The organism is Pseudomonas sp. GW821-FHT02A11, from assembly GCF_059421985.1.
Window position 1 is genome coordinate 8,440 of record NZ_JBWKWB010000001.1, and the last position, 115,343, is coordinate 123,782.

102 protein-coding genes, 3 tRNA genes and 4 pseudogenes are annotated in these 115,343 nt (G+C 58.6%); 45 read left to right on the forward strand and 64 right to left on the reverse strand.

Annotation, left to right across the window (positions count from 1 at the left end; genetic code table 11):
- The 3 genes from AC07V9_RS00030 to AC07V9_RS00040 form a co-directional block, all read right to left on the reverse strand.
- Positions 1–76 (reverse strand) — tRNA-Glu (locus tag AC07V9_RS00030).
- A 102-nt stretch (positions 77–178) separates the two neighbouring features.
- Positions 179–254: transfer RNA gene (locus tag AC07V9_RS00035), tRNA-Gly, on the reverse strand.
- Positions 255–258: 4 nt separating this feature from the next.
- Positions 259–334, reverse strand: a tRNA-Glu gene (locus AC07V9_RS00040).
- A gap of 264 nt (positions 335–598) precedes the next feature.
- On the opposite strand from AC07V9_RS00040, the gene AC07V9_RS00045 reads away from it, so the two are divergent.
- On the forward strand, positions 599–1,372 hold the full coding sequence (locus AC07V9_RS00045) for a hypothetical protein (RefSeq protein ID WP_495013664.1): 774 nt from the start codon (positions 599–601) through the stop codon (positions 1,370–1,372).
- 202 nt (positions 1,373–1,574) lie between these two features.
- On the opposite strand, the gene AC07V9_RS00050 is transcribed toward AC07V9_RS00045, so the two are convergent.
- Positions 1,575–2,057, reverse strand: coding sequence for a GAF domain-containing protein (locus AC07V9_RS00050; protein WP_495013665.1), 483 nt, complete (start codon positions 2,055–2,057; stop codon positions 1,575–1,577).
- The gene (locus AC07V9_RS00055; protein WP_495013666.1) at positions 2,054–2,947 is read right to left on the reverse strand and encodes an ATP-binding protein; all 894 of its coding nucleotides are present in this window, start codon (positions 2,945–2,947) and stop codon (positions 2,054–2,056) included. Before AC07V9_RS00055 ends, AC07V9_RS00050 begins: the two co-directional genes overlap by 4 nt.
- A gap of 102 nt (positions 2,948–3,049) precedes the next feature.
- Between AC07V9_RS00055 and AC07V9_RS00060 the strand changes: the two genes are divergently transcribed.
- A complete protein-coding gene (locus AC07V9_RS00060; RefSeq protein WP_495013667.1) occupies positions 3,050–5,371 on the forward strand; it encodes a hybrid sensor histidine kinase/response regulator in 2,322 nt (773 codons plus the stop codon).
- Between the two features lie 173 nt (positions 5,372–5,544).
- On the opposite strand, the gene AC07V9_RS00065 is transcribed toward AC07V9_RS00060, so the two are convergent.
- Positions 5,545–6,030: a glutathione peroxidase gene (locus AC07V9_RS00065; protein ID WP_495013668.1), complete on the reverse strand. Its 486-nt coding sequence runs from the start codon at positions 6,028–6,030 to the stop codon at positions 5,545–5,547.
- Between the two features lie 86 nt (positions 6,031–6,116).
- Entirely contained in the window at positions 6,117–6,515 is a 399-nt protein-coding gene (msrB, locus tag AC07V9_RS00070; protein WP_495013669.1) for a peptide-methionine (R)-S-oxide reductase MsrB, read from the reverse strand.
- Between the two features lie 191 nt (positions 6,516–6,706).
- On the opposite strand from msrB, the gene AC07V9_RS00075 reads away from it, so the two are divergent.
- On the forward strand, positions 6,707–7,918 hold the full coding sequence (locus AC07V9_RS00075) for a pyridoxal phosphate-dependent aminotransferase (protein ID WP_495013670.1): 1,212 nt from the start codon (positions 6,707–6,709) through the stop codon (positions 7,916–7,918).
- A 284-nt stretch (positions 7,919–8,202) separates the two neighbouring features.
- Complete coding sequence (gene htpX, locus AC07V9_RS00080; protein WP_495013671.1) at positions 8,203–9,090, forward strand: protease HtpX; 888 nt, start codon at positions 8,203–8,205, stop codon at positions 9,088–9,090.
- Positions 9,091–9,293: 203 nt separating this feature from the next.
- Here htpX and AC07V9_RS00085 read toward each other — a convergent pair whose 3' ends face one another.
- Complete coding sequence (locus AC07V9_RS00085; RefSeq protein ID WP_495013672.1) at positions 9,294–9,950, reverse strand: thiopurine S-methyltransferase; 657 nt, start codon at positions 9,948–9,950, stop codon at positions 9,294–9,296.
- 105 nt (positions 9,951–10,055) lie between these two features.
- Here AC07V9_RS00085 and AC07V9_RS00090 point away from each other — a divergent pair, with 105 nt between their 5' ends.
- Positions 10,056–10,823, forward strand: coding sequence for a DODA-type extradiol aromatic ring-opening family dioxygenase (locus AC07V9_RS00090; protein ID WP_495013673.1), 768 nt, complete (start codon positions 10,056–10,058; stop codon positions 10,821–10,823).
- 255 nt (positions 10,824–11,078) lie between these two features.
- Here the strand turns inward: AC07V9_RS00090 and AC07V9_RS00095 are convergent, their stop codons facing one another.
- Together AC07V9_RS00095 and AC07V9_RS00100 are read right to left on the reverse strand one after the other, a co-directional pair.
- On the reverse strand, positions 11,079–12,755 hold the full coding sequence (locus tag AC07V9_RS00095; protein ID WP_495013674.1) for a DEAD/DEAH box helicase: 1,677 nt from the start codon (positions 12,753–12,755) through the stop codon (positions 11,079–11,081).
- A gap of 384 nt (positions 12,756–13,139) precedes the next feature.
- On the reverse strand, positions 13,140–13,895 hold the full coding sequence (locus AC07V9_RS00100; RefSeq protein ID WP_495013675.1) for a spermidine synthase: 756 nt from the start codon (positions 13,893–13,895) through the stop codon (positions 13,140–13,142).
- Positions 13,896–14,161: 266 nt separating this feature from the next.
- Here AC07V9_RS00100 and AC07V9_RS00105 point away from each other — a divergent pair, with 266 nt between their 5' ends.
- Positions 14,162–15,508 (forward strand): class II 3-deoxy-7-phosphoheptulonate synthase, encoded by a 1,347-nt coding sequence (locus AC07V9_RS00105; protein ID WP_495013676.1) that lies wholly within the window; start codon positions 14,162–14,164, stop codon positions 15,506–15,508.
- Positions 15,509–15,688: 180 nt separating this feature from the next.
- Here the strand turns inward: AC07V9_RS00105 and AC07V9_RS00110 are convergent, their stop codons facing one another.
- Positions 15,689–16,936, reverse strand: coding sequence for a winged helix-turn-helix domain-containing protein (locus AC07V9_RS00110; protein ID WP_495013677.1), 1,248 nt, complete (start codon positions 16,934–16,936; stop codon positions 15,689–15,691).
- A gap of 59 nt (positions 16,937–16,995) precedes the next feature.
- Positions 16,996–17,229: a DUF1127 domain-containing protein gene (locus AC07V9_RS00115; RefSeq protein ID WP_495014106.1), complete on the reverse strand. Its 234-nt coding sequence runs from the start codon at positions 17,227–17,229 to the stop codon at positions 16,996–16,998.
- Between the two features lie 98 nt (positions 17,230–17,327).
- Between AC07V9_RS00115 and AC07V9_RS00120 the strand changes: the two genes are divergently transcribed.
- The gene (locus AC07V9_RS00120) at positions 17,328–18,182 is read left to right on the forward strand and encodes a LysR substrate-binding domain-containing protein (RefSeq protein WP_495014107.1); all 855 of its coding nucleotides are present in this window, start codon (positions 17,328–17,330) and stop codon (positions 18,180–18,182) included.
- Between the two features lie 18 nt (positions 18,183–18,200).
- Here the strand turns inward: AC07V9_RS00120 and AC07V9_RS00125 are convergent, their stop codons facing one another.
- Positions 18,201–18,932 carry a sulfite exporter TauE/SafE family protein gene (locus AC07V9_RS00125; protein ID WP_495014108.1) on the reverse strand — a complete coding sequence of 244 codons (732 nt, stop codon included), beginning with the start codon at positions 18,930–18,932 and terminating at the stop codon, positions 18,201–18,203.
- Between the two features lie 267 nt (positions 18,933–19,199).
- Between AC07V9_RS00125 and AC07V9_RS00130 the strand changes: the two genes are divergently transcribed.
- From AC07V9_RS00130 to AC07V9_RS00140, 3 genes are all read left to right on the forward strand, one after another.
- The gene (locus AC07V9_RS00130) at positions 19,200–19,673 is read left to right on the forward strand and encodes a MarR family winged helix-turn-helix transcriptional regulator (RefSeq protein ID WP_495013678.1); all 474 of its coding nucleotides are present in this window, start codon (positions 19,200–19,202) and stop codon (positions 19,671–19,673) included.
- A gap of 265 nt (positions 19,674–19,938) precedes the next feature.
- Positions 19,939–20,358 (forward strand): organic hydroperoxide resistance protein, encoded by a 420-nt coding sequence (locus AC07V9_RS00135; protein WP_495013679.1) that lies wholly within the window; start codon positions 19,939–19,941, stop codon positions 20,356–20,358.
- Positions 20,359–20,383: 25 nt separating this feature from the next.
- The gene (locus AC07V9_RS00140) at positions 20,384–21,403 is read left to right on the forward strand and encodes an alpha/beta hydrolase (RefSeq protein ID WP_495013680.1); all 1,020 of its coding nucleotides are present in this window, start codon (positions 20,384–20,386) and stop codon (positions 21,401–21,403) included.
- A gap of 124 nt (positions 21,404–21,527) precedes the next feature.
- On the opposite strand, the gene efp is transcribed toward AC07V9_RS00140, so the two are convergent.
- Together efp and earP are read right to left on the reverse strand one after the other, a co-directional pair.
- A complete protein-coding gene (efp, locus tag AC07V9_RS00145; RefSeq protein WP_495013681.1) occupies positions 21,528–22,097 on the reverse strand; it encodes an elongation factor P in 570 nt (189 codons plus the stop codon).
- Positions 22,098–22,184: 87 nt separating this feature from the next.
- On the reverse strand, positions 22,185–23,318 hold the full coding sequence (gene earP, locus AC07V9_RS00150; protein WP_495013682.1) for an elongation factor P maturation arginine rhamnosyltransferase EarP: 1,134 nt from the start codon (positions 23,316–23,318) through the stop codon (positions 22,185–22,187).
- 115 nt (positions 23,319–23,433) lie between these two features.
- Between earP and AC07V9_RS00155 the strand changes: the two genes are divergently transcribed.
- The 7 genes and pseudogenes from AC07V9_RS00155 to AC07V9_RS00185 all read left to right on the forward strand — a co-directional run.
- Positions 23,434–23,829: a hypothetical protein gene (locus tag AC07V9_RS00155; RefSeq protein WP_495013683.1), complete on the forward strand. Its 396-nt coding sequence runs from the start codon at positions 23,434–23,436 to the stop codon at positions 23,827–23,829.
- Between the two features lie 25 nt (positions 23,830–23,854).
- Positions 23,855–24,337 (forward strand): GreA/GreB family elongation factor, encoded by a 483-nt coding sequence (locus AC07V9_RS00160; protein WP_495013684.1) that lies wholly within the window; start codon positions 23,855–23,857, stop codon positions 24,335–24,337.
- A gap of 121 nt (positions 24,338–24,458) precedes the next feature.
- On the forward strand, positions 24,459–24,665 hold the full coding sequence (locus tag AC07V9_RS00165) for a hypothetical protein (protein ID WP_495013685.1): 207 nt from the start codon (positions 24,459–24,461) through the stop codon (positions 24,663–24,665).
- A gap of 92 nt (positions 24,666–24,757) precedes the next feature.
- Positions 24,758–25,318: a DUF1003 domain-containing protein gene (locus tag AC07V9_RS00170; RefSeq protein WP_495013686.1), complete on the forward strand. Its 561-nt coding sequence runs from the start codon at positions 24,758–24,760 to the stop codon at positions 25,316–25,318.
- Between the two features lie 123 nt (positions 25,319–25,441).
- Positions 25,442–25,981, forward strand: a complete 540-nt coding sequence (locus AC07V9_RS00175; protein ID WP_495013687.1) for a PaaI family thioesterase — start codon at positions 25,442–25,444, stop codon at positions 25,979–25,981.
- 264 nt (positions 25,982–26,245) lie between these two features.
- Positions 26,246–27,049, forward strand: a complete 804-nt coding sequence (gene dkgB, locus AC07V9_RS00180) for a 2,5-didehydrogluconate reductase DkgB (protein ID WP_495013688.1) — start codon at positions 26,246–26,248, stop codon at positions 27,047–27,049.
- 17 nt (positions 27,050–27,066) lie between these two features.
- Positions 27,067–27,270, forward strand: a pseudogene (locus tag AC07V9_RS00185) (RrF2 family transcriptional regulator); the annotation flags it as partial.
- A gap of 129 nt (positions 27,271–27,399) precedes the next feature.
- Here the strand turns inward: AC07V9_RS00185 and AC07V9_RS00190 are convergent.
- Both AC07V9_RS00190 and AC07V9_RS00195 read right to left on the reverse strand, forming a co-directional pair.
- Complete coding sequence (locus AC07V9_RS00190; RefSeq protein ID WP_495013689.1) at positions 27,400–27,738, reverse strand: DUF202 domain-containing protein; 339 nt, start codon at positions 27,736–27,738, stop codon at positions 27,400–27,402.
- Positions 27,735–28,139 carry a YidH family protein gene (locus AC07V9_RS00195; protein ID WP_495013690.1) on the reverse strand — a complete coding sequence of 135 codons (405 nt, stop codon included), beginning with the start codon at positions 28,137–28,139 and terminating at the stop codon, positions 27,735–27,737. The genes AC07V9_RS00190 and AC07V9_RS00195 overlap by 4 nt, the downstream gene beginning before the upstream one ends.
- A 549-nt stretch (positions 28,140–28,688) precedes the next feature.
- On the opposite strand from AC07V9_RS00195, the gene AC07V9_RS00200 reads away from it, so the two are divergent.
- Positions 28,689–30,173 carry a sensor domain-containing diguanylate cyclase gene (locus tag AC07V9_RS00200; protein ID WP_495013691.1) on the forward strand — a complete coding sequence of 495 codons (1,485 nt, stop codon included), beginning with the start codon at positions 28,689–28,691 and terminating at the stop codon, positions 30,171–30,173.
- 15 nt (positions 30,174–30,188) lie between these two features.
- On the opposite strand, the gene AC07V9_RS00205 is transcribed toward AC07V9_RS00200, so the two are convergent.
- Positions 30,189–30,974, reverse strand: coding sequence for a DeoR/GlpR family DNA-binding transcription regulator (locus AC07V9_RS00205; RefSeq protein ID WP_495013692.1), 786 nt, complete (start codon positions 30,972–30,974; stop codon positions 30,189–30,191).
- Positions 30,975–31,365: 391 nt separating this feature from the next.
- On the opposite strand from AC07V9_RS00205, the gene AC07V9_RS00210 reads away from it, so the two are divergent.
- On the forward strand, positions 31,366–32,160 hold the full coding sequence (locus tag AC07V9_RS00210; protein ID WP_495013693.1) for an SDR family NAD(P)-dependent oxidoreductase: 795 nt from the start codon (positions 31,366–31,368) through the stop codon (positions 32,158–32,160).
- A 74-nt stretch (positions 32,161–32,234) separates the two neighbouring features.
- On the opposite strand, the gene AC07V9_RS00215 is transcribed toward AC07V9_RS00210, so the two are convergent.
- From AC07V9_RS00215 to AC07V9_RS00230, 4 genes are all read right to left on the reverse strand, one after another.
- On the reverse strand, positions 32,235–32,411 hold the full coding sequence (locus AC07V9_RS00215; protein ID WP_495013694.1) for a hypothetical protein: 177 nt from the start codon (positions 32,409–32,411) through the stop codon (positions 32,235–32,237).
- Positions 32,412–32,605: 194 nt separating this feature from the next.
- Positions 32,606–33,895, reverse strand: a complete 1,290-nt coding sequence (locus tag AC07V9_RS00220; RefSeq protein ID WP_495013695.1) for a serine/threonine transporter — start codon at positions 33,893–33,895, stop codon at positions 32,606–32,608.
- Positions 33,896–34,085: 190 nt separating this feature from the next.
- On the reverse strand, positions 34,086–35,429 hold the full coding sequence (locus AC07V9_RS00225; RefSeq protein ID WP_495013696.1) for an ATP-binding protein: 1,344 nt from the start codon (positions 35,427–35,429) through the stop codon (positions 34,086–34,088).
- Entirely contained in the window at positions 35,426–36,109 is a 684-nt protein-coding gene (locus AC07V9_RS00230; protein ID WP_495013697.1) for a response regulator, read from the reverse strand. Before AC07V9_RS00230 ends, AC07V9_RS00225 begins: the two co-directional genes overlap by 4 nt.
- Before the next feature lie 165 nt (positions 36,110–36,274).
- On the opposite strand from AC07V9_RS00230, the pseudogene dsbD reads away from it, so the two are divergent.
- From dsbD to AC07V9_RS00250, 4 genes and pseudogenes are all read left to right on the forward strand, one after another.
- Positions 36,275–38,007, forward strand: a pseudogene (gene dsbD, locus AC07V9_RS00235) (protein-disulfide reductase DsbD).
- Positions 38,007–38,843, forward strand: coding sequence for a TlpA family protein disulfide reductase (locus AC07V9_RS00240; RefSeq protein ID WP_495013698.1), 837 nt, complete (start codon positions 38,007–38,009; stop codon positions 38,841–38,843). The pseudogene dsbD and the gene AC07V9_RS00240 overlap by 1 nt, the downstream one beginning before the upstream one ends.
- The gene (gene dsbG, locus AC07V9_RS00245) at positions 38,840–39,607 is read left to right on the forward strand and encodes a thiol:disulfide interchange protein DsbG (protein ID WP_495013699.1); all 768 of its coding nucleotides are present in this window, start codon (positions 38,840–38,842) and stop codon (positions 39,605–39,607) included. Before AC07V9_RS00240 ends, dsbG begins: the two co-directional genes overlap by 4 nt.
- 123 nt (positions 39,608–39,730) lie before the next feature.
- Positions 39,731–40,297: a TetR/AcrR family transcriptional regulator gene (locus tag AC07V9_RS00250; RefSeq protein WP_495013700.1), complete on the forward strand. Its 567-nt coding sequence runs from the start codon at positions 39,731–39,733 to the stop codon at positions 40,295–40,297.
- A 69-nt stretch (positions 40,298–40,366) separates the two neighbouring features.
- Here AC07V9_RS00250 and fabF read toward each other — a convergent pair whose 3' ends face one another.
- The 6 genes from fabF to AC07V9_RS00280 form a co-directional block, all read right to left on the reverse strand.
- Positions 40,367–41,641: a beta-ketoacyl-ACP synthase II gene (gene fabF, locus AC07V9_RS00255; RefSeq protein WP_495013701.1), complete on the reverse strand. Its 1,275-nt coding sequence runs from the start codon at positions 41,639–41,641 to the stop codon at positions 40,367–40,369.
- 42 nt (positions 41,642–41,683) lie between these two features.
- Positions 41,684–42,490: an SDR family NAD(P)-dependent oxidoreductase gene (locus AC07V9_RS00260; RefSeq protein WP_495013702.1), complete on the reverse strand. Its 807-nt coding sequence runs from the start codon at positions 42,488–42,490 to the stop codon at positions 41,684–41,686.
- 183 nt (positions 42,491–42,673) lie between these two features.
- Positions 42,674–43,006, reverse strand: coding sequence for a ComEA family DNA-binding protein (locus AC07V9_RS00265; RefSeq protein ID WP_495013703.1), 333 nt, complete (start codon positions 43,004–43,006; stop codon positions 42,674–42,676).
- A gap of 198 nt (positions 43,007–43,204) precedes the next feature.
- Positions 43,205–45,199, reverse strand: coding sequence for a polysaccharide biosynthesis protein (locus AC07V9_RS00270; RefSeq protein ID WP_495013704.1), 1,995 nt, complete (start codon positions 45,197–45,199; stop codon positions 43,205–43,207).
- A 109-nt stretch (positions 45,200–45,308) separates the two neighbouring features.
- Positions 45,309–46,325, reverse strand: a complete 1,017-nt coding sequence (locus AC07V9_RS00275) for an MraY family glycosyltransferase (RefSeq protein WP_495013705.1) — start codon at positions 46,323–46,325, stop codon at positions 45,309–45,311.
- Positions 46,322–47,287, reverse strand: coding sequence for a UDP-glucose 4-epimerase family protein (locus AC07V9_RS00280; protein ID WP_495013706.1), 966 nt, complete (start codon positions 47,285–47,287; stop codon positions 46,322–46,324). The genes AC07V9_RS00275 and AC07V9_RS00280 overlap by 4 nt, the downstream gene beginning before the upstream one ends.
- A 316-nt stretch (positions 47,288–47,603) precedes the next feature.
- On the opposite strand from AC07V9_RS00280, the gene AC07V9_RS00285 reads away from it, so the two are divergent.
- From AC07V9_RS00285 to AC07V9_RS00320, 8 genes and pseudogenes are all read left to right on the forward strand, one after another.
- Positions 47,604–48,701, forward strand: a complete 1,098-nt coding sequence (locus tag AC07V9_RS00285) for a DegT/DnrJ/EryC1/StrS family aminotransferase (RefSeq protein ID WP_495013707.1) — start codon at positions 47,604–47,606, stop codon at positions 48,699–48,701.
- The gene (locus tag AC07V9_RS00290; RefSeq protein ID WP_495013708.1) at positions 48,698–49,645 is read left to right on the forward strand and encodes a glycosyltransferase family 2 protein; all 948 of its coding nucleotides are present in this window, start codon (positions 48,698–48,700) and stop codon (positions 49,643–49,645) included. Before AC07V9_RS00285 ends, AC07V9_RS00290 begins: the two co-directional genes overlap by 4 nt.
- Positions 49,638–50,588: a WxcM-like domain-containing protein gene (locus tag AC07V9_RS00295; protein ID WP_495013709.1), complete on the forward strand. Its 951-nt coding sequence runs from the start codon at positions 49,638–49,640 to the stop codon at positions 50,586–50,588. The genes AC07V9_RS00290 and AC07V9_RS00295 overlap by 8 nt, the downstream gene beginning before the upstream one ends.
- The gene (locus tag AC07V9_RS00300) at positions 50,589–51,017 is read left to right on the forward strand and encodes a GtrA family protein (protein ID WP_495013710.1); all 429 of its coding nucleotides are present in this window, start codon (positions 50,589–50,591) and stop codon (positions 51,015–51,017) included.
- A complete protein-coding gene (locus AC07V9_RS00305) occupies positions 51,007–53,202 on the forward strand; it encodes a hypothetical protein (protein WP_495013711.1) in 2,196 nt (731 codons plus the stop codon). The genes AC07V9_RS00300 and AC07V9_RS00305 overlap by 11 nt, the downstream gene beginning before the upstream one ends.
- 120 nt (positions 53,203–53,322) lie before the next feature.
- Positions 53,323–53,799: an acyltransferase family protein gene (locus AC07V9_RS00310; protein WP_495014109.1), complete on the forward strand. Its 477-nt coding sequence runs from the start codon at positions 53,323–53,325 to the stop codon at positions 53,797–53,799.
- Between the two features lie 807 nt (positions 53,800–54,606).
- Positions 54,607–55,266 (forward strand): annotated as a pseudogene (locus AC07V9_RS00315) (SGNH hydrolase domain-containing protein).
- 369 nt (positions 55,267–55,635) lie between these two features.
- Positions 55,636–55,821 carry a hypothetical protein gene (locus tag AC07V9_RS00320; RefSeq protein ID WP_495013712.1) on the forward strand — a complete coding sequence of 62 codons (186 nt, stop codon included), beginning with the start codon at positions 55,636–55,638 and terminating at the stop codon, positions 55,819–55,821.
- Positions 55,822–55,897: 76 nt separating this feature from the next.
- Here the strand turns inward: AC07V9_RS00320 and cysC are convergent, their stop codons facing one another.
- The 22 genes from cysC to mtnA all read right to left on the reverse strand — a co-directional run bounded on the left by cysC (position 55,898) and on the right by mtnA (position 85,395).
- On the reverse strand, positions 55,898–56,500 hold the full coding sequence (cysC, locus tag AC07V9_RS00325; RefSeq protein WP_495013713.1) for an adenylyl-sulfate kinase: 603 nt from the start codon (positions 56,498–56,500) through the stop codon (positions 55,898–55,900).
- Between the two features lie 30 nt (positions 56,501–56,530).
- Positions 56,531–58,006: a hypothetical protein gene (locus AC07V9_RS00330; RefSeq protein ID WP_495013714.1), complete on the reverse strand. Its 1,476-nt coding sequence runs from the start codon at positions 58,004–58,006 to the stop codon at positions 56,531–56,533.
- A gap of 170 nt (positions 58,007–58,176) precedes the next feature.
- Positions 58,177–59,289, reverse strand: coding sequence for a glycosyltransferase family 4 protein (locus AC07V9_RS00335; protein WP_495013715.1), 1,113 nt, complete (start codon positions 59,287–59,289; stop codon positions 58,177–58,179).
- Positions 59,286–59,912: a NeuD/PglB/VioB family sugar acetyltransferase gene (locus tag AC07V9_RS00340; RefSeq protein ID WP_495013716.1), complete on the reverse strand. Its 627-nt coding sequence runs from the start codon at positions 59,910–59,912 to the stop codon at positions 59,286–59,288. The genes AC07V9_RS00335 and AC07V9_RS00340 overlap by 4 nt, the downstream gene beginning before the upstream one ends.
- Complete coding sequence (locus tag AC07V9_RS00345; RefSeq protein ID WP_495013717.1) at positions 59,909–61,564, reverse strand: glycosyltransferase; 1,656 nt, start codon at positions 61,562–61,564, stop codon at positions 59,909–59,911. The genes AC07V9_RS00340 and AC07V9_RS00345 overlap by 4 nt, the downstream gene beginning before the upstream one ends.
- The gene (locus AC07V9_RS00350) at positions 61,555–63,849 is read right to left on the reverse strand and encodes a glycosyltransferase (protein WP_495013718.1); all 2,295 of its coding nucleotides are present in this window, start codon (positions 63,847–63,849) and stop codon (positions 61,555–61,557) included. Before AC07V9_RS00350 ends, AC07V9_RS00345 begins: the two co-directional genes overlap by 10 nt.
- Positions 63,839–64,603: an ABC transporter ATP-binding protein gene (locus AC07V9_RS00355; RefSeq protein WP_495013719.1), complete on the reverse strand. Its 765-nt coding sequence runs from the start codon at positions 64,601–64,603 to the stop codon at positions 63,839–63,841. The genes AC07V9_RS00350 and AC07V9_RS00355 overlap by 11 nt, the downstream gene beginning before the upstream one ends.
- On the reverse strand, positions 64,600–65,478 hold the full coding sequence (locus AC07V9_RS00360) for an ABC transporter permease (RefSeq protein WP_495013720.1): 879 nt from the start codon (positions 65,476–65,478) through the stop codon (positions 64,600–64,602). The genes AC07V9_RS00355 and AC07V9_RS00360 overlap by 4 nt, the downstream gene beginning before the upstream one ends.
- On the reverse strand, positions 65,479–66,564 hold the full coding sequence (locus tag AC07V9_RS00365; protein ID WP_495013721.1) for a DegT/DnrJ/EryC1/StrS family aminotransferase: 1,086 nt from the start codon (positions 66,562–66,564) through the stop codon (positions 65,479–65,481). It lies immediately after the preceding gene.
- Positions 66,565–66,576: 12 nt separating this feature from the next.
- Positions 66,577–67,671, reverse strand: a complete 1,095-nt coding sequence (gene gmd, locus AC07V9_RS00370; RefSeq protein ID WP_495013722.1) for a GDP-mannose 4,6-dehydratase — start codon at positions 67,669–67,671, stop codon at positions 66,577–66,579.
- Between the two features lie 105 nt (positions 67,672–67,776).
- The gene (locus AC07V9_RS00375) at positions 67,777–69,150 is read right to left on the reverse strand and encodes a phosphohexomutase domain-containing protein (RefSeq protein WP_495013723.1); all 1,374 of its coding nucleotides are present in this window, start codon (positions 69,148–69,150) and stop codon (positions 67,777–67,779) included.
- A 127-nt stretch (positions 69,151–69,277) separates the two neighbouring features.
- Positions 69,278–70,720, reverse strand: coding sequence for a mannose-1-phosphate guanylyltransferase/mannose-6-phosphate isomerase (locus AC07V9_RS00380; RefSeq protein WP_495013724.1), 1,443 nt, complete (start codon positions 70,718–70,720; stop codon positions 69,278–69,280).
- Positions 70,721–72,035: 1,315 nt separating this feature from the next.
- Positions 72,036–72,275, reverse strand: a complete 240-nt coding sequence (locus AC07V9_RS00385) for a lipopolysaccharide assembly protein LapA domain-containing protein (RefSeq protein ID WP_495013725.1) — start codon at positions 72,273–72,275, stop codon at positions 72,036–72,038.
- A gap of 17 nt (positions 72,276–72,292) precedes the next feature.
- Positions 72,293–72,592, reverse strand: coding sequence for an integration host factor subunit beta (ihfB, locus tag AC07V9_RS00390; protein WP_108237235.1), 300 nt, complete (start codon positions 72,590–72,592; stop codon positions 72,293–72,295).
- A 261-nt stretch (positions 72,593–72,853) separates the two neighbouring features.
- Entirely contained in the window at positions 72,854–74,545 is a 1,692-nt protein-coding gene (rpsA, locus tag AC07V9_RS00395; protein WP_495013726.1) for a 30S ribosomal protein S1, read from the reverse strand.
- Positions 74,546–74,666: 121 nt separating this feature from the next.
- Positions 74,667–75,356: a (d)CMP kinase gene (gene cmk, locus AC07V9_RS00400; protein ID WP_495013727.1), complete on the reverse strand. Its 690-nt coding sequence runs from the start codon at positions 75,354–75,356 to the stop codon at positions 74,667–74,669.
- Positions 75,353–77,560, reverse strand: a complete 2,208-nt coding sequence (locus AC07V9_RS00405) for a bifunctional prephenate dehydrogenase/3-phosphoshikimate 1-carboxyvinyltransferase (protein ID WP_495014110.1) — start codon at positions 77,558–77,560, stop codon at positions 75,353–75,355. The genes cmk and AC07V9_RS00405 overlap by 4 nt, the downstream gene beginning before the upstream one ends.
- Positions 77,561–77,600: 40 nt before the next feature.
- Entirely contained in the window at positions 77,601–78,713 is a 1,113-nt protein-coding gene (hisC, locus tag AC07V9_RS00410; RefSeq protein WP_495013728.1) for a histidinol-phosphate transaminase, read from the reverse strand.
- 53 nt (positions 78,714–78,766) lie between these two features.
- On the reverse strand, positions 78,767–79,861 hold the full coding sequence (pheA, locus tag AC07V9_RS00415; RefSeq protein ID WP_495013729.1) for a prephenate dehydratase: 1,095 nt from the start codon (positions 79,859–79,861) through the stop codon (positions 78,767–78,769).
- A complete protein-coding gene (serC, locus tag AC07V9_RS00420) occupies positions 79,861–80,946 on the reverse strand; it encodes a 3-phosphoserine/phosphohydroxythreonine transaminase (protein ID WP_495013730.1) in 1,086 nt (361 codons plus the stop codon). The genes pheA and serC overlap by 1 nt, the downstream gene beginning before the upstream one ends.
- A gap of 272 nt (positions 80,947–81,218) precedes the next feature.
- Positions 81,219–84,014: a DNA gyrase subunit A gene (gene gyrA, locus AC07V9_RS00425; RefSeq protein WP_495013731.1), complete on the reverse strand. Its 2,796-nt coding sequence runs from the start codon at positions 84,012–84,014 to the stop codon at positions 81,219–81,221.
- A 304-nt stretch (positions 84,015–84,318) separates the two neighbouring features.
- A complete protein-coding gene (mtnA, locus tag AC07V9_RS00430; RefSeq protein ID WP_495013732.1) occupies positions 84,319–85,395 on the reverse strand; it encodes an S-methyl-5-thioribose-1-phosphate isomerase in 1,077 nt (358 codons plus the stop codon).
- Between the two features lie 167 nt (positions 85,396–85,562).
- Between mtnA and AC07V9_RS00435 the strand changes: the two genes are divergently transcribed.
- From AC07V9_RS00435 to AC07V9_RS00455, 5 genes are all read left to right on the forward strand, one after another.
- Positions 85,563–86,891 carry a TRZ/ATZ family hydrolase gene (locus AC07V9_RS00435; RefSeq protein WP_495013733.1) on the forward strand — a complete coding sequence of 443 codons (1,329 nt, stop codon included), beginning with the start codon at positions 85,563–85,565 and terminating at the stop codon, positions 86,889–86,891.
- 68 nt (positions 86,892–86,959) lie between these two features.
- Positions 86,960–87,658 (forward strand): bifunctional 2-polyprenyl-6-hydroxyphenol methylase/3-demethylubiquinol 3-O-methyltransferase UbiG, encoded by a 699-nt coding sequence (gene ubiG, locus AC07V9_RS00440; RefSeq protein ID WP_495013734.1) that lies wholly within the window; start codon positions 86,960–86,962, stop codon positions 87,656–87,658.
- Positions 87,659–87,661: 3 nt separating this feature from the next.
- Positions 87,662–88,333, forward strand: coding sequence for an N-acetylmuramic acid 6-phosphate phosphatase MupP (gene mupP / locus AC07V9_RS00445; protein ID WP_495013735.1), 672 nt, complete (start codon positions 87,662–87,664; stop codon positions 88,331–88,333).
- Between the two features lie 159 nt (positions 88,334–88,492).
- Positions 88,493–89,239 carry a YciK family oxidoreductase gene (locus tag AC07V9_RS00450; protein ID WP_495013736.1) on the forward strand — a complete coding sequence of 249 codons (747 nt, stop codon included), beginning with the start codon at positions 88,493–88,495 and terminating at the stop codon, positions 89,237–89,239.
- A 383-nt stretch (positions 89,240–89,622) separates the two neighbouring features.
- Positions 89,623–90,549 (forward strand): GGDEF domain-containing protein, encoded by a 927-nt coding sequence (locus AC07V9_RS00455; protein ID WP_495013737.1) that lies wholly within the window; start codon positions 89,623–89,625, stop codon positions 90,547–90,549.
- Positions 90,550–90,555: 6 nt separating this feature from the next.
- Here the strand turns inward: AC07V9_RS00455 and AC07V9_RS00460 are convergent, their stop codons facing one another.
- The 7 genes from AC07V9_RS00460 to AC07V9_RS00490 form a co-directional block, all read right to left on the reverse strand.
- Positions 90,556–91,353 carry an iron-containing redox enzyme family protein gene (locus AC07V9_RS00460; protein WP_495013738.1) on the reverse strand — a complete coding sequence of 266 codons (798 nt, stop codon included), beginning with the start codon at positions 91,351–91,353 and terminating at the stop codon, positions 90,556–90,558.
- A 37-nt stretch (positions 91,354–91,390) separates the two neighbouring features.
- Positions 91,391–93,856 (reverse strand): EAL domain-containing protein, encoded by a 2,466-nt coding sequence (locus AC07V9_RS00465; RefSeq protein ID WP_495013739.1) that lies wholly within the window; start codon positions 93,854–93,856, stop codon positions 91,391–91,393.
- 273 nt (positions 93,857–94,129) lie between these two features.
- Positions 94,130–95,899 carry an ABC transporter ATP-binding protein gene (locus tag AC07V9_RS00470; protein WP_495014111.1) on the reverse strand — a complete coding sequence of 590 codons (1,770 nt, stop codon included), beginning with the start codon at positions 95,897–95,899 and terminating at the stop codon, positions 94,130–94,132.
- Between the two features lie 64 nt (positions 95,900–95,963).
- A complete protein-coding gene (locus AC07V9_RS00475) occupies positions 95,964–96,566 on the reverse strand; it encodes a DsbA family protein (protein ID WP_495014112.1) in 603 nt (200 codons plus the stop codon).
- A 37-nt stretch (positions 96,567–96,603) separates the two neighbouring features.
- The gene (gene trhO, locus AC07V9_RS00480; RefSeq protein ID WP_495013740.1) at positions 96,604–97,575 is read right to left on the reverse strand and encodes an oxygen-dependent tRNA uridine(34) hydroxylase TrhO; all 972 of its coding nucleotides are present in this window, start codon (positions 97,573–97,575) and stop codon (positions 96,604–96,606) included.
- Positions 97,576–97,887: 312 nt separating this feature from the next.
- On the reverse strand, positions 97,888–98,184 hold the full coding sequence (locus tag AC07V9_RS00485) for a BolA family protein (RefSeq protein WP_495013741.1): 297 nt from the start codon (positions 98,182–98,184) through the stop codon (positions 97,888–97,890).
- 12 nt (positions 98,185–98,196) lie between these two features.
- On the reverse strand, positions 98,197–98,733 hold the full coding sequence (locus AC07V9_RS00490; protein ID WP_495013742.1) for a DUF2059 domain-containing protein: 537 nt from the start codon (positions 98,731–98,733) through the stop codon (positions 98,197–98,199).
- Positions 98,734–98,974: 241 nt separating this feature from the next.
- On the opposite strand from AC07V9_RS00490, the gene AC07V9_RS00495 reads away from it, so the two are divergent.
- The 3 genes from AC07V9_RS00495 (at position 98,975) to AC07V9_RS00505 (ending at position 101,544) form a co-directional block, all read left to right on the forward strand.
- Entirely contained in the window at positions 98,975–100,369 is a 1,395-nt protein-coding gene (locus tag AC07V9_RS00495; protein ID WP_495013743.1) for a class II fumarate hydratase, read from the forward strand.
- Complete coding sequence (locus AC07V9_RS00500) at positions 100,362–100,976, forward strand: NAD(P)H-dependent oxidoreductase (protein WP_495013744.1); 615 nt, start codon at positions 100,362–100,364, stop codon at positions 100,974–100,976. Before AC07V9_RS00495 ends, AC07V9_RS00500 begins: the two co-directional genes overlap by 8 nt.
- Positions 100,977–101,322: 346 nt before the next feature.
- Positions 101,323–101,544 (forward strand): DUF6316 family protein, encoded by a 222-nt coding sequence (locus AC07V9_RS00505; RefSeq protein WP_495013745.1) that lies wholly within the window; start codon positions 101,323–101,325, stop codon positions 101,542–101,544.
- Positions 101,545–101,547: 3 nt separating this feature from the next.
- Here AC07V9_RS00505 and AC07V9_RS00510 read toward each other — a convergent pair whose 3' ends face one another.
- Both AC07V9_RS00510 and AC07V9_RS00515 read right to left on the reverse strand, forming a co-directional pair.
- Positions 101,548–102,138, reverse strand: coding sequence for a tRNA-uridine aminocarboxypropyltransferase (locus AC07V9_RS00510; protein WP_495013746.1), 591 nt, complete (start codon positions 102,136–102,138; stop codon positions 101,548–101,550).
- A gap of 12 nt (positions 102,139–102,150) precedes the next feature.
- Positions 102,151–103,044, reverse strand: a complete 894-nt coding sequence (locus AC07V9_RS00515) for a LysR family transcriptional regulator (protein WP_495013747.1) — start codon at positions 103,042–103,044, stop codon at positions 102,151–102,153.
- A gap of 154 nt (positions 103,045–103,198) precedes the next feature.
- On the opposite strand from AC07V9_RS00515, the gene speB reads away from it, so the two are divergent.
- From speB to AC07V9_RS00530, 3 genes are all read left to right on the forward strand, one after another.
- A complete protein-coding gene (gene speB / locus AC07V9_RS00520) occupies positions 103,199–104,149 on the forward strand; it encodes an agmatinase (RefSeq protein WP_495013748.1) in 951 nt (316 codons plus the stop codon).
- A 263-nt stretch (positions 104,150–104,412) separates the two neighbouring features.
- The gene (locus AC07V9_RS00525; protein ID WP_495013749.1) at positions 104,413–105,792 is read left to right on the forward strand and encodes a sodium:solute symporter family protein; all 1,380 of its coding nucleotides are present in this window, start codon (positions 104,413–104,415) and stop codon (positions 105,790–105,792) included.
- Between the two features lie 241 nt (positions 105,793–106,033).
- Complete coding sequence (locus tag AC07V9_RS00530) at positions 106,034–106,324, forward strand: hypothetical protein (RefSeq protein WP_495013750.1); 291 nt, start codon at positions 106,034–106,036, stop codon at positions 106,322–106,324.
- A gap of 156 nt (positions 106,325–106,480) precedes the next feature.
- Here AC07V9_RS00530 and AC07V9_RS00535 read toward each other — a convergent pair whose 3' ends face one another.
- From AC07V9_RS00535 to AC07V9_RS00545, 3 genes are all read right to left on the reverse strand, one after another.
- The gene (locus AC07V9_RS00535; RefSeq protein WP_256601618.1) at positions 106,481–106,606 is read right to left on the reverse strand and encodes a PA1414 family protein; all 126 of its coding nucleotides are present in this window, start codon (positions 106,604–106,606) and stop codon (positions 106,481–106,483) included.
- A gap of 193 nt (positions 106,607–106,799) precedes the next feature.
- Positions 106,800–108,251 carry an NCS1 family nucleobase:cation symporter-1 gene (locus AC07V9_RS00540; RefSeq protein ID WP_495013751.1) on the reverse strand — a complete coding sequence of 484 codons (1,452 nt, stop codon included), beginning with the start codon at positions 108,249–108,251 and terminating at the stop codon, positions 106,800–106,802.
- A 448-nt stretch (positions 108,252–108,699) separates the two neighbouring features.
- Positions 108,700–110,064, reverse strand: coding sequence for a DNA recombination protein RmuC (locus tag AC07V9_RS00545; protein WP_495014113.1), 1,365 nt, complete (start codon positions 110,062–110,064; stop codon positions 108,700–108,702).
- A 1,135-nt stretch (positions 110,065–111,199) separates the two neighbouring features.
- Between AC07V9_RS00545 and AC07V9_RS00550 the strand changes: the two genes are divergently transcribed.
- The 3 genes from AC07V9_RS00550 to AC07V9_RS00560 all read left to right on the forward strand — a co-directional run bounded on the left by AC07V9_RS00550 (position 111,200) and on the right by AC07V9_RS00560 (position 113,621).
- On the forward strand, positions 111,200–111,424 hold the full coding sequence (locus tag AC07V9_RS00550) for a hypothetical protein (RefSeq protein WP_495013752.1): 225 nt from the start codon (positions 111,200–111,202) through the stop codon (positions 111,422–111,424).
- A 278-nt stretch (positions 111,425–111,702) separates the two neighbouring features.
- Positions 111,703–112,194, forward strand: coding sequence for a hypothetical protein (locus AC07V9_RS00555; RefSeq protein WP_495013753.1), 492 nt, complete (start codon positions 111,703–111,705; stop codon positions 112,192–112,194).
- A gap of 140 nt (positions 112,195–112,334) precedes the next feature.
- On the forward strand, positions 112,335–113,621 hold the full coding sequence (locus AC07V9_RS00560) for an OmpP1/FadL family transporter (RefSeq protein ID WP_495013754.1): 1,287 nt from the start codon (positions 112,335–112,337) through the stop codon (positions 113,619–113,621).
- 105 nt (positions 113,622–113,726) lie between these two features.
- On the opposite strand, the pseudogene AC07V9_RS00565 reads toward AC07V9_RS00560, so the two are convergent.
- Together AC07V9_RS00565 and AC07V9_RS00570 are read right to left on the reverse strand one after the other, a co-directional pair.
- Positions 113,727–113,813, reverse strand: a pseudogene (locus tag AC07V9_RS00565) (glutathione peroxidase); the annotation flags it as partial.
- Between the two features lie 186 nt (positions 113,814–113,999).
- Entirely contained in the window at positions 114,000–115,208 is a 1,209-nt protein-coding gene (locus tag AC07V9_RS00570) for an MFS transporter (protein WP_495013755.1), read from the reverse strand.
- Positions 115,209–115,343 lie beyond the last annotated feature (135 nt).

Genomic DNA, 115,343 nt, shown 5'->3' on the forward strand with positions numbered 1-115,343 from the left:
TGGCGTCCCCTAGGGGACTCGAACCCCTGTTACCGCCGTGAAAGGGCGGTGTCCTAGGCCACTAGACGAAGGGGACACTGCCTGAAACACCATGGTTGAGTGTTTCAGTTCCAGACTCACATCCAAAGATGTGTTCTGGTTTCACTCAGCTTCGCCCTGGAGCAAAGCTGCTTAAAATTGGAGCGGGAAACGAGACTCGAACTCGCGACCCCGACCTTGGCAAGGTCGTGCTCTACCAACTGAGCTATTCCCGCAATATGGCGTCCCCTAGGGGACTCGAACCCCTGTTACCGCCGTGAAAGGGCGGTGTCCTAGGCCACTAGACGAAGGGGACACGCTACAACATTCACTCCCTGCTACGCTTCGCTGTGTGCTTTACGCTGCAAGTGGCGCGCATTCTATGGATGGTTGGAAGGGTCGTCAACCCCCCAATGAAAATTTATTCAAATCAATGACTTCGCCCTCTTCTTCGGTAATGGTCGGCCGATACAGAAGTAGGGGCAGGTATCTCTATTAATAGACACGCCGATGACTAGCCTTCCCGCGATAGTGCATAGCCACTACACTCGGCGCACATAACTTGATCGAGGCTTGTACGGTGACACCACTCATTATCACCCTGATGGTTGTAGCAGGCATCGTACTCCTCGTTGCCATCGGCTACCTGAACCACGTCGCCGAAGCTAAAAAGGTAGAACGTGCCCGCACGCTCGTCGAACTCAATGACCGTCTGCGTCGCTGCAGCGAGTTGTCAGAAACCTTCCCCGGCCAGCTGATGAGCCCGACGCTGAAGCTGTTGCTGGTGCGCCTTGAGCTGAACGTGGTCAAGCGCCTGATCGCGTTGGAAAGAAGAAACAACCCCGGCATCCAGGAGCGCGAGACTGAACTTGAAGCGCTGGTCGCTCAAGGCGACAACATCAAGATCAGCAACCCGGTCAGCCCCATCCAGACCGAGGCCAAGGCCAAGGATGTGCGCTTCCTGTTGGAAGCGATGCACGGTCAGGTGACGCGTGCGGCCCATGACGGTTTCCTGCAGACCGCCGAAGCCAAGCACTGGATTCGCGAGATTCGCAATATGCTGGTGCTGCTGCACATCGAGTTCTTCAACAACCTGGGCCAGCAGGCGTTGAATCAGGATCAGCCCGGTCAGGCGCGTCTTGCCTTCGAGCGCGGCGTTCAATATCTGAAGAACCAGCCGGAACCTGCGCCGTGGAAAACCCACCTGCAGGCGATGGAGCGTCAGTTGGCGCGGGTCAACGCGATGGTGCTGGACCAGATTGCACCGACCGAAGACGACAACAACGAGCTGACCGCAGGTTTGAAAGCAGACGACGCCGAAGCCGAATGGAAGAAGAAGGCCATCTACGACTGATGGCCCGGAGGGCCTCGCGAATCGGTGTCCTCTCAGCCAGCCTCGCACTTCGCGGCGACTGTGGACTTCTGTGGGAGCGAATTCATTCGCGATTGGCCCGTGCATTCGACAGATCTTTATCGGCCGTACGATCGCATCGCGAATGAATTCGCTCCCACAGTTGAATCTGCGCCTGGCCCCAAACCAGGCCCGTCCCTCAATCTCAGCAGTCAGTGGCCTTCAGAAAAATCGCCGCCAACGTTTCAATCCCCACCTGATCCGCCTCGCTGAAACGCGCCAGACTCGGGCTGTCCAGGTCCAGCACACCAATCAGACGCCCATCCTTGACCAACGGTACGACCAGCTCGCTGTTGGACGCGCTGTCGCAGGCGATATGCCCCGGGAACTCATGCACATCCAGCACGCGCTGAGTCTCCCGGCTTTGCGCCGCCGCGCCGCAAACACCCTTGCCGAACGGAATTCGCACGCAGGCGATCTGGCCCTGAAACGGCCCTAGCACGAGTTCCTCATTGCGATTGAGGTAGAAACCTGCCCAGTTGAGGTCGTCCAGCTGGGTATAAAGGAAGGCCGAGAACTGCGCGGCGTTGGCGATCAAATCGCGCTCGTCCGCCAGCAGGGACTCAAGCTGTGCGGCGAGCAGTGTGTAGCCTTCGAGGCCCTGCCCTGCTGCATTCAAATCGATCATGGGTGTTGCTCCAGCATTTTCAAACCGACCCAATAACGGGCGAACTGATAGGCGCAGCGGCCGTTGCGGTTGCCACGGCCGGTGGCCCAGCGCACGGCCAGGATGTCGAACTCGCCATCACGCTGCCACGAAAGGCCAGCCTTGCCCGCCAGCTCGCCGACCCAATGCTCCACCACGTCCAGGTAATGCTCCTGGGTGAAGGGATAAAAGGACAGCCACAGGCCAAAGCGATCGGACAGGGCAATCTTGTCCTCAACCGCTTCGCTCGGGTGAATCTCGCCGTCGTCGCCACGCTGCCAGTGAGCGTTGTCGCTCTCCTTCTCTGGCACCAGGTGACGTCGGTTGGAGGTGGCGTACAGCAGCACGTTGTCCGGAGCCTGCTCCAGCGAGCCGTCGAGTACGCTTTTGAGCACGCGATAATCGCCTTCGCCGGATTCAAACGACAGGTCGTCGCAAAACAGCACGAAACGCTGCGGCAGCTTCTGCAGCTGCTCGACCACCCGCGGCAGATCGCCCAGGTGATCGCGCTCGATCTCGATCAGACGCAGGCCGGCCTTGGCGTGCTCGGCCAGCAACGCGCGAACCAGCGACGATTTGCCGGTGCCGCGCGAGCCCCACAGCAGCGCATGGTTGGCAGGCAGGCCGTCGATGAACTGCTGGGTGTTGCGACCCAGTTGCGCGCGCTGATGATCGACCCCGATCAGATCGGACAGGCGCATGTCCAGGGTCACCTCAAGAGGCATCAGGTAACCCACGCGACCTTCGCGCACCCAGCGTGCGGCCAGGGACTTTTCCCAATCCACCGGCGCACGTACGGCCGGCAGAAGAGGCTCGAGTCGCGCCAGAACCGATTCGGCGCGTTCCAGAAATGCGTTCAACCGAGAGTCCACGATGTCTCCTTGATTTAACGGGTTAAAGCCGTTGAGCGATCAGCTATGCTTGATCCGCGACGGACACGCGATGTGCAAGTGCCCTTTGGATCAAGCGCCCTTATGGATATACCAATCACCCATCGACTGTCGTTCAAACAGGCCCGTTTGACCGTTTTGATCGGCTTCCTGTTGGGAACCCTGTCCAGCCTGTTTCAAATTGCGCTCGATTATGCCAGCGAAGACGCGTCCATCGATCGTGAAATTCGCTCTTTGCTGCAAATCAGTCACAACCCGGCCTCGCGCATCGCCTATAACATCGACGCCGAGCTTGCCCAGGAACTGACCTCCGGCCTGCTGCACTCCCCCGCGGTGATCGGCGTGCGTCTGGTCGACAATAACGATGTGCTGCTGGCTGCGGTCTCACGCCCACCGGCACAAAGCCCGTACCGGATGCTCAGCGACTCGCTGTTCGGCAAGAGCCGTCAGTTCGAAGACGTTCTTCACCTTGAGCACATGCCCAACGAGACCATCGGCACGCTGCACGTGGACGTTGACACTTTCGCCTTTGGCAGCCACTTCCTGCAGCGCGCGGAGATCACCCTGCTCAACGGTTTCATCCGCAGCCTGATCTTCGCCTGTATTCTGCTGGGCCTGTTTTATCTGACCCTGACCAAGCCCCTGACCGGCGTGATCCGAGCGCTGGCCAACCGCGACACGCGCAGCCCCGATCAGGTGCCGCTGGACTGTCCACGAGGTCACAGCCGGGATGAGATCGGTGTGCTGGTGCAGGTGACCAATCAACAGTTCGAGAATGTCGCCTCCGAGTTCGGTCGCCGCCAGGATGCAGAAAACCGTCTGACCGATCACCTCAATGAGCTGGAAAACGTCGTCTCTGCCCGCACCCAAGAGCTCAAGGCCAGCAACGCGCGGCTCAGCCAGTCCAATGAAGAGCTGCAGATCGCCCGCAGCACCGCGCTGGACATGGCCCATGCGCGTTCAGCGTTTCTGGCGCACATGAGCCATGAAATCCGCACGCCGTTGAACGGTTTGCTGGGCATGCTGGCACTGTCTCTGGACGGCCCGCTGAGCGCCGAGCAACGCCAGCAACTGTCGATCGCCCACGACTCGGGCAAAGTGTTGGTGGAGCTGCTCAACGATATTCTCGACCTGTCGAAATTCGACGCCGGGCAGCTGGAGCTCGAGCGCATTGCGTTCGACCTTGGCACCCTCATCGAAGACACCGCCAACCTGCTGTCGCAGAACGCCGCGCCCAGTGTCGAGCTGACTTGCCTGATCGAGCCGACGTTTCCCGCACTGGTGCTGGGCGACCCGACCCGGGTGCGGCAGATCGTCAGCAACCTGCTGTCCAACGCGCTGAAATTCACCCGTGCCGGGCGCGTCGACATTCGCTTGAGTCAGCATCAGGACAAGGTGCGTATCGAGGTCTGCGACACCGGCATCGGCATCGCGCAGGACGCCCAAGCGAAAATCTTCGAACCTTTCACCCAGGCCGAAGCCGCCATCACCCGCCAATACGGCGGCACCGGGCTGGGGCTGACACTGACGCACAACTTGTGCGAAGCCATGAACGGCCAACTGAAGATTGAATCGACCCCCGGCGTGGGCAGTCGCTTTTACGCCGACCTGCCCCTGCCCGCCCACACCCCGGCGCCCGCCTGGCCGCTGCTCAAGGGGCGGGTAGTGGTGGTCAGCGCCAAAGGCAGCGGGCTGACCGAACTGCTGAGCAGGCTGCTGCCGGAATGGGGCATCGATTATCGGCATTTTTCCGCCAACGCCCCTCAAGCGGATGTGCAGCCCGATCTGCTGATCACCGACTGCCCCGAATGCCTGGTTGGCCTGCGCCCTGCCATGGGCATCCCGATTCTGCTGGTAACCGCCTACGGCAATTTCATGCCCGCCGATCAGGTCGTGGCGCTGGCACCGTTGCAGCAGCAGGCCCGGCCGTTGTCGCGCAGCGTTCTGCATCAGGCCCTGACCCGCATCCTGCAGATCGATGGCTCGCCTGTTGGCGATCGCCCGTCCGCTCAGCTGCCTGTGGCTCATCGCGCGCGGATTCTGCTGGTCGAAGACAACCCCGTGAACCAGTTGGTGGCCAGGGGCATGCTCAGCAAGCTGGGGTGTGAGGTGGTGGTCAGCAGCCATGGTGGCGAAGCGCTGCAACAGCTGGAGCGCAGCCGGTTCGACCTGGTGCTGATGGACTGCAATATGCCGGTAATGAACGGCTATGAAGCCACCCGGCTCATTCGCCAGAGCGACAAATGGGCCGACCTGCCGATCATCGCCCTGACCGCCAACGCCATGCCCGAAGAACGCGAACACTGCCGCAATGCAGGGATGAATGACTATCTGGCCAAGCCGTTTCATCGGGAAGAGCTGATCACGGTGCTCGATCAGTGGGTTCCGGTGGTTCAGGAGCATTGAAACTGTATGCCGAGCCACGCAATGCGGCGCACGACAAATCTGTGGGAGTGAGCTTGCTCACGAAGGCTGGCGTGCAGCCGATGAAGACGTCTTGGCTGTACCAGCGTTTTCGTGAGCAAGCTCACTCCCACAGGTCATCTTGCGCCATCAGGCTACCGGTCACAGCGGTGCTGCTATTTAAGCAGCGCTTCAATATCCGATTTCAATTCTTCAGGCTTGGTCAACGGCGCATAGCGCTTGACCAGCTTGCCGTCTCGACCGACGAGAAACTTGGTGAAGTTCCACTTGATGCGTTCCGACCCCAGCAAACCCGGTGCCTGTTTCTTCAATTGCACGAACAGCGGATGGGCATCGCTGCCATTCACATCGATCTTCTTGAACAGCGGAAAGCTCACCCCGTAATTCAGCTCGCAGAACTCGGAAATCGCACCCTCATTGCCCGGCTCCTGCTTGCCGAACTGATTGCACGGAAAGCCCAGCACCACCAGCCCCTGATCCTTGTAACGCTGCCACAATTCCTCAAGGCCTTTGTACTGGGGCGTGAAGCCGCATTTACTGGCGGTATTGACCACCAGCACGGCCTTGCCAGCATAATCGGCGAGAGTCTTTTGCTCGCCCTTGATGGTCTGCACCGGGATATTCAGCAAACTTTCGCTCATGGCAACGCCTCGGGAAGAATCAAACCGCGAAATTAGCGCGCCAGTGATTGGCGCGCCATTCAATTATTAGGCGTGATATCACGGCATCAGGCTTCGCGAGGCACTAGGTCCAGGCACACGGAGTTGATGCAGTAACGCAAGCCGGTCGGCGGCGGACCGTCGGGGAACACATGACCCAGGTGCGCCTCGCATTTGGCGCAGACCACTTCGGTGCGAATCATCCCATGACTGACATCGCGCACTTCCACCACCGCGCTGCCTTCGATCGGCGCATAGAAGCTGGGCCAGCCGCAACCCGAATCGAACTTGGTGGTGGAGTCGAACAACGCCTCGTTGCAGCACACGCAGTGGTAAACGCCATCGGTCTTGGTGCTGTTGTATTTGCCGGTGAAGGGACGCTCGGTGGCCTTCAGGCGGCAGACGTTGTACTGCTCTGGGTCGAGCATCTGCTTCCATTCTTCGAGGGTTTTTTCCAGCTTTTCCACGGGTACACCTCCACAACTGAAAAAGCCCGATCTGTGTCTTTTCCACGGATCGGGTGGCACGTATGATTGCGCCTTCGTTTGACGCCAGTCTGTCACCGGCCTTACAGGCATACAAATTCATTTTGGTGGCGTTGTGCTTAGCGGTCCGCCTTCTCCATCCAGCGCGAACCCTTCTATTTGGGATCTAACACATGCAGTTCAGCAAATCGAACAAGCTCGCCAACGTCTGCTACGACATTCGCGGGCCCGTGCTCAAGCACGCCAAACGCCTGGAAGAGGAAGGCCATCGCATCCTCAAGCTGAACATCGGCAACCCGGCGCCATTTGGTTTCGAGGCGCCGGACGAAATACTGCAGGACGTGATCCGCAACCTGCCGACCGCTCAGGGCTACAGCGACTCCAAAGGCCTGTTCAGCGCGCGCAAGGCGGTGATGCAGTATTACCAGCAGAAGCAGGTCGAAGGTGTCGGCATCGAAGACATCTACCTGGGCAACGGCGTCTCCGAGCTGATCGTGATGTCCATGCAGGCGCTGCTGAACAACGGCGACGAAGTGCTGGTCCCGGCCCCCGACTATCCGCTGTGGACCGCCGCTGTTGCGCTGTCCGGCGGCAACCCGGTGCACTACCTGTGCGACGAACAGGCCAACTGGTGGCCTGACCTTGAAGACATCAAGGCCAAGATCACCCCGAACACCAAGGCCATGGTGATCATCAACCCGAACAACCCGACTGGCGCCGTCTACTCCAAAGAAGTGCTGCTGGGCATGCTGGAAATCGCTCGACAGCACAATCTGGTGGTGTTCTCCGATGAAATCTACGACAAGATCCTGTACGACGACGCCGTGCACATCTGCACCGCTTCGCTTGCGCCGGACCTGCTGTGCCTGACCTTCAACGGCCTGTCCAAGTCCTACCGCGTGGCGGGTTTCCGCTCCGGCTGGATCGCCATCTCGGGCCCGAAACACAATGCCCAGAGCTACATCGAAGGTATCGACATCCTGGCCAACATGCGCCTGTGCGCCAACGTGCCGAGCCAGCACGCGATCCAGACCGCGCTGGGCGGCTACCAGAGCATCAACGACCTGATACTGCCGCCGGGCCGCCTGCTCGAACAGCGCAACCGCACCTGGGAGCTGCTCAACGACATTCCCGGCGTCAGCTGCGTCAAGCCGATGGGCGCGCTGTACGCGTTCCCGCGCATCGACCCGAAGGTCTGCCCGATCCACAACGACGAAAAGTTCGCGCTGGACCTGCTGCTCTCCGAAAAGCTGCTGATCGTTCAGGGCACAGCGTTCAACTGGCCATGGCCGGACCACTTCCGCGTGGTCACCCTGCCGCGCGTCGACGATCTGGAAGCGGCCATTGGCCGGATCGGTAATTTCTTGAAGACGTATAAGCAGTAATGCTGCTCCTGTAGGAGCGCGCTTGCCCGCGATAGCGGTTTGTCTGTGAAGTAATGATCGCCTGACAGAGCGCAATCGCGGGCAAGCGCGCTCCTACAATCCATGTCGTCACAGTCGATCGCGCAACAATCGCTCTCCCCCTACTCTCTTGCCAACTGCCCATAATCGCGTTGGTGACGACAAACGACACAGTTTGAAATAGTCGCCCGGTTGAATAGCCACCGACATCACCTTATATACCCCGCAACACGTTACACATTCTTCACGAGGAGAAACTCCAGATCATGATGCGCATCTTGCTGTTTTTGGCCACTAACCTTGCGGTCGTGCTGATTGCCAGCATCACCTTGAGCCTTTTTGGCTTCAATGGGTTCATGGCGGCCAATGGGGTTGATCTCAACCTCAATCAGCTGCTGATCTTCTGCGCCGTCTTTGGTTTCGCCGGTTCGCTGTTCTCGCTGTTCATCTCCAAATGGATGGCGAAGATGAGTACCGGGACCGAAATCATCACCCAACCCCGCACCCGCCACGAACAATGGCTGCTGCAGACTGTCGAACAATTGTCCCGCGAGGCGGGTATCAAAATGCCGGAAGTCGGGATTTTCCCGGCCTACGAAGCGAACGCCTTCGCCACCGGCTGGAACAAGAACGACGCACTGGTGGCCGTCAGCCAAGGCCTGCTGGAGCGCTTCTCGCCTGAAGAGGTGAAAGCGGTACTGGCCCATGAAATCGGCCACGTGGCCAATGGCGACATGGTCACCCTGGCGCTGGTTCAGGGCGTTGTGAACACCTTCGTCATGTTCTTCGCCCGCATCATCGGCAACTTCGTCGACAAGGTGATCTTCAAAAACGAAGAAGGCCGCGGCATCGCCTTCTACATCGCAACGATCGTCGCCGAGCTCATCCTGGGCTTTTTGGCCAGCGCCATCGTCATGTGGTTCTCGCGCAGACGCGAATACCGCGCCGACGACGCCGGCGCCCGCCTGGCCGGTACCGGTGCGATGATCAGTGCCCTGCAGCGCCTGCGTTCGGAACAGGGCGTGCCAGTGCAAATGCCCGACAGCCTGACCGCCTTCGGCATCAACGGCGGTTTGAAGCACGGCCTGGCCGGCCTGTTCATGAGCCATCCGCCGCTGGAAGAACGCATCGAGGCCCTGCGCCGTCGCGGTTGATTACCTGGCAAAACAAAAAAGGGCGACGTCGGTCGCCCTTTTCTTTTGCCTTGAAAATCGTTCTACGACTGACGCAGAACGCCTGTGGGAGCGAATTCATTCGCGAGACGTCGGTACATCCGACACACCTCCTGTGCATGTACCTGCCTATTCGCGAATGAATTCGCTCCCACAGGGAAACCGCAGCGTCGTTGGCATCCGTTCTACCGCCGGAACAGCCGGTAGGCGTACTCCATCAAACGCGTCACGCCCGCCTGCCTGAACTTGGCGCTCTGCTCCAGTACATCCCACTCGCCGATCATCTTCACTCGCCACTCTGGGGACAGCAGTTGCTGCACCTCGTCTTCGTCCACCGAAAACGGCGGCCCATCGCTCTGCGTCTGATCGTAATCCAGGGTAATCAGCAGACCGCGCGAGTCCTGGGCCATGAGGCGATTGACCTGCTCGACATAACGCCAGCGCATGCCAGGCGGCAAGGCGACCATCGCGGCCCGGTCATACAACGCCGTGCAATGCCCTACATCCTTGGGCTTGAGCGCGAAGAAATCGCCACACCAGATCTCGACGTTCTTATGGGCGTACACCTTGAAAGCGCCACGGGTTTCGATCTCCGGCGAAACGCCGTTTTCACTGAACCAGGCCCGCACGGCCTTCTCGGAAAGCTCGGCCCCGATCACCTGCAGCCCTTGAGCAGCCAGCCAGTTGATGTCGATGGTCTTGCCGCACAGCGGCACCAACACCCGCTCGCCGCGCTTCACGTTCAGCTCCGGCCACAGATTTACAAGATAAGGATTCACCTCTGACTGATTGAAGCCAATCTGATTGATCGCCCAGCGCTCATGCCAAAACTGCGGCTCCATAAATGCTCCTGATATTTCGATCAAACGGCGCTAAAACTTATATTAGATTTGGATCAATGATCTGCCTGATCATGCCCCGTATCTTATACGCTCAGGACGCCCGACATGTTCCCCAGCCTGTTCATTTCTCATGGCTCTCCGATGCTCGCTCTGGAACCCGGCGAGAGTGGCCCGGCGCTGCAGCGTCTGGCAGCCGAACTGCCGCGCCCGAAGGCCATCGTGATGGTTTCTGCGCACTGGGAAAGCAACGAGCTGCTGGTTAACGGCAACCCGCAACCGGAAACCTGGCATGACTTCGGCGGCTTCCCCGCCGCGCTGTTCGCCGTGCAATACCCGGCTCCCGGCCTTCCCGACCTGACCCGTCACGTGATGGAGCTGCTGGCCGCTGCCAACCTGCCTTCGCGCATGGACAGCCGTCGCCCGTTCGACCATGGCATCTGGGTGCCGCTGTCGCTGATGTACCCACAGGCGGACATCCCGGTTGTGCAGGTGTCACTGCCTTCGCGCATGGGCCCTGAACTGCAGACCCGCGTCGGCGAAGCGCTGAAGAGCCTGCGCAATGAAGAAGTGCTGGTGATCGGTTCAGGCAGCATCACCCACAACCTGCGCGAACTGGACTGGCATGCGGGCCCGGAAAGCGTCGAGCCCTGGGCGCTGGTGTTCCGTGACTGGATGGTGGAAAAGCTGGCAGCCAACGATGAAGCCGTCCTGCACGACTACCGGCGTCAGGCGCCCAATGCGGTACGCAATCACCCGAGCGACGAGCATCTGCTGCCGCTGTATTTCGCACGGGGCGCAGGAGGTGAATTCAGCATCGCGCATCAGGGTTTCACCCTGGGGGCGTTGGGGATGGATATCTATCGTTTCGGATGACCAGCCGCTTTCCCTACCTCGGATTTCGCCGCTGACCACAATCCTGTGGGAGCGAATTCATTCGCGAGACGGCTTGATGTCCGATGAATCTCTGTCGGATGTACCGACGTCGCGCGAATGAATTCGCTCCCACAGGGTATTCATCCGGCAAAAATGCCCCGTCAACAGTCACCAAAGCGCTACCCCGAAACTCAGGCAAAAAAATCCCCGAACCAGTCGGGGATTTTTTTGTTCAGACCATCAGCTCAACGCCAATCAGTCTTCGCGATAACGACGCAGCTTCAGCTGCTTGCCGGCAACACGGGTGTCTTTCAGCTTGGCCAGCAGACGCTCGAGGCCATCTTCTGGCAGCTCGACGAGGCTGAAGCTGTCACGCACCTGAATGCGACCGATCGCTTCACGGGCCAGACCACCTTCGTTGAGGATAGCGCCCAGCAGGTTCTTGGCAGCGATACCGTCACGCGCACCCAGCGCGGTACGGCAACGAGCACGGCCTTCGCCCAGCGGCATTGGCGCACGACGCTCGCGGTCACCACGATCAGGACGGTCGCCCGATGGACGATCGGCGCGATCACCACGTGGCGCGTTGTTCGGCACCAGTGGACGCTCTTTCTCGATGGCTGCCAGGTTCAGCGCCTGACCGTTGGTAGCCTTGCGCAGCAGGGCTGCGGCCAGGGCACGCGGGCTGCAACCGATGTCGGCAGTCAGACGATCCAGCAGTTCGCCATGGCTTGCTTCGGCGTCAGCCACCAGCGGCGCGAGGCTGTTGGTCAGCTTTTTGATGCGGGCGTCGAGAACGGCTTGCGAGTCCGGCAGGCGAACCTCGGCAACTTTCTGACCGGTTACACGCTCAATCACTTGCAGCATGCGGCGCTCACGCGGCGTCACCAGCAGCAGCGCACGGCCTTCGCGACCGGCACGACCGGTACGGCCGATACGGTGAACGTAGGATTCAGGGTCGTACGGCATGTCGACGTTGAACACGTGAGTGATGCGCGGAACGTCCAGACCACGGGCAGCGACGTCGGTCGCGACAACGATGTCCAGACGGCCATCCTTGAGCGAGTCGATGACGCGCTCACGCTGGTTCTGGGCGATGTCGCCGTTCAGCGCAGCGGCCTTGTAGCCTTTGGCTTCCAGGGCGCTGGCCAGATCCAGAGTGGCTTGCTTGGTGCGCACGAACATGATCAGGGCGTCGAAATCTTCGACTTCCAGCAGGCTCAGAACGGCAGAGGTCTTCTGGTCAGCGTGAACCAGCAGGTGAGCCTGCTCGATCGCGGTAACGGTCTGGGTCTTGCTCTGGATCTTGACGTGTTTCGGGTCTTTGAGGTGACGCTCGGCGATCGCACGGATCGACTGCGGCAGGGTCGCCGAGAACAGTACGGTCTGACGGCTTTCAGGCATGGCGTTGAAGATGACTTCCAGGTCATCCATGAAGCCAAGCTTGAGCATTTCGTCAGCTTCGTCCAGCACCAGGTGGTTCACGGTGGCCAGGACTTTTTCGTCACGACGCAGGTGGTCGCACAGACGGCCTGGCGTTGCGACAACGATTTGAGCGCCATTGCGGATGGCTTTCAGCTGTGGGCCCATCGGCGCACCGCCGTAGACAGCCACAACGGTCACGCCCGGCATTTGCTTGGCGTAGGTTTCGAACGCGGTGGCCACTTGCAGGGCCAGCTCACGAGTCGGCGCGAGGATCAGCGCTTGCGGCTCGCGTTTTGCCGGGTCGATGCGATTCAGGATTGGCAGTGCGAAGGCCGCGGTTTTACCGGTACCTGTCTGCGCCTGACCGATCATGTCGTGACCGGCAAGGATAATCGGGATCGATTGCTGCTGAATGGCCGAAGGCTCTTCGTAGCCGGTAGCGATAACGGCTGCAACAATATTCGGATGAAGGTCGAGAGCGGCGAAGCCGCCGGTTTCCTGGGTCATGGGTCTGCCTCTGAGTGCATCCGCAAAGACCCATGCTTCAAAGCTGCGCGTGCCGTGTAAGACCCTGAGGTCACCCTGGCTGCTTTGTCGGCGGGGATTTGCGAAAACGTATTGATGAATGGATCGTCAAGGATAGTTCGTATGAGAACCGGTCTACGAAGAAAGGCTTCGCAGACCCATGCCATGACGACGGCCCTATGAAAGGCCGGCGCGCACTATACCGGAATTGCCAAAGAAAGTGAGTATTTTTTTCACACATTAAGCACTTTGCATCAGCCCTACTCAGATGCCGCGCAGCCCCCCGTGATGTGATCATCCGTTTGAAGCCCGGCCCTGCTGGCCTTGGCACTTAAACGATTAACCCGATTCACCGTCAAGGCGCAATCAGGTAGCCGGGCGAACCGCCTTGATCAGTGACAGCAGCGAATAGCCCAGCTGCGGCGCAAGGGCTTCGGCGCGCGCAGTCAACGCGTCGATGTCCAGGGTCTGGTCAAGATCGGCCGGGACCATGAGGATCACGTTGCCCTCCTTGACCGGCAACTCCCAGTAATGACGGTGGTACAGGCCACGCAACAGCGCCGCGCCCAACGGCTTGCCATCGTCGGACGCCCACTGGTTGATAATCAGCCAGCCGCCCGGGTTGAGCCGCTGCTGGCATTGCTCCAGGAAACCCCAGGCCAGATGCCCGACCGCAGGGCCGGTGTCGGTATAGAGGTCGACGAAGATCAGGTCCGCGTTTTCGGCCGTGGGCAGCAACGCCAGCGCATCGCCGACGCGTATATAAAGGCGTGGATCGTCCGCCAGGCCCATGTATTCCATGGCCAGCCGCGGCACGTCGGGGCGCAGTTCAATGGCCTCGACATCGTCCAGCGGCAGAAACTTCAGGCATGCCTGGGTCAGCGTGCCGGCCCCAAGGCCCATGAACAGCGCGCTTTCCGGCGCCTCATGACACAGCGCACCAATCAGCATGGCGCGGGTGTAGTCGTATTCCAGCCAGCTTGGGTCAGCGGTGAAGGTGCAGCTCTGCTCGATGGCGTCGCCGAACTCCAGGAAGCGGTAATCCTCCACTTCCAGCACGCGGATCATGCCGAAGTCATCGTGAACTTCAGCCAGCACGCGCTCTACACGCTCCTCGGTCATTGCAGTTCTCTTGCTAGAAGCCAAAGTGATCGGGACACCCTGTGGGAGCGAATTCATTCGCCAGAGGACGGCCAAGCCGACACCTCTCTGTCACCTGTCAGTTCTATCGCGAATAAATTCGCTCCTACAGAAGTCGGCAGCGATGCCCATACATCACGTCGCGCAGGAAGCGGCGGATTGTCGACGATGGACCCCCCGCAGGTCACGCAAATTATCGGGACGAACTGCTACCATGGCCGTCCGATCGCCCTGATTTCGAGTAGAACATGAGCCAACCCTGGAGCCCCGACAGCTGGCGGACCCTGCCTATCCAGCAACAACCCCAGTACCCCGACGCCAAGCATGTGCTGCGTGTGGAGCAGACCCTGGCCAGTTATCCGCCGCTGGTGTTCGCCGGTGAGGCCCGCGAGCTGCGTCGCCAGTTTGCCGAGGTCACCGAGGGTCGCGCGTTCCTGTTGCAGGGGGGCGATTGCGCCGAAAGCTTCTTCGAATTCTCGGCGGCGAAAATCCGCGACACCTTCAAGGTGTTGCTGCAAATGGCGATCGTCATGACCTTTGCCGCAGGCTGCCCGGTGGTCAAGGTCGGGCGCATGGCAGGTCAGTTCGCCAAGCCTCGTTCGTCAAATGACGAGACCATCGATGGCGTGACCCTGCCTGCCTATCGCGGCGACATCATCAATGGCATCGGCTTCGATGAAAAGAGCCGCGTGCCCGACCCGGATCGCCTGTTGCAGGCCTATCACCAGTCCACCGCGACGCTGAACCTTTTGCGCGCGTTCGCCCAAGGCGGTTTTGCCGACCTGCACCAAGTGCATCAGTGGAACCTGGATTTCATCGCCAGCTCCGCGCTGTCCGACAAGTACAGCCAGCTCGCCAATCGCATCGATGAAACCCTCGCATTCATGCGCGCCTGTGGCATGGACACCTCGCCGCAATTGCGCGAAACCAGCTTTTTCACCGCCCATGAAGCGCTGCTGCTCAATTACGAAGAAGCCTTCGTGCGTCGCGACAGCCTGACCAACGATTTCTACGATTGCTCGGCGCACATGCTGTGGATCGGTGATCGCACCCGTCAGTTGGACGGCGCTCATGTGGAATTTCTGCGCGGGGTGAAGAACCCGATTGGCGTGAAGGTCGGCCCGAGCATGAACACCGACGACCTGATTCGCCTGATCGACATCCTCAACCCGGACAACGACCCAGGCCGCCTGAACCTGATCGCGCGCATGGGCGCCAACAAGGTCGGCGATCACCTGCCCGGCTTGATTCGTGCGGTGGAGCGCGAGGGCAAGAAGGTGCTGTGGAGCTCCGACCCGATGCACGGCAATACCATCAAAGCCAGCAGCGGCTACAAGACCCGCGACTTCGCGCAGATCCTTGGTGAGGTGAAGCAGTTCTTCCAGGTGCATCAGGCCGAAGGCACCTACGCAGGCGGCATCCACATCGAAATGACCGGGCAGAACGTCACCGAATGCATCGGCGGCGCGCGTCCGATTACCGAAGATGGTTTGTCGGACCGTTACCACACTCACTGTGATCCACGGATGAATGCCGACCAATCGCTGGAGCTGGCGTTCTTGATTGCCGAGACGTTGAAGCAGGTGCGCCGCTAAAGGGGTGTGACGGCTCGGCGAATGTACACAACTCCTGTAGGAGCTACCGGAGCTGTGCGACAGTGGCGAATGCGGTGGGTCAGGTAACACATCTGCAGCTGACCCACCGCTTTCGCTGCCGTCGTAACCTCCGACGTCTCCTACAGGTTTTTGTGGTGTTCGTGAGGGGGCGTACGTCAATCAAAGGTGCTGATATCCGGCACTGACAAACGCCACCCGCAAGCGCGCCGCGCTGGCGCGCTGACAGTTGATCAATACCTCCGGTAACCCGAGCCAGTCCGCCAGCCGCCTCAGGTTGGCTGCCAGTGCAAACATCCCCTCTTCATCCAGCCCCGGTTCTTCCTCATGAACCGCGTGCACCGCCAGCCTTCCCGCCGCACGCTCGGCGCGCAGATCGACACGCGCAGCGATGCGTTCGTTGTGCAGAAACGGCAGCACGTAATAGCCGTACACCCGCTTGTGTGCCGGGGTGTAGATCTCCAGCCGATAGTGAAATTCGAACAGCCGCTCAGTGCGTGCCCGCTCCCAGATCAGCGAGTCAAAGGGCGACAACAAAGCGCTGGCCGTGACCTTTTTCGGCACCTTGAAATCAGGCAGCACATACGCAGGCTGTTTCCAGCCCTTGACCTGAACCGCCTCGATGGCGCCTTCCTCCATCAATTCAGCCAGCCCCGCCCTGGCAGGTGCGGGGTCCTGACGAAAATAATCGCGGATGTCCTTTTCGGTGCCGACGCCCAGCGCCTTGACCGCATGCAGAAGCAAACCGCGCTGGGCATCCGCTTCGCTCAACGGCGGGTGATTGATGATTGACGACGGCAGCACACGCTCAGGCAAATCGTAGAGACGCTCGAAGCCGCGACGCCCGGCCACGGTCACCTCACCCGCCGCAAACAGCCATTCCAGCGCATGCTTTTCTTCGCTCCAATCCCACCAGGGGCCGGCGCGCTCCTGACGCGTAGTCAGACTGCCCGCGCCAAGCGCGCCCTGATCTCGCACAGCCTGCAACACGCGAGCGATGGTGGCCTGCTGCTCGCGACCGAATTTGGCCATCTGTTGATAGATACCCTTGCCCTGAGACGCGCGCTGCATGCGCCAGCGCATCAGCGGGTACAACTCGACCGGCAGCAACGACGCCTCGTGACCCCAGTATTCGAAGAGTTTTCGCTGTCGGCCCTGGCTCCATGCCGCCTGATCCAGCAGCTTCTGCGAGTAGTTGCCCAGGCGCGAATACAGCGGCAGGTAGTGCGAACGCACCAGCGCGTTGACCGAATCGATCTGCAGCACACCGAGGCGCTCGATCAATTGCGTGACGTGACGAGAGGTGATCGTCGCAGGCGGCTGGCGGCCATTGAAGCCTTGGACCGACAGCGCCAGGCGACGGGCTTGCTTGAGGGACAGCGAGTGTTGAATCGGCAGTTCTGCAGGCATTCAGGACCTCCTGGTCGATCTGCAAAACTACCCGATCCCGCTGATCATTTGTACACCCATCAATGCTTCATCGGATCATCCCAGAATGGCCGCTCGGCCTCTTCGAGCACATCGGCCCGCGACAGACCAATGTCCTTCAACGCATCGTCACTCAGGCTCGCCAACAGCGCGCGCTCCCGGTGCAGCCTGCGCCACCGGGCGATCTGCAGCGTCACGGCGTGCCAGGCGCGTTCGATCAACGAATCGTGGGACAGGGTTTTCAGTACCAGCACATAACCTTTTTGACCTTTCATCATCTTGCCCTCCAAGTGGGGATGGCTAGATTCTCTGCCCGGGATTAAGATCAATCCAACGAATGTTTCTGATGCACTGCATCTGGGAGATTGATGCGATGACCACCTACCCGAGTATCGACAGTGAGCTGCTGCGCACCTTTGTCGCGATCGCTGATCAGGGCGGTTTCACCAAAGCCGGCGAAGTGGTCAACCGCACGCAGTCGGCGGTCAGCATGCAGATGAAGCGGCTGGAAGATGACGTGGTGCAGCGACCGCTGTTTCAGAAAGACGGCCGCGTGCTGAACCTCACGGCCGAAGGCCAGGTGCTATTGGGTTACGCGCGGCGCATCCTCAAACTGCACAGCGAGGTCTTCAACACACTGCGCGAGCCGCACATGATCGGCACGGTCAAGATCGGCACCCCGGACGATTACGTCATGCGCTTTCTGCCGGGCATCCTGTCGCGCTTCGCTCAGGCCTATCCGCTGATTCAGGTGGAGGTGCATTGCGAGTCATCGGCGCAGCTGCTGCAGCGTCAGGACCTTGACCTGAGCATCGTCACTCGCGAGCCGGGCAAGGAGATCGGGCAGATCTTGCGTCAGGAGCGTTTCGTCTGGGCCGAGGCCGCCGGCTTCTGCCCCCATGAACAAAACCCTATTCCGCTGGCGATGTTCAATAGCGACTGTTTCTGCCGGTTGTGGGCGAGCAATGCGCTGGATGCGGCGGGCCGTGAATACCGCGTCGCCTACACCAGTGCCAGCCTGTCGGCGATCATGGCGGTGGTCAGCGCCGGCCTTGCAGTGACGGCGCAGCTGCAGAGCCTGATCACTTCCGATTTGCGAGTGCTTGGCGAGACCGAGGGGTTGCCGCAACTGCCATCGGCGAGCATCGTGCTGCTGCGCAACCCGAACAATCCCTCGCCGATCACCGAGTGCCTGGCCGATCACATCGCAGAGGGTTTCAAACTGTGAATGGGGTGCTCAGCAGCCTCACACCCTGAAGCACAGCATGATCGCGCACAGCACCAGAAAGACGCAGAACAGCGAACGCAGCAGACGCTCAGGCAGGCTATGAGCCAGCGCAACGCCCCAACTGATACTCGCCAAACCACCGATGGCCAACGGGATGCCCATCAGCCAGTTCACATGACCGTGAAAGGCGTAAGTGGTCAGGGTGATCACCGTGGCAGGGGCCGCCAGCGCCAGCGCCAAGCCCTGGGCTACAACTTGCGTCGCGCCAAAAACGCCGGTCAGGATCGGCGTCGCGATCACCCCGCCGCCCACGCCAAACATGCCCGCCGTCACACCGGAACCCACCCCCAGCACCCACAGCCATTTGCTGTGACGCAGCTGCGCGTCAGCATTGCCTTTGCGCCAGTACATCTGGATCAGGTTGAACAACGTCAGTATGAGGAGAAAACCCACGAAGCCGACGCGCATACTCTGGGCATCAATGCGCACGGCCCACAGCGATGTCAGCCACGACACGAAAAAGCTCGGCCCGATCAGCATCATCGCGTTGCGCACGGAAATCCGATTGCGCTGGTTGTAGCGCCACAGCGCCAGCAGCACGTTGGGCAGCACCATCAGCAGCGCAGTGCCCTGGGCCAATTGCTGATCCAGGCCGAACAGCACGCCAAGCGCGGGAATCGCCACCAGCCCGCCGCCAATGCCGAACAGGCCACCCAAAGTGCCCATGGCCGCGCCCAGCAGCAGGTACATCAACACATCGACAATCACGTTCGGTCCTCTGGATGAATTCAGCGCGCATGCTACGCAGGAAGACGTGTCGGGGAAATCGGCAGGCGGCCGTTAACATCAACGAAGTGTGGTGAGTAGGTTCACGAAACGTGGTTTTACGAGCGCTGAGGGCGTTTCCTACGCTGTTGATAGAGAAATCCCCTGCAACCGATTACCGAAATTATCTGGTGCATTAAAGATCATGGCACTAAATTAGCGATCACTATGGATTCACCGAGGACCCTTTCAATGAACGCCGACGAAAGCTTCACCACGGCTGGCGCTGGCAGTTGCGACGAGTTGCGGCTGGACAACCAGCTGTGTTTTGCCCTGTATTCCACGTCTCTAATGATGACGAAGGTGTACAAGCCGCTGCTTTTAGAGCTGAAGCTGACCTACCCGCAGTATTTGGCCATGCTCGTGCTGTGGGAACGCGACGGGCTGACCGTAGGAGAAGTCAGCACACGCCTGCTGACCGATCCCGGCTCATTGACACCTTTGCTCAAGCGCCTAGAAACCGAGGGCCTGATCCGCCGCACCCGCAGCAAGGAAGACGAGCGCGTCGTGCTGCTGACCCTGACCGACCAAGGTAAGGCACTGCACAAAAAGGCTCAGAGCATTCCGCACTGCATCCTTGCGGCCAGCGGGATCAGCCTGGAGCAACTGAAAGCGTTGCAGCAAGATTTGCTCAGCTTGCGCGGGAATCTGCACGACAGCCTGTAATCACCGCCCCCCGCCCTTCAAGGCCAGCCACCGTGCTGGCCTTTTTTGCCCCGAAGCTGCGAACAAACGCCATCTCAGTTGAAATTTTAATTACTTTAGAATCAATAGGTTGACTTTAGAGAGAGGACAAATCTCAAATTTTTTCAAAAATTATCTTGCGCGCCAAACATTAGAGCAATACATTTCATCTCAATTGCTTAGCGCACAAAACTTTAGCGCTAAACACAACCGGCTTCAGGCCAACATCATCAAGTGAGGAAATATCATGCAAGCTCTCTATACCGCAGTCGCAACCGCAACCGGTGGCCGTGATGGCCGTGCTGTTTCCAGCGACAAGATTCTCGACGTGAAACTGGCGACCCCGAAAGCACTGGGCGGCGCCGGTGGTGAAGCTACCAACCCTGAGCAACTGTTCGCTGCCGGCTACTCGGCTTGCTTCATCGGCGCGCTGAAATTCGTTGCCGGTCAGAGCAAACGCAGCATCCCGGCTGACGCCTCGATCACGGCCCACGTCGGCATCGGCCAGATCCCTGGCGGTTTCGGTCTGGACATCGACCTGAACATCAACCTGCCAGGTCTGGATCAGGCCGACGCTCAAGCACTGGTCGACGCAGCCCACCAGGTCTGCCCGTACTCCAACGCCACCCGCGGCAACGTTGACGTCCGTCTGCACGTGACCGTCTAACTCAACCGCCGCTTCGGAGATGACCATGAACACATTCGGCAAGATTCTGGCTGGCTCGCTCCTCGCTCTGTCCATCGGCAACGCCTTCGCGGCGACCGACACGGGCGTGGAGCACAACACTCAAGCGTTTCTCGATGCCCTGAACTCGGGCACCGGCAAGCCGATCGAGCAGCTTTCGCCCAAGGACGCCCGCGCCGTACTGACCGGTGCGCAAGCAGGGGTCAAGCTGACTCTGCCCAAAGCCGATGTCAGCCAGAAGACCATCACGGTCGACGGCCAGAACATCAGCCTGACCATCGTGCGTCCGGCGGGCGTCAAGGGCACCTTGCCTGTGTTCATGTACTTCCACGGCGGCGGCTGGGTGCTGGGCGACTACCCGACCCACGAGCGTCTGGTGCGTGATCTGGTCGAGGGTTCCGGTGCGGTGGCGGTGTTCGTCAACTACACCCCCTCGCCTGAAGCGCACTACCCGACGGCGATCAACCAGGCCTACGCAGCGACCCAATGGGTGGCTGAACACGGCAAGGAAATCAACGTCGACGGCAAGCGTCTGGCGGTGGCGGGCAACAGCGTCGGCGGCAACATGGCGGCGGTCGTCAGCCTGATGGCCAAAGACAAAGGCACCCCGGCGATTCGTTACCAGGTGCTGCTGTGGCCGGTGACCGACGCCAACTTCGATACCGGTTCCTACGAGCAGTTTGCCGAGGGGCACTTCCTCACGCGCAACATGATGAAGTGGTTCTGGGACAACTACACCACCGATCCGAAACAACGCGCCGAGATCTATGCCTCACCGCTGCGCGCCACGACTGATCAGCTCAAAGGCCTGCCGCCCGCACTGGTGCAGACCGCCGGAGCCGACGTGTTGCGTGACGAAGGCGAAGCCTACGCTCGCAAGCTGGATCAGGCCGGTGTGCCGGTGACTGCGGTTCGCTACAACGGCATGATTCACGACTACGGGTTGCTCAACGTGGTCAGCCAGGTGCCGGAAGTGCGCTCGGCGATGTTGCAGGCGTCGCAGGAATTGAAGGTTCACCTGAAGTAATCCGCGCCCATCCCCGGCATTGGAGGCAGGATCATGAACTGGTAACCGGATAAAACCGCCGCCCACAAAAAAGCCCGACTCGATGGTCGGGCTTTTTCGTGTCCAGCGTTACAAAAAGCAGTGCTTATTTAGCACGACCTTTGTAGGAACCGCCTTCACGGGTATCGATTTCGATCATGTCGCCGATTTCGATGAAGTCAGCAACGCTCAGCTCGGTGCCGTTTTTCAGCTTGGCTGGTTTCATGACCTTGCCCGACGTGTCGCCGCGAGCGGAACCTTCGGTGTAATCGACCTGACGCACGATGGTGGTCGGCAGTTCTACGGAAACCAGACGGCCTTCGAAGAAAACGGCTTCGCAGACGTCGGTCATGCCTTCTTCGATGAACGGCAGAACGGCTTCAATGTCTTCGGCGTTCAGCTCGTACATGGTGTAGTCGGTGGTGTCCATGAACGTGTAGGAGTCACCGCTGATGAAGGACAGGGTGGCTTCTTTACGGTCCAGGATCACGTCTTCCAGCTTGTCGTCAGCACTGTAAACAGTTTCGGTCTTGTAGCCGGTCAGCAGGTTTTTCAGCTTGGTCTTCATGATCGCGCTGTTACGGCCCGACTTGGTGAATTCAGCTTTCTGAACCAGCCAAGGATCGTTGTCGATCTTGATCACGGTACCGGGTTTAAGCTCTTTGCCAGTTTTCATTACGAATATCCGAATTTGGATTGAAGTTCTTTCTAAGCCCTGTACGAAAAGCCACTTTTCGTACAGGGCTTACTACAAGGGCGCGTATCATAGCCAATTCCGGTGAAACTGTACCAGCGCAGTCGTCAGATCGTCTTGCAAGGCCTGTTCCAGACACCAGCGCTCAGCGTGCGCCGCGAGTTCGCTGCGGTATTTTTCCAGCGCCGCCCAGCTCTGGGTCATGTCCTGCCCGGCGCTCCAGTTGCGCCAGACTTCGGTCAGCGCCTGCCCTGCTTGCTCGCCAAGCCCCACCAGATACAACTCCAGAAACGCATCGAGCTTGGCCCAGTGCGCGTCGTCATCCTGCTGGTAGATGTGCCAGATCATCGGCCGGCCGGCCCATTGCGCCCGCACGAACGAGTCTTCGCCACGCACCACGTTGAACGCGCAGCACCACAACAAGCGGTCGTAATCATCCTGACGCACGAACGGCAGCACCTGGACCGTCAGATTGTCGTGCACGTGCAAAGCGCCCGCCTTGAGGCCTTCGGCACCCAGCCAGCGCTCGACATCGCCAATGATTCGCCCTTCCGGCACCAGCAAATGCGTGACCTGCTCGTCCTGGGCCAGCGCATCCAGCCACGACCCCAGCCCCGCGTGCTCGTAAGCAAACAGCGAAATCAGGCGTGCGCCGGGCTGTGGATGAATGCCCAGCTCGGCGAGGAAGGCCTGCTGAGCGGCCGGGTCCTGCTCGAATACGTGACGCCGATCGATCAACCCCGCTTCGCGCAACAGACCGCCGGTGGTGGGCCGAAACCCCGGAAAGAAAAAGAATTTCTGAATGCCGCTGGACTGCAGCGATGGCAGCCCGTGGCAGCCCGTGACCCATTCTTCGGCACTGAGGTAATCCAGATTCAGCCACAACGGTTTGGGCTGGCGAGCTTTCATCGCCTCGATCTGCGTCGCCGGCAGATGACAGCCGAACGCCTCGATCACCACGTCGGCGGGCTCGACCGGTTGCCAGTCTTTTGCCCAGAAGCGCACGTCAACGCCGTCCCGCCGTTGCTGCTCGGCCTTTGCATCTGCGCCCGGGCACAAGCGGGCGAACGCCGCCAGGTCATCGATCCACAGGCGCACGTTCATGCCGTGCTCGGCAACCAGCTGTCGGGCCAGACGAAAGGTCACGCCGACGTCGCCAAAGTTATCCACAACGGTACAGAAAATATCCCAAGAGGCTTTCATCCGGTCTCCCCTGAGGATGTTTAAAAAAACCGATTGTCCTTTATAACGACGCAGAATCACCAGTCCCGGTCGTGCGACAATCCGCGCACGTCCAACGCAAGGAAGGAAGTCTGCCATGTACGTCAACCATCGCGAATTGTCTGTCACGTTGCGCCCATTAAAGCTGGCGCTGTCGATCGCCGCCGGCATCTGGCTGGGCTTTCTGGCTGTCGTGCTCACGGCCTGGTTGATCTACAAGGCACTGCCACCGGAGCAGACCCAAGCCCTGAACAACGCGGCCACGCAGCTGACCACGCCTCCGGCCGCCAAGGTACAACCGGAGGGCGACAACCCGATGTTCGATCAGTACCGGCAGATCCTGCGCGACAGCGAAGCCCGTCAGGCGCAAGAGGCCGAACAGGCCGAACGCGCGCGCAGCTTCAACGGCCCCAAATGTCAGTTCTGGATGCAGCAGAACCAGACCGCCCCCAGCGAGAAAAGCCGCGCGGCGATTTATCAGTTCTGCGGCTGATGACTTTGACGAGACATTCGCTCACATGAACAAGCAACAGGTCCTGCAACGGATCATCGAGAGACTCGACGTCGATCTGGACATCGCCATTCGTGCCGCGCAAACCGCGTACGAAACCGCGACCCACGAAGAAAACATCGCCGAGAACAAATACGACACCCTGGGCCTGGAAGCTTCCTACCTTGCAGCTGGCCAGGCCCGACGGGTTGAAGAGATCCGGCTGTCACTGAACCTGTATCAGCACCTTGCGCTCAAGCCGTTCGACGAGGGGCGCGGCATCCAGTCGGGCGATCTGATTGCGCTGCAATCACCCAGCGGCGTCGAACAATGGCTGTTTCTGGGGCCGGATGCGGCGGGCCTGAAGGTGCACCTGAATGACACCCTGATCACCGTGATCACCCCTCGCGCCCCGCTGGGCCAGAATCTGCTCGGCAAGTTCGACGGCGATGAAGTCCAAATCAGCGTCAATGGCAGCCGGCAATCCTTTGAGGTCACGCACGTACTGTGATCCGTTGATCATTTGCAGGGTTGAAGGGCCCGACTTTTTGTGGGTAAGGTGCGCAGTCGCACGACAAAGGTGAACCCGGAATATGGAGCCGGGCACAAGGATTTAACCAAGGAGATATTTCATGACGAACGTCATCACTTTCCCTGACGCCCATGAACGTGATCGCCTCAAGTCCAGTGACCAACAAGGGTTGAGATACCTGAACAAGAAAGAGCGGCAACTGATCGACTGCCTGCGCATGACCAGCCACGCGGGCCGCCAATATGTGTACGACTACGCCAATATCATGCACCGTTCCAAGCCCCTGTATCCCGATCCCATGGATTGAAGGGGGCACGAGCGGTTCAGCGCAGGTTCAGTACAAAGGCACCGGGCACGGGCCTATAGTGGGCAGATGTTTTTTGCCTGAAGGACACTCCCATGCCCGCTGTAACGCCCGACTCCGCCGCCCCCGCCGCAACCGCTCAGGCCGAGCCCGCCAAGACCGATCACCTGCGGTTCCACAAAGGCCACGCTCACCTGGCGCCGACCTTCGGCAATGACGCCTTCGCGCTCAAGGCCGAGGCGTTTGCGCGGTTCTTCGGGACGCCGACGTTTCTCGGCGCCCAGACGCTGATCGTGCTGTTGTGGGTCGGCGCCAACCTCAGTGGCCTTGTTACCTTTGACGTCTACCCGTTCATCCTGCTCAACCTGGCCTTCAGCCTGCAGTCAGCTTACGCTGCGCCCCTGATCCTGCTGGCTCAGACCCGCCAGGCCGCGCGCGACAAAGCCAGCTCCGATGCCGATGCGCAGCACCGCGAAGCGCTGGCGGTGGCCAACGAGGAACGCATGGCCCGCGCCGCGCAACATACCGCGCAGATGCTCGAACTGCTGGAGCAGAACACCCGACTGACCGAAATGACCAAGGCGCTGACCGAGCGTGTCGAAGCCCTGACCGCCGACATGCACAAACACTTCGTGAAAAAGGACGGCCACGCCTGACTGAACGCTTTGGGCACTGGGTGGACATTTATGATATTGCGATCATCATGAACGCACGGGATTATGGCCGTAATGTTTTTTCATCCGGCAATTCGCCGGACGTTTCCCTCGGAGCGTACGCCCATGCAAAGCACCTCTCGCGAAGAAACCCTGGCTCAGTGGCAGGCTCAGGAACAAGACATGCGTGCCCGTCTGGGCAAGGCCGGCAGCATGAACCTCATGGAAGTCGCGCAGCTCACACCTCAGGAGTTTTTCGACGGCATCGGCAACGGCCTCTACCCTCACCCGCCGATTGGCGAGCTGATGGATTTCGTGCCGATCGAGTGGACGCCCGGTCGCTTCGTCTTTCAAGGCACGCCCGGCCCGCAACACTACAACCCACTGGGCATCGTGCATGGCGGGTATGCGGCGACCTTGCTGGATTCGTGCATGGGCTGCTCAATTCACACGCAGCTGAAAAAAGGCCAGGGCTACACGACGCTGGATTTGCGCATCAGCTACATCCGCGCCCTGACTGACAAGAGCGGACCGATTCGCGCCGAAGGCACGGTGGTGCATCTGGGGCGCTCGACCGCGCTGGCCGAGGGCAAGATCTACGATGCCGAGGGACGGCTGTTTGCCACCGGGACCACGACCTGCATGATCCTGGATATGAACCGCTAGATCAGCGTCGCCATGTCGATTTTTCGCGAATGAATTCGCTCCCACAGATTGGACGCGGTCTGACCCTGTGGGAGCGAATTCATTCGCGAGACGGCGTCAACATCCCCAGACATCCCGCTGAACGAACCCTCCCCGAAACCGCTCTACCCTCCAGCGCATTCATGACTTGAAGTCAAAAGTCCCTTGCTCATCCCTCGGTTTTTCCACCGGGATCGAACCGGGATACTGGGCTTCACTTTCTTACCTTCGCACTGGAGTACCTCAATGACTGTTCCTGCATTCGGCCTGGGCACCTTCCGCTTGAAAGATCAGGTCGTCATCGACTCGATTCGTAACGGTCTGGAACTCGGCTATCGCGTCATCGACACCGCGCAGATCTACGGTAACGAGGCCGAGGTCGGCCAGGCCATCGCCCAGAGCGGTGTGCCGCGCGATGAGCTGTTCATCACCACCAAGATCTGGACCGACCATTACGCCGCCGACAAGCTGATCCCGAGCCTGAAAGAAAGCCTGGCAAAACTGCAGACCAATTACGTCGACCTGACGCTGATCCACTGGCCATCGCCGGGCCGTAAAGTTCCAGTCGCCGAATTCATGGGTGCATTGCTGGAAGCGAAGCAGCAGGGCCTGACCCGCGAGATCGGCGTGTCCAACTTCACCGTCGAGCTGATGAAAGAAGCCATCGCCGCCGTGGGCGCCGAGCACATCGCGACCAACCAGGTCGAGCTGCACCCTTATCTGCAGAACCGCATAGTGGCGAGTTTCGCCCGGCAGAACGGGATCAAAATTACCTCCTACATGACCCTGGCGTACGGCGAAGTGCTGAAAGATCCGGTCATCGAGCAGATCGCCAAACGCCACAACGCAACGCCTGCCCAAGTGACACTGGCCTGGGCGATGCAATTGGGTTACGCGGTGATTCCGTCGTCGACCAAACGTGCCAACCTGGAAGGCAACCTCAAGGCCAAAGACCTCAAGTTGAGCAATGAAGACATGGCCGAGATCGCCAAGCTGGACCGTGGTCACCGCCTGACCAGCCCGGCAAGCCTTGCGCCGCAGTGGGATTGATCAGCGAACACGCATAACTGCTGGACATCGTCACGGCCATCGACGGGCGCAAGCTGATTTTCGATTGCCGCGACATCCGCGGCAGCTGCGCGGTATTCAACGGATGCGCGCCAGAGTGGGCGACGTCGGGGTGGGGCGGGATCAACGCGGCGATGCTGACGGTGCAAAAGCGCAGGAAAGAAGCGCTGGAACAACAGACCATCCTCGACCTCGCCCGGCGCACCTGACGCAAGGCCCGCGAGACGTCGGGACAAACGATAGAGATGTATCGAATGTACCCGAGCCCCGCGAATGAATTCGCTTCCACAACGTGTTCATCAATGTTTGATCGACGTCGTTCCAAGCTACGATCAACCAAACACCACCGCATAAATTCCCACCCCACTCAGCACGATCACCGTGCCGCCCAGCACCACCACTTCACGCAAGGGCGCAGGAATGCGTTCCTGCTTCATTCCCTTCGCGCTCTTGCGATAGCGGGCGTTGAGGCCGATCTGGATGAGAATCCCCGCGATCAGCGAAACAATGACCGGCAACAGGGCAATCAGCCCGAAATGCGGAATCCAGCGCAGAAAGATCGTGCACACCACCAGCAGCGTCATCAAGGTCCGGCGCCAGGCCAGCAGCGTACGCTCGGGCTGCAGCCCCGGATCGTCGTGCCCCAGCGAAACCGCCCCGCGCCGACTCATCGGGCGCCGTAAACCAGAAACACGATCAACCCCGCCGCCACGAGTGCGCCGCCCAGGGAGAGGATCGGCACCAGCACTGGCAACGGCAACGGTTTGCGCAGACGCATCGCCCGTTCAACCTTCAGCCAGCGCACACAGGCGCTGGCGCTGACCAGCATCGCCAGCACCAGCAACGACAGGGCCACCGCGCGGCGCAGGCCGGGGCTGAAGACATCACCCGTGAAGGCTTCCACTGCAATGCCACCCGCGAGAAACGCCAGCGCCGTGCGTATCCACGCCAGAAAAGTCCGCTCGTTGGCCAGGGTGAAGCGTGGGTCAGGTTCGCAACCGCCGCCCAAAAGGGACGCGGACAGGCGATCGCGATCAGGGGAAGGGACTTTGCCAGGATCCGGAGAATTCATGTCGCACCGAGGTCGGGTAGATGCCAATGATCATACCGGTCATGACCTGCGAACGCCCGCCTCGGCTGCGACATGGGTGTATCCGTGGCCGCACGGCAGATGTCAGCCCGGCTTATGCCGAGCTGAGTACAGGCAAATCATTTCCATCGCCAGGGTCGCGCCCGCCAGCGCCTTGGTCCGTTCAGCGATCTGCTCCGGGCCGCTTCGATGCACTTCCCGCGCGGCGAGCACCTGAAAACACGTTACGTCGTCATTGGTGGACCGAGTTTGTTGAGGATTTTCTGTCAGCCTTTTCCGAATAGAAGGGTTGTGCCTTCTGAAAATTCACCTCAACGGCGCAGGTTGAACGGTCTCTCACTAATTTTTCCCTTCAAAATCCCCGACTTGTCCTACGCTCTGTGTCATACGGTCGCTGTTGCGATAGCCTGTGTCACGGACCACGGAGCGTCCGTCTCACGGTGAATGTGGAATCGTAGACGTCAGCGAGGGTTGGGATTGAGACAAGTAGAAGGGACGGACTTCGACGCCAGGCACCGGCGCCTGAAGCGCATGCCTGTACTGTGGCTGACGGGTTTCTTCACCGTGCTGGTGTGCTTTTCCATTACTAGCATCACGCTGTGGCAATTGCGCCAGACGCGCACCCACGAGCTGGAAATCGCCGAGACCAACGTCGCCAACCTCTCACGCTCGATGGCGCAACAAGCTGATGACTCTTTCGATCAAGCTGACATACCCGTGGCCGGTATCGTTGAGCGGCTGTCCTACGACGGCTTCGGCGCCGCCACAAGTTCGCGCATGCACGAATACCTGCGCGCCACCGCCGCCAGCGTCGAGCAGATTCAAGGGCTGTTCATCTACGACAAGGACGGCAACTGGGCCGCTACCTCGCTCAATCACTCGCCCGCCAACCCGAACAACGCCGACCGGGAATATTTCCAGTTCCACAAGGCCATCGACAGCACCCTGCCCCACATCGGCCAGGCCATTCGCAGCCGCAGCACTGGCGACTGGATCATCCCACTTTCACGGCGGGTGAACGATTCGGCGGGCAATTTCGCAGGCGTGGTGCTGGCGACCATCGAACTGGCCTATTTCGAACGCTTTTTCGATCGCTTCGACATCGGCCAGCGCGGGGTCATCACCCTGGCGATGGCGGACGGCACGGTCTTGGCCCGCCGCCCGGCGCTGGACAATGTCCGGGGCGCATCGATTGCCGACGGCGAACTGTTTCGCGTTTATCTGAAAGAGCATTACGAAGGCACCGCGACCGTACGCTCGATCCTCGATCACGAGATGCGCATCTACGGTTACAAACGGCTGGACCGTTACCCGCTGGTGGCGCTGGCAGGCTTGTCGGAGCGGGAAGTGCTCGATGAGTGGGGGCAATACGCGTGGCGCTCGCTGGCGATCATCGTCTGCGTGGTGGTGGCCAATCTGCTGTTCGGCGTGTTGCTGTTCCAGCAGATTCGTTTTGGCCTGAATGCCGAGTCTCAGCTACGCATCGCCAGCCATTCCCTGGAAAAGCTAGCGCTGCAGGACGGCCTGACGGGGCTGGCGAACCGTCGTCACTTCCAGGAAATCCTCGGGCTGGAATTTTCCAGCGGCCAACCGAACCTGCACCCGTTGAGCCTGATCATGATCGATATCGATTTCTTCAAGAGCTACAACGATAACTACGGGCACGTGGCGGGCGACAAATGCATCGTCGCCGTGGCCGAATGCATTCGCGGCAACCTCAACCGCACAGGCGATCTGGCGGTGCGTTATGGCGGCGAGGAAATGGCCGTGTTCCTGCCCTACAGCGAGGCCCACGGCGCCTATCAACTGGCGGAAAAGATTCGCCTTACCGTGCTCGCCCGCGCCCTTGAACATCAGGGCAATCCGAGCGGGTTCGTCACCATCAGCCTGGGTGTGTATGGCTGCGCCGCGCAGGAATGCCCGACCATGGAGGAGTTCGTCGAACGCGCCGACGCTGCGCTTTACGCGGCCAAGCACGAAGGCCGCAACCGCACCGCGCGGTGGCAAAGCGCGTAAGCGAGGGGTGCCCGGTTATCCGTGACGAGCAGGCGCCTTGACGATCTGCGCCACCTTGCCACGAAACAGCTCCAGCCGATCTTCCGGCGCGTCATGCTCGACCACCAGCGCGCCGACTTCCTCGCACGGTGCCACCTGATAATGAGCGATGCTCGACAGCTTCTGATTGATCACTGCCACCGCCACCTGCCCGCTACGAGCCACCACCGCGCGCTTGAACTCGGCCACGTCCATGTCAAAAGCGGTCACGCCCTTCACCGCATCCAGCGCGCAGGCGCCGAGAAAGCACAGGTCAAAATTGAAATGGGTCAGTTGCTGAATCGTTGTGAAGCCATAGGTGCTGCCCGCCACCGGACTGAGCCGTCCACCCAGCAAAATCACTTCTACCAACGGCAGCTTCATCAACTCCACAGCAATCAACGGCGCGTTGGTGGTCACGGTCAGCGCCAACTGCGGGTCGATGGCGCGGGCAATGGCCAGGTTGGTCGAACCGCCATCGATGAACACATGCTGCCCCGCACTCATCAACCCCGCCCCCGCAATACCCAGCGTGCGCTTGCGATCCGGTTCGTGCTCGATGCGCGCCGTGATCGGCCCGTCAGACGCGAGCGAAATCGCGCCGCCGTACACGCGCTTGCATAACCCGGCAGCAGCCAACGCCCCCAGATCACGACGAATCGAATGCTCGGACACATTGAACTCAGCGGCCAGATCCGCCGCAATCACCCGCCCGTGCACGGCCAGGCGTTCAGTAATCAGGCGCTGACGCTCGCCGGGGAAAGCTTCGGGGTTGGCTGACATAAGAGGTCTCGACATCAAGCGTAAGTGAGCATGAACGAGCAGGATCATGGGGATGATAGCCGAGGCTGTCAAACGTCGCTCAGCGCCCAGAAGGGCATTTTCATACAGCGAAATAGCACAAGATTCCTGTGGGAGCGAATTCATTCGCGAGACGTCAGTACATCCAGCAAAGATCCGTCAGACATAAAACCGCATCGCGAATGAATTCGCACACAGGCAGGGCACCGTCGCGAACTGCTGGCCAACCACTAGAGCGGATAGCGGCATGGCCCGAAACCCTTCAACTGCATCGACCCATCCCTTGCTTCACGAACAGCAAATCTGCACTAGCCTGAACCCACGCTGTTTTCTGCACTCCATTTTTCTTACAAACTTAACGGAGACATCCGACATGAAAATCGATTTGACCGGCAAGACCGCTCTGGTAACAGGCTCGACGCTGGGCATCGGCTACGCCATCGCCAAGGGCCTGGCCGAAACCGGCGCCGAGGTGATCATCAATGGCCGCAAGCAGGAGGCCGTGGATGCGACCGTCAAACGCATCGCAGGTGAGGTGCCTGGCGCAACATTGCGCGGCGTCGCCACCGATGTCGGCACGGCCGAAGGGTGCGAAGCCTTGGTCAAGGCGGTGCCGCAGGTGGACATTCTGATCAACAACGTCGGCATCTATGGCCCGCAGGACTTCTTCGATACGCCGGATGAAGTCTGGCAGCGCTTCTTCGACGTCAACGTTATGTCCGGGATCCGCCTGTCCCGCGCCTACGCCGACGACATGGCCAAGCGCGGCTGGGGGCGCATCGTGTTCATCTCCTCCGAATCGGCGCTGAACATACCTGCGGACATGATTCATTACGGCTTCACCAAGACTTCCAACCTGTCGATCTCCCGCGGCCTGGCCAAGCGTCTGGCGGGCACGGGCGTGACCGTCAATGCCGTGCTGCCCGGCCCGACGCTGTCTGAGGGCGTGGCCGATATGCTCAAGGATGAGGTAGCGAAAACCGGCAAATCACTGGAAGAAAGTGCTGCGGCGTTTGTCATGGAACACCGCCCGAGTTCGATCATTCAACGGGCTGCAAGCATCGACGAAGTGGCGAACATGGTGGTCTACGTGTCGTCGAAGCAGGCTTCTGCAACGACTGGCGCGGCGCTGCGGGTGGATGGTGGCGTGGTCGATACCATCGCCTGAGGACAGGTCATAATGTCGATGACCAGGGGCTCCAGCCGTGATACCCCTGGCCTTTCTCGGCGGTATCAAGGTGTCTATTCCTCCTCTTCTTCCTCGTCGTCCACCAGGGTGAACCAGGGTTTCAATTCACTCAGCTCGAAATTGTCTGACTCCGCTCTGGCCCTCCCGATACGGGGAAAGTCAGTGGGTTTGAGTGACATGGACGAGTCCACAATTGCAGCGCTCGTCGATACAACGGATTTGTCAGCCATGTTTGAGCCTCCCTGTCCAAAGATGCGCGTCGCGAATGAACGCCGGTTCACTATAGACCAGCCTCGTGAACCACTCGTCGATTCGCGACCCGTGGGTCACCTTTGCGTCAGGGCGCGACGCCGCAGCCTGTAGCAGGGAGGCTACGGACGGTGGCGCAAGGGCACGAACGGCGCCCGTGACCACCGCCAGCGGGTTACTGCATCAATGAGTAGACCAACGCCGAAATCGACACCAGGCCGATCGCTACGACAAACACGTTGGACAGCTTGCCTGCGTACTGACGCATCGCCGGGACTTTTCGCACGGCGTACATCGGCATCAGAAACAGCAACGCGGCGATGACCGGGCCGCCCATGGTTTCGATCATGGTCAGAATGCTCGGGTTCAGGGTCGCCACCAGCCAGCAGACCACCAGCATGAAGCCAGCCGTCAGGCGATCCAGCATGCGAGGGGATGGGCGACGGCCGCTCTTGATGACCAGGCCTTTGAGGCCCTCGCTCGCGCCAATGTAGTGGCCCAGAAACGATTTGGTGATCGCCACGAAGGCAATCAACGGTGCTGCGAAGGCGATGGTCGGGTTGCTGAAGTGGTTGGCCAGATACGACAGGATCGACAGGTTTTGCGATTTGGCTTCGGCCAGTTGTTCCGGCGACAGGGTCAGTACACAGCTGAACACGAAGAACAGCACCATGACCACCATCAGCAGGTGGGCGCGCCCCAGGATCTGCGAGCTGCGCTGATCGGCCTGTTCGCCGTACTGGCGCTTCTGGTCCACGGCGAATGCCGAGATGATCGGCGAATGGTTGAAGGAGAACACCATCACCGGAATGGCCAGCCACAGGGTGTGCAGGAGCGCCGAGGGCGCAGGCACGCTGCTGGCGGTGGTGAGGATGCCGCCGGTCCAGTGCGGAATCAGAAACACCGCCAGAAACAGCAACGCGACGATGAACGGGTAAACCATCAGGCTCATGGCCTTGACGATGAGTTGCTCGCCGCACCGCACCACTGCCAGCAGACCGATGATCAGCACGAACGCCAGGATCGCCCGTGGCGGTGGTTGAACGTGCAGTTGATGTTCCAGAAAGCTGCTGACCGTGTTGGTCAGGGCCACGCTGTAGATCAGCAGGATCGGGAACACGGCGAAGAAATACAGCAGCGTGATCAGCGCGCCGGCCGTCTTGCCGAAATGCTGCTCGACGACGTCGGTGATGTCGGCGCCTTCACGACCGGACAACACGAAACGGGTCAGGCCACGGTGTGCATAAAACGTCATGGGGAACGCCAGCAACGCCAGGATCAGCAACGGCCAGAAGCCACCGATGCCGGCGTTGATCGGCAGGAACAGGGTGCCTGCGCCGATGGCGGTGCCAAACAGTCCGAGCATCCAGGTGGTGTCCTGGCGCTGCCATTTGGTCATGCTCGTGGTCACGCTCGCGGGCGCGGCGTCGATGCGTTGTTCGACGCTGTTGGCCTGATCATTCATCCGGTCGATTCTCCGTTGCCGGTGATAGCTACAAGGTCAAAAGCGCGTCGAAAAGCTCGGCAGTCAACGCCCCTGACCGGTTCTCTACAGGGAAAGGGGCGCGATTGTCCGGGATTGGCGAGCAGAATCAAAGGGTTGTCGGAGGGATGGTCATCGTTTCAGACCTTTCCGACGGGAGAGTGCGACAAGATTACGCAGCTCCGGCCCCCATCGTCCGACGTATCGGCATGCTCAACTCGACCCTCAGCCCGTCACTACGACTGTCGAACTTCAGCGAACAGGCGCAGCGCTGCACGATGGCCTGAACGATCGCCAGCCCCAATCCGGCGCCAGGGCTCTTGCCGTTGCGCCAGAAGCGCTGGGTGAGTTTATCCAGATCAGGCTCGGGAATCCCCGGGCCGTAGTCACGCACGCGGAAATGCGCCTGACCGTCGAAGGTTTCCAGGCTCAGTTCGACCCGAGCGCCCACATGGGTATGGCGCAGCGCGTTGTCCAGCAGATTGCGCAAGGCAGCCACGGCCAAGGCCGCAGGCATTTCGACGGGCGCTGTGGACAGTTGCGAAGGCAGAAACAGCTCGATGCGCTCTTCATCGCCATGATTGGCGTCGTGAATGGCCAGCCGCGCGACCTTCTCGGCATCGCACTGCACGCCATCATCAAACGACAGGCTCCCCTCGACCCGCGCCAGCAACAGCAACTGTTCGAGGGTGCGATGCATGCGGTCGGCGCCCTCTTCAGCGTGGGCCAGCGCCCTGTCGCGCTTGTCGCCTTCGGTCATGCGCGCCACCTGCAGGTGGGTCTTGATGGCGGTCAGCGGGCTGCGCAGTTCATGGGCGGCATCGCCAGTCAGCCTGCGTTCGCGTTCGAGTGTCTGGGCAATGCGCTGGAACAGTTGGTTCTGGCTTTTCAGCAAAGGTTGCAGCTCGCTGGGCAGATTGGGCACGTCCAGCGGTTCCACCGAATCGGCGCTGTGCCGGTTCAACGCGTCACGCATTCGATTGAGTGGCGCCAGGCCGCGACCAATGCCGAACCAGACCAGAATCAGGCTGCCGAAAAGCGCCACCAGCACGGGCACGGAAGCGGCCAGCAGCACTGAATGGCCAAGCACGTCCCGCTCGATCTGCCGGTCCGCAGTGCTCACCCGCACGTTGCCGTGCATCATGGTGTACACGCGCCAGTGCTCGCCGTTGATCATCTGATCGACGAAACCGCTCGAATCAGCCTTCAACGGTTCGGCGGGCGAGCTTTCGGTGCGCGCCAAGACCTGCCCGCGCAGGGAGCTGAGCTGACAGGCCATGCCATTGGGAATTCCCAGGTCGCCCGCACGCAGCGACTTTCCGTCACCCTCGCTGTTGGGCATCTGCATCTGTTCCAGCAGCCCGGCGACCATGCGCGCCGACGCTTCGAGGCGCTGGTCGAGGGATTGCATCATCTGCGTTCGCAGGTCGCGCAGCATCCACGCTGCAGCCAGCACCCAGATCACGATGAACGCCGAGCCCAGGATCAGGGCCAGGCGGGTTCTGAGGCTCATCATCCGTGTTGCTCCTCGACATCACCGGCAGGGCCCAGTCGATAACCCAGGCCGCGCACCGTTTCGATGATGCTGCCACCGAGTTTGCGTCGCAGGTGATGGATGTGAACGTTGAGCGCGTTGCTTTCGACTTCGTCGCCGAAGCCATAGACGCAGTCCTTGAGTTGCTCGCTGGACAGCACCCGGCCGCTGTTATTGAGCAGCGCCTGCAGCAGGGCCTGTTCGCGTCGCGACAAGTCCACCGGCTGACCGGCCAGGCGGGCTTCCCGGCTGCTGGGGTCGTACGTGAGCAGGCCATGCTCGATGACATTGACGCTGCGCCCGGCCATGCGCCGCACCAGCGTGTGCAGGCGCGCGCTGAGCTCGCGCAGATCGAAGGGTTTGAGCAGGTAATCATCGGCGCCAGCCTGCAAGCCATCGACCCGATCGGTGACAGTGTCGCGGGCTGTGAGGATCAGCACCGGAATATCGTTACCCTGCTGACGCAACTGGCGCAGCAGCTTGAGGCCGTCCTCATCCGGTAGACCTAGGTCCAGCACCATGACGTCGAAATGGGCCGCCGACAGCATTGCCCGCGCCGCCGACGCCTTCGCGACGCGGTCCACGGTCAGACCTTGAGCATCCAGGCCGGCAACAATGCCGCTGGCAATCAGTTCGTCGTCTTCACAAAGCAGTACGTGCATGGCGCGGCCTCGAAAAAAAGGCGATTGAATCAGCGGGAGATTAAGGACGGATTATGCACGCACTCACCACCGGCCGGCACGCTCAGAGGTCGCCGACGCCCCGTTAATCAGCCCTTAATCACCACCCGCCACCCTCGCGCCATTGATGATTGACTGGGGTTGGGCATGCGTAGGTTGTGGGTTTTGTTGCTTCTGTTGTTTCCGCTGCTGGCGCATGCGCTGCAAGGTGCAGACCTGTTCAAGAAACCTGATTTTCTGCCGGCCGGGCAGGCGTTCATGTTCAGCTCGGAGCGTCTGGAAACTGGCGAAACCCGCTTGTATTGGCAAATCGCCGATGGCTATTACCTGTATCAGAAGCGCCTCAAGTTCGACGGCCTGAGCGCCGATCAACAACCCTCGCTTCCCGCAGGCGAAGACCACAACGACGAATATTTCGGCCAACAACAGGTTTATCGCCAAGGCCTCGAACTGGTCGTCCCGGCGTCCGCCAAAGGTCAGGTCAAGGTCGGCTGGCAAGGTTGTGCCGATGCTGGCCTGTGCTATCCGCCGCAAAGCCAGACAGTAGACCTGGGCGGCGGCAGCGCGAGCATCATTGATGGTCAGGCGCAGGATCAAGCGCTGGCCAGCACCCTTCAGGAGCGTTCGCTGGGCTGGAGCCTGCTGATCTTCTTCGGCTTGGGCCTGCTGCTGGCGTTCACGCCCTGCTCGCTGCCAATGCTGCCGATTCTCGCCGGTGTGGTCGTTGGCAGTGGCGCGCGCCCGACTCGAGGCTTCGCCCTGGCGGGCGTCTACGTGCTGAGCATGGCGCTGATTTATGCAGCGCTGGGTGTCGTCGCCGCGCTGCTGGGCGGCAACGTGCAATCGACCCTTCAACAACCTTGGCTGCTCGGCAGTTTCGCCGCGCTGTTTGTTATCCTGTCACTGCCAATGTTTGGTTTCTTCGAGTTGCAACTACCGGGCTTCATCCGCGACCGGCTTGAGAACAGCAGCCGTGGCCGTCAGGGCGGGAGCCTGCTAGGCGCCGGCATTCTCGGCGTATTGTCGGGGCTGATGGTCGGGCCTTGCATGACGGCGCCTCTGCCGGTGCACTGCTCTATATCGCGCAAAGCGGCAATGCCGTGCACGGCGGGCTGGTGCTGTTCGTCATGGGGTTAGGCATCGGCCTGCCGCTGCTGCTGGTGGTGACGGTTGGCAATCGCTTTCTGCCCAAACCGGGCGCATGGATGGATTGGGTCAAAGGCGTGTTCGGCTTCCTTTTACTGGGCACCGCGCTGGTCATGATCCGGCCGTTGCTGGCAGAGACGCTGTGGCTGGCGCTGTTCGGCGCACTGCTGGTGGTCCTCGGTTTCAGTGCCGTCGTCCAGACCCGCCCCCTCAAACGCGCCGCACTTATTGCGACGCCCGCAGGCGTGATTCTCGGCCTCTGGGGCGCGATGATGCTGATCGGCGCTGCTGGCGGCGCCGACGATCCGTGGCAACCGTTGACGGTTTACAGCGGGTCACGCTCCGAAGCGGGCAGCGCACGCCACGACGCCTTTACCACCATCAATGATCCGCAGACGCTGGACCGGGAACTGGCCACCGCAAAAGCCGACGGCCAATGGGTGCTGGTGGATTACTACGCCGACTGGTGTGTGTCCTGCAAAATCATGGAGAAAAACGTCTTTGGCAAATCGGAGGTCATCAAGGCGTTGAACGGCGTTCGCTTGCTGCGCCTTGATGTAACCGCCGACAATGACGCCAGCCGCGCTCTGCTCAAACGCTATCAAGTGCCCGGGCCACCGACACTGCTGTGGCTGGGGCCTGAGGGAAACGAACGCCGCGAACGGCGCATCACTGGTGAAGTGGATGACAAGGCCTTCGTCGAGCAATGGCAAGTGACCCGGGAGCACGGCTGATGCTGAGTGTGTCCGTCGGCCCTTTCGCGCTGGCGCTCAACCATCTGTTGCTGCTGGTTGCGTTGACGCTGGCCATTCTGGTTGGCTGGCTCGGCGGGCGCCACCGACGCGTCAATCCGGAGCGCAACCTGTTCGGCCTGTTCATGCTGGGGTTATTGATCGCACGACTGGCATTCGTCGGCGTCTACTGGGCGCAATATCAGCATCAGTTGCTCAGCATCCTCGACATCCGCGACGGCGGCTTTGTGCCCTGGCCCGGCGTCATCGCCGTGGTGATCAGCGCCCTTGTGCAGGGCTGGAGACGCCCGGTACAGCGAACACCCCTAGGCCTTGGCGTGGTCAGCGGCCTGCTCTTCTGGGGGCTGGGCAGCCTGGCCCTGAACGCCCAGCATGAAAATGCGCGGCTTCCCGACCTGACCTTGCGCAACGCCAACGGCGAGCCTACCCAACTGCGCGACTATCAAGGCAAGCCGCTGGTGATCAACCTCTGGGCCACCTGGTGCCCACCCTGCCGTCGCGAGATGCCCGTCCTGCAGGCGGCCCAGCAGGCCAATGACGATGTGACATTCCTGTTCGTCAATCAGGCCGAAAGCCCACGGGATGTTGCGACTTTTCTGACGACTCAGGGTCTGCATCTGGACAACGTTCTGTTCGACAGTGCCGGTGCTCTGGCTCAACAGGTTGGCTCGGCCGCCTTGCCCACCACGCTGTTCTACACAGCGTACGGACGACTGGCGGGCAGTCATCTGGGTGAACTGTCCGGCGCCAGCCTCAAGCACGCCCTGGACAACCTCCGCCCACCAGCGCCCTCTCTACCTTCAAGGAGTACTCAATGAGTTTCATGCGCTTTTCCGCCTTCGCGGTCGCGAGCCTGCTGGCCGTACAAAGCTCGATGCTGCTGGCCGACGAATTGCCCGCTGCGATCAAGGCACTGGAAGCCAAAGGCGCCACAATCAAGGGCTCGTTCGATGCCCCAGGCGGTCTGAAGGGCTATGCCGCGCAATATCAAAATCAAGGCATGGCGCTATACTTGACGCCCGACGGCAAGCATGTGCTGGCAGGCAACCTGTTCGATGAAAAAGGCAAAGACATCAGCGAAGCGCCGCTGCAGAAGCTGGTCTACGAGCCCATGACCCAAGCCATGTGGAGCCAGATGCAAGCCAGTACCTGGATCGCCGACGGCGCCAAGACTGCACCCAAAGTGATTTACCTGTTCAGCGACGCCAACTGCCCCTACTGCAACCTCTTCTGGGAGCAAGCAAGGCCTTGGGTGAAGTCCGGCAAGGTGCAACTGCGCCACATCATGGTCGGCGTGATTCGCGAAGACAGCGCCGCCAAGGCCGCCACGCTGCTGGCCGATACAAACCCCGAAGTCGCCCTGCAGAAGCATGAGCAGGCTGGCAAAGAGAGCACGCTCAAGGCGATGTCGTCGATCCCCAAAGACATCCAGGCCAAACTCGATGCCAACCTGAAGCTCATGGAAGACATGGGGCTGTCGGCGACCCCGTCGATTTTCTACAAGGACGAAAACGGGCAGCTGCAACAGCAACAGGGCGCACCGCGGCCTGAAGCGCTGGCCAAAATGATGGGGCCCAAGTAGGCCTTCAGGCGTGTGACCTTCTGACCAATGGCAACCTGGCTCGAAAAATGGATACTGCATCGGCATGTCATACATGTGAAAATGTCGACCACCATTTCAAGAGCCAGTCGGGAGGCTCGTTCAATGCGTTACGCCGAAGATCACAAAGCCCAAACCCATCAGCGCATCCTCCACGAGGCGGCCGCACGCTTTCGTCGCGACGGCATCGGCGCAACCGGTTTGCAGCCGCTGATGAAGGCATTGGGCCTTACCCACGGCGGGTTCTATGCCCATTTCAAATCCAAGGACGATCTGGTCGAAAAGGCCCTGCGCTGCGCAGTAGATCAACTGACCGGCGATGACTCGGCCACCGCGCCTGCGGCTCCGACGACCGAAGCCTTTATCGACAAGTACCTGTCCCCGGAGCATCGCTCAACGCCTGAAAACGGCTGCCCGCTGCCGACCATGTCCTCGGAGCTGGGCCAGCGCGGCCAACCCAGCGAGATCACCGACGAGCTGATTCACAAAATGCTCGCGACGCTACAAGCCGGCATGCCAGCGGGCCAACAGAACAGCGACACGTGCGTGATGATCATGTCGAGCCTGGTGGGCGCGATCACCCTCGCTCGCAGTGCAAAGGATCCGCAACTGGCCGAACGCATCCTGCAAACCACCCGCGAACAGCTCAAGCGGCAACTCGCCTCGGTTTGAGCCAAACGCGTCAAATGAAAAAGCCCCTGGTGCGGCCGACACCAGGGGCTTTTTCATTGCTTCAGATCATCAAGGCTGCCAGCGACGGAACAACACGCTGGCGTTGACGCCACCGAAGCCGAATCCGTTCGACAAGGCGTACTCAATCTTCATCGGCCGGGCTTCTCCACGGACGATATCAATCCCCTGCGCAGCTTCATCCGGGTTTTCCAGGTTGAGCGTCATGGGTGCGATCTGGTCACGGATCGCCAAGGCCGTGAAGATCGCCTCGATGCCACCCGCAGCGCCGAGCAAATGCCCGGTCGCCGATTTGGTCGAAGTCACCGCAACGCCATTCTGATCACCAAACACCGTCTTGATCGCCGCCATCTCGCCTTTGTCGCCAACCGGCGTCGAAGTGGCATGTGCATTGAGGTGCTGAATGTCCGAAGGCTTGATGCCTGCCTGACGAATCGCCGCCTGCATGGCCCGACGCGCACCGCTGCCATCTTCCGGGCCCGCAGTAAGGTGATAGGCATCAGCGCTGGTGCCGTAACCCACCAGCTCGACGATCGGCGTGGCGCCGCGCGCCAACGCATGCTCCAGGGTTTCGATCACTACGATGCCAGCGCCCTCGCCCATGACGAAGCCGTCACGGTCACGATCAAACGGGCGAGACGCCTTTTCAGGAGTCTCGTTGAAACCGCTGGACAGCGCCCGGGCTGCCGCAAAGCCACCCAACGCGACGCGATCGACACACGCCTCGGCGCCACCGCAAATCGCGACATCCGCTTCGCCGGCAAGGATCATGCGCGCCGCATCGCCTATCGCTTGCACCCCGGCGGCACAGGCAGTCACCGGCGCACCGAGCGGCCCTTTGAAGCCGTGCTGAATCGACACATGGCCCGCCGCCAGATTGACCAGAAACGCCGGAATGGTGAACGGCGACAGCCTGCGCGGGCCCCGGGTATCGGTGGTACGCACCGCATCGGCAATCGTCACAAAGCCGCCAATGCCGGACCCGATGATCGTTGCCGTGCGCTCGCGCTCCTCATCCGTCGAGGGCGCCCAACCCGCTTGCGCGACAGCCTGCTGAGCCGCAGCCAGAGCGAAGAGAATGAAACGGTCCATCCTCTTCTGCTCTTTGGGCGGCGCTGCAAGGTCGGCATCGAAGCCCGCCTCGGGATCATCGGCCAACAGCGGTACCAGGCCGCCCACCTTGCCAGGCAGATCCGCCACCGTGTCGTCGGGCAACTGGACAATGCCGGAGCGTCCTTGCAACAACCGCTGCCAGACCGCCTCGACGCCCGTGCCCAGCGGCGTCACCAGCCCCATACCCGTCACTACGATGCGACGCTCGCTCATGCCTTCACCTTTTCAACTTTCAGAACGTTCACAGGGACGAATTCACGCGCCTGAGTTTTTGTAACGAGCCGCTGCATGCTGCAACGACAGATTCGGACCCAAGGCCAGACGCGCGTTGACGAACGCCTCCCAGTCGGCCGCATTGGCCAGCGACGGGATGGTCACCAGCTCCTTCTGATCGAAACCGCTCAGCGCAGCGTCCACCATCTCATTCACATCCATCACCATCTCCGGCGGGAACGCATTGAGATCAATACCCGCACGCTCCCAGATCTCGGTACGCGTGGCGCCCGGCATCACCGCCTGCACCTGAATACCCTTCTCACCGACCTCGGCATTGAGCGACTGAGTCAGACTCAACACATACGCCTTGCTCGCCGCATACACGGCGTTGAAGCGCTCAGGAATCATTGGCACCACCGACGCAATGTTCACGATCGCACCACGACCACGAGCGAGGAAACCGGCTGCCGCCGCCGACGCCAGATGTGTCAGCGCGACAACGTTCAGCTGAATCAGGCGATCAACCTCTTCCAGATCCGCCTCGGCCAACGGCGTGCTCGACGCCACACCGGCGTTGTTCAACAGCAGCGTGATTGACGCATCGCTACGCAAACGCTGCTCGATCACCGAAACATCCGACGCATTGGTGAGGTCGGCCTTGAGCACCTCAACCTTCACCGACGCCTTCGCGCGCAAATCAGCAGCCAAGGCTTCCAATCGCGCCTGGTCGCGCGCGACCAGCAGCAAATCGAAGCCGCGTTTGGCCAGGCGGTCCGCATACGTTGCGCCAATGCCTGAGGAAGCGCCGGTGATAAGGGCTGTACCTTTGATGCTGGTGATGCTCATGGGATGGTTCTCCGTGGACGTTGAGAGTAGCAACCAGTTAATATTACGACCGTAATTAAAATGATTATATGTCGATTGACATTTTCCATGTCAAGACGTGAAGCCCACGGAAGATGAACCCGGTCTTAGCGGGTAAAAAAAAGACCGATCAGAGATCGGTCTTTTGTCAGTTTGAAGAGCCAGTCAATCCAGCGAAAGCTTGTCTCGGTTTTTGTCCAGAATCGCTTTGCCGATCCCCTTCACCTCAATGAGCTCATCCACGGACGTAAAGGCTCCATTCTCATCACGATAGGCGACGATCGCCGCTGCTTTCGCCGCGCCGACGCCATTGAGTTCTTTCTGCAGTGTTTCTGCATTAGCGCTGTTGATGCTGACCTTGCCTGACTGCTCGGATGGAGCCACCGCTGCAACAGAAGAAGACGAAGCCGGCGCCGAAGACGCGGGCATGGCATTCACCGCCAGGGAAGTGCCAGCCAGCAAAGCGAAGACGAGAGACGCGAGGTAGGACTTACGCATGAGTAATGCTCCATGACATCGTGGGTTTGGAAAGCAGCGTTCCTGAGCTGCTTCTGAAACCTAGACGATGCCTCTGGAACATCAATGCGGGGATAGTTAACGGGATGTGTCTGGTGCGCAAACCCCGAAAACACAAGGGCCCGGGCCGGATGCTACTGGCTGGAAACTACGTAAACGAACGTGTCAAAGCATCGGTGCTCAAGGCTCTTTACGTCGCTGCTGATGAATCCAATCAACGATATCGCCCTCTGGCGCATAGCCACTCACGGTATCGCCCAATATCTGGCGCACCTTGTTGTAGTCGTCTTCATCCAGCGCTTTGAGTAATTGCGACAGGCTCTGCTTAAAAGCGTCCCAGGAAAGGTAGTCCTCCTGAGCACTCATGATCATCGGATGGCTGGTCACCGCGACATTGTCGCCAATCAGCAGCTCCTCATAGAGCTTTTCACCTGGACGCAGTCCGGTGAACTCGATGGAAATATCGCCATGCGGATTCTTTTCAGAACGAATGCTCAGGCCTGACAGGTGGACCATTTTTTCCGCCAGCTCGATGATTTTCACCGGCTCCCCCATATCCAGCACGAACACGTCACCGCCCTGCCCCATGGACCCGGCCTGGATCACCAGTTGCGCCGCCTCGGGGATGGTCATGAAATAACGAGTGATTTTCGGATGGGTGACGGTCAACGGCCCTCCAGATTTGATCTGCTGGTGAAACAGCGGAATCACCGATCCCGAAGACCCGAGCACATTGCCGAAACGCACCATGATGAAGCGGGTCTTGTTGACCTGATGCACGTTGGCTCGGTCGCCAAACATGACCGGCGCGGTCTCGCGGCTCAAGGCCTGCAGGATCAGCTCCGCCAGACGCTTGGTGCTGCCCATGACGTTGGTGGGGCGCACCGCTTTGTCCGTAGATATCAGCACAAAATTGGCAACGCCGGCCTGCAACGCCGCTTGAGCGGCATTGAGCGTGCCGACCACGTTATTGAGCACACCTTCCCCGATATTGTGCTCAACCATTGGCACATGTTTGTAGGCGGCAGCGTGGTAAACGGTGTCGACGCGCCATGTTTTCATGACGTCCAGCAGTTTGGCGTGATCGCGCACAGACCCCAGAATCGGCAGGATTTTCACCTTCAGCGATTCGCGCTCTATGCGTCGTTCAAGCTCGGAAAGAATGGTGTAGAGGTTGAATTCACTGTGGTCGAGCAACAACAAGGTCGTGGGTTTGAGCGCAATGATCTGTCGGCACAACTCGGACCCGATCGAACCTCCAGCCCCCGTAACTAGCACGCGCTGTTTTTTGATGCAGTGCTCAAGCAGCTCCTCCTGAGCCGGCACAGCATCGCGGCCCAACAGATCTGCAATGTCGACTTCCTGAAGGTCGTCGACCTTGACCCGGCCTGCGGCCAGGTCGGAAAAGTTCGGAACACTGCGCACGTGAAGGGGGAAACCCTCCAAAAATCCGAGGATCTCGCGCCGACGCGCCCGGGCCGAAGAAGGGATCGCAAGCAGTATTTCCTGCGCGCCCGTGACATCAATCATCTGCTGAATATGCTTGGGCTTGTAGACCTGTAAACCTGAAATGACACGATTGGAGATGGAGTCGTCGTCATCGATGAACGCAACTGGACGCATCGAGCGCCCCATCCTCAGGGCAGCGACCAACTGGTTACCCGCAGCGCCGGCGCCATAAATGGCCACCTTGGGCAGGCCGTCATCTCGACTGGTAAACGGCACATGCTGCGTGGCAGAAAACCAGTCGCCCAGGAAATATTGACGCATGGCAAGCCGCAGGCCGCCAATCATGACCAGACTCAACCACCAGTAGTTGAACATCACCGACCGCGGGACGACATGCTGATGGTTGCTGTAGAGATAAACGACTACGCCCAGAATCAATGCAGAGAGACTGACGGCCTTGATAATCGCTACCAGAGCGTCGTTGCCGAAATAACGCATGACGGCGCGATACATGCCGAAACGGACGAACAAAGGGATGGCGACAACAGGCGCGCTGAGAAACAGCCAAGTATGAATTTCCAGGGGATTGATAAGGTCATCGATACCCAAGCGAACCACAAAGGCCATCCAGAGCGCGAACCAGACCAGGCAGATGTCGGTGGCAACCTGAATGACTCGCTTCTGACGGCGTGGCAATCCCAGCAGCAGCGCGCGAATTTTCTCCATGCATCCCTCGAGCACGAGTTCAATCTCCCTTCTATCGACCGGTGCAACGGTCGTTGATTCCTGTCACGTGCAAAGAATCATTATGGCGATGAAATCACCGCTCCCCCTCTCAACGCTGTTCAAGCTCACCGGCGCGAAATCGGATGGCCAGAACCACCAGCGGAACATAAGCGATAATCACGCCCACAGCACCATCTAGCCCGAAATGCGCCACCCAGAGGGCAACAGGCAGAAGCCAGCAAATATTGATTACACCGACTGCGGACGTCACAGGAAGGTGCCTACCGAACCGCCGGGAAGCAAATTGGTAGGCATGACTTCTGTGAGCCTCATAGACCTTGTCGCCTCGAACGAGCCGACGAATGAGGGTAATTGTAGCGTCTACGATGAAAACACCGAGAAGAATAAGCCATGAATACAGGAACTGCGAGGAAATACTGGCCGCCTGAATGGTCAGGATGCCTAGAATCATGCCGAGGAAACCGCTGCCAGCGTCGCCCATGAAGATCCGCGCGGGAGGAAAATTCCAGAACAGGAAGCCAGCAACCGCAGCTGCCAGTAGAACCGGTAGCCAGATATGCTCGGGATGACCAGCCAAGGCGTAAATCAGCGCGGCCCCGAGGCAGGCGCATACCGCCTCGACACTGGCGATGCCGTCTATACCATCCATGAAGTTGTACAGATTGACCAGCCACACCAGGTAGATCACAGCCAGCACATCACCGATCAACCCAAGATCGACAGACATAGTAAAGAGCGAGATGGTCGGCAACCCGCCCAGCCATATCAGGCTCCAGGCGGAAGCCATAAAGTGGCCGAGCAACCGCCAGCGGGCTGCGACATGCCCGTGATCGTCGAGAAAGCCCAGACCGGCAACGAGCAAGCCCGCCCCAAATAAGGCCATGAAGGTGGAAAACGGCAGCACGCCGGCGCCTGCTAGCAGCGCCAGCACCACCAGGTAGCTGACGACAATGGCCACGCCACCACCTCGCGGCGTAGGAATCGTGTGAGAACTCCTGCCGTTGGGAATATCCAGCAAGCTCTTGTGCACCGCGTAGCGTCGCAGCCAATACGTCAAACCGAACGAAACCCCGACAACCGCAACCACCAACCACCAATAATTCATTTATGTTCCGTTGCTAAAAAGTGCTCGACGGTCTTGCGCAAACCTTCATCGACAGAAACCGGTGGCGTCCATTGCAGCCGCTCACGATTCTTGCTGATGTCCACACACAGCGAACCCAAGACGCGCTGCGCCGCAGCTCTGCGCCCCAACAGACTGGCGCCGACATACAGTAGAGGTTGCGGCACGGGAATCAAGCGGTTCGGCGCATGCAAATGCTTGATTAGCTTGCGCGCAAGGTCAGACGTTGAAAGATCATTGCCATCGCTTACCAGAAATACCTGATTCGCCGCTGCCGGGTGATCCACGCAGACCTTGATGAGATCGACCAGGTTGTCCAGCGAAACCAGGCTACGCCGATTGTCGATCGCTCCCAGCGGCAACGGAATGCCCTTGCTCAAGACACGCATCAATTGCAAGAAGTTAGCTTTTACGCCCGGCCCATACACCAACACGGGCCGGATGATCACCACCTCCATGCTGCAATTGCATGCAAGCTCCAAGAGCCCCTGCTCCGCTTCGAACTTGGAAATACCGTAGGGATCCAGCGGTTGGGAGAGATCGTCCGGACCGAACCGCTGACCACGCGCGGTGGATTCACCGTTGACCTTGATCGAACTGATGAAGATGAAGCGCCGCACCCCGGCAGCGGCGGCCTGGCGTGCGAGATTCAGTGTGCCGGCCGTATTCACCTCGCGAAAGCTCGCGAGCGGGTCGGCGGCGGCGTCATTCATGATGTGAACGCGGGCGGCAGTGTGGATGACGACGTCGATATCACGCAGCATGTGGTTGTGATCCGACTCAGACTCAAGGCTGGCCATGATCCTCAGAGCTGCATCAACCTTTCCCTGCTTCCGACACCGTACCGCTCCAATCGCAGTGACGTCAGGAACAGACGAATAGTTTGCAATCAGTGCGCTTCCCAAGAATCCGGAAGCCCCAGTAACCAAAACACTCTTTGCCATCTTGGCACCATGCATTGAAAACGGTCGGGACGGTACCACGAAACGCCCCAGACAGCGACGACACTCGCCTCTGGGCAGGTGCGGCAGATGCATCTCCGAGCGGGCAACACGTTTAATTTGAAAATGGGTTTGAAGGTTTAATCCTGGATCGCCATTTCAGTTGGTGTAAATGTTGGCGGACGTTAGAATCCTCCTCCAATCAATAAAGGCCGGTTATCGATACTCAGTCGATGAGTGTGCATGGAAGCGAGAGGCATCGCGCTTTTTCCTGACAACCGTGTGATCCGGACGCTTAACTGCAAGGGAGAGTCATTTAATGCAACAGATCAACAACCTCGCTGCGAAAATCAGTGCCTATCGGACACAGATCGATGCGGCGGTTGAACGGGTCATTACCAGCGGCTGGGTAGTCCTGGGGCCGGAGGTAAAGCGTTTTGAAGCAGGCTTTGCGGACTATTTGGGGGCCGCGCACTGCATTAGCGTTGCCAACGGCACTGATGCGATCGAGTTGGCTCTCAAAGCAATAGGTGTGGACAAGGGTGCCAAAGTCGCCACGGTCGCAAACGCAGGTATGTACACCACCACCTCGATTCTCGCGCTCGGCGGCGAGCCGGTATTCATGGATGTGAGTCTAGAAACCAAGGTCGTGACTTTGGCCGATGTCCAGGTAGCGGTCGCCCAAGGCGCTCAATTCGTAGTCGTGACGCATCTTTATGGACTGGCTATTCCTGAAATTCGCGAAATAGCCGAGTACTGTGCTGCACAGGGCGTTCCCCTGCTGGAAGACTGCGCGCAGGCCCATGGTGCCCTAAAGCATGGCAAACGGGTCGGTACCTTTGGCAATGTTGCAAGCTTCAGCTTCTATCCAACTAAAAACCTGGGTGCAATGGGTGATGGTGGAGCTGTCGTCACCAACGATCCACGAACAGCACAGTTGGTAACTCAACTTCGCCAGTATGGTTGGTCAGCCAAATATCGGGTCGAGCTCGCAGGCGCGAGAAACAGCCGTCTGGACGAAATGCAGGCCGCCATCCTATCTGAATTTCTGCCTCACTTGGACGCGTGCAACGGCCGACGCCGCCAGATCACAGACCGTTACAGTCGCGAGATCAAGCAGGCCAGCATCCTTCATCCGGAGCAATGCGGTGATGCAAGTGTTGGCCACCTGTACGTCATCCGCTGCCAGGCTCGCGACGCATTGCAACAACATCTGCGCAGCCAGCAAATCGCGTCCGACGTCCATTACCCGATCCCCGATCATCAGCAGCCAGTGTTCGATAGCCGATACAACGCGATCACGTTGCCTAATACCGAACGCCTTGCCGCTGAAATCCTGACTTTGCCGTGTTATCCAGAAATGACAGATGCCGAAGTCAGCAACGTCATCAATGCCGTCAGCGGATGGGAGGCATGAAGTACTCGGTCATCATTCCGGTCTACAAAAATGCCCAGTCGATCCCTCGGCTGATCGTGGCTCTGACTGAAATCAACGAACGCCTGAACAATGAAATGGAAGCCGTGTTTGTAGTCGACGGGAGTCCGGACGCTTCATTTTCGCGACTGCAAGCGCAGTTACCGACACTGCCCTTCAGCGCCCAATTGCTGGCACATGCCAGAAATTTCGGCTCATTCCCAGCCATCAGAACCGGGCTGATCGCCGCAACAGGCGAGTACTACGGCGTCATGGCGGCGGATTTGCAAGAGCCGCCAGACCTGTTGATCAGTTTTTTCCAGGCACTGTCGGCCAATGAGTGCGACGTGGCGATAGGCACCCGTAACGCCCGCAAGGATCCCTTCGCCAGCCGAATAGCCTCATCCATTTTTTGGGGGCTGTACCGCAAACTGGTGGTGCATGACATGCCCGCAGGTGGCGTGGACATTTTTGGATGCAATAGAATCTTTCGAGACCAATTGCTCAAGCTTGAAGAGTCGCGCTCTTCACTGATCGCGTTGATATTCTGGCTGGGCTTCCGACGCAAATTCGTAAGCTACGAACGCCAGATTCGCCAGGAAGGCAAGTCAGCCTGGACGTTCAAGAAAAAAGTCGAATACATGATGGACAGCGTTTTCGCGTTCACTGACTACCCGATCCGGCTACTGATCAGAATGGGCACGATTGGCTCACTCGTGTCATTGGCGATCGGCCTGATGGTCATCATCGCGAAAATCAGCGGAGCCATCGCAGTGCCCGGTTATGCGGCCACCATGATCGTCGTGCTATTGCTGGGTACTCTCAACCTGCTGGGCCTCGGCCTAGTGGGCGACTATGCTTGGCGGGCCTATGAAAACACCAAGCAGCGCCCGTTAGCAGTGGTCAGCATGCAGCTTGACAACTGGGAGAGGACATATCGTGACTAAGAACTTCATTCATCCGACCGCTGATGTACAAAGCGAAAAGATCGGAGAGAACACTCGCGTCTGGCAGTACGTGGTGATTCTTCCAGAAGCCACCATCGGGGCCGACGTGAATGTCTGCTCACATTGTTTGATCGAAAACGATGTCATCATCGGCGATCGAAGTACTATCAAATCGGGTGTGTATGTCTGGGACGGGTTGAGAATAGGGTCCGATGTGTTCGTGGGTCCTAATGTGACCTTCACTAATGACAAGTTTCCACGATCGAAGGTGTTTCCGGAAAACTTCCTTCAGACCGTTATCCACGATGGTGCGTCGATCGGCGGAGGCGCCGTCATTCTGCCAGGCATTACCATTGGAACGGGCGCCATGGTAGGCGCAGGTGCCGTCGTTACGAAGTCGGTCCCACCCTACGCAATCGTCGCAGGTTCGCCAGCGAGGATTACAGGCTATGTGAAAAACCCGGGTTCGAGTGATAGTCAGACGCATGAACCTGTGCAAACTGGCGATCACAAAGAGTCGATCTACCGAGTGGGCGTGGGCGATGTCACGTTGCACAACTTCAAGCTTGTTCCCGACATGCGTGGAGACCTTTCGGTGGGTGAATTCGAGAAGGAGATCCCCTTCACACCCAAGCGTTATTTCCTCGTCTTCAATGTCCCTAGCCAGAAAACCCGTGGCGAGCACGCCCATCATAGATGTCATCAATTCCTGATTTGCGTCAAGGGGAGCTGCGCCGTAGTCGTGGACGACGGGAAAAACCGCGCAGAAGTCATGCTGGATGCGCCGAACAAAGGTGTTTATCTGCCTCCGATGACGTGGGGCATACAATACAAGTACTCCGAAGACGCTGTCTTGCTGGTATTCACCTCCGATTACTACGACGCTGCCGACTACATCCGTAACTACACCGAGTTTACTAACCTGACTTCGATTGCCGGTTAAATGGACAATACGAACTTCGCGGCCTCGCTGAAACGCTGGGCCTATTTCTTGGTGGGGGGCGGTTTGAACACCGCCCTTACTTTCGCTATTTACCTACTGCTGAACCTGATCGTCAGCTATCAAGTTGCTTACGGCATCGCTTATGCGTGCGGGATCGTTTTTTCCTACTTTTTCAATTCGAAACTCGTGTTCAAGGTAATACAGTCATGGAAGACTTTTCTACTGTACCCATTGGTTTACATCATCCAATATTTCATTGCGGCGATGTTGCTGTCTGTGCTGGTCGAAAAACTGAGAATCAATGAAAAAGTAGCCCCGCTTGCAATCGTTATATTACTTATCCCTGTAACATACATCCTAAGCAAGCTGGTGCTACAAGCCGGCAGCACACCCGTAACGCCCTCGAACAGAAAAAACCATGACAACTAAAATCCTACCCATTCAACGCCCGATATCAGCTCAACGCACACCGGTTTCATTGAACGGCCTATTGCTGCATGTACTGCCCTCCACCCTGTTGATCCTGGCGATATGGGCGCCCTTTGGTTTTGACTTGGTTGGAAATATCGAAGAATGGAACATCTTGGGGATGTTCGTAAATTACGGGCTCTTTTTTGTAACTGATGTTTCCAGCCCGCTGCCCATCCATGCATTAAGGCCGTTGACGATATTACCTCAGGCCATCGCTTACTACCTGGACAGTCATTCATTTTTCTATTGGAACGTCCTCTCAGCACTGTCGCTAATAATTAAAGGGATTTGCGCCAGCCTGCTGATTAAAAGAATTACAAAATCCGGGGTTCTGGCCGTCGCCGCCGCACTGCTGATCATTATTTATCCTGCCGACACGATGCAGCTGTCGTTTCGCTCGATACACATCAACTGGGCACTCAGCCTGCTGCTCAGTGCAAGTATATTGCAGCTCAAAGCCGTTAGCGGAGAATCGGGTAGCTGGACTCATGCGATGGTAGCATCGGGTCTGGTCGCATCAGCCTGCAGCATGTACGAAGCGTCGATTTTACTGTCGCCGTTACCATTGCTGACGCTTTTTGCGGCGAACGGTTTGAAGGACACGCTGGGGAAAGCCTGGCAACACTTGGGGAAACACGCCCTGTGGTTTTTCGGAGTCCTGGTTTACATCGGCTACGTTATTTACACAGCCCCTCACGTCAAAAGCTACCAAAGCAACATCTCAGGACAGGACACCTTGGCAACACTGCAACATTCCTTCCCTCATCTGTTCTCTATCGGCCTTTTAAGGACGGCGCTGGGTGGATGGTACGACGCAATGTTGATCACTTACACAGAGTTCTCGAATTACTGGTACGCGATTCTCGTGCTTACTGGCATCTTTGGGGTCGTTGTATACCTGCTGAAAACGTCCAGAAATGAGGCAGCATTATCCGTTGGTGTTGCAAACCCTGTCACCGCGCGCATCTTGGTCGTGGGGATATTGCTGACGCTACTGGGTTATGCCCCTTTCCTGCTTTCGCTGTCGCACCAGAGCATCAGCCAGAGGACCTTCCTGTTCGCCAGCCTGGGAGGCGTGCTGATGACGATATCCGTCGCGATCGTCATTATCAGGTACCTCAAACCCATCGGCGGAGCGCTATTGGCTGCTCTTTTCCTGACGGGGTTCTGCACACAGCTATATCAATTCAACCACTACCTCACCTTGGGCGAACGTGAAAAGGCAATTCTGACCAGCATCGTTCAAAAGCTGGACGAGCCATTCAGCGCAAAGCAAGTAATCGTTCTGGATAAAACGAGCGAACTCAACGATACATGGATGTTTTTAGCTTCCAACCTGCGAGCCGCGTTGACCTACGTTTATGGGCACGATTTTGCAGGCATTCAGATTTGCCGCATGCCCAGTCACGAATGGCAGGAACCCGACAATCTAGCGAGGAAAGGCAGCTGTGAGGAAACTTCAGACGAGTGGGTTTTCCATTATCAAGAAGCTGTCACCGGACCCTATATCCCGAAACGTCCAGAACTTCCTGCTGTGCATATTAAAAAATCAGCTGCTGTCGTTGTAGTTGCTGATCCCGACGGTGAAGCTGGACAACCCCTTAGTCCCAAGCTGCAATATCTGTCGCGGGCAGACAATCAAAGCTACTTCGCTAAAATTTACCGCAATGTACTGAGCCCCGGCTCCCCCGCTTTGTCTATGGCGGGACTGACTGACCCGCGAGCCAAGGACTATTACCATTGGAACTTTGGCGACTGGTGGAGCCTGGAGCTTCCTGTGGCTGGCTCAGGATGGAGGCCGGCGGAGTGGACAGTGAACAATTTTCATCATGATGCGATCGCTTGGATCACCAATGATCTGGCAACATTGAACTTTACATTCACTCCCTTGAACCACAGCTATACGCTGTCTGGAGAGTTCACAGACTTCATCAATAGCACAATCAGAGAAAATCTGACGATGGCGATCAATGGAAAAAGTGTTCCTCTCACATGGTCAAGTCCTGGCCAGTTTTCTGGCGATATTCCTGACGGTTCGATGGTTGCGGGAGTCAATATCATCTCCATCTCGGCAAAGGTTGACCCCAGCCAATATGGTTTATCTGGGAGACTAACCCGCATTCAGGTAGATCCCAATTATTAATTGTAACTGCTGGCCGGATACATACCAGTATAGCTGCAAGGTGGGAAATTTTTTGCGTGAATTAAAATTTGACGCTCGTCAAAAGCGGGCGTTGAGTAACGGATACCATGACCCCCATAGATTGGCTTATATCCCGTACCTCACCAGCATGGCGTTTTTTTAGGAAAACGAGATGGATCAGCAGCATCTAAAGTACATGCCTCACATCGATGGGCTCAGGGCGGTAGCGGTCCTGAGCGTCATCTTCTATTATTTGAATATAAGTGCGCTCAATGGCGGTTTGTTGGCGTAGATATCTTTTTCGTTATCTCAGGATATTTAATATCCAAAATAATTTACGTTGAAATTTATAACCAATCCTTCTCCTTATCTACATTTTACAAGAGAAGAGCCCGGCGAATTCTTCCCGCCTTCATGGCAGCGGTCATGTTTTCGGCCTCGCTTACTGCGATCTTCATGTACTCTCAAGAACTGGCGCATTTGCCAAATCTGCTTTTGTCGTTTCGGCATTTTCGGCCAATATCTACTATTTTCTTACCTCAAGCTATTTTTCATCCACAGCGACTGAAATGCCGTTGCTTCACCTATAACCCCTAGGCGTTGAAGAACAGTTCTGTATATTTTTTCCATTTCTTGCCATTGCACTAATCAAATTCAAAAAGCCGATATTGGCTGCGGGAATTATCTCAATACTTTTTTATCTGTCGTGCTTTCGCAATGGACGCTCAGGCATAATCCGTCGACGGCCTTCCTCTTACCCTTCAGAGCGTACGAACTTTTGGTCGATTGCGCTATCGCGATCCCCAAAGGAGCCCGAGCAAAGTCACCGCTTCGCGACAACCTCTCTCTCTTACTTGGCATCGCGCTCATCACATCCTGCATATGCATTTTTAGTGCCGAGACCAGCTTTCCTGGTTTCAACGCGCTGTTACCTTGCTTGGGAACCGCCATCGCTTTAATGGCGGGCCGAAAACGCCCTTTTCTGTCGACCATGTTCTTAGAAAACGCAGCAGTCCGACACGTAGGCAGGCTGTCATATTCAATGTATCTTTTTCGCTGGCCACTCATCGTTTTCGGCAAACGCCTGTTTCCAGACGCAGAGAAGCTTGAGTTCAACTTCATTGTATTTGTCGCGCCCTAAATTCTTACAGCGCTATGCTTCAAGCTTATCGAAAACCGCTTCCGCGGACCCAAAATAAATAACTCGTCAGCGCGCATGTATAGTTATTCCCTCGCCTTCTTAATTTCTGTCATGGCGATCTCGGGACTCACGGTATACAACGACGGTTTTACTAAAAGCCCCGATGAGCGCGTAGCAAAAGCCATGTCATACATTCAATATGACCCCCTGCAGCATTTCCTACAGGCGAGTTTTTTTTTGAAGCCAAGCATATCCACAGCGGTATCGACTTCTCTCCATGTCTTCCCGAAGGCCGTTTGAAGAAGGCGATGATCTGGGGCGACAGCCATGCAGCGCAATACTATTTTGGATTAAAGCCTCTACTGGAACAGCACGGCTATTCACTGGCGCTTATTTCAGCTTCAGCCTGCCCGCCGATCGTAAACATCGTCGTCAAAGCAAACCCGAATTGCACAGAGTTCAACGCTCAGATTTATCCGGAATCATTAACTACAAACCGGATTTTGCTTATCTTGGGCGATAACTGAGTAGTGAACAGAGAAACCATGACCCTATTTGAAGCCCCCCTTCAGAAACTCCAGAAAACGCGCACGAAGCTGGTCATTCTCGGCGAATCTCCACTCTATAAGCGCAAGATTCCTGTCATCTTCTCAAAGCATGTAAAATCGGGAGAGAAGATGTATTCGTCGAAGGATCTGGAACGAGGATTCCTGGATGATTCCGAAAATGTGATGTCTCAGCGATTCGCGGGTCGAAGCGATGTCACGTATGTGCCGATCATGAAGATCTTGTGCCCGACTGGAGAGTGCCCACTCGCCTCAGATGATGGTTCCCCGGCACAGTTTGACATTGCGCACCTGACTGACAGCAGGTCCAAAACCTTCTCCAAGATGATACTCCCTGCGATTCTTGGTGGTGATTGAATTCGGGAATTATTACCGTACGGCGGCCAGCCCTATGACCCTAGGATAGCCGCCATCAGTCAACTGACGCCGTTGCTCAACGGTATTCAGTAGACGGCCGATCAGATGCCTTGGATGAGATTGCCGCTCGCACGGCAGTCTAATCGAAACCCATCCTCAGCATTGTTCCCGATTGCCTCATACGAGCGGCCAGCAGGACTTCTCCTGGTTCGGCATCGATAGAGTGCCGCCGCGACTGGTGTAGCGTCGACGATTCACACCACCGTAACGCTATAGCGTTAACTTCATGAAACAATCGGTAGTAATTTATGGCACACTGCCGCTACAATCAATGCCCCGTTTAAATCCCAGGTAGTAAGGATTGAAAAAATGAACGAAAAGGACTTCAGCTACGAGCTGCACGAGTCGAAATATCCGTCTCATTACGACGAGCCGTTGACCTTGAAAAAGCGTCGGGTCACCGTGGTAGCAAAACCCACACTTCTGCAAAAGTGTGTCTCGCTGTGGCTGTCTGCCCGCCCTCGCATCATGAGCGCCCGCCGGCCACGTTACTGACTGCGTTTCAAGCCTGCGTTGAAAACAGTCTTCCAAGCGTTTCAAACAGCGCCTTTTCCTAAGACGCTGTTTACGCTTAGGATCTATTCAGCTTCAGCATGAGCATCTCACCTAGTTCCTCCAGACATTCGGCAATCGATTTATCACTGGCGTCCAATGTAAGCGCTGGGTATTCCGGTACCTCATATTGAGCGCTCACGCCGGTGAACTCTTTGATCAGCCCGGCTCTTGCCTTGCGGTAAAGCCCCTTTGGATCATGCCTTTCACAGGCGGCCAATGGCGTGCTTAGATAAATCTCCATAAATCTTTCAGCACCGATGACTGACCGCGCCAGTTCGCGATCACGTTTCAACGGGGAGATGCACGCAACAATTGCGATCATCCCTGCATCACACATCAGTCGGGCGACCTCAGCGATTCTGCGGATATTTTCAGAGCGGTCTTGAGGCGTGAAAGTGAGATCTCGACACAGCCCGTGTCTCACATTGTCACCGTCAAGGGTGTAGGGCATTTTGCCCGCCTTAAACAAGGCCTGCTCCAACGCGAAGGCAAGTGTGGACTTACCCGCACCACTCAAGCCCGTAAACCAAATGACCAAAGGTCGCTGTCCCAGCCGCTGCGCTCGATCCACAGCCGTGACTGACCCGCGAGCCAAAACTATGTTCTCGTTCAAGTCCATATTTATGGTCCTTGTAAAACGCTGCACGAATTAGTTGGACGCTGGAGAAATGGAGGCGCCTAACCAACGTATCCCCAGAGCGCCAGCGATCATCGGCAGTTCTTCAGCTGTTAGCGACAGCACTAACTGACCATCAAGCGTCACCTTCAAACCGTCGCTATCTCTGTCAGCCTGAATGCGACCGCTGATGGGCAAGTCAGGTATATGGACTGACGCATCCGTGGTCCAGGCAACGCCGTCATTGGTCCACAACCCAAGCGATGCGTGCACATGGTCCTGAGGTTGGAGGAGTAGTGCATGCATGTCCGTATCACTGCCGTTGCCCTGATAGAGCACGACAGACACATGCGACGAATCATGCACCGGATCAAGGGCGTAACGGAAATCCAAAGAGGATCCGTCATCTAAGCTCTTTTGCGTGATGATGCACAACCCTTGAGGACCAGCCTTCCTGACGCCCCCTTCCTCCCGAGTCGGCACGCCCAGAATGCTCTCGAAATCCGCCCAGACTTCGGCCTCGAAAGAGGCAAGATTAGAGGCGCGCAAACTCAGCTCCTGTCTTCTGACGAAAAGATTTTGCGCTAGTAGCTGTTCCATACCGAGAAATACGTGGCCGTGATGAGCAAGGTCAGGAACGTTCAATAGGCGTACTTCATTCACTGCGCCGTAAGGTCCAAGACATAGATAGTCCAGCGTCTGGTAGGTCCGCCGATCAACGATCCATAAGCCACTCATGGAACTGCGACGCAGATCTCGTCCGGTCATTTGGCTCTCACCAACGACCAGGAAATCCTCGGTAGCGGCCAGGCCTCGGGTATAGATCGGATTTCCCGACGACCAGATGACCTCATTACTGGCTAGATCAATCAACGAACCGATGTTGCTATGGCACGAAATCTTCTGGCCTTCATCGGTTATCCAAATGTTGTGTAGCCCGGTCCGATTCGTGATGCTCTGCAACTCCACGATCTGCAAACTTGGATATTCCAGAACTGCAAGTGTCGCTCCCATATGGTGTCCATGGGCAATGACGTAGAGACGCCCGTCCCGTTCGAAGACCGAGTTGAGGTGGTCCCCCGTGATGTGCGCAGTGGAAAGCCGATCCCAGCGCGCTGGCGAAATCTGCTGTTCCTGAAAATGCCCCGGCTTGCGCAGGTCCAGAACAGTCAAGGCATTGCGTCCGGTGTTGGTGCAGACGATCCGGCCGTCACTGGCACAAATGACCTGATGGGGCGCTGACAGCACGCCTACGCTTCTCTCTAGGCCACTGGAGATATAACCTTTTTCCGAGTTCACATAATCCGTAATGTCTTGCATCGCGGCGTTATCCACGCAGGAGTGCGACAAGACAAGCTGATCAGAATGGGGCTGCCATGAAATGCCGTAATACTCGGGACGCTCGTTTTCGATCGGAGTAATGTTTTTTTTGGCTAAATCAACCAACAGCAAATAGCCCGTGGTGGCCACAAGCGCATAAATGGAATCCGACGAAGAGTTTTTAAACATTAGAGTGGGTCCGATTTTGCTTAAAAGACAACACGGCGGCATGGTGAACGTTTGCAACGCGAGGCATATGCAAATCCCATTAAAGCTGTGACCGCAGCGTTTCCAAAGATGCTATCGGCAGCGGATAGGGATAAGCGCTCCGAGAGGAATCGCAGTCTGATGCGCTACGGTCACCTTGCCAAGACTGTGCCATATAATTTTTTATAGTTGGCAACCATCGTATCGGCCCTGAAACATTCATCAAAACGCATGGCCGCGTACTTGCCTAGCTGAGTCGCTAATGCCGGATCATCCCAAAGCTGTCGCATCGCCGCCGCTAGCGCAGAAACGTCGCCAGGATTAACGACCAGGCCGGTCTGGCCATGAATGTTGACATAGGTGGTGCCCGTGCCGATTTCACAGGAAATCAGCGGTTTGCCGTACATTGCGCCCTCGAGCAAGGTCACGCCGAACGCTTCCGAACGAAGATGTGAAGGGAAAACCACTGTATTGCACAACTGCATTAGCGCCGACTTATCTCCATCCGACAGCCCGCCCAGAAAAAGCACGTTTGCCAGCTCTAGCGATTTTGCCTTGTGCTTGAGCGCCTGCTCGAGCGGCCCGCCCCCCACAATGACCACCGGCAGCCCAGTCAACTTCGCTGCGTCCAGCAAGTAATCCAGCCCCTTGTAATAGCGCAATGCACCCACGAACAAAAAGAAACGCTCGCCTACAACCGCGCGCCACCGATCCAATGAGTTGGTGTCGGGCACTGGATAGGTCTGCGGATCAATCCCGAGTGGAATGACGCTCACTTTATCTTGAAAACGCTGGAGCACTGAACTACTGGCCAGATAATTGGGCGAGGTAGCGACAATCGCATCGACACTGCCTAAAAATGTATTCATCAAGGGAGAATACATTTTCAATAGCGTTTTCTGCTTGACGATGTCGGAATGGTAAGTGACGACAGACGGTATGCTTACATGGCTGACAAAGTGCACCACGTCCATGAAGGGCCACGGAAAGTGGTAGTGCACTAGATCCACTTCCCGACAAAGACGTTTGAACATACCGAAGGCGCTCAGGGAAAAACCCGTTGATGCCAGATGCAAATCCTGTCGAGCACGGTGCACCTCGTGCTGGCCCACACGACCATCGTGCACCACAGGCCCCTTGCCCAACGACAGCACTTGCGCCTCAACTCCTACGCGCACGCCGCCTTCAGCCAGCTGAAAGATCACTTGCTCGACGCCTCCCATCGTGTCGGGCAAGTAGGTCTTGAAGAAATGAAGAACCTTCATGCAGGCAAGCCAGCGCGGCGTGCAGGTATCCCCACATAGATGCCCGGCTGCACCAGGTCTTTTACCGCACACCCTCCCGCGCCGAGTGTCACCTCGTTTGCAATCGAAATACCGTCAATCACAGTGGCGCTTGCGCCAATGAAGCACTGATGCCCTACACGGCTGCGCCCGGCGACAACAGCATTGACTGAAACGTGCGTGTAGTCGCCAATGGCGCACTCATGCTCGACTATTGAACCGGTGTTGATAATGCAGCCCGCGCCAACGGTCGCCATCGGCCCAATATGCGCGTGGTGCGCAACGAAGCTTCCGATCCCGACCGTCGCGCCCGCTCCCACGGTGGCGCGAGCAGAAATCAGAGTAGCCACTTTAAAGCCGCTCTGTGTCGCCCACTCTATTTGCTCCTTGCGCTTGCCATTATCGCCGGACGCCGGCAGCACCTCCCAACCTTCGCCGGGATCGAAGTCGATAGCCGCCATGACCGCAAATGAACAGAACCGCTCTCCGGGCCTGGCCTTTTCATCCAGAAAAAACAAGTCATCGTAGCCCAGTGACAATGCGACATCCGCCACGCTACGGGCATGCCCACCAAACCCCAGGATCAAAAGTCTCCGGGCACTCATGCAGCAGCACCTTCTTGTATGACCGACGCATCGGCAGAGATCACATCGAGCACTTGAATATGCTCATTGACGACATCGGTCCAGGTACGGCTGACCAAATGTTTGTAAGTTACAGTTTGCAATTCAACCAGCGCATCCCGGTTCTGGATCGCCCAATGGATCCGCGCCGACATGTCACGCCAGTCATAAGGATCGAAGAATGTCTTTTCCTGCATACCTTCGTCTGTGAGAATTTCTTCAGTGACCGGAATCCTAGCCATGACCACAGGCGTACCGACAGACAGCGCCTCAGTAAACGTGAATGGGCAGCCACCCTCACTCAAGCTAGGGTTCACCGCGACATCTGCTAGACGATAACAGGCGGCCAGTTCCTGAACGCTCAAACCATAGAGGCACAATACGTCGTTCTGCAGCCCATGCTCAGCGATGAATTTCTTGACCATCGGGAATTTTTCAGGATCCCCGGTAAGCACCAGTTTGTGCGTAACGAATTCGTGGCGCAGCAGATGTTCATAAGCTCTGAGGAGAGTGAGCATGTTCTTGTTCGGCCGAAACTGACTAGCGTAGAACAGAAACTTGAACTCACTGTTCATGAAGCCGACGGTGTAATTCTTATTTGAAGACTTACGTAATGCGCTGGAAAGGAGAGTCGAGCAGTAATGCGTCGATGTCGCGTCCAAGTCATGGAAGCCTCGGGTCGTGACCCACTGATTAAGCATGTTGGGCGCATGATGGATGACCGTGACGCTCGACGGCCGTACAGAATAATGGTCGACCAGCGTTTCCCACTTGATGGCATTGCTGTACGTCACGAAGTGCTCGCCAGTCTGAATAGCCTTGCGCACCGCTTCGAACGTTTGCAGATAACGGTCCCCGCCGACGCGGGAAAAGCCCACCGGAAAGTCGGACAGCACCACATCCGGCACGCACATCAGCTTTGGGGCCCTGATTTGGTTGAAGGCAGGCCAGAATGCCGTCGGGCTGTACCAAGCGCGTACCTCGCTCATGCGATTAATGATCGCAAGCATCCGTTCCGACTCCACGACCTCCATACGCTTGTAAAGGCGCAGCACGAAGGCGTCGTCCTTAGGCTCCCCCACAGCGCCCGTGAACCAGATGTTGATTTTTTTGAGAGGCTTGAGGATTCGTCTTGCCAAGCGTTTACCTGCACGGAAAAGCAAGACCGGCAGCGCAAGCAGCAGCAGTGGGCTCAACACCACCGCCGCGATTGCAGCCAAGAAGGCCTCGATTAATAGCAGTAAGACCCCAGCCGCGTTATGGGCGACCACCAATCGCTGTTCGACGTGGTCAAGCAGAGCTTGCCTGCACCCATAGAACTTTTCGGCAACCCAGCGTTTGAGAATCGATTTTCGCTTGCGCTTTTTACGATTCAGATAGGCTTCGTAAATCCTCAGCAGCATCGGTTTGCTGGCTGGGCTGAAAATCTCGAGTTGCTCGTCACTGATGCCTTCGCTGGAAAAAAGATCCACCAGACTCGCGCGCGACCAGCTCGGGCAAACGAGTGCGAATTTCACATCAGTGCGCTCGGAAGCGCCTTTGACGAAGGCCGCTAGGTAACGCCCCAGGCCTTCGTGCCGCAAGTCAAGACCTGGCGCGTACGCCAGATAGATACCATAGTGCTTTACAGACATTCTCTGATCTCCTCCCAATACTTGCCACCCAACCGGTCTACATGCTGCTCGTTCAAGCGATCGTGGCTGGGCAATAATGCAGACTTGGACAAGTGAGAGATTTCCATTTCCTTGAGCCGATGGGCTATATTCTTATAATCACCTGAATCCATCCATGTCAGATTCAGCGCAAATTGTTCATCGATTTCTCGCATGGCGGGATAATCGCTGCTCAAGGACGGCACGTTATAGTAGGCGGCCTCGATAACGCTGAATGTGCCGTTGTCAATTTTTCCCGCGTGGAGCAGGAAAGCAGCATTTTCCAGATAAGACCGATACTCGTAATCCGGAAGCTCTCCTAACCAACTCACGTTTTTCTTCAACGCTTTGTTGGATTTGAACAGCTGAATCGCAGGTTGGAGATGGTTAAGCTCGCTTTTTAACAGCTTCTTGGTACCCACCCCCGTCACCTTGCACCCCAGCTTGCCATCCAGCGTGCTGTAGTAATAGCTGAGCGCCTTGAATGCATTTTCATGGTTCTTGTGCGCGCTTGCATTTGTGGTCCACAAAAAATAGGAATGTTTAGCAGCCGGTGAAGCGAAAGAATGTTCAAAGCCCTTGGAAAAATCAGGTGCGAGCATCGGCAGTTTAACCAAACGCTTCTCGTCGACCCCTGCATACTGGATGGCATCATCTCGGGTGAAGTCAGTTGTGACCAACACCTTCTGTGCACGCCGGACGGCATGAATAAAGTGCTCGTCCGAACCCGACAGCGCTCGTTCATAACGCTGAAGATAGTCATAAACCATGAATAAACATGGGCGCAGCGGCAGCAGTGGCGCGTTAACCCTGTCAGATACGATGACCCAGGCATCACAATCGAGCAGCTGTTTGATGCCGTCGTCTGGCACCATGTAGTTGCCGGAAGTAGGTTCCCAGCCTTCATGGCCGGCATATCGCATGGCACGACGCGCGGTCTTCGCGTCGAGCATCCGCCAACGATACGAACGTCTCTGGATGTTGTCGTTTATATCGGAGAATTCTTCGTCCGGGTAACTATCTGGAAGGTCCAAATGGAGCAGGACAACGTCGACGGGCTCATCCCAATCTCGACTGCCGGAATAAAGTGCTTGTGCCAGAAGCTTGGCACCACGCAAGCTACCGCCCCGATATTCCACGGGCACCACAACAGCGATCTTTTTCTTCTTCGTTACCGGACGCTGGGGTAGTTCTTCTCGGTATGCAGCCAGCTCCGCCAAGATCTTCTCGAATCCAAGATGCCAGGCCTCTACCAGGTTTTCGGCACGCATGCCTTCGAGCAGAACACGTTGCGATGTGCGGATACGCTGAATCAGTTTCTCGTCGTCGTTGAGAATCCGGCGAATCTTGTCCTTGGCCTCGAGAATACTCTCGCAACGCCCGGGCAGCCCGATCCCACCCATCCGATCAAGAATGCCGCCCGCCATGAACACCAATGGCATGCCAACCCTGATAGCCTCGAAGGGGTGATAGTGAATATGGTTGGGTTCACTGGAGTGGTAAAACATGAGCCGGGACTCGGTCATGTTCCGCTCATGCTGCTCATTAGTGACAAATCCGAGCACATCTGGGTCATCTACTTCAATAGGCTGAGATCCGCCGATCTTGTAGGGAAACTCACCCATGTCGCGCCTGAACTCGTCATAGACCTTTTTGTAGTAACTGCTGAAGCCGATATCAGGGCAGACGAAGAAAATCTGCTTGTCGCGACCCTTCCAGGTATCGGTAATCGTGCAATTGCTTAACCCCAAGGGAAGGAAGACTTGCCGCTTCTGAAGATAAAGAGGTTCGACATTTGCTAAGTGATCGTAGGCGATCCCGAACCAGAGGCGACGGCCCAGACGCTTGACCGACTGGCTACCATAATGAAGCGCCTTCACGACATCGGCATAGGTAATGCTTCGGTCGAGTCCATAGGCACGCCAAATCGCAGCACCATCAAACGAACGGGCAACTTCGTTCATGAAACCAAGGGAATGACAGATGAAGAAACAGATATCAAAATGCTTGTTAGCGATTGCCCACGCCTCTTTGGTCGGCGCGACATACCAATTCTGAGCATTCAGAATCTCAAGATCTTCCGCAGGAATCGTCAGATTCGCGTCTTCAGAATAATCAACGCTTGCAGACCGAAAGCCGATTTCCTGTGGATAACTCTTTGGCAAGTAGATCTCATTGATGCCTACTGCCTTAAGCATGGGGAGTTCAAACTTCCGCGCAGACCCATGGTTCAGCAGCCACATCACACGCAACGGTTTAGCCGACATTATTCAATCCATTAATTCTTGCGTATTCTACGATGGATTCTTCAATTCCACCGTCAAACATTAGCGAACCGTGGTGAAACACCAGGCCCCTGGTACAAATCGAACGCAAGGCGCTCAGGTCATGAGACGCCAAGACGAGTATTTCTGCTTGCTCGATCAATTCGGTGATACGTGCTTTGGCCTTTGCCATGAAGTTTGCGTCACCCGCCCCGATCACCTCGTCCAGTAGCAGAATGTCACCGCCGACCGTAGTAGAGATGGCGAACGCCAAGCGCACTTGCATGCCCGCAGAATAGGTTTTGATCGGATAGTCGATGAACTCGCCCAGCCCCGCGAATTCCACGATTGCCGCCTCTCTTTCGCGCATGAACCGTGGAGAAACCCCCAAGAGCAGGCCACGGTAGAGAATGTTTTCTCGGCCGGATGCGTCGGGTTCGAACCCAAGGCTCAGGTCGAACAGTGAACGAACCTGTCCCACGACTTCCAATTGTCCGGCAGAAATGGGATAGAGCCCAGCCATGGTCTTCAGCAACGTACTTTTACCCGCACCATTGTGGCCGAGCAGTCCGACGCGCTCACCGCTGACAATTTCGAGGCTGACGTCTTTCAGCGCATGGATGTCAGCGACCTGACTCCTGCCCTGACCTCTGCCTTTGAAAATACCGGCCATCAGAGACTTCATCGAGCGCTCTTTATAGGCCACCGAAGCATAATGCAGGTTGACGCCATTAAGCGTTATGCGATTGCTGTTCATAGATAAAAAACCACTTTCCGTTCGGATTTCGACCCGACAAGCAACGCCATCAAAGCAAAAACCAGAACTGTGCCGAAGCTGAACAAATAGTTGTCAAGCGTAGGCCATTCCCCTTGCAACAATGGTGCCCGGATCAGCTGCAGAATGTGATAGATGGGGTTATAGTCCACCAGGGCATGCAGACCGCCCTGCTTAAATAGTTTTGCCTCGAAATAGACAGGGGAGACAAACCACAGCGCCTGCATGGCCAAGCCCAATACATGCGGGATATCACGGAAGCGTGTAGCAAAATAGGAAAGCAGGGTCGCTACCGGCCATGCAATCAATGCAAGTAAAGGATAGAGCGTCAGCACAGCCAGCCAACACCAGCCGAAATTCTGGGGCATGACGATCAATACCCAAACGAACAACGAAACGCTAGCCAGCATCAAAACGATCGAACTGCCTACCACTGTCCGCAACGTATAAATGGCCAGCGGATGGTTGCATTGCTTGATGTAGGAGTCTGCCTGCACAAAAGACAGAGAGCCGGCCACAGTATTGGCAGAAATAAAATCCCAGACAATGATGCCCGACAGAACATAGGGGGCATATGTCACGATTTCAGTGTTGAAAATCTTGCTAAACACTAGGCTCAGCAAAAGCGTCAATCCCAGTGGCTGGATGATTGACCAAAGTACGCCAAAAAAAGAACGCCTCCACCGAGAGCGGAGGTCTGCCAAAGCGAGATGCACCCAGAAATAGCGTGCATCCCATACACGGGAAAAATATGAAATCATTATTTCCTCTGGAATATTTGGCGACAACGCCAGGCATTGCCTGGCGCGTTGCTTGAAACCGAACCATGAGGCATGGACCTCATGGGTTTTACTCAATCAGTTCGAATAATACGCCCTGATCTCATCTGCAACCTGCTGCACCTCCTCGCGCGACAGCGTAGGGAAGCTCGGCAGGTTCACTCCGCGAGAGCCCAAGCTTTGCGCGACAGGAAAGTGTTCTTCCGTCTTGCAATGAGGCATGGTGTGAGCTGGCGGGAACAGAGGACGGGTTTCGACACCCTTCTCCTTCAGATGATCACGCAGTGGCTGACGCTGAGCCGGATCGTCCAGCAAGATCGAACACATCCAATAAGAGTGGCGATAGCCTTCAGGTTCCGCATGCAGAGCCAGTGGCAGCCCTTCGAGGGCTTCGCGGTACCAGTCGGCCAGCTGACGCTTCAGAGCGATTGTTTCGTCGGCGCGTTCCAACTGTGCCAGGCCAATTGCCGCACAGATGTTGGTCATGCGGTAGTTGTAGGCCAGTTCGTCATGCCAATACTCTCGCGTCTTGGACACACCCTGACTCTTGAGATGGCAAGCACGATCATGCACTGCCTTGTCCTTGCACACGACCATACCACCTTCACCGGTGGTGATGGTCTTGTTGCCGAAGAAGCTGAAGGTCGCCACATCGCCGAAGGTACCGACATGCTTGCCTTTGTACAGAGAACCAAAGGCCTCTGCACAATCTTCGATCAGAAGCAGGTTGTGCTCGTTGCAAAGCGCAACCACCGCGTCCATGTCGCAGGACAGACCGTACAAGTGAACGACCATCACGGCACGGGTCTTGGGGGTGATACGCGCCTTGATGTCCGCGACGCTGACGTTCCAGGTGTCGGCCAACGATTCGGCGTACACCACGGTCGCGCCGGTTTGCATGATGGTGTTGACGGATGCGATGTAGGTCAGCGTCGGGACGATTACTTCGTCTCCTGCACCGATTTCCAGCGCAGCCATGGCCAGATGCAGCGCGACCGTACCGTTACTGACAGTGGTCGCGTGTTCCGAACCGATATAGTCGGCGAAACCGGTCTCAAAGCGGGAGATGAACTCTCCGCGCGAGGAAATCCATGTCGAATCGAGACACTGATTGACGTACTCTTTTTCACGGCCGCCCAGATGGGGCTGATATACGGGAATCATTCAGAACCCCAATTATTCTTGAGTGTTGAAATACTTGTAGCCGTGCTGCTTGACCAACTGATCGCGCTCGGCTTCACGCAGGTCTTCACGCGCCATTTCTTCAACCAGCTGGGCGAAGGTAGTGGTCGGTACCCAGCCAAGCTTGTTCTTCGCATTGCTGGGGTCACCCAGCAGGGTTTCCACTTCGGCAGGACGGAAGTAGCGAGGGTCCACGGCAACAATGCACTTGTTGGTCGCAACGTCATAGCCCTTTTCTTCGGTACCGTCGCCTTCCCAACGAATGGCAATGCCCATTTCCTTGGCGGCGACTTCCACGAATTCACGAACCGAATGCTGCTCCCCAGTGGCGATCACGAAGTCCTCCGGCACTTCCTGCTGCAGCATCAGCCACTGCATTTCGACGTAATCGCGGGCATGGCCCCAGTCACGCAGGGCGTTCATGTTGCCCAGGAACAGGCACTCTTGCAGACCCAGTTTGATACGGGCCAGCGCACGGGTGATCTTGCGGGTTACGAAGGTTTCACCACGGATCGGCGATTCATGGTTGAACAGGATACCGTTGCACGCGTAGATTCCGTAGGATTCACGGTAGTTGACGGTGATCCAGTAGGCGTACAGTTTGGCGACCGCATAAGGAGAGCGCGGATAGAACGGCGTGGTCTCCTTCTGAGGAATTTCCTGAACCAGACCATAGAGCTCGGAGGTGGACGCCTGATAGAACTTGGTTTTCTTATCAAGACCAGCGATGCGAATCGCTTCCAGTAAGCGCAATGCACCCAGCGCGTCGGAGTTGGCGGTGTATTCCGGCTCTTCGAAGGAAACGGCTACGTGGCTCTGCGCAGCCAGGTTGTAAATTTCGTCCGGTTGCACTTCCTGCACGATACGGATCAGGCTGCTGGAGTCGGTCAGATCGCCGTGGTGCAGGGTCAGATCGTAGCCTTGAGCGTTGGGATCATGGTACAGGTGGTCGATACGCGCAGTGTTGAACAGCGAACTACGACGCTTGATGCCATGCACCGAATAACCCTTCTTTAGAAGGAACTCAGCCAGATAGGCACCATCCTGCCCCGTGATACCGGTAATCAACGCTACTTTCTTGTCACTCATCTTCTTCACCATTCAATTGGGCATGCAACAGTACAATTTCGTCCTGCGATGGGACGGCTCCAAAGTCCCTGACCTGGTGATCAGGGACTGCGTGTTAAATCCTTTCTATTTACTGTTCAGCAACCCCTCGATTTCCTTGACCTTCGCCGTCACCAGTTGCGGGTCGCGACGGCTCTCAACATTCAGACGCAGCAGTGGCTCGGTATTGGAGCCGCGCAAATTGAAACGCCATTCGTCAAATTCCAAGCTGATACCGTCAGTCTTGTCGATGTGCGAGCAGGTCGGGGAGTAGTGGTCGTAGACTTTGCCCAGTACCGCCTTGACGTCGTCCACCCTGTAATTGATTTCGCCGCTGCAGGGATAGGCTTGGATGCGCTCATCCACCAGTTGCGCGAGGGTTTTTCCGGATACCGACATCAGCGCAGTTACGAGCAACCAAGGGATCATGCCGCTATCGCAGTAGGCGAAATCGCGGAAGTAATGATGGGCGCTCATCTCGCCTCCGTATACTGCGTCCTCCTTGCGCATGCGCTCCTTGATGAAGGCATGGCCGGTCTTGCACAGCACTGGAGTGCCGCCCGCCAGGTTGACCTGATCGATCGTGTTCCAGGTCAGGCGTGGATCATGAATGATCTTCGAGCCCGGGTGTTGCTTGAGCAGCATTTCGGCCAGCAACCCAACGAGGTAGTAGCCCTCCACGAAACGGCCTTTCTCATCGAAGAAGAAACAGCGGTCGAAGTCCCCATCCCAAGCCAAGCCCAGATCACAACCGTGCTTGAGCAGGGCCTCCTGGGTAATACTGCGATTTTCCGGCAACAGTGGATTGGGCACGCCGTTGGGAAAGTTGCCGTCAGGCTCAGCGTTAATGATCACCCATTGGAACGGCAGCTTGTCCTTGATCGCCTGTAGGGCCGGTCCTACAGCACCGTTACCCGGGTCGGCAAGGATTTTCAGCGGACGCAAATCGGCATCTTCAACATAACCCAACAGGTGTTCGATGTACGCCGTCTTGTCAGGAGCCGATTTTACGCTGCCAACATCCGCAGCGACTTCACCCAAATCACCGGCGTCCACGCGCTGGCGAATCGCATCCAGACCCGTGTCTCCACTGATCGGGCGGGATTGGCGCTGCACCAGCTTCATACCGTTGTAACCCTTCGGATTGTGGCTGGCAGTGACCATCACACCGCCGTCGGCGACATAGTGGCTGGTGGCGAAATACACTTCTTCGGTACCGCACAGGCCGATGTCGATGACATCCGCGCCGGCGTCTTGAATGCCTTTGATCAAAGCCTGGGCAAGGGATGGACTTTCGAGACGCATGTCTCTGCCAACCACGATATTTTTGGCACTCAGTTCCACTACCATCGAGCGACCAATGCGATAGGCAATGTCGGCATCCAGGTCGGTAGGGACCTGACCACGAATATCGTAGGCTTTGAAGCAGCGTGTCTGAATAGCGGGATAGACGGAATTCATGTGTAAAAACCTATGCGACAAAAAACCCGAAGGTTTCTTTGTTCAGTATGAAGCAGCCTCACCAGCAGACTGCACGCAAACCCCGTGCGGAACGCCCGAGGCGAGGGTTAGGCACTGAAAATGGCGATTAGTTATCCACTCGACCGTAATTATCTTCGAAGCGCACGATATCGTCCTCGCCCAGATAATCACCGCTCTGCACTTCGATCAGCACCAGGTCGATGACCCCCGGATTTTGCAGACGATGCTTGTGACCGGCGCGGATGAACGTCGATTCGTTGGTGTTGAGCATCAATTCCTGCTGATCGTTGATCACCACCGCCATACCACTGACCACGATCCAGTGTTCGCTGCGATGGTGGTGCATTTGCAGGGACAGTGACGCCTTTGGCTTGACCACGATACGTTTGATCTTGAAGCGGTCACCGTTTTCCAGGGTGGTGTAGGTACCCCACGGACGGTGCACCGTGCGATGCAGCAGGTGCGCAGTATGCCCACCTGACCTGAGCTGCTGAACGATGTGTTTGACGTCTTGAGCGTGCTCTTTGTTGGTGATCAGCAACGCATCTGGCGTGTCCACCACCAGCAGATCCTGTACCCCCACCAGCGCGGTCAGGCGCTCTTCGCTGTTGACGTAGTTGTTGCGGGAGCCGTGTGACAACACCTCGCCCTCGAAACGGTTGCCATTTTCGTCCTCTCTGGTCAGCTCGCTCACCGCGTTCCACGAACCGATGTCGCTCCAACCGATGTCGCAAGGAATCGTCGCAACCTTTGCAGAGCGTTCCATCAACGCGTAATCGATGGAAATGTCCGGGACCTTGGCAAAGGCATCCGCATCGAGCGCCCGACAGCTATACCCCTTGGCGGTCGACAGACGGGAATCCTGAAGCGTCTGGATCACAGCATCGACGACGTCAGGCGCGTGATCACGCAATTCTTCCAGTACGGTGCCAACGCGGAAGCAGAACATGCCCGAGTTCCAGTAGTAATTACCGGCACTTACATAGCTTTTGGCGGTTTCAAGGTTAGGCTTTTCGACAAACCGGGCGACTTTCTGGCCCGCTTCGAGCCTGTTGCGCGCATCAGCTTCTATGTAACCAAAACCGGTTTCGGGATAGGTTGGCTGGATCCCGAAGGTGACAAGCCAACCTTGAGAGGCGAGCGACACTGCGCTATTGACCGCAGCAGCGAATGCCGCGTGATTCTGAATGAGATGGTCCGCCGCCAGCACGAGCATGCAGGCATCGTCGCCACGAGTCTCTTGAAGCTGCAATGCGGCAGCAGCCACCGCGGCAGCAGTGTTACGGCCGAAAGGCTCAAGAATGTAGCTTTGCGAGTGATGCGCGTGGTCGACCGCGCGATATTCATCTTCGGTCTTGAACAGAAGCTCACGATTGGTGACGGTAAGTATTTCAACGACGCCGTCAAGGTCCGAGGCGCGAAGGAAAGTCTTTTGAATAAGGTTCTGCCCATCAGGCAGCTGCATGAACGGTTTGGGATGGGTCTCACGGGAAACTGGCCACAGTCGGCTGCCTACGCCACCAGACATGATTACGGGAATCAATTCCATTCTAAAATCCTTAGTCCTCGCCAGGTTCAGCACCCGGCAAAGGTATTAGTAGTGTTACAAACCGCAATCAGAATTCGTCGGCCCTGCGCTTGAACCAGCCGTGACGGGCTTCTTGACGTGCGCGCTACGCAAGCAGGCCGTTATTCTACAGCTAGCAAACAAATTTACGAATGTTCACTTTGATGAATTCCAGCCTTTTCAAGCATTTCGGACGAGCATCCTGAAACCGTGACATCATAAGGACATTATCGCAGGCCGCAAAGCGGCGAATTAGACGGGTGGAAGGCACACTCGCCCGTTAATGATAATTTGCGTCAGTAGGAGGACTAACGCGCCATTAACGTCCTCGATCGTGCTGCGTACCTGCGTTCGAGCGACTGCTCAAGCTTCTAAGTGCAGTCCCGCCCCATGAACTAACTCTGGCTCGCGCGACCCTTGTTTCATTCCTGTAACAAACGCAAGCATCTCCTCCTGAACAGCATGAGCAGAGTAGCCACCAATGGTCTACATACCGCCATTGCCTGGTAACGCTCCTTGCCCCATACTTCTAGGCCCCGCAATCACCAGGCTGCTTACGGCTTGCAGATGCTGACTCCGGGTGTCGATGATCAGCTGATCGAAATCCAGTGGGCTGCGGCCGCAGCGCACGCACTGCCCCCTTTCATCGCCCCAAATGTCATCAAATGCTTTGCAGACTTCCGTTGAACACCGCGCGAGTGGAGAATCGAGGATCACCAGCCATTGAACCAGGTGATCGGCATTGCGTCGTCTCGCCTGCCTCGGGCTCACTATCACCGGCTGCACCTTGGGGTAAAGAGTGTCCTCGACACTTGTAGAGCAATCCACCGCTCGACCAACGCAGAATGCCGGGATCAACACCCTACCGCTATCAGCCAGCACTCTGTCAATGACGGCCTCCAGCCGTTTCTGGCGCGTAGCGCGATCCTCGTGCAAACAGTAGCCCTATGCACTTTCGAGCAACGGAATGTCAGCTTTTTTCAGGGATGTGAGATCGGGCAAATCGGCGCTTGGGAAGAGCCTCCCTCAGAGCTCGGCACAGACCAGTGTTCTTGAAGATATTGCATGTCATATTCAACATAGACCGAACAGAGGGAAAAACCCTCTACGGCGCCATGGTGGGTGATTTTTGGGTACGGCATGTAAGGCACTCTCTTGATCCGCCCGCTAGAAAGCAGCAGAGATTACCCCTTCAAAACATGAAAATCAGGCAAAGAGGTTTTCGAGATTTTTCGGAAGTATTCAGGAACACTTTAGCTTAGGCACATGCCCAGCGTTAAGCAGTGTCCAACAACGCTCAGACCAGACGCGAGCGTTTGGTTTTGCCACGCAGGCCCGCGAACCAGGCGAGGATCGGTCCGATCATCATCCCGACGAGTAACGCGACAATCACCGGCACAGCCATCGGCAACGCAGGCGCCGACCAGCCGAAGAACACCAACGCCACAGGCTGCTGGTTTTCAAACACGAACACTACCGTCGCCGATACGATAAGCACGACGACGACAAAGAAGATCAGGTGTTTGAGTTTGCGCATCAAATCCCCCTAGAGGCTTATTGGAGCCCGTGCTCCTCCTCTTCGTTCACGCGGTCGCGCAACTCTTTTCCTGGTTTGAAGTGCGGGACGAATTTTCCGTCGAGGCTCACGGATTGCCCTGTCTTGGGGTTCCGGCCTACGCGTGGGGCGCGGTAGTGCAGGGAGAAGCTGCCGAAGCCCCGGATTTCGATACGGTCGCCTGTGGCAAGGCATTGCGACATCTGTTCAAGCATGGTCTTGATGGCCAGCTCAACATCTTTGGATGAGAGCAGTCCTTGATGGGTGACAATTCGTTCGATCAACTCCGACTTCGTCATATTTTTCCCTTCTTTTTCAAGCAGCTAGGTTAAGCGCTTTGAAGGTTTTAGCACGCGGGAAAACATTTTGCCACCCCACGCATGCACATATATGAGCCGAGAGTCCAGGCAACCAGACATTATTTTTCACCACTCGCCCGACGGACCTTGTCGCACGCGGCGTTTCGCTTGATTGCTCAGGCGTCAGGACTGATCCAGTACCAAACAACCGCCCACAAAAAAGGGCGACCGAAGTCGCCCTTTTCACTGGTCAGACAGAACTCAGTTCTGTTTTTCCATTTGAGCACGCAACAGGTCACCCAGAGTGGTAGGACCCGTGTTTTCTGCGGTGTCAGGCTTGCTACGCAGGCTCTGAATCGCTTCCTTCTCGTCTTCAACGTCTTTCGACTTGATGGACAAGCTGATCACACGGCTCTTACGGTCAACGCTGATGATCTTGGCTTCGATCTCTTCGCCTTCTTTCAGGACGTTACGCGCGTCTTCAACGCGGTCACGGCTGATTTCGGAGGCTTTGAGGGTAGCTTCGATGTCGTCGGCCAGAGTGATGATGGCGCCTTTGGCGTCAACTTCTTTAACGGTACCGCGAACGATAGCACCTTTGTCATTGACAGTGACGTACTCGGAGAACGGATCGCTTTCCAGCTGCTTGATACCCAGCGAGATGCGCTCACGCTCAGGATCAACAGACAGGATCACGGTGTCGAGTTCGTCGCCCTTCTTGAAACGACGTACGGCTTCTTCGCCCACTTCGTTCCAGGAGATGTCGGACAGGTGAACCAGACCGTCGATGCCGCCGTCCAGACCAATGAAGATACCGAAATCGGTGATCGACTTGATGGTGCCGGAGATCTTGTCGCCCTTGTTGAACTGGCCAGAGAAGTCTTCCCACGGGTTCGACTTGCACTGCTTGATGCCCAGGGAGATACGACGACGCTCTTCGTCAATGTCCAGAACCATGACTTCCACTTCGTCGCCGACTTGTACGACTTTCGACGGGTGGATGTTCTTGTTGGTCCAGTCCATTTCGGAAACGTGTACCAAGCCTTCCACGCCTTCTTCCAGCTCAGCGAAGCAGCCATAGTCGGTCAGGTTGGTGACGCGCGCGGTCACGCGAGTGCCTTCTGGGTAACGTGCCTTGATAGCAACCCATGGGTCTTCACCCAGTTGCTTCAGACCCAGGGAAACACGATTGCGCTCGCGATCGTACTTCAGGACTTTTACATCGATCTCATCGCCAACGTTGACGATTTCCGATGGATGCTTGATGCGCTTCCAGGCCATGTCGGTGATGTGCAGCAGGCCATCGACGCCACCCAGATCGACGAATGCGCCGTAATCGGTGAGGTTCTTGACGATACCCTTGACCTGTTGACCTTCCTGCAGCGATTCCAGCAGAGCTTCGCGCTCGGCGCTGTTTTCGGCTTCCAGAACACTGCGACGGGAAACGACAACGTTGTTGCGCTTCTGGTCCAGCTTGATGACCTTGAATTCCAGCTCTTTGCCTTCCAGGTGCGTGGTGTCGCGCACTGGACGGACGTCAACCAGAGAACCTGGCAGGAACGCACGGATGCCGTTAACGTCGACAGTGAAGCCGCCTTTAACCTTACCGTTGATAACGCCCTTGACCACTTCTTCAGCTGCGAAAGCCGCTTCCAGAACGATCCAGCACTCAGCACGCTTGGCTTTTTCGCGGGACAGCTTGGTCTCGCCAAAGCCGTCTTCGACCGCGTCCAGCGCAACGTGCACTTCGTCGCCGATCTTGATGGTCAGCTCGCCAGCATCGTTGTGGAACTGCTCCAGCGGGATGAGGCCTTCAGACTTCAGACCAGCGTGAACGGTGACCCAACCAGCCTGGTAATCGATATCGACGATGATCGCGGTGATGATCGAACCGGCCTGAAGGTTAAGAGTCTTTAGGCTTTCTTCGAAAAGTTCAGCAAAGCTTTCGCTCATTTTAATTCCTGTTGATAAGGGCGAAGAATACGCCCATCTGCCACGCTCCAGACAACGTGGGTTTCGTTCATATGAAAGAAAGCCTGCGGGACTATGACTGGTCTCCCACATGGCTTCCTGGTCATCCAGCGAGATCGCGAATCGCGACTTCACTCAGGATGCGTTCCAGCACCTGCTCGATGGACAATTCGGTGGAATCCAGCTGGATAGCGTCATGCGCTGGTTTGAGCGGGGCTACCGCTCGCTGGGTGTCGCGCTCATCGCGGACACGTATCTCATCTAGCAGACTCGACAGACTAACATCGTCACCCTTGGCCTTCAACTGCAAATATCGGCGACGGGCACGCTCTTCGGCGCTGGCGGTCAGGAAAACCTTCAACGGCGCGGCGGGGAACACCACCGTGCCCATGTCGCGACCGTCTGCAATCAGGCCCGGAAACTCCTGGAACGCACGCTGGCGCTGCAACAACGCCTCACGCACCGCCGGCAGCGACGCCACCTGCGATGCACCGCTGCCGATCTGCTCATTGCGGATCTCCAGGGTGACGTCCTCGCCTTCGAGAATGATGCGCTGACCGTGGTCATCGGTCGCCGCCTCGAATTGCACATCCAGATGCGCGGCCAGAAGCTTGAGCGCTTCTTCGTTGGTCAGGTCAACGCCATGATTGCGCGCGGCGAAGGCCAGCAGACGGTACAGCGCGCCGGAATCCAGCAGGCACCACCCCAGACGTTTGGCCAGCATACCGGCTACCGTACCCTTCCCGGAACCGCTTGGTCCGTCGATCGTAATGACCGGAGCTTGAACTTTCACGATTGCCCCTCTTGCGCTACACGAATACCCACCTGGGCACACAGCGCCAGGAAATTGGGAAAAGAAGTCGCTACGTTGGCGCAGTCCCGGATCCGGATCGGATCGGTCGCGCGCAACGATGCGATGCTCAAAGCCATGGCGATACGATGGTCACCATGACCGTTGACTTCACCGCCGCCGATATTGCCGCCTTCAATAATCAGGCCATCGGCAGTCGGTTCAACCTTGATGCCCAGGGTTGTCAGACCATCGGCCATGACCTGGATGCGATCGGATTCCCTAACGCGCAGCTCTTGTGCCCCGCGCAGTACAGTCCGCCCTTCGGCGCAGGCCGCCGCAACGAACAGCACCGGAAACTCGTCGATGGCCAGCGGTACCAGCGACTCGGGGATCACGATGCCCTTGAGTTTAGCGTGACGCACACGCAAATCAGCCACAGGCTCGCCGCCCACTTCGCGCAGATTCTGCACTGAAATGTCCGCGCCCATCAGGCGCAGGATGTCGATCACGCCGGTACGCGTCGGGTTGACGCCAACATGTTCGAGCAACAGATCCGAGCCTTCGGCGATTGACGCCGCCACCAGAAAGAACGCCGCCGACGAAATGTCCGCAGGCACTTCGATGCGCGTCGCCGTCAACGTGCTGCCCGCCTCAACCGACGCCGTTGCACCATTGCCGGCCACCGGGTAGCCGAAGCCACGCAGCATACGCTCAGTGTGATCGCGGGTCGGCGCAGGTTCAGTGACGGTTGTCGTGCCTTGGGCATACATCCCGGCGAGCAGCAGGCAGGATTTGACCTGAGCGCTGGCCATCGGCATCACGTAACTGATGCCATGAAGCGACTTGCCACCGCGAATGGTCAAGGGCGGTCGGCCGTCGGCTGCCGTTTCGATCACCGCGCCCATTTCGCGAAGCGGCTCAGCCACTCGTCCCATTGGACGCCTGGACAGCGAGGCATCGCCGGTCAGGACGCTGTCGAATGCCTGCGCCGCGAGCAGGCCGGACAACAGACGCATCGAAGTGCCGGAATTGCCCAGATAAATCGGGCCCGGCGCAGGCTTCAGGCCATTGAGGCCGACACCGTGAATGGTCAGCTTGCCATGATGAGGGCCTTCGATGACCACGCCCATGTCGCGAAACGCCTGCAGGGTCGCCAGCACGTCTTCGCCCTCAAGGAAGCCTTCAACCTCCGTGATGCCTTCAGCCAGAGAGCCAAGCATGATCGAGCGATGGGAGATCGATTTGTCCCCCGGCACACGAATCTGCCCTGTGACGCTACCGCCCGGCTGAGCGACAAAGGCCACGTCGGTGGCTGCGGCTTTTTCGACGTAAGCGCGACGCGCAAGGATCTTGCCGAAGTGTTCGCGAGCCACACGGGCGCGGGTAAACACACCCAGCAACTGGTGACCATCGCCGGCATCGACCGCATCACGCAGCGCATCGAGATCGCTGCGGAAGGTGTCGAGGGTGCGCAAAACGGCCTCGCGGTTGGCGAGGAAGATGTCGTGCCACATCACCGGATCACTGCCGGCGATGCGGGTGAAGTCCCGGAAACCGCCCGCGGCGTAACGGAAGATGTCGAGGTTCTCGTTGCGCTTGGCCAGCGAATCCACCAGACCGAAAGCCAGCAGATGCGGCAAGTGACTGGTCGCAGCCAGCACTTCGTCATGACGCTCGACCTGCATGTGCTCGACATCAGCACCCAGCGCCGACCACATCCGATCGACCAGCGCCAGGGCGTCGGGATCGGTTTCAGGCAGCGGCGTAAGGATGACTTTATGGCGACGGAACAGCTGCGCGTTGGACGCCTCTACCCCGCTCTGCTCGGAGCCGGCAATCGGGTGGCCCGGCACGAAACGCGCAGGCATAGCGCCGAACACTTCGCGCGCAGCACGCACGACGTTACCTTTGGCGCTGCCGACGTCGGTCAGCACGGCATTACCCAGATCGAGTCTGGCGAGCACGCCCAGCAGTTTTTCCATGGCCAGGATCGGCACGGCCAACTGAATGACATCGGCACCAACGCAGGCAGCAGCGAGATTGTCTTCACAGCGATCGACGACACCCAGTTCGACGGCGAGCTTGCGCGATTGAGGGTCGAGATCGACGCCCACCACCTCGCGACACAGGCCGCTTTCTTTCAAGCCTTTGGCGAACGAGCCCCCGATCAAACCGAGGCCGACCACCACCAGGCGGCCGATCATAGGCGCAGCGGATTGCACTGGCGTGACATCGCTCATGACATCAACCACGCGCCAGAACCTTGCTCAAGGCTTCCAGAAAGCGGCTGTTTTCTGCAGGCAGCCCGATGCTCACACGCAGATGGTTGGGCATGCCGTAGCCGCCAACCGGACGTACGATCACGCCTTCACGCAGCAAGCCTTCGTAGACTGAAGCCGCTTCGCGGCCCAGATCGACGGCGATGAAGTTGGCTTTGGATGGAATCCAGCTCAGGCCTTGCGCGCGCAAGCCCTCTTCGAGCTGCTGCATGCCGGCTTCGTTCAAGCGGCGGCTTTCGGCGACGTATTCGGTATCGCCCAGCGCGGCACAGGCTGCGGCCAGCGCGAGGCTGTTGACGTTGAACGGCTGACGCACGCGGTTCAGCACATCAGCTACCACGGGCGAAGACAGCGCATAACCCACGCGCAGTGACGCCAGGCCGTAGGCCTTGGAAAACGTGCGCGACACCAGCAGGTTCGGGTAGTCGGCGAGGAAATTCAGGCCGTCCGGCAGCTCGGCGCCTTCGGCGTATTCGATATAGGCCTCGTCCAGCACCACCAGCACGTCTTTCGGCACGTCGGCGAGGAAGTCAGCGAGTGCTCGCGGGCCGAACCAGGTGCCGGTCGGGTTGTTCGGGTTGGCAATGCAGACCACGCGGGTGTTGCTGTCGATGGACGCCAGCATTGCCGGAAGGTCATGACCCCAGTCTTTGGCCTTGGCCACGCGCGCGTTGGCACCGACCGCTTGAGTGACGATCGGGTAGATCGCGAACGCGTGCTCGCTGAACACGGCGTTCAGGCCCGGTGCCAGATAGGCGCGGGCGACGATTTCCAGGATGTCGTTGGAGCCATTGCCCAGCGTCACCTGATTGGCCTGAACGCCACAGCGTTCGGACAACAGCTGCTTGAGGTCAAAACCGTTGCCATCGGGGTAACGGGTCAGCTCGGCGAGCGCTTCGCGAATCGCCGCCAGCGCCTTGGGGCTTGCGCCCATCGGGTTTTCGTTGCTGGCCAGCTTGATGATGCGAGCCGGATCGATATCCAGTTCACGCGCCAGTTCGTCCACCGGCTTGCCGGGAACGTAAGGCGATAGTTTTTGCACGCCGGGCTGTGCCAGCGTGAGGAAGTCGCCGCTCATGTACCGCTTACCTCTTCAAAGAAATCCGCAGGGCTCAACATCCATAAAGCGGATCAGAGAACGGCCTTCGGATAGGAACCCAGCACCTTGAGTGCCACCGCTTCCTGACTGATTCGCTCCAGCACTGCCTTGATCAGCGGATCGCGGTGATGACCGACGAAATCGATAAAGAAGACGTAGGTCCATTTACCGCTGCGCGAAGGCCGGGTCTCGATGCGGGTCAGGTCGATTCCGTTCTCGTGGAAAGGCACCAGCAGCTCATGCAGTGCGCCCGGCTTGTTGCTCATCGACACGATGATCGACGTCTTGTCGTCGCCGGTCGGTGGCACTTCCTGGTTGCCGATCATCAGGAAACGCGTCGAGTTGTCCGGACGGTCTTCGATCTTCTCGGCGATGCGGGTCAGGCCGTACAGACTGGCCGACATGTCTCCGGCAATGGCTGCGGAGTTCCACTCGCCCTTGACCCGCTTGGCGGCCTCGGCGTTGCTCGACACCGCCACACGCTCGACATTCGGGTAGTGCGCGTCCAGCCACTTGCGGCACTGGGCCAGCGACTGAGCGTGGGAATAGATGCGGCTGATACTGTCGGTCTTGGTGTTCTCGCCCACCAGCAAGTGGTGGTGAATACGCAGCTCGACTTCGCCACAGATGACCATGTCGTGTTCCAGGAAGCTGTCCAGCGTGTGGTTGACCGCGCCTTCGGTGGAGTTTTCCACCGGGACCACGCCGAAGTTGACCGCACCGGCGGCCACTTCACGAAACACTTCGTCGATGGCCGCCATCGGCTTGCTGATCACGGCATTGCCAAAGTGTTTCAGCGCAGCGGCCTGGGTGAAGGTGCCTTCAGGGCCCAGGTAGGCAATCTTCAGTGGCTGCTCCAGCGCCAGGCACGACGACATGATTTCGCGGAACAGGCGCGCCATCTCTTCGTTGCTCAACGGACCACGGTTGCGCTCCATCACGCGTTTGAGCACGGCGGCTTCACGCTCGGGGCGATAGAACACCGGCTCTTCGCCCTCGGCCAGGCCAGCCATTTTCACGCGCGCCACTTCCTGCGCGCAGCGTGCGCGTTCGCTGATCAGCTCCAGAACCTTTTCGTCCAGGCTGTCGATGCGTACGCGCAGCGCCTTGAGTTCTTGTTCGGACATTAGCCGTGTTCCTTCTCGAATTCGGCCATGTAGGCCACCAGCGCTTCGACGGCGTCCAGACCCAGGGCGTTGTAGATCGAGGCACGCATGCCGCCAACCGAACGGTGACCCTTGAGGTTGAGCAGCGCGCGCTCTTCGGCACCGGCCAGGAAAGCCTTGTCCAGACGCTCGTCAGCCAGACGGAACGGCACGTTCATCCACGAACGGGCGTTATGGCTGATCGGGTTGGTGTAGAAGTCGCTGTTGTCGATGAAGCCATACAGACGGTCCTTCTTCGCGCGGTTGCGCTTCTCCATGGCGTCGACGCCGCCTTGCTCCTTGAGCCACTCGAATACGAGGCTCGAGAGGTACCAGGAATAGGTCGCCGGGGTGTTGTACATCGAGCCGTTGTCGGCCGAGATCTTGTAATCAAGCATGGTCGGGCAACTGCTGCGCGCACGACCCAGCAGGTCTTCGCGCACGATCACGACGACCAGGCCGCTCGGGCCGATGTTCTTCTGCGCACCGGCGTAGATCAGGCCGAACTGCGAGACGTCGATCGGGCGCGACAGGATGTCCGAAGACATGTCGACCACCAGCGGGACGTCGCCGGTTTCGGGCACCCAGTCGAACTGCAGACCACCGATGGTTTCGTTGGAGGCGTAGTGAACATACGCGGCGTTTTGGGTCAGGTTCCATTCGTTCTGGCCCGGGATCGCCAGGTAATCGAACGGCTTGGCGCTGGCAGCAACATTGACGTTGCCGAAACGACGGGCTTCCTCGATGGCCTTCTTCGACCAGATGCCGGTCTCGATGTAGTCAGCCGTGCCGTTCTCCGGCAGCAGGTTGAGCGGGATCTCCGCGAACTGCTGACTGGCGCCGCCTTGCAGGAAGAGGATCTTGTAGTTGGAGGGGACGGACAGCAGCTCGCGCAGATCCTGCTCGGCCTTGACGGCGATGGCGGTGTAGTCGTCGCTGCGATGACTCATCTCCATCACTGACAAGCCTTTGCCGTGCCAGTCCAGCATCTCGGCCTGGGCACGCTGAAGAACAGCATCAGGAAGCGCGGCGGGGCCTGCGCAGAAGTTAAAGGCTCGCTTGCTCATATCCACTCTCGTCATGTCACTCGTTGAATTTGGAACGGGTGAAGCGTTGCGGGGTTGCGGCGGGTCAGGGAGACCGCATTCGTCCGGATGCGGTCCAGACCGTCGTAACCTCCGACCGCTCCTACAGGTTCCGCGTGCACATCAGAGTCAGGTGCTGACCGAGATCCACTGTAGGAGCAATCGGAGGTTACGACGGTCGCGATGCGGTGCGCCTGACACACCAACATCACGACCACTCCAACAGGGGCCTGTCACCAGCCCCCGCATTTACATCAGTCTTGCGATTCTTCGTCGTCGGCAGCGCCGTCGGCTTGCAGGTCGCTGGCCGAATCGCCTTCGTCGGAGAGGTTCATCACCTCGCCGTCGACGACTTCACCTTCGAACGCTTCGCCTTCCAGCTCTTCACCTTCGACTTCCGAAGGCTCCTGAACGCGCTCCAGGCCCACCAGTTTTTCGTCCTTGGCCAGCTTGATCAGGGTCACACCCTGAGTGTTGCGGCCCAGGCTGGAGACTTCGCTTACACGGGTGCGAACCAGAGTGCCCTGGTCGGAGATCAGCATGATCTCTTCGCCGTCCTGCACCTGAACCGCGCCGACCAGACGGCCGTTACGCTCGTTGCTGACCATGGCGATAACGCCCTGACCGCCACGTTTGTATTCAGGGAACTCGGTAATGGCGGTGCGCTTGCCGTAACCGCGCTCCGAAGCGGTGAGGATCTGGCTGCCTTCTTCCGGGATCAGCATGGAAATCAGCTTCTGGCCTTCCGCCAGGCGCATGCCGCGTACACCGCGAGCCGTACGGCCCATGGCGCGGACATCGGATTCCTTGAAGCGGGTGACCTTGCCGCCGTCGGAGAACAGCATGATTTCCTGCTCGCCATCGGTGATGGCGGCGGAGATCAGGATGTCGCCTTCGTCCAGTTCCAGCGCGATCAGACCGACGCTGCGCTGACGGCTGAAGGCCACCAGCGGGGTCTTCTTGACCGTACCGTTGGCGGTGGACATGAAGATGAACGGTGCCTTCTTCTTGTCTGCGGCCTTGATACGCGCCTTGCGCTCTTCTTCGGTCTCGTTGCTGTTCTCGATGTCTTCGACATCGGTGTCCACGCCTTCGGCCTCTTCTTCGTCAGCCTGCTTGCGCATGGCTTCCAGATCGACCGGCAGCATGGTGGTGATGTATTCGCCTTCGCTCAGTGGCAGCAGGTTGACCAGCGGACGACCACGGGCAGCGCGGGACGCTTCCGGGATCTCGTAGGTCTTGAGCCAGTACACCTTGCCCTTGCTGGAGAACATCAACAGCGTGGTGTGGCTGTTGGCGACCAGCAGGTGAGCGATGTAGTCCTCATCCTTGACGCCGGTTGCCGACTTGCCTTTGCCACCGCGACGCTGGGCTTGGTAAACAGCCAGCGGTTGAGTCTTGGCGTAGCCACCGTGAGAGATGGTCACGACGCGCTCTTCTTCCGGAATCATGTCGCCCAGGGTCAGGTCCAGACGCGCATCGAGGATCTCGGTGCGGCGGACATCGCCGTATTCGGCACGAATCAGTTCCAGCTCTTCGCGGATGACTTCCATCAGGCGCGTGGAGCTGTTGAGGATGCGGATCAGCTCGCCGATCTGAGTCAGGATTTCCTGATACTCGGTCAGCAGTTTTTCGTGTTCCAGACCGGTCAGACGGTGCAGACGCAGTTCCAGGATTGCCTGAGCCTGTTCGGGCGACAGGAAATACTTGCCGTCACGCAGGCCGTATTGCGGATCGAGGTTTTCCGGGCGGGACGATTCGGCGCCAGCGCGCTCGACCATCTCGACCACGGCGCTCGATTCCCACGGCGTGTTGATCAGGCCTTCCTTCGCCTCGGCCGGGGTCGGCGACGCCTTGATCAGTTCGATGACCGGGTCGATGTTCGACAGGGCAACGGCCTGACCTTCGAGGATGTGACCACGCTCGCGGGCCTTGCGCAGTTCGAACACGGTGCGACGGGTGACGACTTCGCGACGGTGGCGAATGAAGGCTTCGAGCAGATCCTTGAGGTTGAGGATCCGTGGGCGGCCGTCGATCAGCGCAACGATGTTGATACCGAACACGCTTTGCAGTTGAGTCTGGGCGTAGAGATTGTTGAGGATGACCTCAGGCACTTCACCACGACGCAGCTCGATGACCACGCGCATGCCGTCCTTGTCGGACTCATCGCGCAGTTCAGTGATGCCTTCGAGCTTTTTCTCCTTGACCAGCTCGGCGATCTTTTCGATCAGACGCGCCTTGTTCAGTTGGTACGGCAGCTCGGTGATGACGATCTGCTGACGACCGCCGACCTTGTCGATGTCTTCGACGATGGAACGGGCGCGCATGTAAATGCGGCCACGGCCGGTCTTGTAGGCTTCGACGATGCCGGCGCGGCCATTGATGATGCCCGCTGTCGGGAAATCAGGGCCGGGGATGTACTGCATCAACTCGTCGACGGTCAGGTCGTTGTTGTCGATGAGGGCCAGGCAACCGTCGATGACTTCACCGAGGTTGTGCGGCGGAATGTTGGTGGCCATGCCCACGGCGATACCGCTGGAGCCGTTGACCAACAGGTTGGGGATGCGCGTTGGCATGACCGCCGGGATCTGCTCGGTGCCGTCGTAGTTAGGCACCCAGTCGACGGTTTCCTTGTGCAGGTCCGCCAGCAGTTCGTGAGCCAGCTTGGTCATGCGCACTTCGGTGTATCGCATGGCTGCGGCGTTGTCGCCGTCCACCGAACCGAAGTTGCCCTGGCCGTCTACCAGCAGGTAGCGCAGGGAGAAAGGTTGCGCCATACGCACGATGGTGTCGTAGACCGCAGTGTCGCCGTGCGGGTGGTACTTACCGATGACGTCACCGACCACACGGGCGGATTTCTTGTATGGCTTGTTCCAGTCGTTACCCAGTTCGCTCATTGCGTACAGGACACGACGATGCACGGGCTTCAAGCCGTCGCGCGCATCGGGCAGAGCACGTCCGACGATGACGCTCATCGCGTAGTCGAGGTAGGACTGCTTCAGCTCGTCTTCGATATTGACCGGGAGGATTTCTTTGGCCAGTTCGCCCATGAGAAGCCTGATTCCTTTTTCTGGTGAAACCTCGTACATCCATCCGGGATGAACGAAGCTCGCCGCCGCCGACGATTGCCTGGCAGCGACTTACGACAAATCAGCGAGTTAAGCCATGGATTTGCGCAGTGAAGGGAGCCGCAACGCGCCCCCTTGGAAACCGCCGGATGTTACCACAATCGCCGTCAGGCACGAAGACTTTGAGCGTGCCGAAAACGAGCCATTTCGCCATTAGCGGCCTGTGAAGGGCTTGGAGGGCCTGACAGCACTTTCCCTACACACCGTAGCGCCTGCGACAAACTGCTCAATGCAGGCGTTTACGGCACATCAGCAGCGCCATTTTTGCGGTGTCGGGGCGTTCGACGATGCCCTTTTCAGTCACGATGGCATCGATCAGGTCGGCTGGCGTCACATCGAACACAGGATTGAAGGCATCGACCTGGCCCCCCAGACGATGTCCGCCCAGCTCCAGAAGCTCATTGCCATCGCGCTCTTCGATGAACACGTCTTCGCCGCTGTCCAGGTTCATGTCGATGGTGGAACTTGCCGCCACCACCATGAAGCGCACGCCGTGGTGCATGGCGGCCACCGCAAGGTGGTAGGTACCGATCTTGCTGACCACATCGCCATTGGCGGTGATGCGGTCGGCGCCGACGATGACCCAGGTGATGCCCTTGGTCTTCATCAGGTGCGCAGCGGCGGAATCGGCATTGACGGTGACCGGGATGCCTTCGTTGGCCAGCTCCCAGGCCGTCAGACGCGAGCCCTGCAGCCAGGGGCGGGTTTCATCGGCGTACACGCGCTCGATCATGCCTTCTATATAAGCGGCGCGAATCACCCCCAGCGCCGTACCAAAACCGCCCGTGGCGAGGGCGCCGGTGTTGCAGTGGGTCAGCACGGTCTGCAGGTTGCCCTGATGCTTGCGGATCAGCTCGGCACCCAACTGCGCCATGGTCAGATTGGCTTCGCGGTCGCTCTGGTGAATGGCCACCGCTTCGGCTTCCATGACCGCAACCGGATCTTCGTGGTCCTTGAGGCGATACAGGCGCTCGCGCATGCGATTCAGCGCCCAGAACAGATTGCCACCCGTGGGCCGCGCGTTGACCAGCAGGTCGAAATCTTCTTCCAGCGCCATCTGCCAGTCGCCGCCTGCCGCCAAACGGTCAATAACGGCGAGCACAATGCCGTAGGCGGCGCTGATGCCGATGGCCGGCGCGCCGCGCACGACCATCGTGCGAATGGCTTCGGCGACGCCAGCGGCACTGTTGCAGGGCTGCCAGGTTTCTTCGAAGGGCAGGATTCGCTGATCCAGCAAAAACAGCGTGCCATCCCGCCAATCGATGGCCTTCACTTTTTCCGCAGCCATTAGTCGATCGCGCATTGCACACTCCACAAGATGTTTTTGAAAAGCCAAACGCCGAATCCACCAAAAAGGGCCGGGAATCAAATTGCCAGCAGCTGAAAAAGCCGCCGATTATAGCGAGCCGCCTGCCAGGACGCTCGGGTATACTTCGCCGTTCCCGATTTGCGTCACTGGATGCCATCCCGATGCCTGACTCCGCTGCCCCGCTCGACCTGATGCTCCTGCCGGACTGGCTGGTACCGGTCGAACCCGCTGGCGTCGTTCTGCAGCAACACGGGATCGGCATTCGAGACGGCCGCATTGTCTACATCGGCCCCAAGGCTGAAGCGCTGCGGCAAAACGCCTTTGAGGTGCGCGAGCTGCCCGGCATGCTGCTCAGCCCCGGCCTGATCAACGCCCATGGCCACGCGGCGATGACCCTGTTTCGCGGCCTGGCCGACGATCTGCCCTTGATGACCTGGCTGCAGGACCACATCTGGCCTGCCGAAAGCAAGTGGGTGGATGAGGACTTCGTTCGCGACGGCACCGATATCGCCATCGCCGAACAGCTCAAGGGCGGCATCACCTGCTTCTCAGACATGTATTTCTTTCCAAAAGTCGCCTGCGAGCGCGTGCACAACAGCGGCATTCGCGCACAAATCACCGTGCCCGTGCTGGACTTCCCGATACCCGGTGCCCGCAACGCAGACGAATCGCTGCACATCGGCATCGAACTGTTCAATGATCTGGCCCATCACGAGCGCATCAGCATCGCCATGGGGCCCCACGCGCCGTACACCGTGAGCGATGAGAACCTGGAGAAGATCCGGGTCATCGTCGACGAGCTCGATGCGGCGATCCACATGCATGTCCACGAAACCGCCTTCGAGGTCAGCGAAGCCGTCAAACAGCGCCAGGAACGTCCGCTTGCGCGCCTCAAGCGCCTCGGTCTTCTGGGCCCGCGCTTCCAGGCCGTGCACATGACGCAGATCAGCGATGACGATCTGGCGATGCTGGTAGAAAGCAACTCCAGCGTGATTCACTGCCCCGAATCGAACATGAAACTGGCCAGTGGCTTCTGCCCGGTCGAACGGCTGTGGCAGGCCGGGGTCAATGTGGCGATCGGCACCGACGGCGCGGCCAGCAACAACGATCTGGACCTGCTGGGTGAAACCCGCACCGCTGCCCTGCTGGCCAAGGCCGTCGCCGGTTCCGCCACCGCGCTGGATGCCCACCGCGCCTTGCGCATGGCCACGCTCAACGGTGCCCGCGCCCTTGGCATGGAAGATCGCATCGGTTCGCTGGAACTCGGCAAGGCCGCGGACATGGTTGCGTTCGACCTGTCGGGCCTGGCGCAGCAGCCCATCTACGACCCGGTTTCACAGCTTATTTATGCCAGCGGCCGCGATTGCGTCACCCACGTCTGGGTCGCCGGTAAACCACTGCTTGAAGACAAACGCCTGACGCGCATGGACGAACACGCGCTGATCCGGACCGCCAGGGCCTGGGGCAACCGCATCGCCGCCAAAGGCTGAACAGCATTGAAAGGTCATGGTTCTCTCTGTGACCTGCCACCGAATTCAACGTTTTAGAGGGATCACACATGAGCAACGTCGACCACGCCGAAATCGCCAAATTCGAGGCCCTGGCCCATCGCTGGTGGGACCGCAACAGCGAATTCAAGCCGTTGCACGACATCAACCCGCTGCGGGTGAACTGGATCGACGAGCGCGTCAGCCTGGCCGGCAAGAGGGTGCTGGACGTCGGCTGCGGCGGAGGCATTCTTAGCGAGGCCATGGCCCTGCGTGGCGCCACCGTCACCGGCATCGACATGGGCGAAGCACCGCTGGCCGTGGCACAACTTCATCAGTTGGAATCCGGCGTGAGCGTCGAGTACCGCCAGATCACTGCCGAAGCCTTGGCTGAAGAAATGCCCGGGCAGTTCGACGTGGTGACATGCCTTGAGATGCTCGAACACGTGCCCGATCCGTCATCGGTGATTCGCGCCTGCTACAAGATGGTCAAGCCGGGGGGCCAGGTGTTTTTCTCCACCATCAACCGCAACCCGAAGGCGTATCTGTTCGCCATCATCGGCGCCGAATACATCATGAACCTGTTGCCGCGCGGCACCCATGACTTCAAGAAATTCATCCGCCCCTCCGAGCTTGGCGCGTGGAGCCGTCAGGCGGGCCTTGAGGTCAAGGACATCATCGGCCTGACCTACAACCCGCTGACCAAGCACTACAAGCTGGCCTCTGACGTCGACGTCAACTACATGATCCAGACGCTGAAGGGGGCCTGAGTCATGCGCTTGAGAGCGGTTCTTTTCGACATGGACGGCACCCTGCTCGACACCGCGCCGGACTTTATCGCGATCTGTCAGGCCATGCTGGCCGACCGAGGCTTTGCGCCGGTCAACGACAAGCTGATTCGCGATGAGATCTCCGGCGGCGCCAAGGCCATGGTCTCGGCGGCATTCGCCATGTCGCCCAACGAGCCGGAGTTCGAGGCGTTGCGCCTGGAGTTTCTCGAGCGTTACCAGAAGGACTGCGCGGTCCACAGCAGGTTGTTCGACGGCATGGGCGAGCTGCTGGCCGATATCGAAAAAGCGAAGCTGATCTGGGGCGTGGTGACCAACAAACCCTTGCGCTTCGCTCAGCCGATCATGGAGCAACTGGGGCTGGATCAGCGCTCTGCGGTGTTGATCTGCCCGGACCATGTGACCAGGAGCAAGCCTGATCCAGAGCCGCTGCTGCTGGCCTGCAAGATGCTCGACCTGGCGCCGGCCAGCGTGCTGTTCGTCGGGGATGATCTGCGCGATATCGAATCCGGTCGCGATGCGGGGACCAAAACCGCGGCGGTGCGTTACGGCTATATTCATCCCCACGACAACCCGGATCACTGGGGCGCCGATGTGGTGGTGGATCACCCGCTGGAACTGCGTCGGGTGCTGGATAACGCGCTGTGCAGTTGCTGAACCCCAAACGCGGCGTCTGTAGGAGCGCGCTTGCCCGCGATTGCGGTTTATAAGCCACATCGATGGTGAACCGTCCATCGCCTTCGCGGGCAAGCGCGCTCCTACAATGCTCTTCATATCCTCGCCACCGCGTTCCGTATCCGTAAAAATGGAGCCCACATGTTCAAGTACTCCACCCGCCCCGACCTGCTCAAGGACCGCATCATTCTGGTCACCGGTGCTGGCCGTGGCATCGGCGCCGCTGCCGCACGCACCTATGCCGCCCATGGCGCGACGGTGTTGCTGCTGGGCAAGACCGAATCGAACCTGATCGCCGTCTATGACCAGATCGAAGCCGCTGGTCACCCGCAGCCGGTGGTCATTCCGTTCAATCTGGAAACCGCCCTGCCCCATCAGTACGACGAGCTGGCGGCGATGATCGAGACTGAATTCGGGCGGCTGGACGGGTTGTTGCACAACGCTTCGATCATCGGCCCGCGCACGCCGATCGAGCAACTGTCGGGTGAGCACTTCATGCGCGTGATGCACATTAACGTCAACGCCACGTTCATGCTCACGGCCGCGCTATTGCCCTTGCTCAAGCTGTCCGAGGACGCTTCGGTGGTGTTCACCTCCAGCAGCGTCGGGCGCAAGGGCCGCGCGTATTGGGGCGCTTACGGGGTGTCCAAGTTCGCCACCGAAGGCCTGATGCAGACCTTGGCCGATGAGCTGGAAGACGTCGCCTCGGTGCGCGCCAACAGCATCAACCCTGGCGGCACCCGCACCGACATGCGCGCCCAGGCGTACCCCGCGGAAAACCCGCTGAACAACCCGACGCCGGAAGAAATCATGCCGGTGTACCTCTACCTGATGGGTCCCGACAGTGCGGGCGTCAACGGCCAGGCGTTCGATGCGCAGAAGAAGTAAGCAGCGCGCGTAAAATGTGGCAACGGTATTTCCTGTCAGACGCACGATCTGTGGGAGCGAATTCATTCGCGAGGGCCATTACATTCGATAGAGCATCACCGGATGTACAACCGTCTCGCGAATGAATTCGCTCCCACAGAAGATCGCGGTCATCCCCCGCAATCTCATTGCCTCTCATCCACTCGGCGGTTTTCCGTCGCCTCTGTGTAGTCCATTGGCCTGCAAACCGTTACGTTAGTCAAATCCAAGACGCCGTCGGACACCCCCTCGGCGCCTACTCACGCTAACTGTTTGATTTATATGACGAACCCTGCCAACAGGAAACATGGCACGACTTTCGCTCTGTCGATAGCAAGCCCTATAAGAGGCGCAGGAGCGGAAACATGAGTTTTCCTACACGAACCAACGCCATTGATTTTGACAGTGCACGACTACAGCGCTACGGCCTCGCAGTTGCGCAGAGCCCTGCGCAGGCGCCGCTGAGCCATGAGCAGCTGCAGCGCAAGCTGGCCATGCAGCTGCAGAGCAGTCTGGAAGCGGACAAGATTCTGTCGATGTTTTTCGACAACGTGCAGCAGCTGATCCCGCTCAATGCGCTCAACTACAGGCAACTGGGCACTGACCTGCGTCTGGAGTTCGGCGAGCGCGCGCGTCACAGCGCCAGCTACCGCATGACCTACGAAGGCGAACAACTGGGTGAGCTGGGTTTTCAACGTGACCGGCGCTTCAGCGAAGAAGAGCTGTCGCAGCTCGAGTCGCTGCTGAGCAGCCTGTTGTATCCGCTGCGCAACGCCCTGCTTTACCGAAGCGCAAACCTCAGCGCCCTGCGTGATCCACTCACCGGCGCGGGCAACCGAATTGCCATGGAACAGTCGCTCACCCGCGAGATCGAGATCGCCCGGCGTCAGCAGCAGCCGCTGTCGGTGCTGATGGTCGACATCGATCATTTCAAGCACATCAATGACACCCATGGACATGCTGCGGGCGATGGAGTGCTGCGCGCGGTCACCGATACGATCAAGGATCGCCTGCGTAACATCGATCAGGTCTTCAGATTCGGCGGGGAGGAATTTCTCATCGTGTTGACCAATACCGGTCGTGAGTCCGCCGCGCTGGTAGGCGAACGCCTGCGGCACGCGGCACTGCAACTCATTTATCCAGTCGAAGGAAGCCCGGTGGAACTGACCGTCAGCCTGGGGTGTGCGACGCTGCTGCCGGGGGAATCCCCCGACAGCCTGTTGCGTCGCGCCGACAGCGCCCTGTATGCGGCCAAGCGCCAGGGCCGTAACCGCCTGGAAATGGCGGGTTAAGCGCGCTCAGGCACGAACCGCGAACCGGCGTTCGCGAAGTGGAGCGTTCGCTTCCTGAGGGCGTTCCAGAACCATGCAGCGTTCCAGAAACAGGTACATGTATTCGTAACTCTTGCAGATGGCCATTCTCAGGTCGGCCTGCAATTGCTCGCTGGGGTTGTTGCCCGCCAGGGTGCAAATGATTTCCAGTGCTTCCCAAGGGTGAGAATCGTCGTACTGCGCGTGCATCTTCAGCCACTTCATGGCGCGCTTGCGAATCTCCGGCGGGAACAAATCTGCGTAGGTCTCTTGCGAACATACGACAGCAGACCACTCTCCGGTCGCGCCCTCGATGGCGTAGTTGGTGGCTGCAATGGCGACCACCAGAGGCTCCGACGAACAGCTGTGCCAGCACCAGTGATTGAGTGCGTGCAACTCTGACGGAACGCGCTGCGCTTGCAGGTCTTCCAGCGTGACCCCATGGGCCGCGCTCCAGTTTACCCAGTAATCGGCATGATTGAGCTCGACCCGAATATTGCGCATCAGCCAGCGACGCGCCATGTCTTCGCCCGGGTGACGGGCAAAACGGGTTTTGGTCAGGTTATGGGCCATATAGACCGCGAACTGTTCAACTACAGGCCATCCACCAATCAGGTACTGGCGCATGGTCCTGGAACTGAGCTGACCATCTCGCATACGTTGATAAAGTTCATGCCCTACCACGCGTGCCTTGGCTTCACTGCAATCGTTGATCAATTGCTGTGCCCAAGCGGGGTAACTGCTGGCATCCATCAGCGGACCGGTTCGAATGAACATATCGATCACTGTGTAGCTCCTTATGTGGTGTTGCAACGGGGGTCGTTCAGCGAAAAGTCCCGGGAGCGCTGAACAACATTGGGGTCTGCCTCGCGGGCCGTGCGTGCAGACATTCGCAGGTGAATAATTGCGGTCGCTCGATAACGTAACCCTGAGCGTAGTCCACACCGATTTCCAATAACGCCTGCTCTATCTGGGGGCTCTCGACGAACTCGGCGATCGTCTGTTTGCCCATTACGTGCCCGATATGGTTGATCACTTCCACCATCGCCCGGTTGACCGGATCGTCGAGCATGTCTTTTACGAAACTGCCATCGATCTTCAGGAAATCCACAGGCAAATGTTTCAAGTAAGCGAATGACGACATGCCTGCACAGAAGTCATCCAGAGAAAAACGGCATCCCAGACTTTTGAGTTCGTTAATGAACCGAATAGCACTGCCCAAATTGGCGATCGCACTGGTTTCGGTGATCTCGAAACAGATAAGTTCAGGAGGTATGGCGTAGATTTGGAACTGCTGTCGCAAATATTCGAGAAACGCGTCGTCGCCGATGCTGGAGCCGGACAGGTTAATGGCACAAACCGCCATCGGGCCAGTACGGTGGTTGTCGCTGAGGCATTCAGAGATGATCTTGAAGACGTTCTGCACCACCCAGCGATCCAGGGTCGTCATCATGCCGTAGCGCTCGGCCGCCGGGATAAAGCTGTCCGGCAGGATCAGGCGGCCTGACTCGTCACGCAGGCGCAGCAGAATTTCCACATGACCATCGCCCGGCCCGCTATCACGGCCCAAGCGGGCGATTTCCTGCGAGTACAAACAGAACCGGTTGTCCTCAAGCGCCATGTGCAGGCGCTGAATCCAGGCCATTTCGCCGAACCGGGTGGACAACTCGGAATCGTCGTCGTGGTACACCTGGACCCGGTTGCGGCCCTTTTCCTTGGCCATGTAACACGCCATGTCGGCCGCCCGCAGCGACGCCTCCAGGGTGGTGGGTGTGTTGGACACATGCACCAGGCCGATGCTGACGGTGGTCATGAACGGCCGACCCTTCCAGACGAAATGCAGGCTCTCCACGGTCTGGCGCAGGCCTTCGGCGATCTTTTCCGCAGCCCCCGTTGTGCAGTGCTCCAGCAGAATGCCGAACTCATCGCCCCCAAGCCGCGCCAGCGTGTCGCCCTCGCGAATGCCTTGTTGCAACACCGCGCAGATGTGCCGCAGCAGTTCGTCGCCAGCAGCGTGACCACTGGTGTCATTGACCAACTTGAACTGGTCCAGGTCGAGAAACATCACCGCATGCCGCGCCGGCTGATGGACGAGACCTGCCAGCGCCAGTTCCAGCCGGTACTCGAACTCACGGCGATTGGCCAGACCGGTCAAGGCGTCGTGAGTCGCCTGCCAGGACAGATTGGCGATGTACTGCCGCTCCTGGGTCATGTCGTGCAGCACCAGCACCGCGCCACTGACCTTGCCCTCGGTGCGGATCGGCGAGCCCACCAGCGCCACCGACACCGTGCTGCCGTCCAGCCGCTGAATCAGCTTGGAGTTCTCGCTGCCGCCGGCCAGTTTGCCACTCAGAATGTTCTCGATCAGGATCGTGCTGTCTTTTTGATCGTTCTCGTCCAGCAGGTTGAACAACGCGGCCAGCGGCAAACCGGCGGCCTGATCGGTCTTCCAGTGAGTCATCTGCTCGGCGGCGGGGTTCATGTAGGTGATTGCGCCGCCCACATCGGTGGTGATCACCCCATCGCCAATGGACTCCAGGGTGATCTGCGCCCGCTCCTTTTCCATTTGCAGGGCCGAAGCAAAGGCGTGGCGTTGTTCCAGCAGTTTGTGGGTGCGCAACAGCGCGAGAATGATCAGAAAGATCGCCGTGGTCAGGTTGACCACCAGGAGAATCCGCAGAATGACCCGCGAGCCCTCCCCCAAGGCATCACTGAACGCCATGGCTGCCGGCGTTACGCCCTCGTTGATGGCGTTGATGCGCTGCCGCCAGTCCAGCACGTCGGCGTTGGTGGCGCTGCCATCAGCGATGCGCCTGTGCATTTCACGGGCGACTTCATCCAGTTCAACCAGGTAGTTGTCGCCGATCTTCCACAGATCGATAGCCTTTTCCAGGTAGCTGAAATGACGGAAGTTGAGGTAGAGCCAGATGATGCCGGGGGCATCGTCGGGATGGTTACCACCCTGCAGAATGCCTGCATTGGCCCGTGCGATATCGGGAACCGGTTGATCCATGGCCACCCGCAGATCATGCCCGCCCTGAGGAATGGCGATGGCCTGCTGGTACTTCAGGTAGTTGATCTCGTCGCGACTATTGGCGTAAAGATTCAGGTAATAAATGGCGTCCTTCTGTCCCTTGGACCAAAGGCTCTCCCCCCCAATATAGCTGCGCACCGCCGACATCATATAAAGGCTGACGCAACCCAGCAGTGCCTGTAACAGCACCACCGCGATAAATGGCCAAACGATGCCCAGAAGACGGGGCTTCTCGAGAATCCGCTTTTGCTTCATGGTGTCCCTTTCATCAGCACTGCCAGATACTCACTTCCCCGGCTCAGGCGACCTTCCTGAAGCCCGAGGGACTCGGCTAATTTCCACGATGCAGCGGGTGACGCTTACACCAATCCATATGAACTGATGCATAACCTCAAGTAAGTGGAGACGTAAATATGACGCTTTTCACACTTTCCTTGCACACGCCGCTCAAGCATAGCCCAAGAATTGACGTATTCCACTGGCGAAACGCCATTTGGGACGGCTAAAGCAAAAAACCGACAAGCTGTATCAGAGCTGTTGCAGATGACCATAAAGGCGCGCATACAGGCCGCCGTCGGCTATCAGTTGTTGATGATCGCCGTCCTCGACGATGCTGCCGCCATCGAAAACCAGAACCCGGTCAGCCTGTTTCACCGCAGACAAACGGTGAGCGATGATCAGCGTGGTGCGACCGCTGAGAAAGCGGTTCAGGGCCTGATGCAGATTGTACTCGGTGGCGGCATCCAGCGCCGAGGTGGCCTCGTCGAGAATCACCACTTTCGGGTCGGCCAGCACCATCCGGGCAATCGCCAAACGCTGTCGCTGACCACCTGAAAGACGCACGCCAGAGCGTCCGACGACACTGTCCAGCCCTTGCGGCAAGGCGCGGATCGAGGCCTCCAGTTGCGCGATCTCCAGCGCCTGCCAGCAGGCTTCATCGCTGCGCTCGCGTCCCATCGACAGATTCGCCCGCACGGTATCATTGAATAACGCAGGGTGTTGCAAGACCACCGCGACATTTTCTCGCACGATTTCCAGGCCGATGTCTTCGAGGCTGGCGCCACCAAAACGGATCGTCCCGGACTTGGCGCTGTACAGCCCTAACAGCAACTGCACCAACGTGCTCTTGCCGCCGCCGCTGGCACCGACGATGGCGATCTTCTCCCCGGGCGTGATCGACAGGTCCAAATGGTCGAGCACCAGCTCTTCGTTGTAACCGAAGCACAGGCCGCGCACATCAATGCTCACGGTCCCGCGCCCGATGAACGGATTGACCCGGCCTTCGTATTGCGGCTCGTCGGCGCGGGCGAGCAGTTCGTTGATGCGGGTCAGCGCGCCCCCAGCGGCATAAAAGGCATATTGCAGGTTCAGCAGCTGCTCAACCGGGCCGATCATGAACCACAGGTAGCTGAACACCGCGAGCATGTGGCCGATGGACAGGTCGGAAAACAGCACGGTAAGCATCGCTGCTGCGCGAAAGATATCGATACCGAACTGAAACAGCAGGCCACTGGCCCGACCAGAGGCATCGCTTTTCCATTGCGAAGAAACGGCGTAATCGCGCACCTCTTTGGCACGCCCACCCAGCAAACCGAGGAAATAGCCCTGGCGGTTGCCGGCACGGATTTCCTGAATGGCGTCGAGGGTTTCGGTCAGCGCCTGGGTGAAGCGCGACGTGCTGTCGTTTTCCAGCTTCTTCAGGTGTTTGACGCGTTTGCCCAGCTTGACCGTGGCGTAGATGACCAGCGGGTTGAACAGCAGGATCAACAGCGCCAACTGCCAATGCATCCACACCAGAATGGCGGCGGTACCGGTGAGCGTGAGCATGGCGACAAGGAATTTGCTCAGGGTCTCGCCGACGAATTTGTCGAGCGTGTCCAGGTCCGTTACCAGATGCGCGGTCACCGTGCCGCTGCCCAGGCTTTCATATTCGCCGAGCGAGATGCGCTTGAGCCGTTCGATCAGACGGATACGAATGCGATAGACGATGTCCTTGGACAGCCCGGCAAACAGCCGCGCTTGAATGACGTTAAAGAGCAAGGCGCCCAGTCGCAGGCACAGCGTGGCCATCAGCATCAGGGCGATGTAACCCACTGGTTTGTGCAGGCTTTCCGGCAAGAAGTGGTTCATGAACAGCAATGCGGCGTCGCCCTTGCCCAGCAACACTTCGTCGACCAGCAAAGGCAGCAGCAATGGGATCGGCACTGAGCACAGCACCGCGAGAAACGCGACGCCATTGGCGATCCACAAGGCTTTTTTATGGGTCAGGGCCAGCCGGCGGATTTGCGTCCAGTCCAGGCGATCGACGTGGGCAAGCCGGTCGTCAGCAGCGCGCTTGCCCGGGGTTTCGACGGCGACGGAATCACGCACTGGCTGCGCGCTCCAGCCAACGGCTGAGCAACGGCGCCAGTTCTTCCAGAGGTTGATAACCGTTGGTCAACAGCGCCAGCTGGCCACTGCGCTCAGCGAGCAGGGTTGGAAACCCGGCGATGCCCAGATCCTGTACCCAGGAAAAATCCGCTGCCGTGGCCGCGTGTTGTTCGGCACTGTCGAACGCGGCAGCGAACTCGATGCGCGGCAGGCCTGCGTTCTCGGCAAGCTCTGCCAGCACTGACGCCTGGGTGGTATCGCGCCCTTGCAGATAGAACGCCTGCTGGATTTCCTTGACCAATTTCCAGGCGATGTCCGGCGCCAGGCTGCGCGCTGCGACGATGGCGCGACACGCAGGCTCGGTGTCGTAGACAAACCCGTCAGGCAGAGCATCGTCGAACTTGAACGACTGGCCCGTGGTGTCCTGCACCGCGTGCCAGTGTTCGAGAATGTAGCGCTTTGTGGTCGGCTCCAGTGCCGCGCCACTGCCGGTGCGCAGACCGCCTACCACCAGATGCAGCGGCACACCCGCCGCACTCGCCTGCTCCACCAATGCGTCGGCCACGGGCGCAAAACCCCAGCACCACGAACACATCGGGTCCATCACATACAGCAGGCGGGCGTTCATGGGGTCAAGCCTCGTTCGTTTGCGTTTCGTCAGGCTGCGCGTCCAACAGACGATAGTTGCGACCGATCGGATGCGGCTGATTGCGCGCCTTGGCCAGCTCGATCTGCTTCTGCCGGTCGATGGCGCTGCGGCGGGTCTTCTCGCTCAGTGAGTCCCAGCAATGCGGGCAGCTGACCCCTGGCGAATAATGCTCGCTGGCACGGTCTTGGGCGCTGATCGGGGTGCGGCACGCATGACACTGATCGTAGTCGCCTTCGGTCAGATCGTGGCGCACGGTCACGCGATTGTCGAACACGAAGCAGTCGCCGCGCCACTGGCTCTCTTGCTGCGGGACTTCTTCGAGGTATTTGAGAATGCCGCCCTTGAGGTGATAGACCTCTTCGAAGCCCTCGCCGAGCATGTAGCTGGAGGCTTTTTCGCAGCGAATGCCGCCGGTGCAGAACATCGCGACCTTCTTGTGTTTGGCCGGGTCGAAATTGGCCTTGATGTACTCGGGAAACTCACGAAAGGTCGTGGTTTTCGGGTCGATGGCACCTTCGAAGGTGCCGATGGACACCTCGTAATCGTTGCGGGTGTCGATCAACAGCACTTCCGGGTCGGCGATCAGCGCGTTCCAGTCTTGCGGCTCTACGTAAGTGCCGACGGCCTTGTTCGGGTCAACGCCCGGCACGCCCAGGGTGACGATTTCTTTCTTGAGTTTGACCTTGGTGCGGTAGAACGGCTGCTCGTCGCAGTACGATTCTTTGTGGTCGATGTCGATCAGGCGCGGATCGCTGCGCAGCCAGGCCAGCAGGCCGTCGATGCCTTCCCGGGTCCCGGAAACCGTGCCATTGATGCCTTCGTCGGCGATCAGCAGGGTGCCTTTGATACCGTTGTCGTTCATGGCGTTGAGCAGCGGCTCGCGCAGCTCGACGTAGTCCGACAGGGTGACGAATTTGTACAGCGCCGCGACGACGATGGGTGCGGGTTGGGTCATGTTGCGTCTCCAGGTGGTGACCCTCGCAAAGGGCCTACCGGATAGTAAATTCAGGTAAAGGCGTGCCGACCGGGCAACGCGGCGCGGATTCTAGCAAAAATCGGCGGCGAGCAGACAGGGTGGGTGATCGGTGGGGAGTTGATGCAGATCAATGGAGACACGTCAGACGCGCATTCTGACCTGTGGGAGCGAATTCATTCGCTAAAGATGTATCAGGCGACAAAACGCATCGATTGGAACACCGTCTCGCGAATGAATTCGCTCCCACAGGGGAACGCATTCAATCGCAAAAACGGGGCAGACGGAGCTGACTCAGTCATGCCCCCCGGCACAGGTTGGCGAAGCAGGCGCGGCGCCCAGATTCGCCCATTCTTGCGGGGTGTAGGTGTGCAGTGCCAGTGCATGAAACTCACCCATCAGGCCACCGAGCAGGCCATAGACCTTCTGGTGGCGCTTGACGGCGTTGAGGCCAGCGAACTGCTCGCTGACCACCACGGCCTTGTAGTGAGTGTCGGTGCCACGGCTGTGCATGTGGCTTTCATTGAGCACTTGAAGGTACTCAGGCTGAAAGACCGCCAACGCGGATTCGATTCGCTGTTGCATGCTCATGTGTGGCTTCGCTTATGGCTTCTTGGCTGGGGCGGCAGGTGCTGCACCCTTGGTACCGGCTGGCACCAGTTCCTTGGTCATGGATTCCAGCAGGCCAGTCACCACAGGCACTGCCGGTTGCAGTTTGTCCTGGGTCATCTGGAACGATTGCTGGCTGATCTGCGGCATCTTGGCCTGGACTTTCTTGCCCAGCGGCGACTGGTAGAACGCCACCAGATCCTTCAACTCCTGCTCGGTGAAGTTGTCGGTGTAGAGCTTGACCATGTCAGGTTGCAGCTTGTCCCAGCCAATGGCCTTGTCCAGCGCGGCGTTGGCCTGAGCCTGGTATTTTTCCAGAACGGCTTTCTTGGAATCCGGGGCTTTGGTTTCGGCGAAGCGCTGAGCGAACATTTGCTGCGCTTGCATGTAGATCGGCGCACCCAACTGATCGGCGTGAGCCAGTTTGAGGAACGCTACAGCACTGGCCTCGTGGCTGGCGGTGGCAGCAAGAGCCTGGCCGCTGGCACATACCAGAGCGACCGCAGCACAGATGGCGCGAAGACGGGTCATCGAGTTTCCTTATCTAGCAGGCGAGGCTGAACCCCAAGGCCGGACATTCTGCGCCCCTTTTCGCCCTGCGCTCAACCCCCGTCGCTACGAGCGGTCGAATCGGCAACGCACGACACTCCAAGACCTGAAAGGTTCTTTTGTGCACACTAGGCTCAACGTACCTGCCGCACAGCCGTTGCCGGGAACCGAACCGGCGTGCGGGGTACTAAACTGCGCTATTCGATCTTAAGGAGTGAGTCCAGTGAGCCGTACCGAAACCGACAGCATAGGTCCGATCGAAGTCCCCGAAGACGCTTACTGGGGCGCACAGACGCAACGGTCCCTGATCAATTTCGCCATTGGCCAGGAACACATGCCCCTGCCGGTGCTGCATGCCCTGGCACTGATCAAGAAGGCCGCCGCCCGCGTCAATGACCGCAATGGCGACCTGCCCGCCGACATCGCGCGCCTGATCGAACAGTCCGCCGACGAGGTGCTCAGCGGCAAGCTCGACGACCAGTTCCCTCTGGTGGTCTGGCAGACCGGCAGCGGCACCCAGAGCAACATGAACGTCAACGAAGTGATCGCCGGACGTGCCAACGAGCTGTCGGGCAAGGGGCGTGGCGGCAAGTCGCCGGTTCATCCCAACGACCACGTCAACCGCTCGCAGAGCTCCAACGACTGCTTCCCTACCGCCATGCACATCGCAGCCGCGCAAGCCGTGAAAGAGCAATTGCTGCCTGCGATTGCCGAGCTGTCCAGCGGCATCGCCGAGCAATCGTCGCGCCACATGAAGCTGGTGAAAACCGGCCGCACACACATGATGGATGCCACGCCGATTACCTTCGGCCAGGAACTGTCGGCCTACGTTGCACAGCTGGACTACGCCGAAAAAAGCATTCGCGCCGCCCTTCCCGCGGTCTGCGAACTGGCTCAGGGCGGCACGGCGGTAGGCACGGGCCTGAACTCGCCGCATGGTTTTGCCGAAGCGGTGGCTGCTGAACTGGCCGCGCTGTCGGGCCTGCCCTTCGTCACTGCGCCGAACAAATTCGCCGCGCTGGCCGGGCATGAGCCGCTGACCGCGCTGTCTGGCGCGCTGAAAACCCTGGCCGTGACCCTGATGAAGATCGCCAACGACCTGCGCCTGCTGGGCTCAGGGCCGCGCGCCGGTCTGGCCGAGGTCAAGCTGCCAGCGAACGAGCCTGGCAGTTCGATCATGCCCGGCAAGGTCAACCCGACCCAGTGCGAAGCGCTGTCGATGCTGGCGTGTCAGGTGATGGGCAACGACACCACGATCTCCTTCGCGGCAAGCCAGGGTCACCTGCAACTGAACGTGTTCAAGCCGGTGATCATTCACAATCTGCTGCAATCGATCCGCCTGCTGGGCGACGGCTGCCGCAACTTCAACGAGCATTGCATCGCGGGCATGGAACCGGACGCTGGCAAAATGGCCGAGCATCTGGAACGCGGCCTGATGCTGGTGACCGCGCTGAACCCGCACATCGGTTACGACAAGTCGGCGCAGATCGCCAAGAAGGCCTACAGCGAAGGCCTGACCCTGCGTGAAGCGGCGTTGCAACTGGGCTTTTTGACCGATGCCGAGTTCGACGCTTGGGTACGCCCCGAGAAGATGCTTGAGGCGGGCAGCAATGGCTGAGCCGATCAGCGGCGCCACCCCGCTTGAGGGGTATGGCAAACGCATCCTGATGGTCATCGGTTCGCCGAAGACCATCAGCCTCTGCCACGCCCTGGGCGATGCGTACGCCCAGGGCGCGCGCAGTCAGGGCCATGTGGTGCGGGTGCTGAAACTGGAGGAACTGGCGTTCGACCCGACGCTGCACAACGGCTATGAATCCAGCCAGACCCTGGAACACGATTTGCTCGAAGCCCAGCGCGAGATTCATTGGGCGCAGCATCTGGTGTTCGTCTATCCAGTCTGGTGGGGCGGGCTGCCGAGCCTGCTCAGCGGCTTTTTCGAGCGCGTGTTCATGCCCGGTTTCGCTTTCAAGGCCCACGGTCGCCATCATCCTTCCAACGAACTGCTCAAGGGGCGGACCGCGGAGCTGCTGGTGACCCTGGACACGCCCTCACGCTACTTCCGCTGGGTGTTCAAGGCGCCGGCTCATCGACAGATCAAGCACGCGATTCTTGAGTTTTGCGGGATCAAGGTCACGCGTTTGACTGAGTTTTCCCCGGTCAGGACATCGACCGAGGAACAGCGTCAGCAGTGGATTCATCAGGCTGAAGCGCTTGGCAAGCGCTGAGAGGGGTGATATGTGCCGTTAGCGTAGATCAGTCGTTTTAATGGCTGACTGATCCAGCGCTTTCGTCACTGTCGCACAGCTCAAGTGGCTCCTACAGGTTTGGCAGCGGTCAGACATCCGAGGTACGCCACAGATTCTTGTAGGAGACGTCGGAGGTTACGACGGCAGCGAAGCGATTCGTCATCCACCCCACACCCACCTGACCCCGCGCAATCTTTGGAGTAAAGTACCGAACGTCCCGCCCACTTTTCCGTCTCACGCTGTGGAAAAGCCATCAGGTCGGGTCTTCCCAGGTCAAGTCGTCCTGAACGGTTTCATATCGAACTCCCGTCCCCCGGAGCAGGCTATGTTGAGCAAGCGTGAGCAAGACCCTCAGACCGCCGTGCACTTTCGCAGTGACCGCGTCTCTCGCGTCAATGGCATGTATTTTTTCAGCACCCGCGAAAACACCCTCGAAGGCCCTTTCTTCACCAAGGAAGACGCCGAGCGGGAGACCGACGCTTATATTCGCCGCATGCAGGAGGGCAAGGTCATCTCCCACGAACCGTCCAGCTCGCTCAACGGCTGAGCCTCACGAGTGGTTGCGGCGAAAGGTCTCTTCGCCCATCGCCGCGATCTGCCCTTCGATCAACGCCTCGAATGGACGCAACAGAGGCTCGAACGAGCGATCGGGCTCGAGCGTCTGCAGCGCATGAACAATGGCTTCCAGGGTCGACAACGCATCGGCGGCCGGGGCCTTGCGCAGTCTGTAACGCGATGCCGGCACGCTGCCCAGCGTCACCCTCGGCAATGCGGCCAGCAGCGGATTGAGGTGCAGTAACTTGCGCGCCTTGCGCCACGTGCCATCAGGGACCACCAGTAGCATCGGCTCGTCATTTGTCGATTCGGCAGCAAGGGTGGTCGCCTCCTCTCCCGGAAACAAAAGACACGCCCGATACCCCGGCACACTCAACAGCTCAGCTAGATGGTCGAAGGTCTCACCGACCACCAGCTGCGCATTGTTCAAGCCCAACGCGGCCAGACGCGCGGTGTTGAGCGCGTGATTGACCTCGCTGGGGTGTTGCAGGATCAGTACGCGGGTACGGCTGTCCAGCCGGGGAATCAGCGGACAGAGGCAGTGGTTTTCCGGTCGATGGCAACGCTCGCAGCGGGGACGGGACATGTTCGTGGCCTCTTACAGCGGGTTGAGCTGGGTCTTGAGCAAATCACGGAACGTCTGGATCAGCGGCTCGCGACTGCGCCCGCGACGCAGGATCATCGAGAACGGCGCCTGATAGCCAAACGTGGCAGGCAGCAAGACCCGCAGATGCCCCGAGTCGACCCACGACTGCGCATAGTGCTCCGGCAGATAACCGATGTAAGCGCCGGACAGCACCAGAATCAGCTGCGCCTCCATACTCTCCACCGTCGCCGCGCTGTGCTTGAAGCCGTGCCGCGCCAGCTCGGCCTGACTCCAGTAGCCGCGACCGACCATGCGTTGCTGGGTGATCACCGGCTCCGGAATGCGCCGCTCGTTGAACAGCGGGTGACGATTACTGCAATACAGCCAGTGTTGTTCGCGATAGAGCGGCTGATAGAGCAGGCCATTCATGCGTGTGGAAAACGAGCCGATGGCCAGGTCCAGGCGGTTGTCGAGCACGCCCAGCTGCAGCTCGTAGGGGCTCATGACCGAAAGGTGCAAGTGCACCGCCGGATGTTCCTCGCTGTAGGCACCGATGACCTCGGCGAAGGGCAACGCCCGGTCGCTCACGGTCGAATCCAGCACCCCGAGATTCAGCGTGCCGCGCAGCTCGCCCTTGAGCGCGGCGGCGTACAATTCGAAGCCTTCCAGCTCGCCCAGCAGGCGCAGGGTCTCCTGATGGAACAGCTCGCCCTTGCTGGTCAGACTGAAACCGCCGCGGCCGCGATGGCACAAAACGATGCCCAGCGTCGATTCCAGCTGGCTCATGTAGGTGCTGATCGCCGAGGTCGAGAGATTTAATTCCTGTTGTGCACTGGCAAAACCCTGATGCCGGACGACACAGGTGAAAATACGCAGCAGTTTCAGATCGGGTAATGCGCTGGCCATGATGCATCCGGGAATCGAAGAACGGGCAGCTTACCCGATACTTCAGAAATCTCTGAACTAAGTATTTTGCCTCAGCGATTGTTCGCGGCCTGCGCGCTTCGCAGAATCCGCCCAGCACTGACAACTACTAATAACCCACCGATGAGGCAATCCCGTGGACAAGATTTTTCACCAACCACTGGGCGGCAACGAAATGCCGCGCTTCGCCGGCATCGCCACCATGATGCGTCTGCCACACCTGCAAACGGCCGCAGGCCTTGATGCCGCCTTCATTGGCGTGCCTCTGGACATCGGCACCTCGCTGCGGGCCGGCACCCGTTTCGGCCCTCGTGAAATCCGCGCCGAATCGGTGATGATCCGCCCTTACAACATGGCCACGGGCGCTGCGCCCTTCGACTCGCTGTCGGTTGCCGACATCGGCGATGTCGCCATCAACACCTTCAACCTGCTGGACGCCGTGCGCATCATCGAACAGGCCTACGACGGTTTCCTCGAACACGGCATCATCCCGCTGACCCTGGGCGGTGACCACACCATCACCCTGCCGATTCTGCGTGCGATCCATAAAAAGCACGGCAAGGTCGGCCTGGTGCACATCGACGCCCACGCGGACGTCAACGATCACATGTTCGGCGAGAAGATCGCTCACGGCACCACCTTCCGCCGCGCGGTGGAAGAAGGTTTGCTCGATTGCGATCGCGTGGTGCAGATCGGTCTGCGTGCCCAGGGCTACACCGCTGAAGACTTCAACTGGAGCCGCAAACAGGGCTTCCGCGTGGTGCAGGCCGAAGAGTGCTGGCACAAATCGCTGGAGCCGCTGATGGCCGAAGTGCGCGAGAAAGTTGGCGGCGGCCCGGTTTACCTGAGCTTCGACATCGACGGCATCGACCCGGCCTGGGCGCCTGGCACCGGCACCCCTGAAATCGGTGGGCTGACCACCATTCAAGCCATCGAGATCATCCGCGGCTGTCAGGGCCTGGAGCTGATCGGCTGCGATCTGGTGGAAGTCTCACCGCCCTACGACACCACCGGCAACACCTCGCTGCTGGGTGCCAACCTGTTGTACGAGATGCTGTGTGTGCTGCCGGGGGTTGTTCACCGCTAAACGATTGATCGCCCCAATGAATCAATGGGGCATGCTGACGAAACCCGGATTCTGTGGGAGCGGATTCATTCGCGATAGCCCGGTACATCCGACATATAGCTGTCGGCCGCACCCACGTCTTGCGAATGAATTCGCTCCCACAGATCCAGCGCTTACCCCTTATCCGTATTTCAAATGAATAACAATCTCACCCGCTGACTGCCTGCGTGATCTCAGCCGGATGATTCGCGTTTCACTATAAAAACAATGATTGGAGACACTCCATGGCTTTAGATATTTTCGTCGTGCTGATCTACGCAGCCGGCATGTTGGTCCTGGGCTGGTACGGCATGCGCAAGGCCAAGACCCATGAAGACTACCTGGTCGCCGGGCGCAACCTGGGCCCTAGCCTGTACATGGGCACCATGGCCGCGACGGTTCTGGGCGGCGCGTCTACTGTCGGCACTGTGCGCCTGGGTTATGTGCACGGCATTTCCGGCTTCTGGCTGTGTGCGGCGCTGGGCGTCGGCATCATCGCGCTGAACCTGTTCCTCGCCAAACCCCTGCTCAAACTGCGCATCTTCACCGTCACGCAGATCCTCGAAAAACGCTACAACCCCATGGCCCGCCAGGCCAGCGCGGTGATCATGCTTGCCTACGCGCTGATGATCGGCGTGACCTCGATCCTGGCCATCGGCACGGTCATGCAGGTGCTGTTCGACCTGCCGTTCTGGGTCTCGGTGATTCTGGGCGGTGGCGTGGTCGTGGTGTACTCCACGATCGGCGGCATGTGGTCGCTGACCTTGACCGATATCGTGCAATTCGTGATCAAGACCGTCGGCCTGATGTTCATCCTGCTGCCGATCTGCATGTACCGCGTCGGCGGCTGGGACGAACTGGTGGCCAAGCTGCCGGCGTCGAGCTTCAGCTGGACCACCATCGGCTGGGACACGATCATCACTTACTTCCTGATCTACTTCTTCGGCATCCTGATCGGCCAGGACATCTGGCAGCGCGTGTTCACCGCGCGCACTGAGAAGGTCGCCAAGTACGCAGGCTCCATCGCAGGCGTGTACTGCATCATTTACGGTCTGGTGTGTGCGCTGATCGGCATGGCCGCCCATGTGCTGCTGCCGGATCTGGCCAACGTCAACACCGCGTTTGCGGCCATCGTCAAAGCCTCGTTGCCGGACGGGATTCGTGGCCTGGTGATCGCCGCTGCATTGGCCGCGATGATGTCCACCGCCAGTGCAGGCCTGCTCGCGGCATCCACCACCCTGACCGAAGACCTGCTGCCCAAACTGCGCGGCGGCAAGCAATCGAGTCTGGGCATCAACCGCCTGTTCACCGCTCTGACGGGTATCGTCGTACTGGCCATCGCGCTGGTGGTGAACGACGTGATCAGCGCCCTCACCCTGGCCTACAACCTGTTGGTCGGCGGCATGCTGATCCCGCTGATCGGCGCCATCTACTGGAAACGCGCAACCACCGCAGGCGCCATCAGCAGCATGAGCCTGGGGTTCGTGACCGCGCTGATCTTCATGCTCAAGGATGGCCTGGACGCCAATACGCCGATTTACTACAGCCTGACCATCGGGCTGGTAAGTTTCGTGGTGGTGAGCCTGGTGTCGCCACAGCGCACAGCAGTGGCTAGCGCCGCCTGATCACAGCGTTACATCGATGAAACAGATCAAGGGCGCCTGCGGGCGTCCTTTTTTATCCGCGGTTACAAAAATTCATCCTTGGCCGGACAATCTCGTAGACGTAACTTGAACTAGCCTAGAGAGGGACAGCACCGTGGCAATACGCCAGATCGGCGCCATTTCAGGAAGCCGACTGTCAGGCAGTAACCCTCTGTATGTGAAGTCGGGGTGATTTTCGAACGCGTCAACGCAGAGGCCGGTCATGAAACCTTCAGAGGTCAAACAGCACGTTATCGATACCCTCGGGAAAATCCTCGTCGACAAATCGCTGATTCAGGAAAAGGAAGACGCGATGTTGAGCGAGCTGGTGCTGGACGAAGAAGACTTCGCAAATTTCTTTACCGAATTGCAGGCTGACTTCAACATAGTCCTCCCGCGCCAGATCAAATCCGACATCTCTCATCTGCCCGAACACTCGCGATACAGCCAACTCACGCTGCAGGGGTTGGTGGATCTGATATTGGTGCAGATGGAAAACCGCAAGGCACACTGATTGAACGCAGATGCGTTCGATTTCCAGTCACCGAGAGCTTGAAGCGAAAGATGCGCGCGTTCTGGCGATCGCCAGGCGCATCAGGTGTGCGGACAGCACAAGCGGGCTATCGGACGATAGCGCCGCCGGGGTTGACGTCGAGAGAAAGGCCCGGACCTAGCGACGAGGGCGGCGACGCTCGTCATCATCAGTACGCACGGGAATGGGTTGCAGCTTTGGCCGCTCGATCAGACCCAGTGCGACGCCCACGTCGTGAAGCCACTCTTGCAATTTGCTGTTCATATACGCCCCCTTCAGGGAAATGCCGGCAGCCAACTTCTGGTCCGCTTAACGCAGATCATAGTGCTAAGTCGTACTTTACGCCTGCTACGCAGTGTCGCGGCAGGAAATTTTCCTTCTCTTTACTTTGTATCGCCGCCTGCCGACAAACCCTGAGCTGCAAACGACCAACGGCGACGCCGCTGGCCGTTGCGCGTTAACCCGCAGTAGCCGGGGTCAGCACGGCACTTTCATGGGCCTGGCTGCGTCGTGCGAACACGTAAAACAGCGCGCCACCCAAGAAACATCCTGTAAACCATGCGAAGTTGGCCATGGCCTGCAACGCCGGAATAAACGTGATCGCAATGCCCACCAGCGTCGCCAGTATCAGCGCCTTGACCGCCGTGTAGTTCACGCCGCCTGTGTACCAGTAGCGCCCGCTCGGGCCATCGTTGAACAGCGCGTCGACGTCGATCTGCTGCTTCTTGATCAGGTAGTAGTCCACCAGCAGGATGCCGAACAGCGGGCCGATGAACGCCGCCAGCACGTCGAGGGTGTAATGGATGACCGCCGGGTTGTTGAACAGGTTCCATGGCGTGATGAAGATCGACGTAACGGCCGCGAGCATCCCGCCTACCCGCCAGCTGATCTTGCTCGGTGCGACGTTAGCGAAGTCGAATGCAGGCGACACGAAGTTGGCGACGATATTGATACCTATGGTCGCGGTCACGAAGGCAAAGGCACCCAGCAGCACGGCCACGTCGTTGTCGATGCGCGCGACGGTGGCGATCGGGTCGTGAAGCATTTCACCAAACACCGGCAAGGTCCCGGAAACGATGACCACCGTCACCAGCGAGAAGGCCAGAAAGTTGACCGGCAGGCCCCAGAAGTTGCCACGACGCACTTCAGACATGCTGCGGCAGTAGCGACTGAAATCACCGAAGTTGAGCGTAGGCCCGGAAAAATACGACACCACCAGCGCTGTAGCCATGATGACTTGGGAAACCGCTTCCCAGCCGCTCAGGGATTTTTCCGACAAGGTAAAGCTGATGTTCGCCCATCCGGCTTTCCAGACGATCCAGCCCGCCAGCAGAAACATCACCGCATAGACCACTGGGCCTGCCCAGTCGATGAAGCGCCGAATCGAATCCATGCCGGTCCAGAACACCGCAGCCTGCACCAGCCAAAGGGCCAGGAAGCCGAACCAGCCCAGGTAGGACAAGCCTGCGAAGTGTGGCTCGGCGTACACCGACATCTGTGGGAAGAATCGCAATACCACGATGATCAGCGCACTGGACGCCAGATAGGTTTGCACGCCGTACCAAGCCACCGCGATCAGGCCGCGAATCACTGCCGGAATATTCGCGCCGAAGACCCCGAACGCCAGTCGGCAGATCACAGGATACGGCACCGCCGCTTGCTGGCTCGGCTTGGCCAACAAGTTGGCGATCACCTGGATAATGCAAATCCCCACCAGCAGCGCGATCAGCACCTGCCAGCTGGCCAGCCCCAAAGCGAACAGGCTGGCGGCAAAGACGTAACCGCCGACGCTGTGCACGTCGCTCATCCAAAAAGCAAAAATGTTGTACCAGGTCCACTTCTGCGGCAGCGGCCCCAGGTCCTGGTTATATAAACGGGGGCTGTAGCCTTTAGGCATGGGCTCGGTCATCGCATTTCTCCCTGATAGGACGAGCTGGCTCCCGAAACAGACCGGCTGAACACACTGCGTACGGGAGCGAGCATGGGTTGTATACGAACCAATAGGCAGAATGCGTGCCATTGCTATTTTGAAGGCGGGGAATGAGCGCTAAACAGCGGTTAGAAGGGTTCAGTGGGGAGCAGATAGCAGAGAGACATTATCTTTTGATAGAGGCCTCGCGCCCACTGACAGTGCAGCGGTGCCTGATCGGGGTGCATTTTCGGTGCCCAGGAATGACCAGCAAAAATAATGTATACAATCTCGCAAATATAGCTCTGTGCCCCCCTTTTCTGTGGGAGCGAATTCATTCGCGTAAAATCTGCCCGGCGACAGAGATCTATCGCATGCACCGACGTCTCGCGAATGAATTCGCTCCCACAGAGAGCTGCATCGACCTGGTTGAACCCATCGCCGAAAATCACTCCGGCAATTGCACTAGCCCATCCTCATCGGTTATCGCCCGCTCCAGCAGATCGGCTGGCAAATTCTTGCTCGCACGTGCCCCGAGCAGTTTGAGCTGCTCGCTGCGGCTGACCAGATTGCCGCGCCCCTCGACCAGCTTATTGCGCGCCGCGCCGTACGCCTTGTCGAGTTGCTGCAAGCGGCTGCCGACTTCGTCCAGATCCTGAATGAACAACACGAACTTGTCGTATAGCCACCCTGCCCGCTCGGCGATCTCCCGGGCGTTCTGACTCTGACGCTCCTGCTTCCACAGGCTGTCGATCACTCGCAGCGTGGCCAGCAGCGTAGTCGGGCTGACGATCACAATGTTGCGATCGAACGCGTCCTGGAACATCGTCGGTTCAGCCTGCAACGCAGCCGAAAACGCCGCTTCGATAGGCACGAACAGCAACACGAAGTCCAGACTGTGCAGGCCTTCCAGACGCTTGTAGTCCTTGCCCGAGAGGCCTTTGACATGGTTGCGCAACGACAGTACGTGCTGCTTCAACGCGGACTGGGCAATCACCTCATCGTCGGCAGAAACGAACTGCTGATAGGCCGTCAGGCTAACCTTGGCGTCGACGACCACCTGCTTGTCGCCAGGCAACATGATCAGCACATCGGGTTGGAAGCGTTCGCCGTCCGGGCCTTTCAGGCTGACCTGAGTCTGGTATTCGCGGCCTTTTTCAAGGCCTGCATGCTCAAGCACGCGTTCCAGGATCAGTTCGCCCCAGTTGCCCTGAGTCTTCTGCCCCTTGAGCGCGCGGGTCAGGTTGGTGGCTTCGTCGCTCAGGCGCTGGTTGAGCTGTTGCAGCCGTTCCAGTTCCTTGCCCAGAGAGAAGCGCTCGCGCGCCTCATGTTGGTAGCTTTCCTCGACGCGCTTTTCGAACGACTGGATGCGCTCCTTCAGCGGATTGAGCAGCTGTCCCAATTGCTGCTGACTGGTTTCAGCAAAACGCTGTTCACGCTCATCGAAGATTTTCCCGGCCAGTTCGGCAAACTGGGCCCTAAGTTCATCCCTCGATCCCTGCAGATCGTTCAGGCGTTGTTGATGACTCTCCTGTTGTTCCCGCAACTCGGCGCTGAGCCCGGCACATTGCGCATCCAGACGACGCAGCTCGCTTTCCTTGAGAACCCGTTCCTGGCTCCAGCCTTCTTGCGCCTGGCGGGCCGCATCGTGCTGTTGACGCAAGAGATCGACTTCCCGGCGCAACGCGGCAAGATCCGCCTGCTTGACCGCATTGGCCTGGCTCAGGTCGCTGATTTCGTCGCGACAGGCATCAAGCTGCGCGTTGAGACCGTTCTGGGCCAGCTGTGCATGGCTCAAGCGCTCATCGAGCAGTGCCGAATCCGCCTCACGCTGCGCCACCTTGCGCTGCAGTTGCCACGCCAGCGCCAGCAACGGCACCGCCGCTGCCCCCAATCCCAGCAACAGGCTGGTGAGGTCCAAAGCCATAAACATTTCCCGCCTCCACAAACATGCTGGCGGCATTATGCGCAGAAGCGGCGTCGGCGTCAGATTACGATGTGAAGTCGAAGAAGAGAGACAGAAAGCGTAGCGCGAACTTGCAAAGGTGCGTACTAGAGCAAGCGCTCGGGACAATCCACAGAAGCTGTGGATAACTCAGTGGACAACGCCCCGTGAGCCCCCGCAAACGCACGTAGAATGGGGCCTGCGTTCAAACTGACGATTTTTTCACCAGCAAAAAAAAGCGATGATTTTCATTGACTTAATAATTCGCTACCGGAAATCAAACTGTTAGGAGCGAATGTGACAGTGAGATGGCAGCTAGCCGAGGTAATGTGCACAAGTCCATTTCCAATCGCTATAAGCCGCCGTTTGAAAAGTGTCCAAACGCTCTTAATGGACGGCAAAACGGCCAAGTGCCATCTATATCGTGCCCCATGTCGCATCTTTGCTCGGTGCCTGGGACCTGTTGAATCTCGGGTCAACCCCATCACCGGGCAAAATCTGGCCGACGAAATACCCGGCAACTGACGTTTCCGATCAAATCCTCCCTTCCCATAGCCATCACAATCCGTTACCATCGCCACCGTTAGTACCAAGCTGAAAGTCAATTCTGATCGAACAAATCCCCCGATCCGGTTCGCCATGTGAGCAAACGGATTGAAAACAGGGATCGATCACCTCGATGGTTTCCAGACATGAACTCGCACAGCCTGCCGAAAAATCGGAGGGGTGACGTAGCAATCATGGCCTGCTCAAACCAGCCTGCAAATTGATCAGGATCTTCACCCCGAGCATCGAACCTTTGCTCCTGTTGTGTCGCCTGCCCTCCTAAGTACCTACCAGTCAGCCCAGCGCCCCACGATAACCGCGCTTCAACTGGCTGCTTTTGTTCCAGACAGGTTCTGCGCCCTGCCCTGACTCGCTTTCGAGCATTGGCCCCGCGTTTACTGGAACGTTTTTATTTTGCACGCCTCTTATTGCGTGTCGATTCAGGAAACACCATTACATGACTACTCATATCCAGACTCAGGATGCCATCCGCACCCTCACCAACGCCTTCGCACCGATGGACTGCCTGATCATGGCTGCCCGCAAAGGCTGCTTCAGTTTCACCATCGTCAACGAACACGGCATCGCCCGTCACACCGAACGCCTGTATCCCGATCAGTACTCCAGCGCTGAACCGCTGCAGGCCGTGATCGACCGCACGCGCCAGGCACTCACTGCCTGATACCGTTCGTCGGTAAAAATCCCGCGGTGCCAAGCCCCACCCTCAAACGGTGGGGCTTTTTTGTGTCTGTTTTTCATACAAAAAGCACGAGAACGTCTTCGCCAGACCGAGTGCGCGTGGGCATTGCAATCGGGAAATATTTTAAAAACAGCCCTTTACACCGTAAATATGAGACTACGCTTCAACTCGAGCGGTCTGAGCCGCTTCCGGTGGACCCGGATTTCAATTTCGCTGCCAAGCGTCAGGGTCCGCCGGCTCATTAACTTCCCGAGGGTGTTATGGGAATCGCTGCCAGTGAACTGTGCCGATATGTGATCCGCCCCACGCTGATCTACCTCGGACGCAACCCTCCCGGCGCGGAGTCTTTTCTCCTCGCCGTCGCCGCGAGCCAGTCTGCGTTGGGCGCCGAGCTCGACAGCCAGCGCGGCCACGGTCTTTACGGCATCTCCGACGCACGCCATTACCAACTCTGGGATGGTTATCTGGCCAAGGATCCGGACCTCGCCAGCCTGGTCAGAGGTCTTGCCAGCCAGCATGCCTTCCTTACCGGACCGGACCTGGAACTGACCGTCAACCTGCGTTATTCCACAGCCATTGCCTGGATGATGGTGGAGGCCAGTCGATTTTCGATACCGGCCGAGGATGACGTCATGGGAATGGCGCGTATTTGGCGCAGGATATTTCAGCCTCACGGCAGCCTGGAGGATTTCGCGACGGCCTGGCATACCTCGGTTCGCCCCCTGTTTGCGGGCGAACCAGCCATTTTGTGACTCAGCGGTTTCGCTGGAGATCGCATCAGTTATCCCCGGATTGTCCTACAAAAACTGCTCTAACTCGGGCGATCCAGCCTATAGCGCGTGATGAAAAATGTTGGTAATTTCCGCGCGGTGATCAACAAGGAGTTCTAACAATGAAAAAAACAATGATCAAATCCAGCCTCAGTCTCGCCATTACTCTCGCCTCCACCCAAATCTTCGCATCCGGTTTTGCCCTAAACGAGCAAAGCATCAGTGGCATGGGTACCGGTTATGCCGGCCGCTCTTCCGCCGCCGATGACGCCAGCACCGTTTATGGCAACCCGGCCGGCATGTCGCGCCTCAAAAGCCCGCAAGTGACTGTAGGTGTGGCCGCGATCGATGCCAAGACTGACATCTCCGACGCCAGCGGTAGCCGTGCCGGCACCAACAAAGGCGACATGGTTCCGTTCACTGCCGTGCCAATGGGCTTCTACGTCAACCCTATCGACGAGCACTGGGCGTTCGGTCTGGGCGTATACGCGCCGTTCGGCCTGGTCACCGACTACGAAAGCAGCTTCCAGGGTCAGAACTTCGGCAGCAAGAGCATCGTCAAGGTCGTGACCTTCCAGCCGACCATCAGCTACGCCTTTAACGACAAGGTCTCGATCGGTTTCGGTCCGACCATCAACCGCATTTCCGGTGCGCTGGAATCGAGCCTGAACCTGCCTCAAGTCCCGGGCTCGGGCACTGGCCGCGTTCAGGTGAAAGGTGATGACGTCGGCTACGGCTTCAACGTCGGCGTTCTGGTGACCCCGACCGACAGCACTAGCCTGGGTCTGACCTATCACTCGAAAGTGACCTACAAGCTCGACGGACACACCGAAGTGCGTGCCGGTGCCGGTGTTCCAGCCTTCCTGCTGGGCAGCAACCGCTACGACGCCAAGCTGAACCTGGACACGCCGGAGTCCGTTGACTTCTCCGTTACCCAGAAGCTGGACGACGCCTGGAAGGTCTACGCAGGTGCCACGTGGACTCGCTGGAGCCGTCTGGAAGAAATCAAGGTCAAGAACTCCGGCGTGACCGCTGCGGGCGGCGCAGCTGCTCCATTGCTGGTAGGCACCATTACCGAAGAGCAGAACTGGCATGACACCTGGGCTTACGCCATCGGCACCTCCTACCAGTTGAACAAGCAGTGGGTACTGCGCACCGGTCTGACCCTTGACCAGTCGCCTACCAACAACACCGATCGTTCGCCACGCATCCCGACCGGTGACCGCACCATCTTCAGCATCGGCGCTGGTTACAGCCCGACTGATAACGTGACAATCGACGTCGCCTACTCCTATCTGGACGAAGAAACCGTCAAGGTCAACCGCACCAACGCGCTGGGACAACGCTACTCGTCCAAGTACGACAACAGCGCCAACGGCTTCGGCCTGGGCCTGACCTACCGCTTCTGATACCGTTGGCAGAGCCGGCCCAGACCGGTTCGCCATACAGAAAACCCCGCAGCCAGCGATGGCTGCGGGGTTTTTCGTTTCATGCCGTCAACTGAATCCGAGGGCTCAAGGCTTCGACGCAATCGCCTTCTCGACCGCCGAAATCAGCTCAGGATCATCTGGCGTGGTCGTGCTGGAAAAGCTGGCGATGACGAGACAGAAAGTCGGGTGTAAGAGGTACACGCTACGTTCTGCCTTCACGGATGCCAAGGGATGGCGGGCGTCAGCAGGTCATGCCCAGTTGCAGGGCGCCGAGGCCGACGCTGTGCCAGCCCCACCAGGCCAGCGCCAGCAGCGTCGCGACAATGACGACGGCGAAAAGCCAAGGGGCGAGCCGGGTCACAGGACCACCGGCTGCACCTGCAGGCGCGCCACGGGGCGCTCGCGCACCGGCCAGTTCAGTGCAGCCGCCATCAGACTCAGGGCAATGGAGACGTGCCAGATCATGTCGTAACTCCCCGTGTGGTCATACACCACCCCGCCCAGCCAGCCGCCAAGAAACGCGCCCAACTGATGGAACAGAAAGACGATACCACCGAGCATCGACAGGTTGCGCACGCCAAATAGCGTCGCCACGGTCCCGTTGGTCAGCGGCACGGTGGACAGCCAGAGCAGCCCCATGGAGATGCCGAACAGGTAGGCGGTCGTCTGGGTCAGTGGCGCCCAGAGAAAGCCGACAATGACCACCGCACGCAATAGATAAAGGCCGGTCAGCAGGCGCGGTTTGGACATCCGCCCGCCCAGCCAGCCCGCGATATAAGTGCCGAACACGTTGAACAGCCCGATCAGCGCCAGCACAGTGGTGCCGACTGTCGCAGGCAGATGCTGATCCACCAGGTACGCCGGCAAATGCACGCCGATGAACACCACCTGAAAACCGCACACGAAGAAGCCGAACGCCAGCAGCCAGAACCCGGAGTGGGTACAGGCTTCATGCAACGCCTCGCGCAGGGTCTGTTCGCCCATGGCAACCGGCACGGGTTTGTCCTTGAGCATCGCCACCAGCGGCAAAATGAACGCCACCAGCAAAGCCAGCGCGACCAGCGCCATCGACCAGCCGAGCCAGCCGATCAGGCCCAGGGTCCCCGGCAGCATGGCGAACTGGCCAAACGAGCCTGCCGCACTGGCGAGGCCCATGCCCATGCTGCGTTTTTCCGGCGGCAAGGCGCGGCCGACCACGCCGAGAATGATGGAAAAGGTGGTGCCAGACAGGCCGATGCCGATCAGCAAGCCAGCGCTCAGAGACAGCGTGGCGGGCGAGTCGGCCATGCTCATCAACGCCAGGCCGACCGCGTAGAGGACTCCGCCGACGAACACCACCTTCGCGGCGCCGAACCGGTCAGCCAGTGCGCCGGTGAACGGCTGTGCCAGGCCCCAGATCAGGTTCTGCAAGGCGATGGCAAAGGCGAAGACTTCCCGGCCCCAGCCAAACTGTGCGCTCATCGGCGGCAGAAACAGGCCGAAGCCGTGCCGCGTACCCAGCGACAACGCGAGGATCAGTGCGCTGCCCAACAGAATCCAGCCACTGGTACGCCAGACCGATGTCATTGTTGTTCTCCCGAGGTCGCGTGCGTGACGAAATTAGATGTATAGGCCAATAAATGCGGCTCCGCGACGCTACGCGCAGGCCTTGAAAGTGTCAATTGAGGTGGCGCAGGTACGAAAACCTGAGTGAGCGAGCTT

Excerpts from the sequence above, each read along its gene's own strand:
- AC07V9_RS00275 (WP_495013705.1), bottom strand. The coding sequence starts at position 46,325 with ATGAATTATTGGTGGTTGGTGGTTGCGGTTGTCGGGGTTTCGTTCGGT.
- AC07V9_RS00300 (WP_495013710.1), top strand. The coding sequence starts at position 50,589 with ATGGACAATACGAACTTCGCGGCCTCGCTGAAACGCTGGGCCTATTTC.
- AC07V9_RS00450 (WP_495013736.1), top strand. The coding sequence starts at position 88,493 with ATGTTCAAGTACTCCACCCGCCCCGACCTGCTCAAGGACCGCATCATT.
- ihfB (WP_108237235.1), bottom strand. The coding sequence starts at position 72,592 with ATGACGAAGTCGGAGTTGATCGAACGAATTGTCACCCATCAAGGACTG.
- AC07V9_RS00305 (WP_495013711.1), top strand. The coding sequence starts at position 51,007 with ATGACAACTAAAATCCTACCCATTCAACGCCCGATATCAGCTCAACGC.
- gyrA (WP_495013731.1), bottom strand. The coding sequence starts at position 84,014 with ATGGGCGAACTGGCCAAAGAAATCCTCCCGGTCAATATCGAAGACGAG.
- AC07V9_RS00270 (WP_495013704.1), bottom strand. The coding sequence starts at position 45,199 with ATGGAGAAAATTCGCGCGCTGCTGCTGGGATTGCCACGCCGTCAGAAG.
- AC07V9_RS00515 (WP_495013747.1), bottom strand. The coding sequence starts at position 103,044 with ATGGCCAGCGCATTACCCGATCTGAAACTGCTGCGTATTTTCACCTGT.
- AC07V9_RS00260 (WP_495013702.1), bottom strand. The coding sequence starts at position 42,490 with ATGAGCATCACCAGCATCAAAGGTACAGCCCTTATCACCGGCGCTTCC.
- AC07V9_RS00225 (WP_495013696.1), bottom strand. The coding sequence starts at position 35,429 with ATGATGAGCCTCAGAACCCGCCTGGCCCTGATCCTGGGCTCGGCGTTC.
- AC07V9_RS00340 (WP_495013716.1), bottom strand. The coding sequence starts at position 59,912 with ATGAGTGCCCGGAGACTTTTGATCCTGGGGTTTGGTGGGCATGCCCGT.
- AC07V9_RS00120 (WP_495014107.1), top strand. The coding sequence starts at position 17,328 with ATGACCACCTACCCGAGTATCGACAGTGAGCTGCTGCGCACCTTTGTC.
- AC07V9_RS00125 (WP_495014108.1), bottom strand. The coding sequence starts at position 18,932 with ATGTACCTGCTGCTGGGCGCGGCCATGGGCACTTTGGGTGGCCTGTTC.
- AC07V9_RS00135 (WP_495013679.1), top strand. The coding sequence starts at position 19,939 with ATGCAAGCTCTCTATACCGCAGTCGCAACCGCAACCGGTGGCCGTGAT.
- AC07V9_RS00110 (WP_495013677.1), bottom strand. The coding sequence starts at position 16,936 with ATGCCTGCAGAACTGCCGATTCAACACTCGCTGTCCCTCAAGCAAGCC.
- AC07V9_RS00455 (WP_495013737.1), top strand. The coding sequence starts at position 89,623 with ATGAGTTTTCCTACACGAACCAACGCCATTGATTTTGACAGTGCACGA.
- AC07V9_RS00130 (WP_495013678.1), top strand. The coding sequence starts at position 19,200 with ATGAACGCCGACGAAAGCTTCACCACGGCTGGCGCTGGCAGTTGCGAC.
- cysC (WP_495013713.1), bottom strand. The coding sequence starts at position 56,500 with ATGGACTTGAACGAGAACATAGTTTTGGCTCGCGGGTCAGTCACGGCT.
- AC07V9_RS00555 (WP_495013753.1), top strand. The coding sequence starts at position 111,703 with ATGGGAATCGCTGCCAGTGAACTGTGCCGATATGTGATCCGCCCCACG.
- AC07V9_RS00525 (WP_495013749.1), top strand. The coding sequence starts at position 104,413 with ATGGCTTTAGATATTTTCGTCGTGCTGATCTACGCAGCCGGCATGTTG.
- trhO (WP_495013740.1), bottom strand. The coding sequence starts at position 97,575 with ATGACCCAACCCGCACCCATCGTCGTCGCGGCGCTGTACAAATTCGTC.
- dsbG (WP_495013699.1), top strand. The coding sequence starts at position 38,840 with ATGAGTTTCATGCGCTTTTCCGCCTTCGCGGTCGCGAGCCTGCTGGCC.
- ubiG (WP_495013734.1), top strand. The coding sequence starts at position 86,960 with ATGAGCAACGTCGACCACGCCGAAATCGCCAAATTCGAGGCCCTGGCC.
- fabF (WP_495013701.1), bottom strand. The coding sequence starts at position 41,641 with ATGAGCGAGCGTCGCATCGTAGTGACGGGTATGGGGCTGGTGACGCCG.
- AC07V9_RS00335 (WP_495013715.1), bottom strand. The coding sequence starts at position 59,289 with ATGAAGGTTCTTCATTTCTTCAAGACCTACTTGCCCGACACGATGGGA.
- AC07V9_RS00085 (WP_495013672.1), bottom strand. The coding sequence starts at position 9,950 with ATGGAGCCGCAGTTTTGGCATGAGCGCTGGGCGATCAATCAGATTGGC.
- AC07V9_RS00050 (WP_495013665.1), bottom strand. The coding sequence starts at position 2,057 with ATGATCGATTTGAATGCAGCAGGGCAGGGCCTCGAAGGCTACACACTG.
- AC07V9_RS00290 (WP_495013708.1), top strand. The coding sequence starts at position 48,698 with ATGAAGTACTCGGTCATCATTCCGGTCTACAAAAATGCCCAGTCGATC.
- AC07V9_RS00240 (WP_495013698.1), top strand. The coding sequence starts at position 38,007 with ATGCTGAGTGTGTCCGTCGGCCCTTTCGCGCTGGCGCTCAACCATCTG.
- AC07V9_RS00355 (WP_495013719.1), bottom strand. The coding sequence starts at position 64,603 with ATGAACAGCAATCGCATAACGCTTAATGGCGTCAACCTGCATTATGCT.
- AC07V9_RS00490 (WP_495013742.1), bottom strand. The coding sequence starts at position 98,733 with ATGACCCGTCTTCGCGCCATCTGTGCTGCGGTCGCTCTGGTATGTGCC.
- AC07V9_RS00485 (WP_495013741.1), bottom strand. The coding sequence starts at position 98,184 with ATGAGCATGCAACAGCGAATCGAATCCGCGTTGGCGGTCTTTCAGCCT.
- AC07V9_RS00285 (WP_495013707.1), top strand. The coding sequence starts at position 47,604 with ATGCAACAGATCAACAACCTCGCTGCGAAAATCAGTGCCTATCGGACA.
- AC07V9_RS00155 (WP_495013683.1), top strand. The coding sequence starts at position 23,434 with ATGTACGTCAACCATCGCGAATTGTCTGTCACGTTGCGCCCATTAAAG.
- AC07V9_RS00190 (WP_495013689.1), bottom strand. The coding sequence starts at position 27,738 with ATGAGTCGGCGCGGGGCGGTTTCGCTGGGGCACGACGATCCGGGGCTG.
- AC07V9_RS00350 (WP_495013718.1), bottom strand. The coding sequence starts at position 63,849 with ATGTCGGCTAAACCGTTGCGTGTGATGTGGCTGCTGAACCATGGGTCT.
- AC07V9_RS00170 (WP_495013686.1), top strand. The coding sequence starts at position 24,758 with ATGCCCGCTGTAACGCCCGACTCCGCCGCCCCCGCCGCAACCGCTCAG.
- AC07V9_RS00140 (WP_495013680.1), top strand. The coding sequence starts at position 20,384 with ATGAACACATTCGGCAAGATTCTGGCTGGCTCGCTCCTCGCTCTGTCC.
- AC07V9_RS00205 (WP_495013692.1), bottom strand. The coding sequence starts at position 30,974 with ATGTCAGCCAACCCCGAAGCTTTCCCCGGCGAGCGTCAGCGCCTGATT.
- AC07V9_RS00215 (WP_495013694.1), bottom strand. The coding sequence starts at position 32,411 with ATGGCTGACAAATCCGTTGTATCGACGAGCGCTGCAATTGTGGACTCG.
- AC07V9_RS00105 (WP_495013676.1), top strand. The coding sequence starts at position 14,162 with ATGAGCCAACCCTGGAGCCCCGACAGCTGGCGGACCCTGCCTATCCAG.
- dkgB (WP_495013688.1), top strand. The coding sequence starts at position 26,246 with ATGACTGTTCCTGCATTCGGCCTGGGCACCTTCCGCTTGAAAGATCAG.
- AC07V9_RS00075 (WP_495013670.1), top strand. The coding sequence starts at position 6,707 with ATGCAGTTCAGCAAATCGAACAAGCTCGCCAACGTCTGCTACGACATT.
- gmd (WP_495013722.1), bottom strand. The coding sequence starts at position 67,671 with ATGAGTGACAAGAAAGTAGCGTTGATTACCGGTATCACGGGGCAGGAT.
- efp (WP_495013681.1), bottom strand. The coding sequence starts at position 22,097 with ATGAAAACTGGCAAAGAGCTTAAACCCGGTACCGTGATCAAGATCGAC.
- AC07V9_RS00195 (WP_495013690.1), bottom strand. The coding sequence starts at position 28,139 with ATGAATTCTCCGGATCCTGGCAAAGTCCCTTCCCCTGATCGCGATCGC.
- AC07V9_RS00160 (WP_495013684.1), top strand. The coding sequence starts at position 23,855 with ATGAACAAGCAACAGGTCCTGCAACGGATCATCGAGAGACTCGACGTC.
- AC07V9_RS00540 (WP_495013751.1), bottom strand. The coding sequence starts at position 108,251 with ATGACCGAGCCCATGCCTAAAGGCTACAGCCCCCGTTTATATAACCAG.
- AC07V9_RS00210 (WP_495013693.1), top strand. The coding sequence starts at position 31,366 with ATGAAAATCGATTTGACCGGCAAGACCGCTCTGGTAACAGGCTCGACG.
- AC07V9_RS00165 (WP_495013685.1), top strand. The coding sequence starts at position 24,459 with ATGACGAACGTCATCACTTTCCCTGACGCCCATGAACGTGATCGCCTC.
- AC07V9_RS00385 (WP_495013725.1), bottom strand. The coding sequence starts at position 72,275 with ATGCGCAAACTCAAACACCTGATCTTCTTTGTCGTCGTCGTGCTTATC.
- AC07V9_RS00265 (WP_495013703.1), bottom strand. The coding sequence starts at position 43,006 with ATGCGTAAGTCCTACCTCGCGTCTCTCGTCTTCGCTTTGCTGGCTGGC.
- AC07V9_RS00365 (WP_495013721.1), bottom strand. The coding sequence starts at position 66,564 with ATGATTCCCGTATATCAGCCCCATCTGGGCGGCCGTGAAAAAGAGTAC.
- AC07V9_RS00280 (WP_495013706.1), bottom strand. The coding sequence starts at position 47,287 with ATGGCAAAGAGTGTTTTGGTTACTGGGGCTTCCGGATTCTTGGGAAGC.
- serC (WP_495013730.1), bottom strand. The coding sequence starts at position 80,946 with ATGAGCAAGCGAGCCTTTAACTTCTGCGCAGGCCCCGCCGCGCTTCCT.
- AC07V9_RS00250 (WP_495013700.1), top strand. The coding sequence starts at position 39,731 with ATGCGTTACGCCGAAGATCACAAAGCCCAAACCCATCAGCGCATCCTC.
- AC07V9_RS00065 (WP_495013668.1), bottom strand. The coding sequence starts at position 6,030 with ATGAGCGAAAGTTTGCTGAATATCCCGGTGCAGACCATCAAGGGCGAG.
- AC07V9_RS00200 (WP_495013691.1), top strand. The coding sequence starts at position 28,689 with ATGCCTGTACTGTGGCTGACGGGTTTCTTCACCGTGCTGGTGTGCTTT.
- AC07V9_RS00530 (WP_495013750.1), top strand. The coding sequence starts at position 106,034 with ATGAAACCTTCAGAGGTCAAACAGCACGTTATCGATACCCTCGGGAAA.
- htpX (WP_495013671.1), top strand. The coding sequence starts at position 8,203 with ATGATGCGCATCTTGCTGTTTTTGGCCACTAACCTTGCGGTCGTGCTG.
- rpsA (WP_495013726.1), bottom strand. The coding sequence starts at position 74,545 with ATGAGCGAAAGCTTTGCTGAACTTTTCGAAGAAAGCCTAAAGACTCTT.
- AC07V9_RS00095 (WP_495013674.1), bottom strand. The coding sequence starts at position 12,755 with ATGACCCAGGAAACCGGCGGCTTCGCCGCTCTCGACCTTCATCCGAAT.
- hisC (WP_495013728.1), bottom strand. The coding sequence starts at position 78,713 with ATGAGCGGCGACTTCCTCACGCTGGCACAGCCCGGCGTGCAAAAACTA.
- AC07V9_RS00375 (WP_495013723.1), bottom strand. The coding sequence starts at position 69,150 with ATGAATTCCGTCTATCCCGCTATTCAGACACGCTGCTTCAAAGCCTAC.
- AC07V9_RS00090 (WP_495013673.1), top strand. The coding sequence starts at position 10,056 with ATGTTCCCCAGCCTGTTCATTTCTCATGGCTCTCCGATGCTCGCTCTG.
- AC07V9_RS00505 (WP_495013745.1), top strand. The coding sequence starts at position 101,323 with ATGTTGAGCAAGCGTGAGCAAGACCCTCAGACCGCCGTGCACTTTCGC.
- mupP (WP_495013735.1), top strand. The coding sequence starts at position 87,662 with ATGCGCTTGAGAGCGGTTCTTTTCGACATGGACGGCACCCTGCTCGAC.
- AC07V9_RS00435 (WP_495013733.1), top strand. The coding sequence starts at position 85,563 with ATGCCTGACTCCGCTGCCCCGCTCGACCTGATGCTCCTGCCGGACTGG.
- AC07V9_RS00100 (WP_495013675.1), bottom strand. The coding sequence starts at position 13,895 with ATGACCGAGGAGCGTGTAGAGCGCGTGCTGGCTGAAGTTCACGATGAC.
- pheA (WP_495013729.1), bottom strand. The coding sequence starts at position 79,861 with ATGTCCGAACAAGAACTCAAGGCGCTGCGCGTACGCATCGACAGCCTG.
- AC07V9_RS00550 (WP_495013752.1), top strand. The coding sequence starts at position 111,200 with ATGACTACTCATATCCAGACTCAGGATGCCATCCGCACCCTCACCAAC.
- AC07V9_RS00115 (WP_495014106.1), bottom strand. The coding sequence starts at position 17,229 with ATGAAAGGTCAAAAAGGTTATGTGCTGGTACTGAAAACCCTGTCCCAC.
- AC07V9_RS00380 (WP_495013724.1), bottom strand. The coding sequence starts at position 70,720 with ATGGAATTGATTCCCGTAATCATGTCTGGTGGCGTAGGCAGCCGACTG.
- AC07V9_RS00535 (WP_256601618.1), bottom strand. The coding sequence starts at position 106,606 with ATGAACAGCAAATTGCAAGAGTGGCTTCACGACGTGGGCGTCGCACTG.
- AC07V9_RS00465 (WP_495013739.1), bottom strand. The coding sequence starts at position 93,856 with ATGAAGCAAAAGCGGATTCTCGAGAAGCCCCGTCTTCTGGGCATCGTT.
- AC07V9_RS00230 (WP_495013697.1), bottom strand. The coding sequence starts at position 36,109 with ATGCACGTACTGCTTTGTGAAGACGACGAACTGATTGCCAGCGGCATT.
- AC07V9_RS00175 (WP_495013687.1), top strand. The coding sequence starts at position 25,442 with ATGCAAAGCACCTCTCGCGAAGAAACCCTGGCTCAGTGGCAGGCTCAG.
- AC07V9_RS00405 (WP_495014110.1), bottom strand. The coding sequence starts at position 77,560 with ATGATCGGCCGCCTGGTGGTGGTCGGCCTCGGTTTGATCGGGGGCTCG.
- AC07V9_RS00345 (WP_495013717.1), bottom strand. The coding sequence starts at position 61,564 with ATGTCTGTAAAGCACTATGGTATCTATCTGGCGTACGCGCCAGGTCTT.
- AC07V9_RS00510 (WP_495013746.1), bottom strand. The coding sequence starts at position 102,138 with ATGTCCCGTCCCCGCTGCGAGCGTTGCCATCGACCGGAAAACCACTGC.
- AC07V9_RS00570 (WP_495013755.1), bottom strand. The coding sequence starts at position 115,208 with ATGACATCGGTCTGGCGTACCAGTGGCTGGATTCTGTTGGGCAGCGCA.
- mtnA (WP_495013732.1), bottom strand. The coding sequence starts at position 85,395 with ATGCGCGATCGACTAATGGCTGCGGAAAAAGTGAAGGCCATCGATTGG.
- AC07V9_RS00330 (WP_495013714.1), bottom strand. The coding sequence starts at position 58,006 with ATGTTTAAAAACTCTTCGTCGGATTCCATTTATGCGCTTGTGGCCACC.
- AC07V9_RS00560 (WP_495013754.1), top strand. The coding sequence starts at position 112,335 with ATGAAAAAAACAATGATCAAATCCAGCCTCAGTCTCGCCATTACTCTC.
- AC07V9_RS00220 (WP_495013695.1), bottom strand. The coding sequence starts at position 33,895 with ATGAATGATCAGGCCAACAGCGTCGAACAACGCATCGACGCCGCGCCC.
- earP (WP_495013682.1), bottom strand. The coding sequence starts at position 23,318 with ATGAAAGCCTCTTGGGATATTTTCTGTACCGTTGTGGATAACTTTGGC.
- AC07V9_RS00320 (WP_495013712.1), top strand. The coding sequence starts at position 55,636 with ATGAACGAAAAGGACTTCAGCTACGAGCTGCACGAGTCGAAATATCCG.
- AC07V9_RS00500 (WP_495013744.1), top strand. The coding sequence starts at position 100,362 with ATGGCTGAGCCGATCAGCGGCGCCACCCCGCTTGAGGGGTATGGCAAA.
- AC07V9_RS00060 (WP_495013667.1), top strand. The coding sequence starts at position 3,050 with ATGGATATACCAATCACCCATCGACTGTCGTTCAAACAGGCCCGTTTG.
- AC07V9_RS00475 (WP_495014112.1), bottom strand. The coding sequence starts at position 96,566 with ATGTGTTCGTGGTGCTGGGGTTTTGCGCCCGTGGCCGACGCATTGGTG.